The following is a 100,568-nucleotide window of genomic DNA, read 5'->3' as shown; positions in this document are numbered from 1 at the left end:
ACATTCAACATGAATGTCAACCAAAGGAATCCGTCAAATCAATGACGGGGTTGTGCATCATGCACTGGCTTTTAACACACTGTTGAGTTCTCAAGAAACGGACGCGTACCCCAAACCCGGAAACCCGTAGGTCCCTCACCCGGAGGCGTTCATTTCGTTGTGCCTTAATTCTTTCAGCCGTTCAAGTCTCTGTCAAATTGACCCGACTCGCTCAACCTGCGGAACTCTCGACACAGCACACTCCACTGTCACCAGAGTGAAGGGAGGGTTGCCGCACTGCGTCGACTTCTAAAGATTAGCAGCGCTCCCGACCACTCGGGACGCCTTCGTCCTCATCTATGGCCACAGATCGATCACGGCCGAACATAGACTCCCCACGTGAGCAGCAACACGCCGCCAGTGGCGAAGAAGATCCCGACTGAGCGCACCCACCATGGCGACACCGTCATCGACGAGTACGCCTGGCTGGGCAACAAGGAAGATCCAGACACCACCGCCTATCTGGAGGCGGAGAACGACTTTCTCAAACAGGAGACCGCTCACCTCTCCGAACTCCAAGATCAGGTGTTCCAGGAGATCAAGGGTCGCACCCAGGAAACCGACCTGTCGGTGGCCAGCCGCAAGGGGGCGTGGTGGTACTTCACCCGCACCGAAGAAGGCAAGCAGTACGCGGTCTCCTGCCGTGTCCCCGCAACCGGAGACGCACCCCCCGAGATCACCCCGGGCATCCGGCTCGAGCACGAACAGGTGATTCTCGACGGCAACGAGCTCGCCGGCGACAGCCCGTTCTTCTCGATCGGCACCAGCGCCGTCACCCCCGACGGCACCATGCTGGCCTACTCGACCGACTACAAGGGCGACGAGCGTTTCACGCTGAGGTTCAAGAACCTCGAGACGGGCGAACTGCTCCCCGACGAGATCACCGACATCTTCTACGGGGGCGCCTGGTCCGCCGACGGCTCGGCGTTCTTCTACACGCGCGTCGACGACGCCTGGCGCCCGTTCCAGGTCTACCGGCACACCCTCGGCACCGAAGAGGACGTCCTGGTGTACGAGGAGGCCGACGAGCGTTACTGGGTCGGCATCGGACTGACCCGCAGCGAGAAGTACCTGGTCCTCGGCGCGGGCAGCAAGATCACCAGCGAGGTCCGCATCCTCGACGCCACGAACCCCACGGGCGAGTTCCGGATTGTCCGCCCCAGGACGACCGGCGTCGAGTACGGCGTCGAGCACGCCGGCGACTTCTTCTACATCCTGCACAACGAGCACGCCGAGAATTTCGAGCTGGCCACGGCCCCCCTCGACGCCCCCGGCGACTGGACCCCGCTGATCGCCCACAGGGACGACACCAGGCTCCTGGAGATCGACGCGTTCTCCGACCACGCCGTGGTGCACTTCCGCCGCGACGGGCTGACCGGCCTGCGCGTGCTTCCCTATGCGGCCACCATCCAGGAGTGGCGCGAGCGGATAGAGGCCTCCGAGCGGAACGCGTACGAGATCGACTTCCCCGAGCCCCTCTACGACGTCGGCCCTGCGGGCAACCCGGAGTTCACGACCAGAAGGCTCCGGCTGGCGTACACGAGCATGGTCACACCGCCCAGCGTGTACGACTACGAGCTCGACACGCACGAGCTGATCCTGCTCAAGCAGCGCCCGGTCCTGGGGGGCTACGACGCGGCCGACTACGAGCAGTTCCGCGAGTGGGCCACGGCCGAGGACGGCACGAAGATCCCGGTGTCCATCGTGAAGCGCAAGGATTCCGCAAAACCCGCCCCAACCGTCCTGTACGGGTATGGCAGCTACGAGACCTCCATCGACCCCGGCTTCTCGATCCCCAGGCTCTCGCTGCTCGACCGCGGGTTCGTCTTCGCCGTCGCGCACGTCAGGGGCGGTGGCGAGATGGGCCGTCGCTGGTACGAGGACGGCAAGCTCACCAGGAAGCGCAACACGTTCACCGACTTCGTGGCCGTGGCCAGGCATCTGAAGGCGAACGGCTGGAGCGAGCGCGTCATCGCCAGGGGCGGCTCGGCGGGCGGCCTGCTGATGGGCGCGATCGCGAACCTGGCGCCGGAGGAGTTCGCGGGCGTGGTGGCCGAGGTGCCGTTCGTGGACGCCCTGAACACCATCCTCGACCCGTCGCTCCCGCTGACGGTTATCGAATGGGACGAGTGGGGCGACCCGCTGCACAACGCCGACGTCTATGCGTATATGAAGGGCTATACGCCGTACGAGAACGTCGACGGCCGGCCGTACCCGCCGATTCTGGCGATCACGAGCCTGAACGACACGCGCGTGCTGTACCACGAGCCGGCGAAGTGGATCGCCCGGCTGCGGGCGACGGCGAGCGGTGGGCCGTTCCTGCTCAAGACGGAGATGGGGGCGGGGCACGGCGGCCGCAGCGGGCGCTACGACGCCTGGCGCGAAGAGGCTTTCGCGCTCTCCTGGATCATCGAGAAGGGCACGTCATGACATATCAGGCAGACGACCAGCGCTACGAGCGCCAGCCGTACAACCGCAGCGGCCGCAGCGGGCTCAAGCTGCCCGCGGTCTCGCTGGGCCTGTGGCACAACTTCGGCGACAACCGGCCGATCGACAACTCGCGGGCGATCCTGCGGCGGGCGTTCGACCTCGGGGTGACGCATTTCGACCTGGCCAACAACTACGGCGTCCCGTACGGGTCCGCGGAGAAGAACTTCGGCCGGATTTTTCACGATGATTTCGCGAAATATCGGGACGAGCTGATCATCTCCACCAAGGCCGGGTTCGACATGTGGCCGGGCCCGTACGGCGAGTGGGGCTCGCGCAAATACGTCCTGGCCAGCCTCGACCAGTCGCTCCAGCGGATGGGCCTGGACTACGTCGACATCTTCTACAGCCACCGGCCCGACCCGGAGACGCCGCTGGAGGAGACCATGGGGGCGCTCGACCGGGCGGTGCGCTCGGGCAAGGCGCTCTACGCGGGCATCTCCAACTACTCGGCCGAGCAGACCACCCAGGCCGCGCGGATCATGCGCGAGCTGGGCACGCCGCTGCTCATCCACCAGCCGTCCTACTCCATGATCAACCGGTGGATCGAGGGCGGGCTGCTCGACGCGGTGGAGGAGGCGGGGATGGGCTGCATCGTGTTCTCGCCGCTGGCGCAGGGCCTGCTGACCGACCGCTACCTCGAAGGGGTGCCGGCGGACTCGCGGGCGGCGACGAGCAGGTTCCTGAGCGCGGACCGGATCGACCGCGACCTGGCCCGCGACCTCAACGAGATCGCGAAGACCAGGGGGCAGACGCTGGCTCAGATGGCGCTGTCGTGGACGCTCAGGGACCCGAGGGTGACCAGCGTGCTGATCGGCGCGAGCAGCGTCAAGCAGCTGGAGGACAACGTGGCCTGCGTGGACGGCCCCGACTTCACCGAGGACGAACTCCAGGCCATCGACAAGATCACCGGATCGGCTTCGCAGGCGCGGTGATCGACGTGCTCACAGGGACTCGTGCCGCTGCAGGTAGGTGAAGGAGGCCCAGCCGGGCAGCACCGGCAGCCAGAACGTGAGCAGCCGGTGCAACAGCACGGCCGAGGTGGCCAGTTCGGCGGGCAGCCCCGCCACGGTCAGCCCCAGCACGAGAGCCCCTTCGACCGCGCCCAGCCCGCCGGGTGTGGGCGCGGCCGAGCCGATCGCGTTGGCCGTGAGGTAGACGACGGCGACGGCGGTGAAGCTGAGATCGCCGCCGAACGCCGCCACGCTCGCGCTCAGGCAGAACACGAACGCGATGGTGATCATGAGGGTGCCCACGCACGCCTCGACCATCTTGCGCGGCGACTGCAGCACGTCGAGCAGCCGCGGCAACACGTTCGAGAACAGCCTGCGCATCCGCGCGGTGACGATCCGCCGCAGCGGCGGCACCCCGAGCAACACCACGACCAGCACCGCCACCGCGAGCAGCACCAGGACGAGCCCGCGCGACGGCGTGAACGCGGTGTTGGTGTTGGACCCGGTGATGTAGGCGAACAGCAGCAGCAGCGCGATGTGGAACACCAGCATGATGAGCTGCGAGGCCCCCACGCTGGCCACCGCGCTCGCCGGTGAGATGCCGCGTTTCTGCAGGTAGCGCGTGTTGATCGCGACGCCGCCCACCGCGGGGGGCGTGACGAGCTTGACGAACGACGCGGCGAACTGCACCAGCACCGTCCGCCAGAGCGGCAGGTGCTCGGGCACGAACCCCCTGAGCATCAGCGCGGCCGCCACGAAGCTGACGAACGAGGCCACCAGCGCCAGCCCCGACCAGGCCCAGTTGGCCGTGGTGACCACCTGGTAGATGTTCACCCGGCTGAGCTGGGAGAGCAGGTAGTAGGCGGCGATCGTGCTGGCGATGATCGTGACCAGGGTGCGCGGCCTGAACCGTTCGAGGCGTATTTCCTCGACCTTGCCCTGCGGCTTGAGCGCGACGATGTGGTCGCGGATGCCGGGCAGCACGTTCTTGGCCCTGGCCAGCGCCGAGCGGGTCTCCCTGGTCAGCGCGATGCGCTGGAGCAGCGGCATGGCGGCGGCCAGCGCCTCGGGCCCCATCACGGCCGCCGCGGCCCTGACCGACCGCTCGGGTCCGACCCGCAGCGACAGGTACGTGAGGAGCTGGGCGACGTCGAGCCTGAGCAGCAGATCCCCGGCGGCGATCTCGCCGCTGCGCGCGTCGGTGAGCACGACCCGGCCCGCGCGGTCGAGGTGGATGCTGTCGCCGGTGAGCCGCCGGTGCGCCAGGCGCTGGATCTGCAGCAGCTCGACCTGCTCCCAGATCTGGGCGAGCAGTTCGTCGTCGATCTCCGCGTCCGGCACCTCGTCCAGCGGGCGGGTCTCGATGTGCTCGTAGGCGAGCAGCGCGGCCTCGGTGCCGATCTCGCTGGTGCCGAGCAGCCGGGGCGTGCTGGCGCCGGCCGCCTGGGCCGCGTACGCCATGAGCGCCTCGCGTTCGAGCTCGGCCCTGAGCGACCTGATGGCCCTGCGCCTGGTCTCGGAGTGGAGCCTGAACCGCCGCCACAACCGGTACGGCAGCCCGGCCACCTGCCGGTCCCTGTCGAGCACGATGACGTCGAGGCTGCTGCCGTCCATGAGCCCGATGGCGTAGCGGCGGCTGCCCTGGTGGTCGTCCTCGATGCGGCGGGCCGAGACCACCGAGAACGACAACTTGCGCAGCGCGGACACCACTGCGCTGCCCGCGGGCCTGGTGTTGGGGCTGCCGACGCCGTAGAGGGTGGCGTAGCCGATGGCCATGCCGACCAGCACCGTGACGATGGCGCTCGGGATCGTGATCTGCCTGCCGGAGAAGAATGCCAGGATGTAGAGCGCGACGGTGGTCCACATCAGCATCCGCCACGTGGGCCGGCGCGAGATGCGGACCGCGGTGGCGTACGCGATCACCGAGGTGAGCAGCGTGTTGAGCGGCTCGATCGCCCTGTCGCCGGTCAGCAGCACGCGCAGGTCGTCGGCGTTGCCCGCGACGAGCCACTGCCCGAGCAGGAACGACCCGGCCATGCCGATGATCGCGGCGATCAGCCCCTCCGCGACGCGCAGGCCGTCGCGGTGGAAGACCCGCTCGACCGCGAACGCCGCGGGCACGATCAGCACGGCCGCGCCACCGAGGAACGCGGCGATCCTGCTCAGCAGCGGTACGAGCTCCGCGCCCTCCTTGACGTCGGCCTCCAGGCCGATGAGCGTCTGCTTGGCCACCAGGGCCAGCAGAATGACCGCGCCCAGCACGATGAGCGTGGCGAAGAAGCGCAGCAGGTCGGAGGGGCGGCGAAGGCGCTGGGGCAGCAGCGGCTCTACGACGTAGATGTCGCCGCCGTCCGCGCGTGCCTCAGCCACGGCTGGATCCCCCTCCGCCGTGTCATCTCGTTCCCTGATTTCGGCCACCGACAGCGATTCTGCACCTTCCCGGCCGGACTGTACGATCTCTTGACTTCCAGTGTCCTCAATCGTCCCCGCAGTAGTCGCATCGGGCAGGCTACACGCTCGGGTCTCCAGCGTTCACCTCGGATTTCCGGCAACGTAGGCTGTGTCCCATGTCGGGTGAATTGAGGGTTTTGGGAGCGTGCCCGCTGGACTGCCCGGATACCTGCTCCTGGGTGGTCACCGTCGAGCACGGCCGGGCCGTCAAGCTGCGCGGTAACCCCGACCAGCCCTACACCAGGGGCGCGCTCTGCGTGAAGGTCAACCGGTATCTGGAGCACACGCAGGCGGACGACCGCATCCTGTACCCGCTGCGCCGCACCGGCCCGAAGGGCTCCGGCCAGTTCGAGCGGATCACCTGGGACGAGGCGCTCGACGAGATCTCGGTACGGCTGCGCGGCATCGTCGAGGAGCACGGCGGCGAGGCCATCTGGCCGTATCTGGGCACCGGCACGCTCGGCTACTTGCAGGGTTGCGAGGGCGTGGCGGGACGGCGGTTCTGGAACATGCTCGGCGCCTCCAAGCACTGGCTCAACATCTGCTCGGCGGCCGGCAGCAGCGGCCTCTATCGCACGAACGGCACCGCGGCGGGCATGGATCCCGAGAACTTCGCGCTGGCCAAGCTGATCCTGCTCTGGGGCACGAACACGCTGACCAGCGGCCACCACCTGTGGAAGTTCATCCAGGACGCCAAGGCGAACGGCGCCCACGTCGTCGCCATCGACCCGATCCGCACCAGGACGGCCGACCAGGCGGACGAGCACCTGGCGATCCGGCCGGGCACGGACGCGGCGCTCGCACTCGGGCTGCTCAACGTCGTGCTGGCGGAGAACGCGCAGGACGAGGAGTTCCTGGCCGAGCACACCGAAGGCTGGGAGGACTTCCGCCAGGAAATCCTGAAATATCCGGTCGAGACTGTGGCCGAGATCACCGGCATCCCCGCCGCGGCCATCCACAGCCTGGGGATGAGGCTCGCCCACACCCGCCCGACCGCCATCCGCTCCACGCACGGCCTCCAGCGGCACGCGGGCGGCGGCACGGCGCTGCGCACGATCGCCGCGATCCCCGGCGTCACCGGCGACTGGCGGCACCCGGGCGGCGGCGTCGCCTACTCCACCAGCGGCCACGTCCACTTCGACATCGACAGGCGCGAGGACCTGCTGGCCAAGCCGGTCCGCACGCTGGTCATGTCCAAGCTGGCCTCGCAGCTGGACGACGTGAAATGCCTGTGGGTGTACGCGGCCAACCCGGTGGGCTCGACCCCCGACGCGAACACGATCAGGCGGCAACTCGCCCGCGAGGACCTGTTCACGGTGGTCATGGAGCAGTTCCCGACCGACACCGTGGACTACGCCGACATCGTGTTGCCCGCGACCATGCAGACCGAGCACCACGACCTGCACGCCGGCTACGGCCACCTCTACCTGCTGTGGAACGAGCAGGCCGGGCAGCCCCCGGGCGAGTGCCTGTCCACGACGGAGACGTTCAGGCGGCTGGCGGCGCACATGGGGATGACCGAGCCGTCGTTGTTCGACTCGGATCTGGAGCTGGCCGAGCAGTTGCTGGCGAGCGGGCATCCTTCGCTGGAGGGCATCACCCTGGACCGGCTGCGCAAGGAGGGCTGGGTGCGGATGAACTACCCCAAGCCCTTCACGCCGTTCGCCGAGGGTTTCCCGACGCCTTCCGGCCGGTTGCGCTTCCCGCCCGCGGGCCAGGCGTACATTCCCTCGTACACGGCCCGTAACGGGCGTTCCGCGCTGACCTTGATCACGCCCGCGTCGCACACGTTCCTGAACACGATCTTCGGCAACAACCCGGAGTTGCGGCGGCGGGCCAAGGACCCGGTGGTGCTGGTCAATCCGGCCGACGCGGCGGCTCGCGGGCTGGTGAGCGGGCAGCGGGTACGCGTGCACAACGACGGCGGCGAGTTCCTGGCCGACGTGGAGGTCAGCGACCGGGTGGCGGCCGGGGTGGTGGCCTCGCAGAAGGGCCGCTGGCCGAAGCTCAGCCCCGGCGGCGCCAACCCGAACGCGGTCGTGGCGGAACGGGACGGGGACATGGGCAAGGGCCCGGGCTTCCACGACAACCTGGTCGAGCTCAGCCCCTGGTCATAGGGCCAGTTTGTAGCCCACGTGGGAGGCCGTGAAGCCGAGGTTGTCGTAGAAGCGATGCGCGTCCGTACGTGACTTGTCGGAGGTGAGCTGCACCATCGCGCAGCCGCGCGCCCGCGCCCGGTCGATCGCCCAGAGGATCATCTTGCGGCCGAGCCCCTGGCCGCGGGTGGACGCGGCGACCCTGACGGCCTCGACCTGGCACCGCTCGGCGCCCAGCCGCGACAACCCGGCCAGGTACGTGAGCTGCATCGTCCCCACCACCTTGCCGTCGCGCTCGGCCACGATCAGCTCGTCATAGGGGTTGGCGTCGATCCGGTCGAACGCCGCCAGATACCGCTCGTCCCCCGGATCCCCCTCGCGGGTGGCACCGAGGTGGTCGTCGGCCAGCAACGCCACGATCGCGGGCACGTCCTCCCTGCGGGCCTGGCGCAAGAGCAGGGACAACACGTAGTGGGACTCCATGAGCCCGGGGTTGGACGGCAGGGCCATGACCTTGCCGCTCGGGGTGAACCCCTTGGCGGCGTAGAGCGCGCGGGCGGAGTGGTTCGCGTCCACGGCCCAGAGCCCGACCTCCTCGGCGCCGACGCTCCTGGCCCAGGCCACGGCCTCGTCCACCAGCCGCGAGCCCACGCTCCTGCCCCTGGCCTCGGGCGCGACCCACATGGACAACAGATGTGCGCCTGACCCCTCCCGCATCATGCACACCAGGCCCACGTCGGCGCCGCCGCCCACAGCCACCCACCACCGCGATTCCGGATTTTTCAGCCTTTCAGCCCATTTTTCGGGCGAAAACTCGATCTCACGCCCGTACGAGGACCCGAACGCGTCCGGCGCGTCCTGGAGCGCCCGCAGCCGGACGTCACGCAGCCGCTCTCCCTCGTCCGGCCCCAGCTGCACTATCTCGATTTCCTTCATGGCCGAATCATGTCAGGGACAGCTCAGGGTCCGACCCCGATGCCCCCAGGGTGCCCAAAAGGCAGCATGGAGGACATGAACGAAATCAGTCGACGCGATGAGGTCTCGCTGTCGGGCGCCGCGCTGCGTGGCGCTCCTTGGAAGGCCGCCGCCATCGGCGGTGGCGCCGTGACCGCGGCCAGCTTCGGGATGGGCCTGCTCACGGGCGGTGGCGATCTGGTGTGGGCGCTGGGCCTCGGCATCAGCCTGTTCGCCCTGATCGCCGCGATCGGGGCGGTCTCCAAGCCGAACGAGGGCGACCGGGTGACCCGCCAGGCCCGCCTCTGGTCGCTGAAGCACCCGTGGAAGTTCGCGCTCCTGCCCGCGGGCATCACAGCCGTGCTGGACTACCCGGTGCAGCTCGTGCTCGACGGCGAGGGCGTGATCGGCTCGGGCGTGCAGGCCCTGTGGCACGGCGCGCTGGTCTACCTCATCGCCGGCATCCTGACGCTCACGATGAAGGGGCGCGCAGGATCCGCCCAGTGAAATCAGTTCTGTACGCCCCGCTCAGCCGTGCTCCTGCACACGCAGAACTCGTTGCCCTCGGGGTCATGCATGACCACCCAGCCGGTGCCGTCGGGCTGCCGCAGGTCGTCGACGACGGTCGCGCCCAGCCCGATCAGCCGCTCGACCTCCTGGTCACGGCTCCTGCCTTCGGTCCCGTTGACGTCGAGGTGGACCCGGTTCTTGACCGTCTTGCCCTCGGGCACGCGGATGAACAGCAGGAACGGGTCCTGCTTGGTACGCACCATGACCTCGTCGTCCCCCGGCTGGTCGCCCTCGCCCAAGGGCAGCCCGGTGGCCTGGCTCCACCAGCTCGCGATCTCGTACGGGTCGGCGGCGTCGATGGTGACGGCATGGATTTCAATCATTCGGCCACCCAACCCGGCCCCGCCGGGGACGTCAACCGGTTTCAGTCCCACCAGATGGTGACCCACCGGTCCCTGGGCACCGGCCACATGCCGAGCTCCATCGCCGTCGCCGCCACCTCCTCCGCCCTGGCGGGATCGAGGCAGACCCGCCGGCACACGCTGGCGGCCAGCTCCTCCAGAGACGTGAAACGTTCCAGAGGGGCCTCCCGCTCCTCCACCTGCACGGGGTAGCCGAGCGCCGCCGCCAGCGCCACGCAGTCCTCCGCGATGGGCCGCACCGGCCGGTCCACCCCGTGGAAGTGTTGCCACAGCGGCGTCATCCAGCTCATGGGATGGCGGTGCGGCAACTCCAGCACCACCCGCCCCTGCGTGCGGCCGTCCAGTGCCCGCAGGAAATCGGCCAGGTCGGGAACGTTGTACACCACGTGCGCGGCGACCGCGGCGTCCGCCACCGGCACCCGGCCCGCCACGTCGGGCCAGCGGCCCTCGACCGTCGTGACCGGGACCCCGAGCTTGTCCGCCCTGGCCGTCAGCCCCTTCAGCATGGACACCGAGGTGTCCACCGCGTAGAGATGGCCGATGCGCTCGCGCAGCGGCAGGGACGCGGCGCCGGGGCCGGAGCCGACGTCGAGCAGCGTGCCTTTTTCCGGAAGAGCCTCGGACAGACGGGTCACGGTGGGCCCGTCGTCGGGCTCGGCGAGCGCCCTGTCGGTACGCGTGCCGAACCGTTCCGGTGAGTGGCTCCACGGGTCCATGGGAGCTTTGGCCATGATCTCGTCGGGGATGGCCCAGGATTCCAGTCGCTCCCGCCACTTGGCGGCGAGTTCTTCGGCGTCCATGGAGACGAGCATGCCATGCATAGCCCGGGTTACCCGTGGGTAGCATTTCGGAGTAAGGTTACTCGCCAGTACAGAAGGCCTCGGTTCAAGGAGATCACCCCCATGGGCCACTACAAGAGCAACGTGCGCGACCTGGAATTCAACCTCTTCGAGGTGTTCGGGAGACGCGAAATCCTCGGCACAGGGCCCTTTGCGGAAGTGGACGAGGAGGTCGCCCGCAGCATCCTTGAGGAGATCAACAGGCTGGCCACCGGCGTACTCGCGGACTCCTTCGAGGAGGGCGACAGGCACCCGCCGGTGTTCGACGCCGCGACGGGCTCCGTGACCGTCCCAGAAGGTTTCAAGAAGTCGTTCAAGGCGCTGGTCGACGGCGGCTGGGCGCACCTCGACCTGCCCGCCGAGCTGGGCGGCCCCGGCATCCCGAGGAGCCTGGCCTGGGCCGCGGCCGAGATGGTGCTCGGCGCGAACCCGGCCCTCTACATGTACGCGGCCGGCCCCAACTTCGCCTACACCCTGTGGAAGGTGGGCAACGAGGACCAGAAGCGCTTCGCCGAGCTCGCCATCGAGCACGACTGGGGCGCCACCATGGTGCTCACCGAGCCGGACGCCGGATCCGACGTGGGCGCGGGGCGTACGAAGGCGGTCCGGCAGGACGACGGGACCTGGCACATCGAGGGCGTCAAGCGCTTCATCACCAGCGCCGAGCACGACATGTCCGACAACATCTTCCACCTCGTGCTGGCCCGCCCCGAGGGCCACGGCCCCGGCACCAAGGGGCTGTCGATGTTCCTGGTGCCGAAATACCACGTGGACCTGGAGACCGGCGAGCTGGGCGAGCGCAACGGCGTCTACGTCACGAACGTCGAGAAGAAGATGGGCCTGAAGGTCTCCACGACCTGCGAGCTCACGTTCGGCGACAAGCACCCGGCGGTCGGCTGGCTGGTCGGCGACGTGCACGAGGGCATCAGGCAGATGTTCATGGTCATCGAGCACGCCCGCATGATGGTCGGCACCAAGGCCATCGCCACCCTCTCCACCGGCTACCTGAACGCCCTGGAGTACGCCAAGTCCCGCCTGCAGGGCGCGGACCTGACGAGGATGGCCGACAAGACCGCCCCGCGCGTGACCGTGGCCCACCACCCGGACGTGCGGCGCGAGCTGATGCTGCAGAAGGCGTACGCCGAGGGCATGCGCGCGCTCGTGCTCTACACGGCCACGTTCCAGGACACCATCCTGATGAACCCGGACGACCGGCACGCCCAGGAGATGAACGACCTGCTGCTGCCCGTCGTCAAGGGCGTCGGCTCGGAGCGGTCGTACGAGCTGCTCTCCCGCTCGCTGCAGACCCTGGGCGGCTCCGGCTACCTGCAGGACTACCCGATCGAGCAGTACATCCGGGACGCCAAGATCGACTCCCTGTACGAGGGCACGACCGCGATCCAGGGGCTCGACCTGTTCTTCAGGAAGGTCCTGCGCAACCAGGGAGCCGCGCTCGGGGCGCTGCTCGGCGAGATCGGCGAGTTCGCCGGCTCCGAGGCGGGCAACGGCCGGCTCAAGGAGGAGCGCAAGCTGCTGACCGAGGCCGCCGCCGAGGTCCAGGCCATGGGCGAGACCATGGCGGGCTGGGCGCTCGGGTCGCTGGAGACGCCGCGGGAGGTGTACAAGGTCGGGCTGAACACCACCAGGTTCCTGCTCGCGCTGGGCGACCTGGTGATCGGCTGGCTGCTGCTGCGCCAGGCCGAGGTGGCGCTGGCCCGGCTGGCCGACGACGAGGACCCCTTCTACCTGGGCAAGGTCGCCGCCGCCACGTTCTTCGCCAAGACCGTGCTGCCCCGGCTGACCGCCGAGCGGCGCGTGCTCGCCGCCACCGGTCAGGAGCTCATGGAACTGCCGGAGGAGGCCTTCTGAGACTGGCAGGACGTTCGCTCTCCTCTCCCGGGCGGGCGTTCTGCCATGACGTTCTGTGGTGCGGGACACAGCCAACAGGGGCCCTGCACGAGGGCGTGCGCGAGCAGATCCTGGCCGACACGTCAGCCTCGCCGCGCACCCGATCGACCTGGTCACCGCCGTACTCGACATGATCACCTACAACGGCGGCCGGCCGCTGTCGTGCCTCGCCTGATATCGCACGGGTGTGATCACGCATACCCGGGTATGACCGTGGCTGTACTCACCATTTGCACTCAGAATTTGCCGGAGGCCGTCATGGGTGTCGGGGTAAGCATCTTCTTCCTCACGCTTGGCGCCATCCTGAGATTCGCGATCGATCCCCAAGTGTTCGGCAAGAGCGTGCACATGGACATCATCGGCATCATCTTCATGATCGTCGGTGGCGTGGGAGTGGTGCTGAGCATCGTGCTGGCCCCCAAGCGGGGGCGTACCTCCGACGACAAGCTGATGCACCGCGAGAACAACCCGCCCGAGGTCTAAACCCTCAGCTGTACGGCGGCGCGGGTCGCGACGATGGGCTTGATGTGCTGCGCGATCACCGCCTGGTGTTGCGGGTGGTCGCGGTAGACCAGGTAGTCCTCGACGTCGTCGAAGTCGGCCACCACGGCGAACTCGTAGTTGCCCTGGTTGATGCCCGCGTCGCCGCCGACCGTATAGGAGCGCAGCTGCGGGATGAGGCCGGGCAGTTTCCGCAGCTCGGCGGCCACGGTGGCCTTCTGCTCGGCGGTCGCGTCCTCGGTCCAGGTGAACAGCACGATGTGGCGAATCATGAAGTCCACATTATCGATGTATCAGATCGGGGGGTCGCGGGCTCTTACCTGATTGGGTGCGGGCGTCCCCGGCCTACGGCGATCGCCGGGGGAGGGGTCCTCCCGGCGGTCGCCGTAGCTGTCGCTAGCTCCAGGCGAGCATGCGGAGCGGGTCCTCCAGCATGGCGCCCACGTCGCGCAGGAACAGCGAGCCCAGCTCGCCGTCCACGATCCGGTGGTCGAAGGACAGGGCCAGGGTCGTCACCTTGCGTACCGCCAGCTCGCCGTCCACCACCCACGGCATGTCCCTGACCTGGCCGAATGCCAGGATAGCGGCCTCGCCGGGGTTGAGGATCGGGGTGCCCGTGTCCACGCCGAACACGCCGACGTTGGTGATCGTGATGGTGCCGCCGGCCATCTCCGCCGGTTGCGTACGTCCGGCCCTGGCCGTCTCCGTGAGCTGGGCCAGTTCCTTGGCCAGCGCCGGGAGTGAGAGGGTGTGGGCGTTCTTGACGTTGGGCACCACCAGGCCGCGCGGGGTGGCGGCGGCTATCCCCAGGTTCACGTAGTGCTTGACCACGATCTCCTGGGCCTCCTCGTCCCACGCAGAGTTGATCATGGGATGGCGGCCGGCCCCGGTGAGCACGGCCTTGGCCACCAGGAGCAGCGGGGAGACCTTGACCTCCGCGAAGTCGTGGAGGGTGCGCAGGCGTTGCACGGCCTCCATCGTCCTGGTCACGTCGACCTGGAGGAACTCGGTGACGTGGGGGGCGGTGAAGGCGCTGGTGACCATGGCCTGGGCGGTCATCTTGCGCACGCCCTTGACGGGGATGCGCTCTTCTCGCTGCGGTACGGCCTCGGGGACGGCGACCTGGGGCTCGGCCGTCGTGGCCTGCGCCGCCGCGTGGACGTCCTCGCGGGTGATCGAACCCTGGGGGCCGGTGCCGTTGATGCCTGCCAGGTCCACGCCGAGGTCCTTGGCCAGCTTGCGTACTGGCGGCTTGGCCAGGACCTCGACCCGGCCGACGTCCGTACCTGGGGTGGCGGGCGCGGCCGGAGTGGCGGGCGCGGCCGGGGCGGGTTGCGTTGGCTGCTTGCGGGGGCGGCGTTTGGTGGCGCCGGTTTTGACGCCGTAGCCGACCAGGACCGCCTGGCGTTCCTCCTTCGGCGCCGGGCTGCCGTGGGCGCCCGGTTCGACGGCGCCCTCCGCCGGCGGCTTGGGGACCATGTCGTCGGCCAGGGCCTGGATCCGGTCGGCGTCCGCCCCACCGGCGCCCGCCGTGCCGTCGCCAGGCGTCCCACCGGCGGCCTCCGCGGCGGCACCCGGCGTCGCGCCGGTGGCCGGGGTGCCGGGTTCCGTGGTGTCCACGGCGATGATGGGGACGCCCACGTCCACCGTCTGGCCCTCCTCGGCCAGCAGGCTGGACACCACCCCGTCCCACGGGATCGGCAGCTCGACGATGGACTTGGCCGTCTCGATCTCCACGACGATCTGGTTGACCTTGACGTCGTCGCCCGCCTTGACGTGCCAGCGGACGATCTCCGCCTCCGTCAGGCCCTCGCCGACGTCCGGGAGCTTGAACTCGCGTCGCATGACAACCCCCTCAGTACCCGAACGCCCGGTCGACGCCGTCGAGCACCCTGTCCAGGTCGGGCAGGTAGTGCTCCTCCAGCTTCGACGGGGGGTAGGGGGTGGAGAAGCCGCCGACCCGCAACACCGGCGACTCCAGGCGGTAGAAACACTGCTCCGTGATCCGGGCCGCCAGCTCCGCCCCGAAGCCGCTGTTGACGGGCGCCTCGTGGACCACCACGACCCGGCCGGTGCGGCGTACGGAGTCCATGACCAGCGGCTCGTCCAGCGGGTTCAGGGAGCGCAGGTCCACCACCTCGAGGGAGCGGCCGTCGTCCTCGGCGGCCGTGGCGGCCTCCAGGCAGGTCTTGACCATGGGGCCGTAGGCCAGCAGCGTGCCGTCCGTGCCGGGTCGCACCACCTTGGCCGCGTGCAGGGGCGGCCACCAGTCGGTGGAGGTGGTGTCGATGTCGGCCTTCTCCCAGTAGCGGCGCTTGGGCTCGAAGAAGAGCACCGGATCGTCGCTGCGGATCGCCTGCTGGATCATGGTGTAGGCGTCGGCCGGGTTCGAGCAGGACACGACGCGCAGCCCGGCCGTGTGGGTGAAGTACGCCTCGGGCGACTCGCTGTGGTGCTCGACCGCGCCGATGCCGCCGCCGCAGGGGATCCGTACGACGACGGGAAGCTTGATCGTGCCCAGCGAGCGCATCGGCATCTTGGCCAGCTGCGTGATGATCTGGTCGGCGGCCGGGAAGACGAACCCGTCGAACTGGATCTCGCACACCGGGCGGTAGCCGCGCAGCGCCAGGCCGATCGCGGTGCCGATGATGCCCGACTCGGCCAGCGGCGTGTCGATGACGCGGTCCTCGCCGAAGTCCTTCTGCAGGCCGTCGGTGACCCGGAAGACGCCGCCCAGCTTGCCGACGTCCTCGCCCATGATGAGGACCTTGGGATCGTCCTCCATGGCCTTGCGCATGCCCTCGTTGAGCGCCTTCGACAGGCTCAGGATCGTCATTTGAACCCCTCCAGGTACGCGGCGAACTGCGCGCGCTCCTGGTCGATCAGGGCGTGGGGCTCGCTGTAGACGTGGTCGAAGATGTCGAGCGGCTCGGGGTCGGGCATGGCCAGGCAGCGCCTGCGCAGGTCGGCGCCGAGCTGGTCGGCCTCGGCCGCCACGGAGTCGAAGAACGCCTGCTCGGCGTGCTCGTTCTTGAACAGGTAGGACTTGACCCGCTCGATCGGGTCCTTGAGCTTCCACGCCTCCAGCTCGCTGGCCACCCGGTAACGGGTCGGGTCGTCGGTGGTGGTGTGGGCGCCCATCCGGTACGTGAACGCCTCGATGAGCGTCGGGCCCTGACCCGTACGGGCGGCTTCGAGCGCTTTGCGGGTCACCGCGAGGCAGGCGAACACGTCGTTGCCGTCCACCCTGATCCCCGGGAAGCCGAAGCCGGAGGCCCGGCGGTAGAGGGGGATGCGGGTCTGCTTCTCCAGCGGCTCGGAGATGGCCCACTGGTTGTTCTGGCAGAAGAACACGATCGGCGCGTTGAACACGCTGGCCCAGATGAACGACTCGTTGACGTCGCCCTGCGAGGTGGCGCCGTCGCCGAAGTAGACGATGGTGGCGGCGTTCGCGTCGTCGCGCTGGATGCCCATGGCGTATCCGACCGCGTGCAGCGTCTGGCTGCCGATCACGATCGTGTACAGGTGGAAGTTGTGCTCCTTGGGATCCCACCCGCCGTGGTTGACCCCTCTGAACAGGCCCAGCAGCTTCACCGGATCCACGTCGCGGCACCACGCCACGCCGTGTTCGCGGTAGGTGGGGAAGGCCATGTCGGTGTCGGCCAGCGCCCGCCCTGAGCCGATCTGGGCGGCCTCCTGGCCCAGCAGCGAGGCCCAGATGCCCAGCTCGCCCTGGCGCTGCAGCGCCACGGCCTCCAGGTCGATGCGCCGGACGAGCACCAGGTCGCGGTAGAGCGACCGGATCTCCTCGTCGGTGAGGTCGATGTCGTAGTCGGGGTGCTCGACCCGCTCTCCCTCTGGGGTGAGCAGTTGGACGAGCTCCGGGGGTGCTTCCGCACCACGAGAGGCGTCGGCGGTCATGCGGCCTCCTCCGTCGGCCACGTGACGAACATGCTGTGCTCGTTGATGACCTCGACAAGCTCGGTCATTGCCACTCCTGTGCGATCAGGGCCGGTGCCGATGGGGTTGCCACCTTAAGCCAGCCTTTCGAGCGTTGGACCACTTGGTTGTGGTTCGTACGCGTTTGGGGCCATCGTGGCAGACGTCACAGCCCAGTGCGCAAGCCCCATGCCCTCCCCGTTCCCGTTGTTTCGACTGCCACACGCGCCGGTAGGCTTGCTTTCCCAACTCCACCTCACGCAGGAGGAACGCAGTGGCGCGCGTCATCGTAGACGTCATGTTGAAGCCCGAGATCCTCGACCCCCAGGGCCAGGCGATCGCCCGGGCACTGCCCAGGCTGGGCTTCTCCGGCGTCTCCGCCGTCCGGCAGGGCAAGCGCTTCGAGGTCGAACTCGAAGGTCAGGCCGATGAGGCGGCGCTCGAGGAAGTGCGCAAGATGGCCGAGACCCTGCTGGCCAACACGGTGATCGAGGACTACACCGTCCGGGTTGAGGGGTAGAAGGGAGATTTGATCCACTGATTCACCCTCGGTGGCTTAAAGTGGGGGTTCGGACGTGCCACAATGCCACGGACGTGCCAACACTAAATAACAACAGCGTGATTTTGCGGTTAGCCCCGATTCCGCAGGGAAACCTACTCCAGGTGACATTCCGGCGCCCGGAGGAGTCCGGTGGATATTGAGTTCTCGTTGGCACTGCCTCGGGATGCGATCGGCATACCGATGGTCAGGCGAGTGCTAGGTGATGCCATGCGTTCACTCAACGTGAGTGAGACGTGCATCGCCGACATGCTGCTCGCTGTCTCCGAGGCGTGCTCCAATGCGGTTCGGCACGGGGGACCCGCCAACCGCTACGAAGTGACTGCGGCGATCGGCTACGGGCGTTGCGACGTACGCGTCGCGGACAACGGCGACGGGGTGCCGTCGATGCCCCTGCGCTTTCCCCCTCCCGACACCGAGAACGGCCGCGGCCTGCTGATCATGCGCTCCGTGGTCGACGAGATCTCCTTCGGCATCACGCCCGGCCGCGGCGGCACCACGGTCCACCTGCGCAAGACGCTCGCCTGGGACGACGAGGCCGATGCCCGTCTCCGCGAGCTGGCCGCGGTCTGACCTGGTCCTTTGCCCGGCGCCCGAGCCGATGCGGACCACCCGGCGGCACCCGATAACCTGAGTACACCGCCGCAGACCGCCGTCCACCCCGAAAGAGACGGTGGCGCGTGCGTGCGCATTCCTCGGAGGGGACGACTGTCATGAGCGCTGCCCGTGTGGGCGTAGTCACGTTTCCAGGAACTCTCGACGACCAGGACGCCGCCAGAGCCGTACGCCTCGTGGGCGCGCAGGCGGTTCCGCTGTGGCACGCCGACCACGACCTGAAGGGGGTCGACGCCGTGTTCCTGCCCGGCGGCTTCTCCTACGGCGACTACCTGCGCTGCGGCGCCATCTCGCGGTTCGCGCCGCTCATGGAGGAGCTCGTCCCGGCCGCCAGGGCGGGGCTGCCCGTACTGGGCACGTGCAACGGGTTCCAGATCCTGTGCGAGGCGCATCTGCTGCCCGGCGCGCTGACCCGCAACGGCTCGCTCCACTACGTCTGCCGCGACCAGCGGGTCAGGATCGACCAGAGCGCGACCGCGTGGACCAACTCGTTCGGCCAGGGCCAGGAGATCGTGCTGCCGATCAAGCACGGCGAGGGCCGCTACGTGGCCTCCGACGACACGCTGGCCGCGCTGGAGGCGGGCGGTCACGTGGTCGTCCGCTACCTCGGCGGCAACCCCAACGGCTCGCTCAACGACATCGCGGGCATCCGCAACGAGGCGGGCAACGTGGTCGGCCTCATGCCGCACCCGGAGCACGCGGTCGAGGACCTGGTCGGCGCCCCGAGCACCGACGGGCTCGGCTTCTTCACCTCCATCCTCAAGAAGCTGGTGAACGCATGACGGATAGCGTGAAGCGGGCGGGCGAGACTCCCGAGGAGCCGATGCCGTTCGCCGAGCTGGGGATGAAGCAGGACGAGTACGACCGGGTCAAGGAGATCCTGGGCCGCCGTCCCACCGGCTCCGAGCTGGCCATCTACAGCGTCATGTGGTCCGAGCACTGCTCGTACAAGTCGTCCAAGGTGCACCTCAAGCAGTTCGCCACCAAGGCGCCCAAGTCCGAGGCGCTGCTCGTGGGCATGGGCGAGAACGCCGGAGTGGTGGACATCGGCGACGGCTGGGCGGCCACGTTCAAGATCGAGTCGCACAACCACCCGTCTTACGTCGAGCCGCACCAGGGCGCCGCCACGGGCGTCGGCGGGATCGTCCGCGACATCATGTCGATGGGCGCGCGCCCGATCGCCGTCATGGACGCGCTGCGCTTCGGCGCCGCGGACGCCGTGGACACCCGCCGGGTGCTGCCGGGCGTGGTCGAGGGCATCAGCCACTACGGCAACTGCCTGGGCCTGCCCAACATCGGCGGCGAGGTCGTCTTCGACCCCTGCTACCTCGGCAACCCCCTGGTCAACGCCCTGTGCGTGGGCCTGCTCCGCAAGGACCAGATCAAGCTGGCCACCGCGCCGGGGCCGGGCAACAAGGTGGTGCTGTTCGGCGCGTCCACCGGCCCTGACGGGATCGGCGGGGCTTCGGTGCTGGCATCGGCCACGTTCGAGGACGAGTCGCACGCCAAGCGGCCCGCCGTGCAGGTGGGCGACCCGTTCATGGAGAAGCTGCTCATCGAGTGCTGCCTGGAGCTGTACGCGGCCGACGTGGTCGTGGGCATCCAGGACCTCGGCGCGGCGGGTGTCTCCTGCGCCACGACCGAGCTGGCCGCCAAGGGCACCGGCGGCATGCACGTCGACCTCAACCTGGTCCCGCTCCGCGACCCCTCGCTCAGGCCCGAGGAGATCCTGATGAGCGAGTCGCAGGAGCGGATGATGGCCGTGGTCCGGCCCGACGACATCGCCGCGTTCATGGCGATCTGCGAGAAGTGGGATGTGCCCGCCACCGTCATCGGCGAGGTCACCGACACCGGCCGCCTGGTCATGATGTGGGACGGCGAGGTCATCGTGGACATCCCGCCGGGCACCGCGGCCGACGACGGGCCCGTCTACGAGCGCCCGTACCACGAGCCGGTCGGCCAGGGCGCGCTCAACGCCGACACCCCCGACCGGCTGGAGCGGCCCGCGGACCTGCGCGAGACCCTGCTCAAGCTGCTCGGCTCGGCCAACCTGGCCTCCAAGGAGTGGGTGACCTCCCAGTACGACCGCTACGTCCGTGCCAACACCGTGCTGGCCCAGCCGGCCGACGCGGGCATGCTGCGGATCTCCGAGGTCATGGCGGGCGCTGAGCCGACCACTCGCGGCATCGCGCTGTCCACCGACGGCAACGGGCGTTACGCCAAGCTCGATCCCTACGCGGGGGCGCAGCTGGCGCTCTCCGAGGCGTACCGGAACGTGGCCGTCACCGGCGCGAAGCCGCTGGCCGTCACCAACTGCCTCAACTTCGGCTCCCCCGAGGATCCCGAGGTCATGTGGCAGTTCGCGGAGGCCGTGCGCGGGCTCGCGGACGCCTGCAGGGCGCTGGGCGTGCCGGTGACCGGCGGAAACGTCTCCTTCTACAACCAGACCGGCTCGACCGCCATCCACCCGACGCCCGTCGTGGGCGTGCTCGGGGTCATCGAGGACGTGGCCAAGCGGGTGCCTTCCGGGTTCGTGGCGGAAGGGCTGCGCGTGGTGCTGCTCGGGGACACGCGCGAGGAGTTCGGCGGCTCGGAGTGGGCGCACGTGGCGCACCGCCACCTGGGCGGGCTGCCGCCGCACGCCAATCTGGAGGCGGAGCGGGCGCTGGCGACCGTGCTGGTGGAGGCGGCGCGGCGGGGGCTGCTGGAAGGCTCCCACGACCTGTCGGACGGCGGCCTGGCCGTCGCGCTCGCCGAGTCCTGCCTGGCGCGGGGCATCGGGGCCTCGGTGGCGCTGAGCGGCGACGCCTTCACCGACCTGTTCAGCGAGTCCGCCTCGCGGGCGCTGGTGGTGGTGCGGCCCGAGGTTTACGCGGAGTTCGCGTCGTTGTGCGGGCGTCTCGAGGTGCCGTGCTACGGGCTCGGGGTGACGGGCGGGGTCTCGCTGGTGGTGGAAGACGTGTTCGAGGTCTCGGTCGAGGAGCTGCGGGAGACGCACACGGCGGCCCTTCCCGCCCTGTTCGGCTGACCGTTCTTTCGAGGGCCGGTACGGATCGCCGTGCCGGCCCTCTTTCCCGTGTTAGGACTTCTTGAGGCAGACCACGTAGACGCTGCCGATGACGCTGGTGCCCTGGTTACTGGTGATGGTCTTCTGCCCGGGGCCTTCGGTGGCGGCGACGTTGTTGTTGCCGCTGCCGTTGTCGTCCTTGGCCACCGTCACCGTCCAGCCGGTGGGCGGGTTGTTTCCGCTGGGGGCGCTGCCCATGACGACGGCGTTCTTGAGCGTGCCGAAGGAGAAGCCGCCGCCGGTCGCCACGCCGCCCTGATAGCAGTTCACCGTCTCCGAGCCGGTCGAGTTCACGGACTCGCTCCTGGTGTAGGTCGTGTAGGTGGCGCCGCTGCCGGACTCGCCCTTCTCGCCCTTCGGACCCTGCGGACCTGTCAGGCCCCTCGGGCCCTGCGGCCCCTCCTCGCCCTGCTTGCCGGGCAGGCCGTCCTTGCCGTCCTTGCCAGGCAGGCCGTCCTTGCCGTCCTTACCGGGGAGGCCGTCTTTCCCGTCCTTGCCGTCCGCGCCCTTCGGGCCCTGCGGCCCGGTTTCGCCCTGGGGGCCCTGCTTGCCCTGCGGGCCTACCGGACCCATAGCGCCCTTGAGGCCCTGGGGGCCCTGCGGGCCGGTCTCTCCCTTGGGACCCTGCGGGCCCTGGGCGCCCTGCTGGCCCTGTTGGATGGTCGTCGTCGACGTGCCGCCGCCGCCGATCAGGACCCGTATCTCCGTTTTCCGGCACTTCGTGGTGGGGTTGACAATGCGGGCGTACCGCGACTTCTTGTGCACGCAGGCGTGCACCTCGGCGCCGGCCGACGAGGCGGTGGCGACGCCACCGACGGCGAGGAGTGAGGCGGCGAGCGCGCCGACAGCGGCGAGGGTGAGCGTGCGCCCACCGCGAAGCTTGATAGCCACGGTTTTCCTTCCAGGGAACGAGTGATGCTCGTGTTGTGCAAGAGATTCACGTTTCAAACGTTCCAAAGGATGACATTGATTACATAACGTGTTTGTCACGAAACGGAGTGTTACTGACCAGGTTGACCGGTTGTCGGCGACTCCGGTGAGTAAAACGACGCGTTGGGGAGGGCGATCGCGCGTGGATAATCAGGTCTGTGTCAACGCCCGATCGTGCCCCATATCTGCCTCCCGCCACCCAGCCAGTGCGTGGCGTGGTCTGGAGCATCCACCTGATCCTGCCGCTGCTCGGCCTGTGGTTGTTGCTGGCCCAGCCGGGCATCAATCTCGTCTGGCAGCACAATGCCAGTCACTTCTGGATGATCCTCACCGTGGCCGGGATCAACGTCGTGCTCGGCTTCCTGGTCAGCGAGGCGTCGCGGCGGCGGCAGGACGCGCGGCTGTTCCTGGTCTCCATGGTCTTCCTGAGCAGCGCCGGATTCTTCTTCCTGCACGGGCTGGCCACGCCGAAGATCATCCTCCCGGCCGGCTCCCTGGGCTTCGACCTGGGCCAGCAGGTGGGGCTCACAATCGCGGCGGCGTACGCGTTCGCCTCGGCGCTGCCGCTGGGCGAGCAGGCGGCCAAGGCCGTGCTCGGCTCGCAGCACTTCATCCGCGCGGTGTTGTTCGGCTTCATGGCCATCTGGGGCGTCGCCTCGCTGGTCCCGGGCCTGACGCCGCTCAGCGAGCCGCCCATGGTCTCGCCCGTCGACTGGCTGGCCTGGGCGTCCATCCCCGGCCTCCTGCTGTACGTCGCGGCCAGCGTGATGATGTTCCTGCTGCACCGGCGCCGGCCCTCGGCCATGCTGATCAGCCTGATCACCGCCTACGCGCTGCTGGCCGAGGCCATGGTCGCCGGGATGTCGCAGCTCAACTGGCATCTGTCCTGGTGGGAGTGGCACCTGCTGCTCACGCTGGCGTTCGTGTTCGTGGCCTACAGCGCCTACCTGCAGTTCAGGCGGGAGGGGTCGAGCGCGGGGTTGTTCGACTCGGTGACGTTGGCGGCGACCGTGGCCAGGATCCGGCGGGACTACGACCAGGCGCTGGAGGAGCTGGTCGAGCACGTACGCAGGGGCGAGCCGCTGGCCGCGACCCGGTTGTCGGGCAAGTTCCGGCTCAACGAGGGCCAGGCCGCGGTGCTCGACCGGGCGGGCGAGGCACTGGCCAACGAGCGGGAACTGTCCGAGCGGCTGGCCGCCCTGGTGGCGGTGAGCGCCCAGACCCGCGTGGGCCTGCCCGAGGGCCAGCTCCTGGCCACGGCGCTGGAACGGGTCCGGCAGGCGTACGGCGACGTGCGCATCGGTCTCGTCGCAGAGGGCAAGGCGCAGATCGGCTCCCGCGAATACGAGTTCCCCAGCGACCAGCCCGTCAGGCGCGATGACCTGCTCGCCTTCCCCCTGACGGTCAAGGGCCACCTGGCGGGCGTGCTGGAGGTGCCCGTCGGGCGCACCCATCAGGACGAGGCCCTGGCCGCCACCCTGGCCGGGCAGCTGTCCATCTCCCTGGAGAACGCCCGCCTCTACCAGGAGCTCGACACGCTCTTCCGCCAGTACATGTCGCCCGACGTGGCCAACGCCCTGCTGGCCGACCCGGCGCAGGCGGCGCTCGGTGGCGAGCTCAAGGAGCTGACCGCGCTCTTCGCCGACCTCAAGGGCTTCACCACGTTCTCGGAGCGGGTCACGCCCGGCGAGATCGTCGAGATGCTCAACCGCTACCACACCGCCGCCGTACCCTGCATCCTGAACAACGGCGGCACGATCGTGCAGTTCGTCGGGGACGCGCTGCTGGCCCTGTTCAACGCCCCCGCCACGCAGGACGGTCACGCGCGGGCGGCCTGCCGGGCGGCGCTCGACATGCAGCGGGCCGCGGCCGAGGTGGCCGAGGAGATGGCGTGGAAGCGGGTGGACGACGTCGAATGGCCGACGTTCCGGGTGGGCGTCAACACAGGTCCCGCGCTGGTGGGCAACATCGGCAGCCCGGAGTTGCGCGGCTTCAACGCGATGGGGGACTGCGTGAACGTGGCCGCCCGGCTCCAGGGCATCGCCGAGCCGGGCACGGTGGTGATCGGCGAGACGACGCTCCGGCAACTGGGCCGTGGCGCGTCGGTGAATCCTCTGGGGCGGCTGAGCCTCAAGGGCAAGGACGAGCTCGTGGCCGCCTATGTTTTGACCGAATTGCCATAGCTGGATTGTTGTCCGGGCCGACATAATCGGGCGCATGGATGTTGAGCCCGGAGAGTTCCTGTCCATGCTCACCGAAGAGGAGGTCGAGGCCCTGCGCGCGGCCGGACGACCCCGGCGGTGGGATCGGGGCACGGCTGTGATGAGCGAGGGCGACACGTCCGACTGGGTGCTCGTGCTGATGCAGGGCCGGGTCAAGGTGTCATCGCACACGAGCAGCGGCACCGAGGTGGTGCTGGCCGTGCGCGGGCCCGGCGGGCTGCTCGGCGAGTTCTCCGCCATCGACGGCTCGCCCCGCTCGGCCACGGTGACCGCCCTGGAGCCGATCTCGGGCGTCGTCGTACGCGACTTCCCCGCGTTCCTGGAAAACCACGGGCGCGTCGCCGTACTGCTGATGCAGCTGATCACCGGGAAGGTCCGCGACGCCGACCGCAAGCGGATCGAGTACGGCGCGTTCGACACCACGGGGAGGGTGGCGACGCGGCTGCTGGAGCTGGCGGATCGCTACGGGGAGAAGACCAACAGCGGGGTACGCGTGGCGCTGCCCCTGTCGCAGGACGAACTGGCGGGCTGGACCGGCGCGTCCCGAGAGGCCGTCAGCAAGGCGTTGCGCACGTTGCGCGACCGCGGCCTGATCGAGACCGGCAGGCGGCGCGTGGTGATCCACGACCTCGAAGGTTTGCGCAAGCGAGCCAGGTAACCCCCGTCACAAAACGGACGTACGTCGTACGTCATAGTGGAGGGCATGGTCGCGGTCACCCCCCATGACGACACCCGCCTGCGCTACGCGTGGCGGGTGTGCGCGGTCACCAGCCTGGGGCTCGTCCTCATCGGCATCGCCGGCAGCACGCTCAACGTCGCGTTGCCCACGGTGGTGCGGCACTTCCACGCCAGTGCGCTGGAGTCGGGGTGGATCCTGCTGGCGTTCCTGCTGGTCAACACAGCCAGCCTGGTGTTATTCGGCCGGGTGGCGGACCTGCTGGGCCGGCGGGAGGTGTACCTGGCGGGGTTCGCGCTGTTCACCGTGGCTTCGCTGCTGGCCGGGTTGTCGCCGGACGTGTGGTTCCTGATCGCGATGCGGGTGCTGCAGGCGGTCGGCGCGGCGATGATCCTCGCCAACGGCACCGTGATCATCACCGACGCGTTCCCGCCCGACCGGCTCAGCCAGGGCATGGGCGTCTACATCGGCACGTTGTCGGTGGCGCAGCTGGCCGGGCCCACGCTGGGCGGCCTGATCGCGGAGATCGCCGGCTGGCAGTGGATCTTCTGGGTGAACGTGCCGGCCGGGCTGCTCGCGCTCGGCGTGGGCGCCGCGATCTTACGCAAGATGCCCAGGCGGCCGAAGGAGCCGGTGGACGCGCTGGGCAACGTGCTGCTGTTCGCGGCGCTGTCGGCCGTGCTGCTGGCGCTGTCGGAGGCGGGCTCGGGCGGGTTGTCCAGCCCGGTGGTGCTGACCGGGGTGGCCGTGTTCGTGGTGCTGCTGCCGCTGATCGTGCTGGCCGAGCGGCGCTCGTCGAACCCGGTGCTGGACCTGCGGCTGTTCGGGGGGCGACTGCTCGCTTACGCCAACCTGGCCTCGTTCTGCAACGCGCTGGCCCGGTCCGCGCTGATCCTGGTGGTGGCGCTCTATTTCCAGGCGGCCAGGGGGCTCGACGCGTTCGAGGCCGGGCTGAGCGTGTTACCGGTGCCCGTCGGGATCGGGCTGGCCTCACCGATCACGGGCATGCTGGGGCAGAGGGTGTCGCCGTACGTGTTGTCCATCGGGGGTGCGGCTCTCAGCGCCCTCGGGCTCGGCACGTTGATGCTGACGGCCGATCCGGCCACGCCGTACTGGGTGATCGGGATCGGGCTGTTCGTGGCGGGTTGCGGCAGCGGAACGTTCCTGACCGGCAACACCACGCAGGTCATGCGGGCCCTGCCGACCGGGAGCCTGGGGGTGGTCAACGGGTTCCGCGTCATGATCATGAACGTCGGCATCGTGATCAGCGTCGGTTTGTCCCTCAGCGTCCTCACCTCCTCCGTGGGGCCTGCGCTGCGGGCCCAGGTGTACGCGGGCACGCTGTCCAGGCTGTCGCCGGTGGCGGTGGGGCAGCTGATGGACGGGTTCCAGCGCGCGTACGCGGTGCTGTTCGCCGTGGCCCTGACCGGCGCGCTTCTCGCGGCGTTGGCCCGCCAACGACTCCGCTGACGTGTCACACGCGGGCCGTCGCTCTGAGACGCGGCCTCAGCCAAGGGCGGTGGCCAGCCGGGACTCGACGTCGCGGTAGCGGGAGACCGGGATGAGGTGGACGCCGTCGAAGGCGCCTGAGTCGCGGATGGCGAGCACCTGCTCGCAGGCCGCCTCCACCCCCGCCATGCGGTCCGTGGCGACTCTCCTGACCAGGTCGTCCGGCAGGTCGATGTCCGGAATGGCGGCGGCCAGAGTGTGGGCGTGGCGCTCGCTGGCCAGGACCATGACGCCGGCGTAGACCGGCACGTCCACCGGGTGGGTCTCGCGCCAGCGCAGCTGGGCCTCCAGCGAGAAGCCGACCTGGAGGAACAGGAAGTCGGCCGTACGCTTCCAGGCCGGCAGCGAGCGGAGCCCGGCGGCGGCCCCGACGCGGACGTCGGGCGAGAACTCCCGCGCCTCCTCGATCATCGAGCGCACGGTCAGGTCGCTCGTGCGGTTGCCGCTCGTCGGCTTGTCGCCGTAGACGAACAGGAACTGGTCCACCCCGTACGCGGCGGCCGTCAGCAGGTCGCGGCGGAAGCCGAGCAGGTTGCGGTCGCGCGAGTTGAGGCAGGCGATGCCGCGGCCACCCATCGCCTCGACCTCGTGCGCCACGGCCACGCTGGACACGGTCGCGCGGCCGATGTGGTTGTCGGGGATGAGGAACGAGTGGGCGATCTTGCTCATGGTGCCGATCTGGTGCCTGACGTGCGTCAGGTCGGGCCTGGTGGGAGGTTCGATCTCGCAGATCAGCTCAAAAGGCATGATCAGGACTCTAACGCCTGGCCGCCAGCGCCTCTATGCCGCACAGGACGAGATCGACGCCGAACGTGTCGTACAGCCCCGGCTCCGTCCCCCTGACCAGGGGTGCGGCCATCTCCACCAGGTGGGGGTACGTCTCTTCTGGCAGCGTCTGGAGACCCACCAGCTTGGCCCTGACGGTGGCCGGGTCGACGGCCTTGACGTGCACGGGGGCGTCGGCGATGGCGATGGCGCTCTGCAGCAGATATTTGGTGATCAGGCAGCTCTCCTCCACGCCGAACCCCGCCGTGCGGGCCAGACCGAGCGCCTTGTCCCAGACGGCCAGGAAGTTCGGCACCTCGACAGGGTCGATCTGCTCGATGACGTTCTTGGCGCAGGGATGCGCGCGCAGCGTCCTGATCAGGCCCTCGGTCAGGTCGCGCAGCTGCTCCTGCCACGGACGGTCGTCGGCCGGCTTGGGCGCGAAGCCGCCGATCAGGTGGTCGGCCATGCCGATCAGCAACTGGTCCTTGTTCTTGTAGTGCCAGTAGAGGGCCATCGGGGTCACGCCCAGGTCCGTGGCCAGGCGGCGGATGGTCACGGCGTCCAGGCCCTCGGCGTCGCCGATCTCCAGGGCCCGCTCGGCGATCCCCTGCGCGGTCAGTTTTCCCATCACGGTTGACAACTATACGCCGTACAAGTTCAACTGTACGTCGTACAAGTACGCCGTATAGGAGGAAATTTCATGCGATGGTGGGCGCTGAGTGCGGTGACCTTGGGCACCTTCATGACCTACCTGGACAACAACGTCGGGAACGTCGCGTTGCCGACGATCCAGCGGGAGCTCGGGCTGACGATCTCCGGGCTGGAGTGGATCGTGAGCTCGTACATCCTGGTCTTCGCGGGCCTCATGCTGGTCGGCGGCAGGCTGGCGGACGTGTTCGGCGCCCGCAGGGTCTTTCTCGGCGGGCTGGCCGTCTTCACCGTGTCATCCCTGGCCGCCGGGCTGGCCACCTCGGGCGGGATGCTGATCGCGGCGCGGGCCGTGCAGGGAGTCGGGGCGGCGCTGCTCACGCCCACGGCGCTGGCCCTGATCAGCCAGATCTTCCCCGATCCCGGCGAGCGCGGCCGGGCCGTGGGCGTATGGAGCGCCGCGGGGGCGCTCTCCATGGCGCTCGGCCCGGTCACGGGCGGCTTCATCAGCGAGAACCTGCACTGGGGCTGGATCTACCTGATCAACGTCCCGATCGGGCTGGTGACGTTCGGCCTCGCGCTCTGGGCGGTCAGGCCGGCCTTCGCCAAGGTACGGCACAACCTCGACCTCCCGGGCCTGGCCACCTCCGCGATCGCGCTGTTCGCCCTGACCTACGCGCTCATCGAGGGCGAGGGCGCGGGCTGGACCTCGCCGGAGATCCTGGCCGCGTTCGGCGTGTTCGCGGCGGCCGCGGTGGCGTTCGTGCTGGCCGAGTCGCGGGCCGCCGAGCCGATGGTGGTGATGTCGCTGTTCAGGTCCAGGGTGTTCAGCGGCGGGCTGCTCACCATGGGGATCTGGTCGTTCGGCGTGTTCGGGATCTACTTCTTCAGCGCGCTCTGGCTGCAGAACGTGCTCGGCTTCTCCCCCACCGAGGCCGGCGGCGCGTTCGTGCCGATGGCGCTGGTCATGGCCGTGATCGCGATCCTGTCACAGCGGATCAGCGCGGCGCTCGGCATCGGCCGCACGGTGGCGCTCGGGATGGCGCTCATGGGGACGGCGATCTACCTGATCTCCGGCGTGGGCGCCGACGGCGACTACGCGGACGTGGCCCCCTGGTTCCTGCTGTACGGCGTGGGCGGCGGCCTGCTGGTCCCCCTGACGGCCGCGGTGCTCAGCGGGATGCCCCAGGGCAGGTCCGGCGTGGCCTCGGGCGTCCTGAACGTGTCACGCGAGGTGTTCGGGCTGCTCGGCATCACGGTGCTGGGGGCGTTCCTGAGCTCCAGGCAGAGCGGCAGCGACCGGCCGCCGCTGCTGGCGTTCCTCGACGGCTACCAGTTCACGCTGGTGATCGCGGCGGCCGTGGTGATCGCGGCCATCCCGGTCGCGCTCTACTCCCTGCGAGGGAGCGCCGTCGCCTGGAGGAGCGGCGGGAGCGAAGCGACCAGAGCGGGGGAAGGCGACGGCATCCAGGGCGACCGAGCCCGCCTCACGAAGTGAGGCCATGAACACAGCCTCAGGCCACCGCCACGGTGGGCTCCTCGAACTGAGTGCGGTACAGCTCCTCGTAGCGGCCACCGGCGGCGAGCAGCTCGGCGTGCGTGCCGCGTTCGGCCACCCGCCCGTCCTCGATCACCAGGATGAGGTCGGCGGCGCGGATCGTGGAGAGCCGGTGCGCGATCACCACGGCGGTCCTGCCTTCGAGCGCCTCGCCGAGCGCCGCCTGCACGGCCGCCTCGGAGGTGGAGTCCAGCGCCGCCGTGGCCTCGTCCAGGATCACCACCCTGGGCCTGGCCAGCAGCAGCCTGGCGATCGTCAGCCGCTGGCGCTCGCCGCCCGACAGCCGGTAGCCGCGTTCGCCCACGACCGTGTCGAGGCCGTCGGGCAACGACTCGATCAGGGCGGCCAGGCGGGCCCTGGTGAGGGCGTCCCAGAGCTCGTCCTCGTTCGCCTCCGGCCTGGCCAGCAGCAGGTTCGCCCTGATCGTCTCGTGGAACAGGTGGCCGTCCTGGGTGACCATGCCGAGCGTGTCGCGGATCGAGTCGGCGGTCAGGTCCCGTACGTCCACGCCGCCGAGCCGTACGGAGCCGGAGTCGACGTCGTACAACCTGGGCAGGAGCTGCGCGATCGTGGACTTGCCCGCGCCCGACGAGCCGACCAGGGCCACCATCTGGCCGGGCTCGGCCCGGAACGAGACGCCGTGCAGCACCTCGACGCCGCCGCGCGAGTCGAGCGTGGCGACCTCCTCCAGCGAGGCGAGCGAGACCTTGTCGGCCGCGGGGTAGGCGAAGCGCACGTCGTCGAACTCGACCACGACCGGCCCCTCGGGCACCTCCCGGGCGTCCGGCTTCTCCTGGATGAGCGGCTTGAGGTCGAGCACCTCGAAGACGCGCTCGAAGCTGACGACCGCGCTCATCACGTCCACGCGGGCGCTGGCCAGCGCGGTCAGGGGCGCGTACAGGCGGGTGAGCAGCATGGCCATCGACACCAGCGCGCCGGGCGCGAGCTGGTCGCGCAGGGCGTAGAAGCCGCCGAGGCCGTACACGAGGGCCAGGGCCAGCGCCGACACCAGCGTCAGCGCGGTCACGAAGGCCGACTGGGTCATGGCGGAGCGCACCCCGATGTCGCGCACCCGCCTGGCCCGGCGCGCGAACTCGGCCGACTCGTGCGCGGGCCGCCCGAACAGCTTCACCAGCGTCGCCCCCGGCGCCGAGAAACGTTCGGTCATCTGCGTGCCCATGGCCGCGTTGTGGTCGGCCGCCTCGCGCCTCAGCCTGGCGATCCTGGTGCCCATCCGCCGCGCCGGCAACACGAACACCGGCAGGAGCAGCAGCGCGAGCAGGGTGATCTGCCAGGAGATGCCGATCATCGCGACCAGCGTCAGCATGAGCGTCACGAAGTTGCCCGCCACCCCGGACAGCGTGTCGGTGAACGCCCGCTGCGCCCCGATCACGTCGTTGTTCAGGCGGCTGACCAGCGCGCCGGTGCGGGTCCTGGTGAAGAACGCGATGGGCATCTTCTGTACGTGGTCGAAAACCGCCGTACGCAGGTCGAGGATCAGGCTCTCGCCGAGGCCCGCCGACAACCACCGGTTGATCAGCCCCAGCCCCGCCTCCGCCACGGCCAGGCCCGCGATCAGCAACGCCACCACGACGACCACGTCCAGCGGCTCGGCGTTGAAGATGGCGTCGACCACCCGCCCTGCGAGCAGCGGAGACCCCACCGCCAAGCCCGCCATCACCACGCTGAGCAGCAGGAACAGCGTTAATCTCGCGCGGTGCGGCCGGGCGAAGCCGCCGATACGCCGGAGCGTCGCCCTGGAGAGAGGGCGACGCTCCCGCTGGTTGTTCATCGAGTACAGCTGGTGCCAAGCGGTCATTTCCATGCTCATGGCACGGAACACTACGGCCTCAACTTAACTTGAGGTCAAGCTCCGATCTGCTTGCCCTTGCCGTGCCAGACCACGGCCACCGCCGGGCGCGGCTGGTCGCCGTCGGGCCAGCGGCTGGCCGGGTTGTCCGGGGTGGCGCCGTCGATCTCGCCGGGGTGCTGCACCGCCACGAACACGCTGCGCTGGTCCTCCGTGACCAGCGGGCCGCAGGTCTCGGCGCCGGTGGGGACCGTCAGGAACTGGCGCAGGTGGCCGCGCTCCTTGCCGCGTACGGGCATGACGAACATGCCGTCGTGGCTGTCGAGCTGGTTGCCGTCCGTGGCGATCCACAGGTTGCCGTCACGGTCGAACGCCACGTTGTCCGGGCACGAGATCGGCGAGACCTTGGTCTTGTCGTAGCCGGCGAAGTAGGTGGCGGGGTCGTTCGGGTCGCCGCAGACCAGCGGGAGCGACCAGGCGAACGTCTTCTCGCCCGCGTCGTCACGCCTTTCGACGATCTCCAGGACGTGGCCGTGCTTGTTCGCGGCGCGCGGGTTGGCCTCGTCGGCCTGGGCCGCGGTGCGGTTGGTGTTGTTGGTCAGGGCCACGTACACGCCGCCGGTGACCGGGTTGCGCTCCATGTCCTCCGGGCGGTCCATCTTGGTCGCGCCGACCTTGTCGGCCGCCACCCGCGTGTAGACCAGGACTTCGGCGGCGGTCATGCCGTCCACGTACGACTTGTCGCCCGAGACCAGCGGGACCCACTCGCCCGAGCCGTCGAACAGGCCGTCGGAGGGCGGCTTCCCGGACCCGTCGATCTCGGTCTTCGGGCTGTCGCCGGTGAACTTGGCCACGTACAGGGTGCCCTCGTCGAGGAGGTCCCGGTTGTGCCGATCGAATCCCGAAATATAGCGATCTTTCGAGACGAACTTGTAGATGTACTCGAAGCGCGAGTCATCACCCATGTACACGACCAGGCGGCCGTCGCGGGACAACGTCGTGGTGGCGGCCTCGTGCTTGAACCGGCCGAGCGCGGTGCGCTTGATCGGCGTCGAGTCGGGGTCGAACGGATCGATCTCCACGATCCACCCGAACCTGTTGGCCTCTTGAGGGTGCTTGGCCAGGTCGAAGCGCTCTTCGATGCGATCGAACCTGCGGTTGCCCGACGGGGTGCCGGTGGTGATCGTATAGCGGGTGATGAACGGCTTCTGCGCCTCAGGCACCTTGTCGCCGTTGACGAAGTACTGGTCGAAGTTCTCCTCGGCGGTGAGCACCGTGCCCCACGGGGTGGTGCCGCCCGAGCAGTTGTTCAGCATGCCGACCGGCTTGACCCCCTTGGGGTCGGAGGCCGTCCTGAGCAGCGCGTTGCCGGCCGCGGGCCCGCTGAACCTCATGGGAGTCTGGGCGGTTACCCGCCGGTTGTAGCGGCGGCGGCCGCTGGTGACCAGCTTCCACTCGCCGGCGCCGCGCCCGCGCTCGATCTCCACGACCGAGCCGCCGTGCGCGGCCAGCCCGATCTTGATCTGGTCCTCGGTCGCCTCCGCGCCGCCGGTGTAACCGCGGAACATCAGGCTCTCGTCGGTGTACTCGTGGTTCACCCAGAGCAGGGCCCGGTCGCGGCCCAAGGGGAACAGCGTGACGTAGTCGCAGTTGTAGCCGAACTGCTTGGCCTGCGCGTCGGGGGTCTGGTTGTCGAAGTCGAAATCCGGCGCGTCGGGCAACACGGGGTCGCCCCAGCGCACGACCACGGAGGACTGGTAGCCGTCCGGGATCCGCAACGCGTCGTCCTTGTTCGGCGGCACGGGGGTGAAGCGGATGTCGGCGCTGTCGCCGCCGTGCCGGGCGTCGGCGGCCTCGGGCTCGTCGGCCAGGGCCGGCACCGCCCCCACCACGCCCGCCCCCGCCACGAGCGCCCCGAGCGCGCCCGCGCGCAACATGCCGCGCCGCGACAGCGCCTCCTTCACCACGTCGCCGAAGTAGGCGTTCTCGGTGGTGTTGGCCACGTCATGCGCGCACGCGTTGCCGCAGCGGAACTGACAGGTCAGCGCGGATCGACCACCTTTGTGCGGGGTGGAAAGCAGCGGCAGCAGCCGTCCCCTCCCGTTGGGGTTCGCCACAGGTCCTCCAGAAATGTGCGCGGTTGTACGGCGGGGACATTACGGCCATCGTCGAAACCGTAGATGAACGACGACCTCCGTTTCGATGAACGCTTCCCGCGAGACAATGGTGGGGTGCCACCACGCAAGATGGATCAGGAAAAACTGAGATCGGCTCTCGACGGCCAGCTCGTCGCCCTCGACGAGCCCGCCTACGACGGGCCCGCGTCCGCGCTGCCCGACGCGCTCGTGGCCGCCGTGCTGGCCGCCTACGACCGCGGGCTCCAGCCGGAGCGCGACGCGGCCAGGCAGGCCGTGCGCTACCTCCTCGACCGGCTCGCGACCGCCGCGCCGGGCAGGACCGTCGAGGTACGCGTGCCGCCGTACGCCGCCGTCCAGGCCATCGCCGGGCCCCGGCACACCCGCGGCACACCGCCGAACGTGGTCGAGACCGACGGCCGCACCTGGATCGAGCTCGCGCTCGGCCGCCTGACCTGGGCGGAGGCCATGGCCAAAGGCCTGATCTCCGCCAGCGGGGCCCGTGCCGACCTGTCAGACCATCTGCCGCTCTAGCTCCTACCGCTCATCCACGGAAACTTGTCCTCGAAGCAGCGGTCGGCGAGCTGGCCGGGCAGCTGGGCGCATTCCTGGACCACGTTCCAGAACCAGATGGCCACGATCGCGAAGAGGATCAGCGAGAGCACGCTGATCACGATGCCCGCTATGGCGCGGCCCTTGCCGACGTGCTTGGCCAGCGCCACGCAGCCGAAGACGATCGACAGGATCGCGGTGATCACGCCGGTGAAGCAGACGAACACCAGGAAGGGGCTGGCCACGCCCAGCACGAGCGAGGCCGTGGCCAGGCCGTTCCCCGGCCTGGTGGGCTGGTATGGGGGGCCGTAGGGGGATCCGGGTGGCGGGCCGTAGCCGGGCGGGCCGCCGTACGGGCTGGAGGGCTGGGTGCCCGGCACGCTCGGCTCCTGGTCCGGCGGGTACGCGCCCGGGTACGGGACGGCGGGCGTGCCCATCGGCGGCGTCGCCTCACCGGGCGGCACGCCTTCCCCAGAAGGCGTTTCTCCCCCCGCGGGCCCTACTCCCCCAGGTGGCGTTTCGCCGCCCGGTGGCGCGAAGGACGGCTGGTCGTCCTGCTCGTAGCGGGACGGGGCCCGCCTGGCCGGGCCCTCTTCGTCGGACGGAGCGCCTTCCCAGCCCGGGTACGGCGGGGTGGCGCCGGGGATCGGATACACCTGGGTCTCCTCGGCGTCGGAACCCGTCGGCTCCGGGGTCTCCGGCGACGTGGGCAGGTCGGGATGGGTGGGCTCGCCGGTCGGCCGCGGCTCGTGCGTCGGCGGCACGTCCGGAGGCGGAACCACGGGCGGCACAGGAGTGATGGGCTCCTCGCCCGGGGCCTCCTCTTCCAGATGGCCCTCGTCCCACCACGCGGGCGTGTGCTGCTCATCCTCTTCTGGACGGCCTTCGCGCGGGTCCTGCCCCGAGCGCGGCTCGTCCGGGCCCCCAGGTGTGGTCACGTCTGCCTCTCCCGACGGGTCAGCATGCCGGATACTTCACCCTTTCGCGGAGGGCGTCCGTTAAACCACGCGACACGGTAAGAGGCTGCTCATCATTGGGTCACCATGCGCCAAAACAGCAGGCGGCGGGCAAGATAGGTGCATGCTGGACGAGACCCTGACGTACGCGCTGATCATGGTCATGAAGGCGCACCGCAACCAGCTGGCCGCGGCGCTGCTCCCGCTGGGGCTGCACGCCGGGCAGGAGCTGCTGCTCAACCAGCTGTGGCAGGAGGACGGCCTCACCCAGGGCGAGCTCATCGCCAGGCTGGGCGTCGAGCCGCCGACCGTCACCAAGACCCTCCAGCGTCTGGAGCGCGCCGGCATCGTCTACCGGGCCCCCGATCCGGACCGGCCCCGGGTGGGCCGCGTGTACCTCACCGACACGGGCAAGGCGCTGCGCGAGCCGGTGGAGGAGATCTGGAACAGGATGGACGAGGAGCTCCTGAAGGGGTTCGACGCCGAGGAACGCGACCTGCTCGCCCGCCTCGTACGCGCCATCCCGCATTAGCAATTTTCACTCTAAGCGAAACAACCTTGCGGACTGCGCACGGCAGGCAGTTAGCTGGCTAATTAGTCGGCTAATTGGAGGAAATTTCCATGCATGTCCTTATTACTGGTGGTTCGTCGGGCATCGGCGCCGCGACCGCACTCGCGTACGGCAAGGCAGGAGCCCGCGTCACGATCACCTACAACACCGGCGCGGATCGGGCGGCCGAGGTCGTCAAGCGGATCGAGGAGGCGGGCGGCGGGGCGGCGGCCGTACACCTGGATCTTGAAGACCACTCCACCATCGCGCCAGCCGCGGCGCAGGCGGGCCCGGTGGACGCGCTCGTGGCCAACGCCGTCCGCTGGGGGACCATCATGCCCAACAGCGTCGCCTTCGAGGGCATCCCCGCGGCCGAGTGGTCGGCGGCCCTGCACGCCAACGTGGTCGGCAACGCGCTGCTCGTCCAGGCCGTGCTGCCCGGGATGCGACGCAGGGGGTTCGGGCGGATCGTGTTCGTCTCGTCGGGGGCGGCCGAGGAGGGGCTGCCGGGGCCGGGCGTGTACGGCACCGCCAAGATGGCCCTGCACGGCATGGCCCGCGCGCTGGCCTGGGACGCCGGCAAGGACGGCGTCCTGGTGAACGTGGCCGTCGCCGGGCTCACCGTCACCGAGCGCGAGCGTCCGGTGTCACAGGAGGCGCTGGACGCGATCGCGGGCCACACGCCCTCCCGCAGGCTGTCCACGGCGGACGACCTGGCCGAGCTCATCGTGTTCCTCGGCTCCGAGGCCAATCGCAACCTCACCGGGGAGATCATTCGCGACGGCTCGAATGCGGGCAGGTCAGCCCATGTACTCTGATGTCGCCCCCGCGTGTGCGAGCATGCGAGCGCTCAACCTAGACTGAGGCATGTGCTGAAGGGCGACGGCCGGCTCGGCCATGACCTGGACCCCCACGACCGCGCACCCAAAGACGCCTGTGGCGTCTTCGGCGTCTGGGCGCCAGGCGAGGAAGTTTCCAAACTCACCTACTACGGGCTGTACGCGTTGCAGCACCGCGGCCAGGAGTCCGCGGGCATCGCGGTCAGCGAGGGTAGCCGCATCCTCGTCTACAAGGACATGGGGCTGGTGGCCCAGGTCTTCGACGAGTCGGTGCTGAGCACCCTGCGCGGCCACCTGGCCATCGGCCACTGCCGTTACTCCACAACCGGTTCGAGCGTGTGGGAGAACGCTCAGCCCACGCTGAGCTCCACCGACGTCGGCGGCCTCGCGCTCGCCCACAACGGCAACCTGATCAACACCCCGGAGCTGGCCCAGCGCCTGGCTCCGGGCTCCACCAGGGCGACCACCGACACCGAGGTCCTCACCACGCTGCTCGCGCAGGACCGCACCCGCTCCGTCGAAGACTCGGCCGCGGAGCTGCTGCCGCAGGTCAAGGGCGCCTACTCGCTGGTGTTCATGGACGAGAAGACGCTCTACGCGGCCCGCGACCCGCAGGGCATCCGCCCGATGGTCCTGGGCCGCCTGGAGCGCGGCTGGGTGGTGGCCTCGGAGACCGCGGCACTCGACATCGTGGGCGCCACGTTCGTCCGCGAGATCGAGCCGGGCGAGCTGCTCACCATCGACGAGCGCGGCGTCAGGTCCCGCAGGTTCGCGCTGGCCGAGCCCAAGGGCTGCCTGTTCGAGTACGTCTACCTCGCCCGCCCCGACACCACGATCGCGGGCCGCGGCGTGCAGGTCACCAGGGTCGAGGTCGGCCGCGTGCTGGCCCGCGAGCATCCCGTGGAGGCCGACCTGGTCATCCCCACGCCGGAGTCCGGCACGCCCGCCGCCGTCGGCTACGCCCAGGAGAGCGGGATCCCCTACGGCCAGGGGCTGGTGAAGAACTCCTACGTGGGCCGCACGTTCATCCAGCCCTCGCAGACCATCCGCCAGCTCGGCATCCGGCTGAAGCTCAACCCGCTGCGCGAGGTCGTGGAGGGCAAGCGCCTGGTGGTCGTGGACGACTCGATCGTGCGCGGCAACACCCAGCGCGCCATCGTCCGCATGCTGCGCGAAGCGGGTGCCCTTGAGGTGCACGTACGCATCTCCTCGCCGCCCGTGGCCTGGCCGTGCTTCTACGGCATCGACTTCGCCACCAGGGCGGAGCTGATCGCGGGCTCGCTGACGGTCGAGGAGATCCGCGCCTCGCTCGGGGCCGACTCGCTCGGCTACATCTCGCTGGAGGGCCTGACCAAGGCCACCACCATCCCCGCCGAACGCCTCTGCAGGGCCTGCTTCGACGGCTCCTACCCCATTCCGATCGACCAGGACAACGTGGGCAAGTTCGTGTTGGAGACGAAGGCGTGAGCGAGCGGAGCGAGCGAACCATTAGACGCAGCACGATTGTCGTCACGCTGCCGCCGAAGGAGGCAGCGTGACGAGTTACGAGGCCGCCGGTGTGGACATCGAGGCGGGCGAGCGGGCCGTCACCTTGATGAAGGACAAGGTGGCGCGCTCGCGACGGCCCGAGGTGGTGGACGACGCCAGCGGGTTCGCGGGGTTGTTCGACGCCTCGGCCCTGTTGCGCTACCAGCGGCCGCTGCTCGCCTCCTCCACGGATGGCGTGGGCACCAAGGTCATGATCGCCCAGCGGTACGGCAAGCACGACACGATCGGCATCGACCTGGTGGGCATGGTCCTCGACGACCTGGTGGTGTGCGGGGCCGAGCCGCTGTTCATGACCGACTACATCGCCTGCGGGAAGGTGGTGCCCGAGCGCGTCGCCGAGATCGTCGGCGGGGTGGCCGAGGGCTGCCGCCTGGCCGGGGCCGCACTGGTGGGCGGCGAGACGGCCGAGCACCCGGGGGCGATGGGACCGGACGAATACGACCTGGCGGGCGCCGGGACCGGCGTCGTGGAGGCCTCCGCCATGCTCGGGCCCGCGCGCGTCGTGGCCGGGGACGTGGTGCTGGGGCTGGCCTCCTCCGGGATCCACTCCAACGGCTATTCGCTGGTACGGCACGTGCTGCGCGAGGCCTCGCTGTCCGTCGACGCCGTGCTGCCCGAGCTGGGCCGGCCCCTGGGCGAGGAACTGCTGGAGCCCACCCGGATCTACTCGCTGGACTGCCTGGAGCTGGCGCGCTCGGTGGACGTGCACGCATATGCCCACATCACGGGCGGGGGGATCGAGAGCAACCTGTCCCGGTCGTTGCCCGGCCACCTGGACGCCCTGCTGGACCGCTCGTCGTGGACCCCGCCCGCGATCTTCGGGGTGCTGGCCGGGCATGGGGGGATCGCGCAGGGTGACATGGACCGCACGTTCAACCTCGGGGTGGGGATGGCGGCCGTGGTCTCGTCAGAGTCGGCGGACGAGGCGATCCGGGTGCTGGCGGCCCGGGGGCTGAATGCCTGGGTCCTGGGCGAAATCGTCCCCGGCAACGGCCAGGCCCACTACCGGTAGCATCGACCCCCTGCGGGGGGTCGTGCACCGATCCAAAAGCTGACCACGTAACGAAAGCCCCACGGTTGCCCGTGGGGCCCGACGATCGTGAGCGAGGAGCCGGCGCAGGCGCCGGGCCCTCGGCCACATCAACCAGGAGAACGGCTATCGACCGCCGGACGTACGGCCATCGTCGTCGTCTCCGGTGCCATAGTCATCGGCGTAATCGGCATAGCGATCCGCCAGCTCATCGTTGAGGTCGTCGGCGTCGTCATTGCTGGAGTCTCCGACCCCGAGTTCGTCGCGAAGACGGTCAAGATCCGTGCCACCGCTGTTGTACTTCAGCTGGCGAGCAACCTTGACCTGCTTGGCCTTTGCTCGGCCGCGCCCCATTGGCTCGACCCCCTCGTGTGGGGTCGTCCCCGACCCCTCGTCGCTAACGCACCACACACTGACGCCGCCTGACTTTGGGCGTCAGCCTATCGTTCGCCTATTACCGTACCTGTTTTGTGCCCAGCTCGGTACGTCGTATGGGCGTGGGGCGTCAGTGGCCTAGCCAAATGGCCCTAATACGCCCGACTTCCGACATTCTGCGCTCGGCCAGCCTATCCGCTGCGACCGCCGGAGGAACGCCCTCATCGGCCGCGATCGCGAAGATCTTCAGAGTCGTGTCGTAGATCTGGGCCGCCTTGGACCTGGCCCGCTCCATGTCGAAGCCCTCGATCTCGTCGGCGACCTGGATCACGCCGCCCGAGTTGACCACGTAGTCGGGCGCGTACAGGATCCCGCGCTCGGCGAGTTGCTTCTCGACGCCGGTGTGGGCGAGCTGGTTGTTGGCCGCGCCGCAGACGATTTTCGCCCTGAGCCTGGCGACGGTGGCGTCGTCGAGCACACCGCCCAGCGCGCAGGGGGCGAACACGTCGATGTCGGACCCGGTCAGCTCCCCCACGTCGGCCACCACGTCGACCTCCGGACGACGCAGGCGTACCCGCTCGACGGCCTTGGGGTCGACGTCGCAGAGCACGACCTCGGCGCCGTCTTCGCGCAGGAGCTCGACCAGGCGGTGGCCCACCTTGCCGACCCCTTCGACGCCGACTCGCTTCCCGTGCAGCGACGGCGTGCCGTAGACGCGCTCGGCCGAGGCCCGCATGCCCTGGAACACGCCGAACGCCGTGAGGATGGACGAATCCCCCGCGCCGCCGTGGGCCAGCGTGCGGCCGGTCACGTAGCTGCACTCGCGGGCGATGACGTCCATGTCCTCGCTGTAGGTGCCCACGTCGCAGGCGGTGATGTAGCGCCCGCCGAGCGTCTGCACGAACCTGCCGTACGCGCGCAGCAGCGCCTCGCTCTTGTCGCGGGCCGGGTCGCCGATGATGACGGCTTTGCCCCCGCCCAGGTCGAGGCCCGCCAGCGCGTTCTTGTAGGACATGCCCCTGGCGAGGTTGAGCACGTCGGCCAGGGCCGCCTGCTCACTGTCGTACGGATAGAAACGGGTGCCACCCAGGGCGGGGCCCAACGCGGTGTTGTGGATGGCGATGATGGCACGCAGGCCGCTCTGCTCGTCGGCACAGAACACGACCTGCTCGTGGACGTCCTTGTGGGACGCGCCGAAGACGTCGGTCACGGTAGTGACTCCCTGTCCGGTCCGCCGCACCTTTGCGGCGGAGATCAGCTAACAGCGTAGTAAGCCTCAACGGTGCATGCAGGTGCTCTTCATGACACGATGCCTCCGTGCTGCCCTATGCCGCCTACCTCCGCGTCTATGAGCCACTGACCGCCTTCGCCGAGTCCGAGCGCAAGGTGTGGGCCGACTACGCCGACTCACGTGACCGCCCGCGCCGCGCGAACGCGCTCAACGCGGAGCACGGTGAGTCCGTCATGCGCCTGCTCGGCATGCCCCCTCAGCCCGTTCCCGCTCAGGAGAGCCCCAACGCGTATCTGCGGCGCGTAGAGGACCGTCTGTACGTTTGCCCCTGGCAAACACGTTTGCGCTCGTGGCTGGCGTTCTCAAGGCTGCGTGGCAGCACTCCGGTGAAGCTGATGGACCGGCTGGTGCCCAAGACGATCGCGGAGCAGACCGCCGACGACTTCGACAAGTTCAAGCGGCAAGCCGGTTCGTCCGCGTTGCGCACCCACATCCGCACCACGGCGTGGCATGTGCCGCCATCGTGGTTCGTGCCGTTTGATGGGAACGAGCGCTGGCTGGTGCTCGGCTCGGCCGCCCCTGGGCAGGACGTGACGACCGCTACCGGGCGTAATCTGATCTACGTCACTTCCATGGCGCAGGCCAGGAGGCGGGCGGCGCGGGCGCTCAATGTGCTGCGCAGGCATCTGGGCGACGTGTCGTCCAACTTCGACGTGGAGGACATCGCCCGGTGGCTGGAGGAGTTCCACCCGCATTCGCTCGTCGAGCTGGACTACGGCGGGCTCGTGCATCTCATGAACGACGACGCGCTGCAGGCCGACCAGTCGGTCGCGGAGCTGGCGGCCGCTCTGACGGGCCTGGACACGGGTCAAGAAGAACTTGCCTACGCCATGTACCAGAGGGTCATCCTCCGGTGGAAGTCAATGCAACAGCTGGAATCTGCCAACTGAACCCCAATACGGTCGTCTGACCTGCATGAGTAGGTCACGTCTCGCGGCTGCTCTCTTCTGCGAACTGAGTAGTTTGCCGTTTTCACTGCGATACCACGAACCGTGTCGCTAGAATCACCGAGCGTGACATCGCCATGCGGGGCGGGCAGTTGGGTCAAAGAAGGGCTCGCCAATCGCTCTGCGTGGCGGTATGGTCACATCGGGTGATGCCGCATATGGCTCAGAAAAGCCGCACGCTCTGTGCCATAGGGGGACATCCGTGACACGCGCAAAGGCAGTCACAGGATCGCTATGCCGGTCCACACGGAGGAGAGGCCGCACAAATGTCAGCTCGTACACCCGAGGCCGAGCCACTGCTCACGCCCGCTGAGGTCGCGACCATGTTCAGGGTCGACCCCAAGACCGTTACGCGGTGGGCCAAGGCGGGCAAGTTGACCTCGATTCGCACCCTCGGCGGGCATCGGCGTTACCGGGAGACCGAGGTTCGCGCGCTGCTCGCGGGGATTCCGCAGCAGCGCTCAGAGTAGTCAGAGGGTCGTCACCGACCTCAGGGGGGTTGGAGGGGTGGACCAGGCCGCACACGGACCCGGTCCACCACAGTGACGACATGACGTCGCACGGGAAGTTGGCGCCGCCCGCCCGGCGCCATCCTTCCCGATCGCCACGCCGGACTTCCCGTCAGTACGGACGATCTCCCAGTCGTTCGAGCAGACTGGCGACGTCGTCGTCGTAGGCGGCGGCGACACCGAGCAACGCCACCATGTGATCGACGAGCATCTTTTCCAGCGTCGATCGCTCCACGTCGCGGTGCTCGAGCCAGTCGAGACCGGCCGTCTCCACGGAGGCGATCCACGACCTCAGCGTCGTGCGCAGCACCGGGCTCGGCTCCTCGACACGCATCTGCCTCTGGATGAGGCGGAACAGCCGCTGGCGCACCCCGTCGACGATCTCGCCCACCTCGCCCGCCCTGTTGGCGGGACCACCCCGCAGCAACGCGGCGAAGCCGGCCGCGTGCTCCTCGACGAAGTCGAAGTAGCGCTTGAGCCCGGAGGCCAGCTCGTCGAGCGGCCTGCCGCCGTCATGGGGCCGCAACCGGGACTCCAGCTGCTCCGCCGCGCTCTTCAGCGCGGCCACATAGAGCTCCTGCTTGCCGCCGAAGTAGTGGTAGACCAGGGCCCGCGAAGCGCCTGCCGCGGAGGCCACGTCGTCGATCGAGACGTCTTCCGCGTCGCGCGTGCTGAACAGCTCCAGCGCGGCCGCCATCAGCTCCTCGCGGCGGCGATCCACGCTGAGCCTGCGCCGAGCCGGCCGTGCCGTCTCGGCTGACTTCCCGGGTGTCACACCTGCACAGTATCCGACGGCGTGCCAGTAGCTGACGTGTGAGTATCCGGTCAATATCGGCTTCCTCGAGTCAATCCGTAACGGAGGCCGTACCCTGCGGCGTACTCGATCGTTTGGTGAGACAGGTGCCCATTTCCGCATCGCGGGGGAGACACATGTCAGGACCGCCCGTCAACACTTCAACTATCACTGAGCTCAGAGAGGTAGACGCACTGCCTCGGCCCAGACCCACCATCCGCAACGTCGCCGAGCGAGCCGGCGTCTCGAAATCCCTGGTCTCTCTCGTGTTGCGCGGATCCCCGCACGTGAGTGAGCACCGGCGTCAGGCCGTGCTGCAGGCCGCCCGCGAGCTCGGCTACCGGCCGAACGCGGTCGCGCGCAGCCTGGTGGAAGGCCGTACACATCTGGTGGGCGCGCTCGTCGCCGACCTGCACAATCCGTTCTACGCCGAGTTCCTCGACGGTCTGCAGGAGAGCCTGCACGGCGACGGCCTGCGCATGTTAATCGGGAACAGCCAGTGGGACCCCGCGTTCGAGGACGAGGCCGTGGAGGCCTTCCTCGAGCTCAGGGTCGACGGGCTGGTCCTGCTGGGCATCGCGCCGACCAGCGAGACGCTGATCGAGGCCACCGCCTACACCCCGACCGTCGTCGTAGGGGAACGTGACATCGAGCTCGACGGCGTCGACATCGTGGTCGACGACGACCAGCTCGGCGCCCGCCTGGCCATCGACCACCTGGTCGAGTTCGGCCACAAGCGAATCGCGCACATCGAGGGCCCGCGATCGTCACGCTGCGAGGGTTACCTCGTGGCGATGCGCAGGCACTCGCTGGCGCCGTACATCATGGTCGAGGCCGCGGACTCGACCGAGGACGGTGGCAGGGAGGCGGCGCTCGCGCTGCTGACCCGCGACCCCAGGCCCACGGCGATCTTCGCCGCCAATGACGTGGTAGCGCTCGGCGTGCTTTCAGCCGCGAGCGAACTGGGCCTGCGCGTGCCTGAGGATCTCTCCGTGGTGGGGTACGACAACACGCACCTGTCGGCGTCCCACCACGTCTCGCTCACTTCGGTCGACCAGCCTCGCCGCGCCATGGGCAGGTCGGCGGCCGCGCTGCTGAGCGACCGGATCGGGGATCCCGCGAAGGTCGCGCGCCTGCGGGAGATCCGCCCAGAGCTGATCGTGCGACGGAGCACGGGACCCGCCTAAGAGTGCACCAAACCTGGGTCAAGCCGTGCGGCAACGGCGCCGCACGGCGGTTTACTCGTCAGGGTCATGCTAATTGTGGCCGGATTTCCTCCGGTCACGATCTGATCCGGGGGGAACAGTCATGCGTGATCCGGAACTGGTGTCCTGCGCCCAGCGCGCCGCCGCCGAACTCGAGCGCGCCTGGGGGCACTGGCGCGCGGGCAGGGGGCGGGGCGCCGACGGCGCCGCGGAGTCGGTCGCCAGCTACGTCGCCCACTCGCTCGACCATCCGTGGGGCCGGCCCCGCGTCGTCCTCGGTCTCGACGCCGAGGACGCGCGGGAGCTGGCCGCCCTGCTGGAACGGCAGGAGCAGGAGGTCGGCGAGCACGTCTGGTGAGGACGTACGGGCTTGGCATTAGAGACGTCTGAACTCCTGGTTTGACGTAAGTTGGACGCCATGCGTGCTCTACCAGCCTCAGCCCTCGCCATTTGCGGCCTGATCGCCTCCGCGTGTGGCGGCACCGGCATCGGTGGCGCCGCGGCAGGTCAGGCCGCCCCCGCGAACGCCGCCCGGGAGGCCGTGCAGCAGGCTCCCGCGCAGAAGGCGGCGCAGGCCAAGCCGCTGGCCGGCAAGGTCGTCGTCATCGACCCCGGCCACAACGGCGGCAACTACCGCAATCCTGCCGCCATCAACCGCATGGTCGACGTGCTGACCAAGCGCAAGGCATGCGACACCACGGGCACGTCCACCAACAGCGGCTACAGCGAGGCCGCCTTCACCTGGGACGTCTCCAAGCGGCTCGTCAAGGTCCTCCAAGCCCGTGGCGCCACGGTCAAGCTGACCAGGAAAGGCAACAACGGCGTCGGCCCGTGCATCACCGAGCGGGCCGCGATCGGCAACAAGGCCGGGGCGGACGCCGCCATCTCCGTGCACGGCGACGGCTCGGCCTCCGCCAACCACGGCTTCCACATCATCATGCCCAAGAAGATCAACGGCCCGGTGGACAAGGTCGTGGGCGCGTCCAGCAAGCTGGGGATCGCCGTACGCGACGCGTTCGCGAAGGGCACGGGGCAGCCGTACTCCACCTATATCGGCCGCAACGCGCTCGACTACCGCAACGACCTGGGCGGGCTCAACCTGTCCACGGTGCCGAAGATCTTCATCGAGTGCGGCAACATGCGCAACGCCGCGGAGGCGGCCAAGTTCCAGGATCCGAAGTTCCGGCAGAGGGTCGCGGTGGCGCTGGCGAACGGATTGCAGCACTATCTCGAAGCATGATTCCTCGCCCACAGCTGCTCAGTGATCTTTCCGGCTCCTACGAGTTGACCTCGGGCGCGACCGTGTCCGGCGACCTGCTCGACGCCGTACGCCTCGCGCTGCCCGTACTCGACCTGCGTCCGGGTGACTCGGGTGAGATCGACGTGCGGCGGGATCCCGCGCTGGGCGAGGAGGCCTATCGGCTGACGGTCGGGTCGCGGGGGGTCGAGATCGCGGCCGGTGGGCGGGCCGGGGCGTTCTACGCGGCGCAGTCGTTGCACCAGTTGTTGCCCGACGAGTCCTACCGGACCTCTGGCCAGGCGTCCTGGCCCGTTCCCTGGGTGCGGGTCGAGGACGGGCCGCGGTTCGGCTGGCGGGGGCTGCACCTCGACGTGGCGCGGCATTTCTTCCCCAAGCGGGAGATACTCCGGCTGGTCGATCTCATGGCCGTGCACAAGCTCAATCGGCTGCATCTCCATCTGGTCGACGACCAGGGGTGGCGGGTGGAGAGCAGGGCGTACCCGCTGCTGCACGAGGTGTCCTCGCACCGGCCGCGGACGGCGACCAACTTCTACCGGGAGCCGGAGGCGTACGACGAGATCCCGCACGGCGGCTACTACACGCTCGACGACCTGGCCGAGATCGGCGCCTACGCCCGTGCCCGGTGCGTCACGATCGTGCCCGAGATCGACGTGCCGGGGCACGCGTCGGCGATCCTGGCCGCCTACCCCGCGTTCGGGGCCACCGGGGAGCGGCACGACGTGCTGGAGCGGTGGGGCATCTCCCCCGCGATCCTGTCGCCGCTGCCGCCGACCGTCGAGTTCCTCACGACGATCTTCGACGAGCTGATCGGGGCGCTGGGCGAGACGCCTTACGTGCACATCGGCGGTGACGAGGTCGTGCTCGATCACTGGGCCGGCTCGGCGGAGATCACGGCGTACCGTGACTCGCTCGGGCTGGCCACCGCCAACGACCTGCAGGCGTGGTTCCTGCGTCGGCTGGCGGACGCGCTGGCCGAGCGGGGCGCGCGGGCGGTGGTGTGGGACGAGGCGTTCGTCAGCGGCGGGTTGCGGCAGGACACCGTCGTCATGCCGTGGCGCGGCATGGGCGTGGGGCGGCGCGCCGCCGCCGCTGGGCACGACGTGGTCGCGACGCCGGTGTTCCCGCTGTACTTCGACTACGCGGAGTCGGCCTCGGCCGACGAGCCGATGGCCATCGGCGACGCGATCACCGTCGAGGACGTGGCCGCGTTCAGACCCGCGCCCGAGGACTGGACGGAGGAGGAGCGCGCCCGCGTCGTGGGGGTGCAGGCGCAGTTGTGGACGGAACGCGTGCCCGACCCGCGCACGGTGGACTACCGCCTGTGGCCGCGGGCCTGCGCGCTGGCCGAGGTGGCCTGGTCGGGCACGGGGGCCGACGGGTTCATGGGGCGGCTGGAGGAGCATCTGGGGCGGCTGGACGCGATCGGGGTGGAGTACCGGCCGCTCGCGGGGCCGCATCCGTGGCAGCGGCGGCGCCCGCACCGGCCCGGCAGGGTGCCGGTCAGAGTCGTGATGGAGCGCATCGACGCCATGACGCACGACGCGGAGTCGACCCGGCCGAGCGTGTGAGTCAGGTGGCGGGGCGGTCGTTGAGTATGCGCTGGAACAGCCGGCAGTCCTGCCAGCTCCCGTCGATCTCCAGGTAGCGCGGCGCGGTGCCGATGAGCTCGAAACCGGTCTTGCGGAGCACTGCCTGCGAGGCCGCGTTGTCGAGCAGGGTGCCCGCCGCGATCCGGTGCAGGCGCAGGACCTCGTCCGCGACCCGGCAGACCACCAGCACGGCCTTGGTCGCCAGGCCGCGGCCGGTGTAGTCGGTGTCCAGCCAGTAGCCGAGGTCGGCGCTGAGGAACGGGCCGCGGACGATGGTGTTGAGCGTCATCCGGCCCACGATCAGGTCGCCGTCGGCCAGCACCCAGGGCACCGCCCGGCCCTGCGCCCGCTGCTCCAGCACGTCCTTCAGGCGCTCGGCCTGGCCGGACCGCGTGAAGAACTCCTCGGGCCTGCGGGGCTCCCACGGGCGCAGGTGCTCGCGGTTGCGGACGTAGGCGTGTGCCAGGGCTTCCGCGTCCTGCTCGGTGGCCAGGCGGAGGACGACGTCGTCGGTGAGGGGTACTTGGTCGATCACCGTCCTACTTTATGGGGCGACGCGGCCGATGGCCTCGGTGACGGACTTCAGGCCGTGGCGGCGTACCCGGCGGGAGAGCTGGCGGTGGATGTGGTAGGCCCACAGCGGGCCTCCGTAGATCCAGCCCGTGTAGCCCTGGACCAGGGTCGCGCCCGCGAGGAGGCGCTCCCAGACGTCGTCCACGTCCTCGACGCCACCCGCCGACACCAGCGTGAGGCGGTCGCCGACCTTGGCGCGCAGGCGGCGCAGGACCTCCAGGGAACGCGCCTTGAGCGGGCGGCCCGACAGGCCGCCCGTCTCGCCGCCGTGCCTGATCGTGGTGTTGGTGGCGATGATTCCGTCCAGCCCCAGCTCCACCGCCAGCTCCGCGATCTCGTCCACGTCCTCGTCCGCGAGGTCCGGCGCGATCTTGACTAGCAGCGGAGTGCGGCGGGGCGTGTCGTCGGCCACCTCCTTGACCGCGATGAGCAGCGGGCGCAGCAGCGAGACCGCCTGCAAATTGCGCAGCCCGGGGGTGTTGGGCGAACTGACGTTGACCACCAGGTAGTCGGCCAGCGGGGCGAGCGCCCTGGCGCTGGTCACGTAGTCGGCCACGGCCTCGGACTCGGGCACCACCTTGGTCTTGCCGATGTTCACCCCGACCACCACGGGAACGCCGCGGGGGCGGCGCAGCCTGCGGGCGGCGGCGGCCGCGCCGGCGTTGTTGAAGCCCATCCTGTTGATCAGCGCGCGCTCCCGCACCAGCCTGAACAGGCGCGGCCGCGGGTTGCCCGGCTGGGCGTGCGCGGTGATGGTGCCGACCTCGACGTGGCCGAAGCCGAGCGCGGCCACGGCCTCGGCGCACGCGGCGTCCTTGTCGAACCCGGCGGCCAGCCCGAGCGGCCCAGGGAAGTGCACGCCGAACGCGGTCACCCGCAGGGCCGGGTCGTGCGGCGCGAGTGCCCGGTGGAGCAGCCGCGCGAGCAGGGGCAGCCGCGCGAGCAGCGCGAGGGCCCGGACGGTGAGATGGTGCACGGCCTCGGCGTCGAAACGCCGCAAGACCTGCGTGAACACGAGGTGATACATCACGGGTCAGGCTACCAACCCGGCCTCGTGGGCGATGATCGCGGCCTGTACGCGGTTACGCACCGTCAGTCTGATGAGGATGGAGCTCACGTAGGCCTTCACGGTGCCCTCCACGATGTGCATCCTGCGGGCGATCTCCGCGTTGGACAGGCCGGCGCCGAGCAGGGCGAGCACCTCGCGCTCGCGCTCGGTGAGGGCTTCGACCCGGTCGCGGGCCCGCGCCCCCTTGCCCATCCTGCCGCCCGCGACCTGCGCGATGACCCGCTGCGCGACCTTGGGCGACAGGTACGCGGCCCCGTCGGCCACCGCGTGGATCCCGGCGATCAGCTCGCGCGGGTCTCCCGACTTGAGCAGGAACCCGCTGGCCCCGACGTCGAGCGCCTTGGCGATGTAGTCGTCCTCCCCGAACGTGGTCAGCATCACCACGGCCGTCTCCGGCACGACCCGGCGCAGCTCGCCCGCCGCCGCCAGGCCGTCGAGCCTGGGCATGCGGATGTCGAGCAGCGCCACGTCGGGCCGGTGGCCGATGGCCAGGTCCACGGCCTGCCTGCCGTCGCCGGCCTCGGCCACCACCTCCAGGGAGGGGTCCGAGTCGAGGATCGCCCGGACGCCCGCCCTGATCATGGCCTCGTCGTCGGCCAGGAGTATGCGAATCACGCCCTCCATCCTGGCCGACGGGTCTGGGGTCAGAGGCAACGACGGGCGAACGGTATGGTCCGACTCATGAGCACTCACTATGACGTCGTCGTTCTCGGCGCGGGTCCGGGAGGATACACGGCCGCGGTCCGCGCCGCCCAGTTCGGGCTGCGCACCGCGGTCGTCGAGGAGAAGTACTGGGGTGGCGTCTGCCTGAACGTGGGCTGCATCCCGTCCAAGGCGCTGCTGCGCAACGCCGAGCTCGCGCACATCTTCCACAACGAGGCCAAGACCTTCGGCATCAGCGGCGAGGTCAGCTTCGACTACGGCGCGGCCTTCCAGCGCAGCCGCAAGGTGGCCGACGGCCGGGTCAAGGGCGTTCACTACCTGATGAAGAAGAACGCCATCACGGAGTACGACGGCCGCGGCACCTTCCTGGACGCGAACACGATCCAGGTGAACGGCGAGACGATCACGTTCGCCAACTGCATCATCGCGGCCGGGGCCACCACCAGGTTGATTCCGGGCACGCAGTTGTCCGAGCGGGTGGTGACGTACGAGGAGCAGATCCTGACCGAGGAGCTGCCGCAGAGCATCATCATCGCGGGCGCCGGCGCGATCGGGGTGGAGTTCGCGTACGTGCTGCACAACTACGGCGTCAAGGTCACGATCGTGGAGTTCCTGGACCGGGTCGTGCCGCTGGAGGACGAGGAGGTGTCGGCCGAGCTGGCCAAGCGTTACAAGCGGCTCGGCATCGAGGTGCTGACCTCGACCCGGGTGGACGGCATCGACGACACCGGCGCCTCCGTCAAGGTCACCGTCACCCGCGGCGCCGAGACGCGGGTGCTCGAGGCCGACAAGGTGCTGCAGGCCATCGGGTTCCAGCCGCGGGTGGACGGCTACGGGCTGGAGAAGACGGGCGTGGCACTGACCGACCGGGGCGCGATCGCGGTGGACGGGCGCTGCCGGACGAACGTGCCGCACATCTACGCCATCGGCGACGTCACCGCCAAGCTGATGCTGGCGCACGCCGCGGAGTCCATGGGGATCATCGCCGCCGAGACGATCGGCAACGCGGAGACCATGGAGCTGGACTACGTGATGATCCCGCGGGCGACGTACTGCCAGCCGCAGGTGGCCAGCTTCGGCTACACCGAGGCGCAGGCGCGTGACCTGGGTTACGACGTGAAGGTGGCGAAATTCCCGTTCACGGCCAACGGCAAGGCGCACGGGCTGGGCGACACGGCCGGCTTCGTCAAGATCGTCAGCGACAACACGTACGGCGAGCTGCTCGGCGCCCACCTGATCGGGCCGGAGGTCACCGAGCTGCTGCCGGAGCTGACCCTGGCCCAGCAGTGGGACCTGACGGTGCACGAGGTGGCGCGCAACGTCCACGCGCACCCTACGCTCGGCGAAGCGGTCAAGGAAGCGATCCACGGCCTCGCCGGGCACATGATCAACATGTGATCGTCAGCCGTTACGGTACGTGGTCCCGATGTCCTGGTGTCCGAGCCATCGGGACACGTCTGTTGATGGGGATGCCCCTCTACCGTCGGGTGATGCATCTCACGAAAGCTGAACGATCAGGGGCTGCCGCTTGCGCCACATTCTTCGCGGGCGCATCGTCGATCCATTGGGGACTGATTGTTGCCGCAGCGGTAATGATCACGAAGTCCGAGTACGTGTTCTGAGATGTGAGCTTCGCTCAGTTGTACTTGTACAACCTGCTGGCGACCCGGCGGTTGTGGTCGAACACCGCGGCCCGGTACATGCTGACCGCGAGATCGCCGTGCTCGGCCTTGCCGCAGGTGTTGAGCCCGGCCAGCTGGTGGATCTCGAAACGGGCCGTCGGGTCGCCTGCCACGAAGTATTCGGCGCGGGCCTGATACTCGTCGGCGCTCGTGTCACACGCGAAGACGAAGGAGCTCTGCTCGGCGAAGCACGTGAGGGCGGCGCCCTTCGTCGAGGTGCAGGCTTCGGCCCTGGCCCGGACGGCGGCTGGGGTGACGCGCGTTTCCCGCTTGACCGGATATTTCGCGAGATTGCGTACGGTCTTCCATCGGCCGTACTTGACCCGGCGATTCCCCCGGTACACCGCCGCCCGGAAGGTCACGACCTTGCCGATTTCCCGGCTGCCCCGTGTCTCGCCGGCGCGGCCCAGGTTGTGGATGACGTACTTGGTGCCCAGGTAGCCGTTCAGGTAGTACTCGACCGCGGGATGCAGCTTGTCGTCCGCCGTGTCCTCGATCGTGATCCCCGGCCGGTCGCTCCCGTCGGGACCGACGCACGCCTTCGCGCCCTTGAGGCGCATGCACACGGGCTCCTCGGCGGCGGTGGCAGTGGGTACGGCGACCGGGCGAGCCGTATCAGCCCGGAACACGGGGGCCGGTGGGGTGTCGACCGTCGCGGCGGCCCCATCGGCGTTGAACACGGCGGCCGACAACACGACCGCCGCCACGAGCTTGCGACCTAACGCCACTCGAACCTCACCAGCCTCAGAAGTCACGTCGTTTGCTTGGGTGTGACGCTACGAATGGGCAAAAGGTTCCGATCGTGTTCGCCCGCCGTTCATCCTGAGAACTGTCCTAAGCTGTGACTCGTGCAAGATGAGGCTCTGAAGTCGATCGCCGCCCGCCTGGCCGAGGTTCCCGGCGTGGTCGCGGTCGTGCTGGGCGGCAGCCGGGCCCGCGGCACCCACCGGCCCGACTCCGACATCGACCTCGGCCTCTACTACCGGGGTCGGCCGGCCGTGGAAGACCTGCGTTCGCTCGCCCGCGACCTCACCGGCAGCCCCACCGACATGACCGAGCCGGGCGGCTGGGGGCCGTGGGTGGACGGCGGCGGGTGGCTCACCGTGGACGGGTGGCGGGTCGACTGGATCTACCGCGACCTCGACCGCGTGCACCGCGTCTGGCGGGACTGCCAGGCGGGCCGCTACGAGATCGGCGTCCAGGCAGGGCACCCGCTGGGCTTCTACTCGCACGCCTACGCGGGCGAGGTCGCGATGTGCCGGGTCCTGGCCGATCCCGCCGGTGAGCTGGCGGTGTTGCGCGCGGAGGTCGCCGAATACCCGCCCGCCCTGCGTACGGCCCTGATCCGCGGCCTGTGGGAGGCCGACTTCACGCTGAACGTTGCCCGGTACGGCGCGGCCGGCCGCGACCCCGCGTACGCGGCCGGGTGCCTGTTCCGCGCGATCGGCGTTGCCTGCCACGCGTTGCACGCCGCCGACGGCGCCTGGCTGATCAACGAGAAGGGCATGATCGCGGCCGCGGGCCGGTTGCCGTCGGCGCCGGACGGGTTCGCGGACCGGGCCCAGGCGCTGCTGGGGGCCGTCGGGCGAACCCCGGAGGAGATCGAACGCACCGTGGAAGCCGCCGAGCGGCTCATCGCGGAGGTACGGTCCGCCTGCTGATCGAGGTCAATGTGGTCAGCAGCAGCAGGAGCGCGCTCTGGGCCAGCATGCCGGGCGCGAGCGGCGGCGCGTTCCCGACCGACTTGGTGAGCGCGTACCACCATTGGGTCAGCGCGGAGAGGCTGTCCCACGAGGGGTCGGACGCGCCCGCGCCGTGGTTGACGGACACATGCATGAAGACGCCGTACGCCGACGCGACCAGGACGACCAGCGCGAGCGCGCGGACCACGGTGACCGTGCGCGGGGAGTCGCGCAGGGCGAGCAGCGCCACCGCGAGCCCGAGCAGCACCAGAGCCGCCCAGGGGATCAGCTGCGTCGCGGTCTGCCAGTGACGTTCGAAGGCGAGCTCCAGGCCCGCGCCCACGATGCCGATCGCGGCCAGCCCCAGGAGTCCGAGGCGCACCGTCATGAGACCTACTCGGCGAGTCGGCTGCTCGACGAGGTCAGGGGGCGTTGAGGTCATGCGGGACCACCGTCCGATGCGAGATCTCTTCGGTCGCCTCAAACCTCTCCAGGCATCCTCAGAGGTTTCTCAGCGAATTCTGAAGATCTGGTGAGAATGCTCAACCGAAGGACCGCCTCGAAGACGCCCGAGCCGGTCGCCCCGAACGGGCTCTTGCCGGTGAACCGGATGAAATACCAGTGCACGAACATCCCGTCCCACACCGCGGGCGCGGCGAGAAAGACCGGACGCCCGATCTTGCGCAGGCCGTCGACCCATCGGGCGGCCGCCGCCATCGCCTCCTCGGGGGCCGGCGCCTCGCGCAGCAGCCGATCGCGGTCGAGACCGGAGACGGCCAGCGCTGCGGGCACGAACTCGTCGGAGATCGGCCGCAGCTCGGTGTAGAACGTCAGGTCCGCCCGCCCGGCCACGGCCATGCCCAGGGAGATCATGCTGTACGGCCCGGGGATGGGCCCGTCGGCCTCCACGTCGACCGCGCCGCAACCCTGGGTGCGGCGCCTTTTCGCGGTCGGCGCGGGCGCCGCCGCGGCGGCCGCGATCGTGCTCGCCACGGTGGCCGTCGAGCGCGGCCACGACTCAGTGGGACTCGCCGCCATGATGCTCTTCCTCGCCGCGGCCCTCTTCACCGGCGTCGCCCGCCCCGGCCCGGGGCAGCGCCTGACCAGACGGTACGCCGGCCGCTACGTCATCCCCTCGGAGCTGGACTCCCCGGCGAGCCTGTACGAGGCGATCGCCGCCGGCCAGACCCTCGGCTGACCTACGACTCGGCCCGCGTCGCGCGGTCGAAGATCTCGACGAGCTCGTCCGCGCAGTGTTCCGGATCCAGGCCGTCGACGAGGCGGCCGGCCATCCCGTCGATGGACGAGCGCAGCACCGCGCCCATGAGCATGCCGTCGAACGCCCTGAACGTCCCCGTACGCTGCCCGTCCGCGAACAGCTCCGCCAGCCTGCCGATCGCCGCGTCCTGCTCCTGACCCCCCACGGGCACCGAGTTGAACGCGATCTGCTGCACCGCCCGCACGTGGTCGGGATGGCCGGCGATGAACGCGATGTTCGACCTGATGAACGCCTCCAACTGCGCCCGGGCCCCCGACGCGGCGTCGAGCGCCGGCCGCATGTAGGCTGCCGCGTCGTCGATGACCTGGCGGACGACGGCCGCGAACAGCTCGTTCTTGCTGGAGAAGTGGTAGGAGATCAGCCTCTTGCTGCTGAGCCCGGCGTGCTCGCAGATGGCCTCGAACGTGGTCCCGGCATAGCCGCGCCGGGCGAGCACGGCGATCGTGGCCGAGGCGATCTGGGCCTTGCGCGCCTCGGTGGCCGCGTGACGCGTCGCAGAGATCTCCATGTCAGCCCAGCTTGCCACGCTTCGGGCAGCTCTGCCGTACGGCACGTCGGTTGACCAGCAACGCGACGGCGGCGACCAGCACGCCGACCACGCCCTGCTCCACCTTCATCCACCCGGGATAGCCGCTGTCCGGCGCGAGCAGGATGATCAGGACCCCGATGGGCGCGGCGACGGAGACGGCTGGTGGCCACGGCGTGCCGGGCATCCCGGCCCTCGCGGCCGGGAGACTGGGGGGCGCAAGGGAGTTGAAAGCGGGAGGAACTTTCCGGCAAGTCACTTGAAATCGGTCCTTCGCACACTGTGGTCATCTCACCGAGAAAGGACCGCCTCCCGATGACGATCACCCGCACCCTCGCCGGCCTGGCCATCGTCGCCACCGCCACCATCGTCACCCTGGCCCCCACCGCCCAGGCCGCGACCGGCACATCGTGGGGCCCCTACTACGCCCCCGGGCACAGCGCCAAGGCCGTGGGCACCCTGACCGCCACGGGTGAGGACCACGACGTCCTCCCGACCGCCGACGTCGTGAAGATCTCGGGCAAGGTGTACGACTACACCCGCAAGTCCGGCATCTGCGGCTTGGCGGTCTTCCGCATCACGTACCGCGACTCCACGAACAACCTGCCCTTCAAGCACCACACCGTCCGCGACTGCTCGTACCGCAGCGCCAAGCCGTTCTCGTTCAAGTACCGCGACGTGTACCAGGTGGAGCTCAAGGTCTGCGCCGAGGGCAAGTCCGGCAAGCCGTCGCTCACCTGCCTGTACGCGGGCACCTGGAAGACCCTGTACCTGTCGAAGTGACCGAAGGGCGCCCCCCGGGCGACTAGGATTCCTCGGCCACTCCCAGGTACATCACCTTCGGGTTCGACGGGTTGAACGCGATGGAGGTGATCCGGTCGTAGGAGTTGTGGTTGATGGTGACCCGGCGCGAGTCGTACTTGTAGATGTCCGTGCCGGTCCCCGCCCATCCGGTGCCGAAGTCGAAATAGAGCACGCCCGGGTCCGTCGGGTGCGCGGCCAGCAACGGCCCGTTGGGGATGGTGATGCCGTTGCCCTGGTCGACGACGGGGGTGAAGCGCCGGCCCCCGTCGTACGACCGGTAGATGTGCCGCCCGCCGGACGGTACGCCCTCGTCCAATTCCGCCAGGTTGAGCCCCATCGCGTACACGACGTTCGGCGAGGCGGGCGAGACCACGGCGCTGAACACGTTGATCCTGGTACCGGTCTTGCTCAGCCCGGTGGCCGCGGTCCACGTCCGCCCGCCGTCGTAGGTGACGCGCGCACCGGTGCTCGCCGCGCCCAGCACCACGTGGTCCAGGTCATTCGGATCGAACGCCGCGGTGTAGACCATGAGCAGGTCGTCGTTCGGCCAGGCGGGCACCCCGATGGGCTGCCAGGTACGCCCGCCGTCCCTCGAGTCGTACAGTTGCCCGTCCCCGTCGGCCACCCGCAGGTGGTCGCCGCTGCGCCGGTCGGTGCCGAGCCCGGTCACCGCACCGGCCGGTGAGGTGAGCGGGGTGGCGCCGTCGGGCGTGGCGAGCGTGAGGTTGCCGTCGCGGTCCCAGGCGTAGGCCCGGCCGCCGCGGGCCGCGGCCAACTCGATGTACGAGCCGTTCACCTTGCCCACCGGAGTCCAGTTGCATCCGGCGTCGCCCGAGGTCAACAGCAGGTTGTTCGACATGGCCAGCAGTTGGCCGGGACGGTCGAGGGCGACGAGTCCGGCGGTGTAGACGACCGGCTTCAGCACCTGGCTGGTCGGTGTGATCGTCCTGCCGTCGTTCCGCGTGAACGTCACCGAACCGTCGCCGGTGACCGTCTGGCAGGCCGGCTGGCGCCACTGACCGCCGAAGTCGTCATCCGCCATGGCGGGTGTGGCAGCCGACAAGACCGCGAGCGTGGTCGCGAGTCCGATAGTGAATGCCTTCTTCAAAGCGTCCTCCCCTAAACCGATCAACAGGTCCGTCTTACCGGGGAGAGGATCCCCTAGGCTAGGCGCAAGCCTTGGCAGATTTGTGACATTGCAGGGATCGGACATGCTTGCGGATCATGAACACTGACGACAACGCGCTGTCGGCCGTCGGGGTCGACGCGGACGACGAACGAATCTACCGGGACCTGCTGCGCTGCCCCCGCGCCACCCTGCCCGAGCTGGCCGCGCACACCGGCCGCACCACGGTGGCGCTGCGCCGCGCGTGCTCAAGGCTGGAGGCGCTGGGGCTGGTCAGCCGTATGGCGGGCCGTCCGGTCCGGTTCCTGCCGACCCGCCCCGACGTCGCGGTGGCCGCTCTCATCTCGCGCCGGGAGGAGGGGCTGGCCCAGGCTCGGCTGGCCGCGCTCGCGCTGCTCGCCGAGACCCCGCGAACGGAGAACCAGGCCCCCGAGGAGCTGGTCGAGGTCGTACAGGGCCAGGCGGCCGTGGTGCAGCGCTTCACGCAGCTGCAGCAGACCGCGACCAACGAGCTGCTGGTGCTGGACCGGCCGCCGTACGCCCAGGACCCCACGGAGCAGAACGTCGAGGAGATGGAACGCCTCGCGCACGGTGTCCTGGTACGCGGCATCTACGATGTCTCGGCCCTGGAGATCCCCGGCAAGCTACGCCTGGCCCAGGAGTCGGCAGCCGCCGGCGAACAGGCCAGGATCAGCCCGGAAGTGCCCATGAAGCTGGCCATCGCCGACCGGAAGACCGCGATCCTGCCGCTGAGCACCGATGCGTCCGCCCATGCCGACAGCGCGGTCATCGTACATTCCTCGACCCTGCTCGACGCGCTGGTCACCCTCTTCGAGGTCCTGTGGCGGTCGGCGCTCCCGCTGCCGGCCAGGTCCGCCGGCGACCAGGCCGACCTGCCGGACCCGGAGCTGTTCACGCTGCTCGCGGCCGGGCTCAAGGACGAGGCGGTCGCCCGCCAGCTCGGGGTGAGCCTGCGCACGGTACATCGGCGGGTCAGTGAGCTGATGGACAGGTTGGGGGCGCGTACCCGCTTCCAGGCCGGGTTGCTCGCCGCCCGTCGCGGATGGTGGGGGCCCGACGCGTAGGGGTGGACGGCCCCCGGCGGCGGGCGGAGAGTGATGGTCGAACGCCCCCCGCACCGAGGAGGAAGTATGCCCGCGAACCACCACGCCGAGCATGTCGGAAGCCTCCTGCGGCCGCCGGAGCTGCTCCAGGCCCGGCAGGCCCGCGAACACGGCGAGCTGAGCGACGCTGAACTGGCGAAGCTGGAGGACCGCGCGGCGCTGGCCGCGATCGACGTCCAGCGTCAGGCCGGGATCGAGGTCTTCACCGATGGAGAGGTACGGCGGGCGACCTGGATGGCCGGCCTGCTGGAGTCGCTCGGCGGGGTGGTGCCCGTTCCCCTGCACTCCACCGGCTGGTTCCGCGACGACGGGCCGCCGCCGCCCGAGGAGACCGCGTTCGAGATGGTGGCCGTCAGCGGCAAGCTCACCCAGAGGTCGAACCTCACCGCCGTCGAAGCCGACTTCCTCACCCGGCACGCGCCCGGCCAATTCAAGATCACGATGATGAGCTCCTCGATGGGCAACCTCCTGTGGCGGCCGGAGCTCAGCCAGGCGGCCTACCCCACGCCCGGCGACATGATGCGCGACCTGGTCGCCTTACGGGTCAAGGAGATCGAGGGCCTGCTCGAACGCGGCGTGACCTGGATCCAGCTGGACTCGCTCGGCTACAACCACCTCATCGACCCGGACTTCCGTACCCGCATCCTGGGCCCCGCCGCGCCCAGCCCGCAGGCCATCCTCGACTCGACGATCGCGGTGGACGCCGAGCTGGTACGCGCGACCAAGGCCATGAACCCCGGCGTCACGGTCGGGATGCACATCTGCCGGGGGAACAACCGCAGCGCGTGGATGTCCCAGGGCGGCTACGAGCCGGTCGCCGAGCGGCTGTTCAGCGAGGTGCCGGTGGACCGGTTCCTGCTGGAGTACGACACGGAGCGGGCCGGCGGGTTCGAGCCGCTGCGCTTCGTCCCCCAGGGCACGACCGTCGTCCTCGGGCTGGTCTCCTCCAAGGTCCCACGGCTGGAGTCGCAGGACGAGCTGCGGTGGCGGATCGACGAGGCCGCCAAGTACGTACCGCTGGAGAATCTCGCGCTCAGCCCTCAATGCGGCTTCGCCTCCACGGCCAGGGGCAATCTGCTCACGGTCGACGACGAGCGGCGCAAGCTGGAGCTCGTCGCGGACACCGCCCACAGGGTCTGGGGCTGACCGGCGTGAAAGTTTCACCGTTGGTTGACGGGCCTGCCGCCACTCCCTCATGATCATGGTGCCTTCTGGTCAGGAGGGGGCGTCGACTGGATTCCGCTAACCATGGCGAGGTACGCCGATGCCGAAAACGTTATTACGAGCCGCGTCCGCCGTCCTGCTGACGCTGACCGCCCTGAACGTCTCCACCGCGAACGCCGCCACCGACGAGGTCGCACCGGTCGCGGTGACCGTCAACGCCCGCGCAGGGCTCGCGACCGTCCCCGAAACCGGCATCGGTACCAACCATGCCATCTGGGACACCAACCTGGGCACTGACCAGACCGCCGACCGGCTCAAGGACGCGGGCGTGAAGCTGGTGCGCTATCCGGGCGGCTCCTACTCCGACATCTACCACTGGGCCGACCACACCGCTCCCGGCGGCTACGTGGCTCCCAACACCGACTTCGACACCTTCATGGGTGGCGTGCGCCGTACCGGGGCGCAGGCGATGGTGACCGCCAACTACGGCACCGGCACCGCCGAGGAGGCCGCGGCCTGGGTCCGCCACGCCAACGTCGACAAGGGCTACGGCATCAAGTACTGGGAGATCGGCAACGAGAACTACGGCAACGGCCACTACGGCTCCGCCTGGGAGGCGGACGACCACGCCGACAAGAGCCCGGCCGAGTACGCCCGCCACGTCGTGTCCTACGCGGACGCGATGAAGGCGGTCGACCCCACCATCAAGATCGGCGCGGTGCTGACCACGGCCGCCAACTGGCCCGATGCCATAGTCGCCGACGGCGACAACGGCAGCTGGAACAAGGTCGTCCTGTCGATCGCCGGCCCGAAGATCGACTTCGTGATCCTGCACTGGTACCCCGGCGCGCTCGACAAGACCGGCCACGTCCCCGACATGATCTACCTCACCCGCCGGCAGATCGCCCAGCACGCGGGCCCGGGGTCCGAGCGGATCGGCATCGCGATGACCGAGTTCAACACGGGGAGCAGCAGCAACGGCACGAACACCCAGCCCGGCGCGCTGGCCGCCGCCGACGCCTACGCGACGTTGCTGGCGAACGGGGTGTTCACGGTCGACTGGTGGAACGTCCACAACGGCATCGGCACTGTCACGCAGGTCGAAGGGCAGACCGACTACGGCGACTTCGGCCTGCTGTCGAGCGCGACGTGCAGCTCGGACGGCACGGTCTGCGAGCCCCCGCTGAACACGCCCTTCGCGCCCTACTACGCACTCCAGATGACGAGCAAGTTCGCCCGTCCCGGTGACCAGTTCATCCGGGCCGCGACCGACCAGGCCAAGGTCACCGCGCACGCGGCCCGCCGCCCCAACGGCGATCTGGCCGTCCTGCTGATCAACACCTCGTCCGACACGTCCTACCCCGTCGCGATCAGCTATTCCGGCTTCACCCCGGCGTCCGGGGCGCCGACCGTACTGACCCACGCCAACGGCGCCACCGGCATCACCACCTCGACCGCGACCACCCCACTCCCGCCGCTCTCCCTGACCACGCTCGTCCTGCACCCCGCCGCCGCCCAGACCGGCCGCCCGGGCGCGCCGGGGCAGCCGACCGCCTCGAACGTGACGGACAAGACCGCCACGATCTCCTGGCCCGCCGCCTCTCCCGGCACACGCCCGATCGTCAAGTACGAGGTCCACCGCCAGAACGGCGCCATCACCGAGCAACTCGGCGAGGCCACCGGCACCTCGTTCACCGCGAGCAACCTCAAGCCGGGCACCCGCTACACGCTCAACGTGATCGCACGGGACAGCGGCGGCGCCGTCTCGTGGGCTTCGCCACCGTTGACGTTCACGACGGGCACGCCCGCCGCCAGCTCCTGCACGGTACGGCTGACCGTGCAAACCGACTGGGCCAGCGGCTACGTCGGCGCCATCGACATCACCAACAACGGCGCCCCGATCAATGGCTGGACCCTGAACTTCGGCTGGCCCAGGACGTGGCAGAGCCTGGGCAGCGGCTGGAGCGCCGTCTGGACGCAGAACGGGTCGGACGTCAAGGTCGTCAACGAGCCCGGGAACGGCGCGCTGGCCACGGGGGCGTCGACCACGATCGGCTTCGTCGGCAACTACAGCGGCCCGAACGTGCTACCCGCCGCCTTCACCCTCAACGGAACCGTCTGCACGACCCAGTAGCAGCACCCGATTGTCATATTCACGACATGTCGCTGGACGCCGACCTCGCCGCCCTACTCGACGCGGCCTTCGCCGAACTGGTCGCCAAGTACGGCCCCGAGGGCCGCTCGAGCGTGCATCCCGACGCGAGGTTCCTGGTGGCCGTAGTCGACCACCTCGCCGTCGGCTGCGGCTGGCCACGCACCCGCGATCAACGACATTGCTGTCATCTCAGCCATGGTCATCCGGTGCCGGGGCCCGACGAACGAGGGCCTCGGTGTCGATCGCCCCAGCCACGGCCGGCTATCGCGGCGGGATCTACATCGCCTGGACGCGAGCATCCTCGCGGAGCTTGGCCTGACGGCGGCGGCGCCGGAAAGTCAGACCCGCCACGACGAGCCCGCAAAGGACGACGAGGAGAAGCAGCAGTGCCCAGGGGATGGTCCAGGCGTGCGTCGCGGTCTCGACGACGGCGAGCGGGGCGACCGAGCCCGCCGCGTCGGTGAGCAGCGGGATCAGGGTGACCGTCCCCGTCAGTCTCAGCGCGGGAGCCACTCCGCGTACCGGCACGGAGACCTTCCAGGTGTCGCCCGGGAGCAGTTGGGGCGAGTCGTCGATCCGCCCCGCGTGGACGCCCAAGCCCTCGAAGGGGCCGGATATGGACACCGCTTGCCGAGCGGTGAGGATGGCATTGCCCGTGTTGTGGATCGTGTACGAGACAGTGGCGTCGCCCTTCCCGAACGGATTGGGCGTGCCCGAATAGCGCACGTACAGGTCCTCTACCGACAACCTCGGCTTGAGCTCTCCACCCACGCGCAGACGGATCCGGATGCCGCGCCACCGGTCCGCTTCGCCGGCCTGCGTCAGCGAGGTGACGATGCCGCCCATGTACTCGCCGGGCGCGGCGTTGTCCGGAAGAGCGACCGTGAACGGCACCTCGACCGACTCGCCGGGCCGGACCGTCACATCGGGTCGGTCCGTGTGGACCCACGCACCCACCTTTGTCGACTTCGTGTCCTTGGTGACCAGGTCGAGCCGGCCCCCCTCGGCGGTGAAGGCGTCGGCGGCGTACACGGCCAGGTGGAGCGGCGTGGTGCCGTCGTTGACGATCACGATACCGTCCTTGAGCTGCCCGCCCGGGTCGAGGGTGTAGCTGTAGTTCTGCCGGCCGGACCCGAAGTCGTTGGAGGCCGTCCTGACCGCCCAGGAGCCGTCCGCCGCCGCAGCGGGTCCGGCCCCCACTCCGAGGAAGCCGAGCGCGGCGAGCAGCACCACGACAGTGGCCTGAGCGAGGGCTCCGAATGCTGTGGTCGTACGCGGTCTGGGCGGGCACATCTGGTGATCCTCGGGCAGTCTGGGAATGGAAGACGTGCGGTGGGGTGGGCGCCCGACGGCACCCACCCCACCAGGTGGAGCGGGCCGGATCAGCTCAGCGCGGTGAGCGTGAGGGTCCCCGGCACCGCCCACGGTCGTCTACTGAAGCTGGGTGGCGGACTCAGCCGGGGCCGGCGTCTGCTCGTCGGCCTCCTTGTTGTGGTGGCCCTTGTCGTCGTACGGGCGGATGGCCACCTTGTCGACGGTGGAGCCGACCGGCTGAGCAGCGCTGGCGCCGCTGTCCGGGCCGCACCAGGACTCCTGGCCAAGCTCCACCGCGGCGTTGGGGGCAGCGCAGGTGCCGCTGCGAAGGTTCTCCACGACGAGCTTGTCGCCGCGCACCTGGACCTTCACGTAGGTACGGACGTGCTCCTGGTTCTCGACCGAGTTGGCCCAGTGGCTCTTGGGGTTCAACGGGTCGGGCCCGTAGTTCGGGTCCTTGGTCGTGTCAGGAGCGGTGATGTCGTAGTACTTCGAACCCGATGCGGAGTTCGCCGTCACATAGATGACGCCGCCCGGACCCTGTGCCACCTGGGCGGCACCGGGCTGCTCGTCCTTGTTCGACTTCTGACCGTTCTTGATCACGTAGCTGCGGGAGTAGCTGTGGTCGTGACCCTGCAGGACCAGGTCGACGCCGAGATTCGAGAAGGCGGTCGGGAAGTCCTGACGGCGCACCTTGTTGTCGCCGTCGTTCGCGTGACTGGCCGGCGAGTAGATCGAGTGGTGGTAGACGAGCACCGTGTACTTGGCCTTGGCGCCCTGCTCCTTGACGACGTTGGTGACGTAGCTGATGTGCGCGGCGTCGGAGTTGTTGGCGTAGGCGTTGCTGTTGAGGTCGATGAACAGGACGTCCTTGTACATGTACCAGTAGTCACCGCCCGACCGGGTGGCCGCGTCGCCGTTGTAGTACGGCGCGGAACGGTCGGTGTTCGGCGTCCAGAAGTGCTGTTCGTACGCCTTGCCGCCGACGTCGTGGTTACCGATGGTGGCGGCCCACGGGTACTGGCGCAGCTTGTCGGGCGCGAGGAACGCGTCCCACTGCGTCTCGGTGTTGGCGCTCTCGACCTGGTCACCGCCTGAGACCAGCAGCTCAGCCTTCGGGTTGGCGGCGAGGGAGACGTTCACGGTGTCGGCCCACCCGGCGCCGTCCATCGCCACGTTGCCGGACGAGCCGATCTGCGGGTCGCCGTAGAACAGGAAGTCGAAGTCGCCCTTGAAGTCCTGGGTCTTGAAGGAGTACGTCGGGGACCAGTTGCCCTCGGTGCCGACGCGGTAGGAGTACGCGGTGTTCTTCTTCAGGCCGTCGATCGTGGCGTGAGCGTTGTAGCCGCCGTTGACGATGTTCGCGGCGACCGTGGCCGGGAACGTGACGGCGTGCTTGTCGAACTCGCCGTGCTTGATCTTGGAGGTCGGCACGATCTGGACCACCTGCGCGGTGTTGGCCGAGGAGTACCAAGACACGACACGCTGCGACTCGCTCGCGCCCACGCCGAGGATGATGCCAGTGAGCTTCGCGCCATCGTCAGCGCGGGCTGCGGTCGTCAGGCCGGTGCCGAGCACTGCGCTGATGCCCATGACCGCCGCGGTGGCGCCCACAGCCACCCGGCGCCGAACAAGCCCGGCGCCCTGTGGCCGATTGTCGAACTTCATCGGGTTTCCGTCCATTTGAGGGTACTAAAGAGCTTTGTCACGGTTTCGGAAGTCGGTGTCCTCAAGGTGAACGTGAGACAGGCGAACCGTTGCGCTTGCCAGAAGTTGTGATGTGATCTCAGATTCCGAGCACTCGCTGCACGAACCACACCAGTCCCATCACGGACACACCCGCGGCGATCGCCCCTGTCGTCCACAGCCCCGCGGCTGGTTGACGGTGGCGCAGCAGGGCGAGCAGCGGGAAGACCACCATGATGATCGCCAGCTGGACGAACTCGATGCCCACGTTGAAGACGAGCAGCGACCACAGAAGCGTCCACGACAAGGCCTGGTCGATGCCCAGTGCCGCGGCGAAGCCGAGTCCGTGCACGAGGCCGAAGCAGAAGACCACCGCGAGCCGCGTCCAGCCCGCGCGGTCCAGGCTGAGGTGACCGTGGCCGAGCTGCTCGAGATCCGTGGCGTGCGATCGGCGTCGCCAGAGCCGCCACAGATGCCAGCCCGCGACGACCGCGATGGACAGGGCGATGACCGGCTCCACGAACGACGCGGGCACCTGCACGAGGCCGAGGGCGGCAAGGATGAAGGTCACCGAGTGGGCCAGCGTGAAGGTCGTCGCCGCCAGCACGATCTCGCGCAGGCGGCGTGACCCCGCGATGAGCGCCAGCAGGAACAGGATGTGGTCGAGCCCGGTGAGCAGGTGCTCGGCTCCGAGCCGGAAGAACTCCCAGAACCGCTCGGCCCAGGACTGTTGCGTGGAGAACGACGGATGCTTGGCGTCGAGGGCGGCGCTTCCGGACGTCAGGTCGAGATCGTAGGTGACCACCGTCTTGCTGTCGCGCACATAACCCTCGGAGTCCGGGAACAGCCCGCTGCGCACTTCATGCGCTTCAGCGGACGCCGGGCATCGGTAGTCGAGAACCAGCAGCGCGTACGGGACATCCTCGCGTTGCTCGATCCTGAAGTCGCCATCCTGGACCGGGGCGCATGCCTTGCCCTCGGCCGTGACGCCGAAGCGCTTGGTCACGTACGCGAGGACCGAGCCGGCGTGGGCCTCGAGCGCGGCGGCCTGCTCCGCCGTGTCGTGGGCCTCGAACGCCGCGGTGCCCGCTTGGAAGAGCGGATCATCCTTCTCGGAGTCGGCCGCCGAGACGACGAGCAGGTCGTACTCCAGCCCGAGCTCGGTACGGACGTGCCCGGTCTCGGGCGAGGTGAGGTCGACGTACACGGTCGAGGTGAACCCGTGAGCAAGAGCGGGCGCGGCACTGAGCAGGACGGCCACGGCTACCGCGGCGACGACGGCACAGGCACGACGCCGAGCGGCGCGAAACATGTGACTCCTTTTGGTTGCGAACGCAATCTGCTCGGCTCAGATGAACGAACAGCTGCTCATGCGCAAACCAGCGATGAACCACGACCGGCGGAAATGGCCCTCGTCTCGAGGACCTCAAGTAATGCGGTAGGAAGTAGGCGCACTTCCCGCCACCTCCGGAGGACGGTCTCCATGCGCTTTCGACTTCTGCCCGCCAGCACGCTGGCCGCGGTAGTCGCGACCGCCGTATTGGTCAGCGGATGCAGTTCCGGCGACGACTGGTCCCAGCCGCACGCGAAGCCCACCGCCGTCGGCACCCTCGGCCCGGGGTTCTTCGACCCGGCCACACCGCCCTCCCCGGAGGCGACGATCACGCCGCGACCCGGCTCCTGGGACGTGGTCGGTCCGTCGAAGGCCTACCGCGTGGTGCTGCTCACCGCAGGGGAAGACCCCCAGACCAGGACGCTGGTGAGCGCCGTGACGAAGTGGGCCGAGGAGGAGCAGGTCAGCCTCAAGACCGTCACGGCCACGAAGCCGGACCAGTTCATTCCGCGCATCAGCAGCGCGATGGACCTGAAGCCCGACCTCATCATCAGCGCCGGCAACGACCTCGTCGACCCCCTGGCCATGGTCACTCCCAACCACCTCGACCAGCAGTTCCTCGTGGTCGGCGCCGAGCTGGCCGAGCCCACGGCGAACGTCACCGCCGCCGACTGGACCGGCGCGTCGTTCCGCGGCGAGGGACTCGGCATGTCCTCGGAATTCGATCCCGCCACCTTCACCCCCGAGCGCGCCGGGCACGCCGTCCGGGCCGGTGTCGCAGCCGTGCTCAACGGCCTGACGGGCATCGTGATCTGGCTCGACTGAACGTGAGACCGACAGACGCCTATGACAGCGGGCTCGGTTGTGACCGCCTTCACCCCATGCCTAATCCCACCTTTGCCAGCCCAGCTCATCGAGCAAGACCCGGTACAGCTTGGTCACACTCGGGCCGCGCTCCATTCGGCGAAGCGACTGATCACCAAACACGACACGGTCTTGAGCCCTCACCTACGACTGTTGAACGAGATCGGAGCGCCATGGGATGATCAGCGCGATGCTTCACTGAACCAACGGGACGCACCGTGAGCACGCCACGCATGGGGCCAGCTCTTGCACAGCTCCTACAAAGTCTGAAGGAACGTAGCGGGCTGAGCTACGCCGATCTCGCCCGAAAGACGTATATCAGCAGTTCGACGCTCCACCGTTACTGCACTGGAAAGGGCAGACCTCCGGACGTCAGTGTCGCGACACGCATTGCGCGAGCGTGTGGGGCCACCGAGCCGGAGCTCCGGAACCTCGCGCGGGTGTGGGCCCTCGGCGATGACACTCCCCCTGCTCCTGCTGAGCGGCGGCCTACCGATCCCAGCGCGGCCTCGCCCGCCGTATCCACGATCTTGACAATGGATCCTGCCGTCATAGTGGCAGCCGGACCAGGCGCGTGGCCGGCGCGGTCGCGGCGAAGGACCTTCATCGGTGCGCTGATCGTGGCGTTGATCACCGCGTTCGGGACGGCCTCGTCACAAGGGCCGCCCGGGACGGCGCCCGAGCCTGCGCCGCCGCAGTGGGTGAGCGGGCCGAGCTGGGTTATAGCACCCCGGCCGGTGCAACCGGCCAGGTTCGGCGTGACGATGAATTCGAACACCGGAGAGATGCCGAGCTTCCGGGTGGGATCTGTCCGGTTCTGGGACAGCCAGACCCGATGGGCCAATCTGGAGCCGCGCCAGGGTGAGTACGACTGGTCGGTTCTCGATCGCCTGGTGAGTGGCGCCCGGCGTGCCGGGTTACCTGCCCTGTTCGTCGTCGGCGGCACACCCGCCTGGGCCGCTCCCAAGGCTCCGCGAATGGCCTATCCCGAAGGCTCTCGTGCGGCGCCGCCAGATAACCTGGCGGATTGGCGGCGATTCGTCCGCGCACTTGCCGAGCGGTACAGCGGCCGGTTGGAAGCCTACGAGTTATGGCCGATCGCAAATGATTCCCGGTTCTATAACGGCGACATGGACACCTTGGTGGAGATGACGCGACAGGCGAACCAGATCATTAAGAAGGCCGACCCCCGTGCGATCGTGGTATGCCCGGGTATGGGGCGACTGTGGAGTTCAGCAGGACGGAGTTTTCTACGCCGGTTCGCCGAGGTCGGCGGTTACGACCACTGTGACGTCGCCAGCGTGAAGCTTCACCAGCGCTCGGCTTCCGATCCCCCGGAGACCGTGCTGGCCGTCCTGGACGCGGCTTACCGGACGATGCACCAGGCCGGCGTCCATCCGCCCATATGGAGCACGGGGACGACACACGATATCGTCCTGCAACAGCCGCTCGACGAGGAACGCGCGATCGACTACGCGACCCGTTTCTATCTAACCGGTTTATATGGCAGCGTTAACGGCAACCTCAGCCGAACCTATTTCTACGCCTGGGGTACCAGGAATCTTCCGCTGGTCCTGCAGGTTCCCGGAGCCCCGCCGACCAGGGCCGCGCTGGCGGTGGAACAGTTGCAGCGGTGGCTGACCCGAGCTCGTATACGCGCTTGTGGACAGGGAACCGCCATTCAGCTACCGGCCGGTGTATGGCAGTGCGAGTTCACCGTGCCCGACGTTGACGGCCGCTATCTACCGTCGTTGGTGCGATGGACGCACGCGGGGACGGCGGCAACCGCGGTGCCGCCTCACATCACACGGCTCCTCAGACTGGACGGCACCGCCGTGCCGGTGACACCGGGCGAGATCGTCGAGATCGACACCCGCCCCGTATTTATGACCGCGAATTGATGAAAGCGCGGCGACTGCCTGCGCGAGGGCATGATTGTAAGCGTAGACCGGACCTTTCTTGCTCAAGCTGTACGCTTCATCAGAGCGGGGTCTCGGCAAGGTAGCGCTAACGGCCCTAGTACGCATCCCGCCGGGTCAGGGTGGTCCAGCTCGACGAGATGCGCAGGTGGCTTTCCGCTCCCCTGAGCCGCGTCAGCAGCTTGTCCGGAACTGGTTGGAATATTTGAATTGAGTCTGGCCGGACCACGTCAACCCCGCGACCTGCGTGCGATAGGTGTGTGTTCCATTGCCCTTGCAACGGTACTTCACGGATACCAGGCCATTGTCCGTTCGGCTGCCGGTGGCCAGTGTTTGCCAGCCGTACCAGCGGCTTCGCTGGAGTCTTACGGTGATCTTTATAAAGCCGCCCCGGCACCTGGTGAGGCGGCCCGAACCGTAGATGTGATAGTAGTCTTTGAACGTTCTTCCGACACCGAATCCGCATTGCGTGGCGATATCGGCCCCGCGTGCAACCGCTTTCGAGACCTTGGTTTCGGTGCGGGCGGCGTTCCCCGCGTCTGCGTGCGCGCTGGACATGAACCCGGCAAGAGCTAACGGCAGGGCAGCCAGCACGATGGGACGGCGGTACCGCATTTCTTCCTCCATGGGTTTGAAGCTCTCTTGGTATTCTCGCGTTCGGGATTGGAAATTCTGCGGGAACAGCGATGGGCTCCAAGCCCGGCGGAAACGCGCCAGCGCGCGCCCCGCCGGGCTCAAATTGGCGAAGCGGCTAGCGATCACATGAGACGCTGGTGATCGTTGCTTTTATCCCTCGTACTCGCACCCACAGTTCCTTGGATCCGGCGGTGATCGGAAGCTCCGCGCCGGAGTGAAGCAGCCATTTAACGGTGCAGTGGCGGTCGACCAGGAATGCATCGGTGTCGCGGAAGGAAGCGAATATGTTCGACTTCTGCCCGGGATAGAGCCATCGCATGTACTTGTTGGTTCGCCAGTCCGGCCAGTGCGCGCAGGGATGAGCCCCCGGTACCCGGTATCCATTGCCGCACCAGGCATTGGATACGAGGATGCGCTGACTGGACTTGTTGTGGACGACGCCGCAGAACACCCGGCACTGCCCAGGTGGATCGGCCTTCGCGGGTGTTGCGGTCGAGGTGATGGCGGCGGTTGTCATCACTACGGTCAGTAGACCCCGAACTGCCGTCTTCGGTCGGACCCCCGTAATCATCGTGACCCCTTGTCGTAGTGCCGTGTCGGAATGGCAACGACTCTGCTGACGCCATCACGGCATTGCAACGCTCCGACGCCAGACTGGGACGGGTGGGACGGTATCTCGCTTTTGACCTGCGCGTTTCGGAGCAGCATGGGACGGCATTCCGCCAACGGGGGCGGCATCCCTTCCGCCGCTCACTGCCCGCCTTCGTGGCCCGGGGTGGAGGTCGTGACGCAAGAACGGGGCAGGGTCGAACTGCCGACCCTCCGCTTTTCAGGTGTAGCAATCAGCCTGTACGCAGGCGCCCTGGCCGGCAGGCACCCGATCGCATGGGGACCCGTACCGCAGGGCCGCCAGACCCGAGGAACGGAAGCCTCGCGGCAGCCAAAAACACCACATTAGGAGAGCACAAGTCAGCAAACCGGCACAAATTGTGTATTGAGCACAGGGAGCATCTCCTCGCATTTTTGCCTAGGTACTAAGCGATCTACCTTACTATGTGGCAAATTGACGGAAGTGAGATCGATTGCATTCCATTCACACGTTAAATTGCGGATACATCCGACTCTGAGACTGTTTCCCGAGGTCGCGATCGGTAGAGAGGGGTCGCTACCCCAGGGAGGATTGCTTCGAAGTCGCTCGAAGGGCGCGTCCTATGGCGATATATGCCTATCGGTGTCCGCATTGCTCCGAAATTGATGTCACTTTTCCGATCGGTACCGCACCCGCTGCGATACCGTGCCCAGACTGCGGCGCGGCCTCGGTCCGGGCGTTCTCGGCGCCTATGCTGGCGCGCACTCCGGCTGCAATGTCCACTCAGTTGCAGCGCGCAGAGCGCAGCGCCTCCGAGCCCGAAGTCGTCACGTCCCTACCGCGGCGCCACGCCGGAGGCGCGGTGGCCGCCCATCCCGCTACCAGCCGTCTGCCGCGGCCGTGACCGTCTCTGTCTCGCAGCGCCGAAAGGAATCCAGCCGTGCCAGAGCTGATCTTCCCGCTCGACTCGACCAAGAAGTTCACCGACCAGGCCAAGATCGGTCACAACCGTTGGCACCCCGAGATCCCGCCGGTGGCATGGGTCAAGCCCGGCGACAGCTTCCGGGTCCACTGCCGGGAGTGGTTCGACGGTGCGATCCACAACGACGACTCCGCCGAGGACATCCGCGATGCCCCGCTGACGACGGTGCACGCGCTCAGCGGCCCGTTCGCGGTCGAGGGGGCCGAGCCGGGCGACCTGCTGGTCGTGGACATCCTCGACGTGGGGCCCATCCCGCAGGAGGACAGCGGCCCGCTGGCCGGTCAAGGCTGGGGTTACACCGGGATCTTCTCCACCAAGAACGGCGGCGGGTTCCTCACCGAGCAGTTCCCCGATGCTTACAAGGCGATATGGGACTTCTCCGGTCAGAATGCCACATCGCGCCACATCCCGGCGGTGTCGTTCACCGGCATCGTCCACCCCGGGCTCATGGGCACCGCGCCGTCAGCGGAGCTGCTGGCGAGATGGAACGCGCGGGAGGGGGCGCTGATCGCCACCGACCCGCAGAGAGTGCCGCCGCTGGCCCTGCCTCCCGAGCCCCGGGACGCCGTCCTCGGCTCGGTGCCCCCGTCCGAGTTCGACCGAATCGCGGCCGGGGCGGCCCGCACCGCGCCGCCCCGGGAGAACGGCGGCAACCAGGACATCAAGAACCTCACCAAGGGCTCCCGCGTGTTCTACCCGGTGTTCGTCTCCGGCGCGAACCTGTCGGTCGGCGACCTGCACTTCTCGCAGGGCGACGGCGAGATCACCTTTTGCGGTGCCATCGAGATGGGCGGCTTCCTCGACCTGCACGTCGACCTCATCAAGGGCGGTATGCAGACGTACGGCGTCGGCGAGAACGCCATCTTCATGCCGGGCCGCACCAGCCCTCAGTACAGCGAGTGGCTCGCGTTCTCCGGGGTGTCCGTCACCCTGGACGGCGAGCAGCGCTATCTCGACTCGCAGCTGGCCTACCAGCGGGCCTGCCTGCACGCGATCGACTACCTGACGGCGTTCGGCTACAGCCCCGAGCAGGCGTATCTGTTGCTCGGCGCCGCGCCGATCGAGGGCCGGCTGTCCGGGGTGGTGGATATTCCCAACTCCTGCGCCACCGTCTACCTGCCAACCGCGATCTTCGACTTCGACGTCCGTCCGGGCGCATCCGGCCCGGTCCGCGTGCCACAGGGCACCAGCGCACCGCACGCCAGCTTCGACTGAACCGCTGACAATGCGCTTCTCCGGTGGATCTCCTCATGGCGGTAACGGCTCGGCATCACAAGCTCACCGTGCTGCACGCCGACAGCGACTTCGAGACCATCGCCCGCCTGACCGGGCAGCCGGTGCGATGGATCAGCTGATTGAATTGCTCGGCTCCGGCCGCGAATCGCCGTGGCTGTGTGATCCCACGTCGATGCTGCTGGCTCTCCCGACGTTCGCCGATACTGCGCGGGAAAATCTCGTTGTTCGAGCTCTCGTGGCAGGTAAGACTGCAACGTGCACTCCTCCGAGCAAGCCAAGCAGCACGCCATCGAGCTGAGGAGCCGGATCTATACGGCATTGCGCGACGGTGACCTCGACGTCGAACCCGTCCTTGAGCTCGCCTACCTGCTGGAGGAATGGGGTGTGAGCACCCCCGCCACCCGAGAGATCCTCGAACGTCCTCTTGCCCGGCTAACGGAGCGCGACCTGGCCAGGCTCGGCAGGCGCCTGCTCAAGGACGCCGGTTTCGAGCCGACCTTCGCCCTCGTACCGGATCTGTGGGTGGCGCTGGAACGGGCGCTGCGGGCCGTGGAACGCGACGCGCGTGCCACCGGGACCACCGGAGCACTCCGCTTGGTCATGCCGGATTGGGACGACTCCGGCCAGGCCTGGGTGGAGTTCCGGGGCGTCTGCCAGGGCAACGGCATCCGGCCCGTCGAAGGAGGCGACCCGGACGGAGGTCTGGCGACAGTCGCTGACGCCGCCCAAGAGGTGATCACGGAAGTGACATGGGCTGCTTGGCCCGTCTGCCCTGTACACGACCTGGGCCTGCACGCAACGCTGGAACACAAAACGGCCGTATGGCGGTGCAAGAGCGCCACAACCCACACCGTCGCTCGGGTGGGGCAACTGTCTCCCTAGCGTGTCAGCTGTCGGGTGCACTTACACCCGCATGTGGATGACCGTCCGCCGCGTCTGTTGCCGTCACCAGACACAAAAACGCCCCGGAGCGATCTTCGCTTCGGGGCATCTCGGCTGTTCAAAGGCTGGTGGTCAGGGGCAGGGTCGAACTGCCGACCTTCCGCTTTTCAGGCGGACCGATCACCCTGCCCGGCTGGTCGAGATCGTGGTCAGGTGCGTGTGGACGATGCCGCGGATGCGTTGGCGTAGGGGGACGTTGCTGTCAGCGCTGCTGGCACCTCAGCCAAGGTCACCTGTACCGGGTCTTCCGTCGGGCCCCGGCGTCGATCGCCCTGGCCACAGCCGGTGAGTGGCAGGCATCTTGCGCAAGAGGGGCGCCGCAGGCAGCGCGAAGCCCCCACTTCCCTCTGGCGGAATGCTGGGGTTTGCCGGCCGGATGGCCGCTACTTCTCATAGTGATAGCGACAGGCGGCGATCATGATGGTGTCTTCGTTGACGCGGTAGACGAGCCGGTGTTCCGAGGTTATGCGCCGGGACCAGTAGCCGGACCATTCGTACTTCAGCGGCTCTGGTTTGCCGATGCCTTCGTTCTCGTTTCGGGCTATGTCGGCGATCAGCTGGTTGATCCTTTTGAGGATGCGCCGATCTTCTCGCTGCCAGTAGCAGTAATCCTCCCAGGCAAGTTCGTCGAAAAGGATCTTCACGAGGTGGCGTCCTCATCGGCCAGTTCGCGGACGGTGCCGCTGCCTGCCTCCAGACGGGCGACCGCCTCTGAGAGCCGTCTGCGATTGACAGGAGAGGCCATCAGGTAGAGCGTCTCGCGCATCGATTCGTATTCGTGCTGCGACACCATGACGACGCCTTCTCCACCGGGGCGGGTGATGAGGACTTCTTCCTGGTCGTCGATGACGGCGTCGAGAGTGGCGGCGTAGTTGGCCCGCGATTCGGACATGGTCATCACCTTCATGTCATCAGTGTACATGATGATGTACATCAAGGGTGCGGCGGCGGATCCGCACACGGGTACGCGCAATGATCAAGCTGTTGCATCGAGGTGCGAATGGCTGCAGCTTCTTACGATGAAAGCTGCACACTTCCGCTTCCGCCGAGAAGTAGAGGCAGAGGCAGAGGGGTGACGACGTTGTTGTCACCGAAGATCAAAAAGCCCCGAACGATGATCCGTTCGGGGCGTTTGTGCTGGTGGAGAAATGTGGTCAGGGGCAGGGTCGAACTGCCGACCTTCCGCCTTTCAGGTGTGGCGATCAGCCTGTTCACAGGTTGTGACGAGGGTGGTAGGTAGGCGTCTACGGTGCCCTTCGTGTGAGGCTGGTGACCGACGTTGCCGTCACCATTGCCGTCATCGGCCAGCTGGAATAAGCAGCATCAGACCAAATCCAGCCCGGGCGACGACTCCAGGCCGCGAGCAGCGCTCGAATCAAAGGCCGCTGATATACTAATCTGAGTTCGTATATACAGGTGAGGTGGCATCATGACCAAGACGCTGATCGACCTTGATGACGAGGCCCTGGCCGAGGCCGCGATGCTACTCGGCACCTCATCTAAGAAGGACACGGTGAACGCCGCTCTACGAGAGATCATTGATCGACGCAGGCGAGCGGCGGCCGTGGCTCGCATGCGCGCCATGGTCGCAGAGGGTGAAATCGACTTCTCAGCCATCGATCGGGGCGGCCACCCACACCAGGACGTGGCGTGACAGATCGGTATCTCATCGATACCAGCGCCTTGGTCCGCTTCTACCGTGGTCAGGTCGGTGCGGAATGGGACCAGACTGTCTGTGCCGGGCTCGTCGGCATCTGCGAGCCGGTCAGACAGGAGTATCTCCGGGCCGTCGGCGGCCGACCCGCCTTCTACGAAGCCGGCAATCTCCTCCAGGAGACCTTCCCGCACTACATGATCCCTGACTCTGCTTGGCACGAGACGGGCGAGTTGCAGCGCGAACTCGCCGACAAAGGGTGGCACCAATGTGCTTCGCCGGTCGATCTCCTCATGGCGGTAACGGCCCGGCATCACAAACTCACCGTGCTGCATGCCGACGCCGACTTCGAGACCATCTCCCGCCTGACCGGACAGCCAGTGCGCTGGATCAGCTGATTGAACCTCTGGGCCGCAGTCCTCGATGAGATGGCCGATGAGGTCGTCGGTGACGGGCCGCAGCTGCCGTTCGAAAGCGTTTCCGACGGGGTGTGCGCCGATGGCCATGGTGGGCACGGTGAGCCGGTGGGAGGCGACGGCGTGCTGGATCTGCTGGGTGCTGATGGGTGCGGCTCGATAGTAGGAGAAGGCGCAGCGCGTCGGGTCCGGTGTAGGCGCTGACGAAGGCGTCTCGCATCTGGCGTGGGACACCGCGGCCGCGGCAGCACGCCTCGGTCTCGGCCTCTCCGGCCTGAGTCCACAAGCCAGCCAGAATGGGGACGAACCAACGCCAGCGCCAGCCGAGTCCGAAGACCAGCCGCACCTGATCGGACCCTTGCATCAGGTGTGTGAGCGGCTGGGCGGCCTCAGCGCCGAGTGTTGCGCCGGCCCGGCCCAAGTCGGCGCGTTCGCCACCGAGGCGCTCGGGCGGGTGGCGATCGATCACCCATCCATTGATCACCATGCAGTCCGGCCGCCGCCACTGTGCCCGCCGATGGCTGAGCCGATCACCCGGCGGCTTTCCCTCACGACTCGGGTTCACCCAGCCCGGCGTCTCTGGCTCTGGCGACGGCTTCGGCGCGGCTGGCGAGGTCGAGCTTGGCGAGAATGGCGCTGACATGGTTGCCGATGGTCTTGACGGACAGGAACAGGCGCTGGCCGATCTGCGCGTTCGACAGGCCGCGGGCCACCAGGTCGAGCACCTCGGTCTCGCGGGCGGTCAGCTCGGCCAGCGGTCCGCCTGACGGAGAGCGGGTCGCGCTGTCACGGACCCGTTCTCCGACCGCGCCGGCCAGGACGGTGTCGCCCTCGGCGACGGCGATGATGGCCCGCGCAATGGCGGTGGGGCCTGCGCTCTTGAGGATGTACCCGCGGGCGCCGGCCCGCAGGGCTTGGGCGACATGCGCCTGGTCGCCGTGCATGGTCAGGATGAGGACGGGCATCCGGCCGCGCAGAGCCGCCGCCGCGCTCGCCCCGTCCGTGTACGGCATGTCGAGGTCGATCACGGCGACGTCGGCCGCCACCCGCTCGGCCAGCTCCAGCAGGCAGGCCCCGTCACTCGCGGCGCCGACCACCTCGATGCCCTCGACGGTGTCGAGCAGCATCCGCAGCCCCTCGAGGTAGACGGGGTGATCGTCGGCGAGCAGCACGCGGGTGGTCATGTCGGTATGGTTCCGTTCACTCGCACGCCGCCAGCGGCGCGCGCGGCCAGGGTCAGGGTGCCGCCGAGCCGCTCGGCCCGTTGCCGCATCGATTGCAGTCCCAGGCCGGGTTGCGTCTGGGGGGCGATGCCGGTGCCGTCGTCGCTCACTTCGATCTCCAGCCGTCCGCCGGAATGCCGCAGCCGCAACAGGACGGTCGAGCCACCGCTGTGGCGTTCGGCGTTGTGCAGCGCCTCGACCACGATCCGGTACGCGGCCTGCTCAGTGACCGGGTCGAGCGGCGGCAGTGTCTTCGGGAGGTCCAGGCGCAGGTCGAGGTTGCCCGCCCAGGAGGAGGAGTGCTCGCGTAGCGCGGCGATGAGGCCGTGCTCGGTCAGCGTGCTGGGCTGGAGGTCGGCGAGGATCCGCCGGATCTCCCGCATCGCCCTGGCCACGTCGGCACCCGCGGCGGCGACCGCCTCTTCCGCGCGGCCGGTCCGGCCGTTCGCGCCGAGCAGGTTCCTGGCCGCCTGGATGCGCAGCGAGGCGGCTCCCAACAGCGGGCCGAGCTCGTCGTGCAGATCACCCTGGATCCTGGTTCGTTCCTCGGCTCTGGCCTTGAGCAGCCGGGCGTGCGAATCCCGCAGCCGATGGTCGAGGTCTGCGGCGTGTACGGCGACGCCCAGGTGGCCCGCCAGGTCCGACAGCAGCCGGTGATCGTGAGGGGTGAGCGGTTCGGCCGGGTGGCGGCGGGCGGCGACCAGCTCGCCGACGACCGTTCCACCGTGCCGCAGGGGCAGGCGTTCCCCGGTGCCCGCCTCCGCGGAACCCGAGTCGTACCGCGCCGCCACGGCCCCGCCGGGCAGGACGATCGCCACGTGTGGGAGGCGGAGGGCCAGGGCGAGTTCGCGCACGGCCATCGGCAGCGGCGGTTCCGCCCCGGCCTGCAGGCGCGCGCCCAGCTCGCGGACCACCGCGTAGGGATCGCGTCGCGAGCCGTACAGGATCCTGTCGAACGCCGACTGCAGCAGCTCCCGCAGCGGCAAAGTCACCACGGCGATCACGGCTGTCATCAGCAGTTCCGGCAGCAGACCCGGTAACAGCGAGCGCAGGAGCAGGACCAGCCCGATGTAGCCGGTCAGGAGTAGGCCGGTGAGGACCGTGTACACGACCGCGCGGCGGACGATCAGGCCGAGGTCCCACAGCCGGTACCGCAGCACCGCCACACCGATCGCCGCGGGCATCAGGAGGATGGCGCCCGCCAGCACGAACAGCTCCCATGAGCCGCTGGGAGCCACGGTCACCGCCACGCCCGCCGCCAGGGCCGCCGCGGCGACAGCCACCCAGCGCAGTTGCTGCCGTTCGACTGGATCGCCTCGGCGGTAGCGGGTGATCAGGCAGCCGAACCCGGCCACCACGTGCAGGACATACAGGCCCGACAGCACGTCGAAGACCCATTCGGCGCGGGCGAGGGCGGCGATGCCCACCGGGTTGGGCCGCTCCAGTGGGGTGCCGTGAGTCAGCGGATCGAAGGTACGCAACAACGTGTCCAGCACGATGGTGGCGACGGCGAAGCGCTGGTAGAGGTCCCACCCGCGGCCCAGAGGCCGCCCGGTGGGGAAGCGGAACAGCAGCCAGACGACGCCGATGCTCGACCACATCTGCAATGGGGCCGTCAGCGCCAGCCCGGCCCCGACACCGGGCCAGCCGTGCTGGTCGGCGGCGAGCACCCAGCCGATGTCGGCGAAGTAGCCGGTGGTCAGCACCCACGGCACGATCAGGATCGGGGCTAGCGGATGCCCGGGAACACGGCGTTCCAGGACCATCCCGACGACGATCAGCCCGGTCATCGCGACCGCCCCCGCCAGGAGCGGCGCCGACTCGCTCAGCCCGAAGCCGCTCTGCGGAGCGAAGGCGACCATGAAGGCCACCCACCAGGCGACCAGCGTCACCTGGACGCCCAGAGCGATCGTCGGCCAGGCGGGTGATCTCGTGCGGGTCATCGTGTCCACCTCGATCGGCAGGACCCGTGCTCAGCCTAGGCGCGGGTCAGGGGCTCCACAACGTCGTCCTGACCGGCCGGACGCCTCAGCCCGGCGACCCCGGCCCACAGCAGGCCCGCTCCTGCGAGCACCCCGGGGAAGTCGGCGCCCAGCGCGAACGCGACCGGACCGTCGATGGCCAGCAGGATTGCGGCAGGCAGGGGGACGACCCGCGAGCGGAACCCCGACACGCCGAGCCAGATCATCCCCACGCAGTACAGCGCGGTCGCCCCCAGCCAGCCGATCAGGAACGGGGCGGTGTACAGGCTGCCGTTCAGGACGGCCGGGGCGGTCTCGCCCAGCCATGGGGCGATGAACACGTTGATCGCGGTCCAGTAGGCGGCGCCGAGCGCGCCCGCCAGCCCTGCGATCACCGCCGGGCCGCCCATCCGACGCCCGCCGGGCCCATGGTGACCGGCCAGCCCGGCCAGGCCCAGCAGCAGGCAGAACGAGGCGGCCAGGGTCAGCCCGTTCCCGGCGAGGAAGGCGGGCCCGCGGGCGATCTGACTGAATGGCGCGGGGTCGGAACGCGCCAGGAACACGAACGGAGCTCCCACCACGAACAGCAGCCCGGCGAAGGTCAGGAGCGGATGGGCCAGGTGATACAGCGGAGAGCGCATGGCAGCATCCCATCGGGATCGGGCGGCACCTGCCGTGCCGCGTCCCGGCCATGGTCGACCGCCCGGATTCCCGGCCGCATGAGGCCAATCACCCTGAATCCCGGGGGCGGAGCTGACCGACGACCTCGCGCGCCCGGGAGCGAGTCGCCGTGGCCCACGTTCCCCATCAGCCAACGCGCGCTTCACAAAGTGGCTGCCGGCTCGGATCTCAACGACCCCCTGGCCATGAAGAGCCTTATGGCCTCCTGCGCCGAACCGCGTTCCAATCCGGCGGGCCGGTCAGGCGCTGTCCGCATGTCTTCCGAAAAGGTGAAGCAGAAGCAGTGGCCTTCACGTCCTTCAACGCACTGCGGGTGCCTGCAACTGTGATCGTGCCGATGATCACGGGACCACACATGGAAGTCCCGCCTTATGCCGCTCGCACGCCGCACGGTCCGATATTCCTCCCACCGTGACAGCGTCTTGGGAAGCTGCTGGAAACACGTCATGGGTACAGACCTGTGAAGTCCGCTCTTGATGAGCGCGGCGTCGTTCATTCTGAGCACCATGGCGGCAGAGATACAGCCTTCTACGGGCACATCCCACGACTTACGTGGCCAAGGGATCACATAGTTGATCCCACTCGGAGCAAGGTGAGCGGCCAGAAGCTCGATGGCCTGCGGCTTGGCAGAGCGTGAAGTCTCACGCAGCAACTCGATCATCGTGGCGGTGCCGACGGCACGAACTATCCGAAGCGCCCTGGGCCACACCCTGCTGTGATCCGGATCTCTCGCCACAGGCCAAGGAAGTAACCACACGCATCAGCTTGCCATGTACGGCCGAGCAGCGAAGGCGGCGCCGTTGCTGTCAGCGTTTCTGTCACAGGCACAAAAACGCCCCGGAGCGATCTTCGCTTCGGGGCTTCCTTGCTGTTCAAAGCTTGTGGTCAGGGGCAGGGTCGAACTGCCGACCTTCCGCTTTTCAGGCGGACGCTCGTACCAACTGAGCTACCTGACCCAGAGCGGTCCTGACGGGACTTGAACCCGCGACCTCCACCTTGACAGGGTGGCGAGCACTCCAAACTGCTCTACAGGACCTTGCGTTTCTTGCTGTTTGCGCTCGCCTAGCTTACCAGCTCTTCGGTGGTCTTCGACCAGCCATTTTGCGGTACGCCCAGACGCTCGCAGTGCCCCCAACGGGATTCGAACCCGTGCCGCCGCCTTGAAAGGGCGGTGTCCTAGGCCGCTAGACGATGGGGGCTCAGGATTCCCTGTCGCCTTCCGTCGGAGACCTCTGAAGCATAGGGGACGATTGCCTCTGATGCCAAAGTGGCGAACCGGCGGTCGGCGTCCGCGTGCCAGTGACCGATCCCGTTGGCGACGGGGCGTTCGTTGGCTCTGGGGAAATCATACGTTGCGGGTCGGGCTCCACGTGACGCTGGATGTACACCGACTGCTCCCCCAGCCCGCCCAGGGTGATGTCGTCCCAGGCTCGCAGGCGTTTGGTCTCCTTGTCGAAGTACAGGACCGAGGCCTGTACGGGAGTGGGCTGGGCGTGTTCGAGGGCCCGCAGGCCGGCGCCTCCCGTCGAGCCCTGGACCAGCATGCGAGTGCCCGAGGGGAGCATGGTCGTCTTGCGCTCGTGGGTGTGACCGGCCAGGATCATCGGGGTCGCGCCGCTGAAGCCCCTGCCGACGTCCGGGTCGTGTACGGCGATCACGTCCGGCTTGTTGACCTGCGCGAGATGGGAACGGGCGAATTGTCCAAGAACGGTGGGATCTGAGTCCACTGCTACGGATTTGTCCGGAGTGAAGCGGGGATCGCCCAGGCCGAAAATGGTCAGGCCTGCCACGGATCGGGTCTTTCCGTCCAGGACTATGGCGTTCTTCTGTCTTTCGACCGCTTTCTGGGTGGTCATGGAGTCGTGGTTGCCACGGACGTAGACGTACGGGACGTCGAGGCGGCCGATTTCGTCCACGAACTTGTTCTCCGCCTTAGTGCCATGGTCGGAAATGTCGCCCGTGTCGACGATCATGTCCACGGCGAACTGGTCCTTGAGGGAGCGGATGACGTTCCAAGCGATGGGATTGATATGGATATCGGAGACGTGGAGGACTCGGATGGATTTGGGGTCGGCGTCGTACAAAGGCAGGGTTGAGACGGTGTCGTAGAGCTTTGAGACGTTTGTAACTAGTTTGGTGAGTTGCGAGCGGTATGACTCGAAGCGCGTCACTATCGACTCCGCGCTGCCGACCAGGGACGGCGCGGCGGCGACCAGGCCCGAGTAGCGAGGCTCGACGAGCGAGCCCGGCCGGAAGGTGGCGGCGGCGAGGGCGCCGGTGCCGGCGAGGGCCACGGAGGCCGCCAGGAGGCCCAGCAAAGCGACCCGCGGCCGCCTGAACACCATCAGGACCGCGATCAGCGCCCCCGCGCCCGCGCACAGGAGCGAGCGGAGGACCAGGGCGCGCACGCCGTCGAGCAGGTCGCTCTCGATGAGCCCCGGCAGGCGGTCGGCCAGTCGCGGGTCCTCTATGAGCGCTTTGGCACGGTCCTGGTCGATGTTCTCGAGGGTGATGCGGAGCCTGAGCGGGGCGTCGTGCGTGCGGAACGTGAGCGTGCCGAGCGGGCTGGCGTCCACGACCGTCTCGCCGTTCCAGGCCGGGCGGAGGGACATACCAGTCTCCACCGGGCCGATCTGGGCGCGTACGGTGCCGCTGAGGAAGATGCCCAGCCAGGCGCCGACTGCGGCGACGAGGAGCACTGCCAGAATCCTCGCCGTCCGCGACCGGATGACTGCCTTTGACCTATGGACGAACTTCATACAGTTTCTTGCTTACCTGACCGACGGGGCAGAATGGCAAGGGTGATCGAGGTTTCGCGGGAGAAGTTCGAGGAACTCGTGGCCGAGGCATTGGACACGATCCCCACCGAGCTCACGCGTGCCATGAGTAACATCGTCGTCACGGTCGTCGATGATCCGCCGGAGCCCCACCTGCTCGGCCTGTACACCGGTGTCCCCCTCACGGAACGCGGCGACTGGTACTCAGCAGTCCTGCCCGACCGCATCGAGATCTACCGCAATCCGATATGCCAAATTTGCGATACGGAAGACGACGTGGTCGACGAGGTGCGCATCACGGTCGTCCATGAGGTCGGGCACCACTTCGGGATCGACGACGCGAGGCTCCACGAACTGGGCTGGTAACCCTTTGCTTTTGGTTAACTGCTTTGGGTTGCGGATTGCTATCGTGGTCGGGCACCTTAGGTGACATACCGAGCACCGTAAGTCAGGCACAGCGGAGTCCAATGGGGGCCATGCGGGCGGGACGGCCGCCGGGACGGCATCGCCGTGCCGAAGCACCACAAGCCACATATCGCGAAGTCATCGCCATCAGGGAGTTCAGGGCGCTCTGGTACGCCCAGGGGCTTTCGCTCCTCGGTGACCAGCTCGCGCAGGTGGCGCTCGCCGTGCTCGTCTACGACCGCACGCGTTCGCCGCTGGCCACCGCGGCCGTCTACGCCCTGACATATCTCCCGTCGATCGTCGGTGGGCCGCTGCTGGCGGGGCTGGCGGACCGGTTCGCGCGCAGGGGCGTCATGCTGACCTGCGACCTGATCCGCGCCGCGCTGGTGAGCGGGATGGCGCTGCCGGGGCTGCCGTTCTGGGCGCTTTGCTCGCTGGTGTTCCTCGTGGTGCTGCTCAGCGCGCCGTTCTCGGCCGCCCGCGCGGCGCTGCTGCCGGAAGTGCTCGAAGGCGACCTGTACGTCATGGGCTCGGCATTGCAGAACATGACGAACCAGGCCGTACAGATGCTCGGTTTCGCGGCCGGCGGAGCGATGATCGCGGCCATCGGCCCCTACCGGGCGCTCGCGCTGGACGCCGCGACGTTCCTTGGATCCGCGTTGATCCTGATTTCTGCGGTACGGCGCCGCCCCGCCGCGAACGGCGACGGCTCGAAACCGTCCATGTGGACGATGACCCGGGCCGGAGCCCGGCTCGTGTTCGGGTCTCGAAAACTGCGGACGCTTGTCCTGTTCGCGTGGTTGTGCGGCTTCTACATCCTGCCTGAGGGCATCGCCGTGCCGTACGCGACCACGCTCCACACGGGTACGCTGCCGGTTCCCGTGATCACCGGGTTGCTGATGGCGGCGATGCCGACTGGGACGGTGGTGGGGGCGTTCCTTTACAGCAGGTTCGTGACGCCGCCGCGGCGGTTGCGGCTCATGGGGTGGATGGCCATGCTGAGCTGCGCGCCCCTGGTCGTGACCGCGATGCGGCCGCCGCTGGCCGTGGTGCTGGCGGCGTGGTTCCTGTCGGGGATCGGCGGGGCGTACCAGCTCGCGGCCAACGCCGCCTTTGTCCAGTCTGTACCGGCCGAACAACGTGCCCAGGCGTTCGGCCTCGTACAGTCGGGGCTGATGGCCGTACAGGGGATCGGGATCTTGGCGGGCGGGTTCGCGGCGGAGAGACTCGGCCCGGAGCCGGTGGTGGCGCTGGCCGGGGTCATGGGGATGATCAGCGCGGCCGTGCTCGCGCTGATCTGGACCGAGTCTCGGCGTCGGGTGCCCGCCACCGCCTGATCACTGGTGCGGCTTCTGCTCGCCGCTCCAGTCCGTACGGTTCTGCTGCTTGCTGACCAGGTCCTGGACGATCGAGGTGTCGGTGTCCTCTTCGGGCATGAGGAGCCAGCCGATCACGTACACGCCGACGCCCAGCCCCCCGAACAGCGTCGCGATCGCCAGCGCGATCCGCACCAGGTTGGCGTCGATCCCGACGTACTCGCCGATGCCGGAGGCGACGCCCGCGACGATCCTGCCCTTGTGAGTCCGACGAAGTTTCTTGACGTTGTATTCGCTCATGTCTCAAGAGTGCCCTTGGGGCGGGTATTCGCACATCAGGATTCCCCCTGGTAGAACCCTGGTAGTCCCTTACTAGCCGAGAGGACCCCACGATGGACGACCTGCTACGCCTGGACGACCGGCTCACCGCCGACCAGCGGCTGATCCGCGACACGGTCAAGTCCTTCGTTTCCGACCGCATCCTCCCCTACGTGGGCGATTGGTTCGAAGAGGCCCGTTTCCCGGCGCGCGAGCTCGCGCCCGCGCTCGGCTCGCTGGGGCTGCTGGGAATGCATTTGCAGGGGTACGACTGCGCGGGGACTGACGCGGTGTCGTACGGGGTGGCGTGCCGGGAATTGGAAGCGGGCGATTCCGGACTTCGATCCTTTGTTTCTGTGCAGGGTTCGTTGGCCATGTTCCCCATCTGGCGATATGGCTCTGATGAGCAGAAAGAGGAGTGGCTGCCCCGGATGGCGGCGGGCTCGGCGATTGGCTGCTTCGGGTTGACGGAACCGGATTTTGGATCCGATCCCGGAAATATGCGGACTTATGCCAAGAAAGATGGATCCGACTGGATCCTGAACGGCTCCAAGATGTGGATCACCAACGGCTCGATCGCCGACGTGGCCGTGGTCTGGGCCCAGACCGACGAAGGGATCCGCGGCTTCGTCGTACCCACCTCCACTCCCGGCTTCTCCGCCCCTGAGATCCACAAGAAACTGTCCCTGAGAGCCTCCGTCACCTCATCCCTCTACTTCGACGACCTCCGCCTGCCCGCCTCAGCCGTCCTTCCGGGCGTCACCGGCCTCCGAGGCCCCCTTTCCTGCCTCTCGGAAGCCCGCTTCGGCATCATCTGGGGCGTGGTGGGCGCCGCACGAGCCTGCCTGGAGGCGGCCGTGTCGTACGCGAAGACGCGCGTGCAGTTCGACAAACCGATCGGGGCGTTCCAGCTGACACAGGAAAAGCTCGCCTGGATGTACGTCGGGACCGCCCAGGCGGGGCTTACCGCCTTGCACCTGGGCGAACTGAAGGACGCGGGACAGCTGGAGCCCCGGCAGATCAGCTTCGGCAAGCTGGCCAACGTACGAGCGGCACTGGACATCGCCCGCCAGGCTCGCACCATATTGGGCGGGAACGGGATCACGCTGGAGTACCCTGTGATCAGGCATATGAACAACCTTGAGAGCGTGCTGACGTACGAGGGGACGCAGGAGATCCATACGCTGGTGCTTGGGGAGGCACTGACCGGCCTGGGTGCTTACCGGTGATGGAGGCGTCGCGGGCAGGGCGGTAATCTCTGTACCCTTGCTGTTGCGAGGGGCGTTAGCTCAATTGGCAGAGCTGCGGACTTTTAATCCGTAGGTTCCGGGTTCGAGCCCCGGGCGCCCTACCACTCTGTACCCCATCCGACCTGCGATTTCTCGATTTTCAGGGGCCTCCGGCAAGGCGGAGACACGCCGTTGGTTGCTCGCTGGTTGCTCTTCGGCACGGTTCCGGCACATGGCTGGGCGTTGCGGACCCCGATCTGGGGCGTTTCTCAAGCCAGACCCGCGCGAAGACCAATCGAATACCAAGCCGGAAGACCCGACGGGCACCCCGGTTCAGGTTTCACCTGACACCGCGCCAAGCATTGATCAAGCCGCTCGTCGTGCAGATACCGCCATTTCACGGTGGCTGACGTATCGAGCTCCCCGCGGAGCGGGAGGGCGTCCATGATTGCGTTGTTTGCCTTCGCAAGGCCGAGCCTTCCAGGCTTGGGCTGAGCGCATCGGCCACGTCAGACCCGTGAGACGACCCAGAGAACACCAAGCGAGAAGGCTCGGCGGGCATCCCGCCCCTGGTTGCGTTGCTCGCCTGGCCAAGTATTGATCAAACCACCTTCCGGCAAGATCGCGCCCGGCCCGAGCTTGGTCATCACCCCGGCTACCGCCACGCAACACTGGCCAGAGGGGTCCACTTTCCACAAACCGTCACACCCCCGTCTCTTCGGTGTGCGGCAATCCATGATCCCTAAGGAGTTCCTCTCGCCGGCCCTGGGTGCGTGTCTTCACATGTGTGTGCCCACCGTCGATCTGAATGCTGCTCCGGGAACCCCTATCCCCGGTGTCTGAAGGCATCGAAGCTAGGCGCAACGCCGCGTGCCATGATCTGTACGGCTGAGCGAGGCCGGTCTCTCCTTGCCGCCGGAGCCCTGCGCTCCCTGATCTCGTACTAGTGGCTGAGCGCAGATCCTCCCCTTCTTCAGCAACCGCCACATCGCCGTCGAAAGCCGAACAGTCCAAGCGGAGCGCGTAGATGCACCCGCCAGCAGGAAAGGCGCGCTTGAGGTCGTCATCGAGCAGCTGACTCAGGCTGGTGATGATCGGCCGGATGTGGAACCGCCCTTCGCCGGGCTGCACCTGCTGCTGCACAGGTGCCCCCGACGCACGCGCTTCAGCTGAGGTTGGCGAGCAGCAGTGATCATTTGGGGATGATGCGGTCCTTGCGCAGGGTGTCGAACAGGGCGGCGAACGAGGTGAGGGTGTGGGCGTAGTCGGTGAAGCCGGCAGTCCGGCTGCGCGTCAGGTCGGTGAAGCACTCAATTGGCCGGCTGAGGTCGCTGTCGGCGAACCACCAGGTGGCCACCCGAGCCAGGTCCGGCTCAGCTAGGCGCTCCCGTTGGGCGAGGGCGCGCCAGGCCGGCTCCTTGCCCGCCATCTGATCTTCCAGCGGTCGCGGCCGCTCGGCGTAGCCTTCCGGCTCGACGTGCAACAACCGCGCGATCCGCGGCCACATCCAGCGCCAGCGAAAGACGTCCCCGTTCGCGGTGTTGTAGGCCTGGCTCGGCAGCCCCTCGGTGGTGGCCGCCCAGATCATCTGGCGCGCCAACAGTCGCGCGTCGGTCATGTCCGTGATGCCGTTCCATTGCACGTCGTTGCCGGGAAAGACGAACGGCTTGCCCTCGGCGCGGCACAGGGCCGCCTGCACTGCCAGCGTGGTGGCCATGTTCATGGCATTGCCGACGGCGTAGCCGATGATCGTGTGCGAGCGGTGGACGCTCCAGGTGAAGTCGAACCGTTCGGCGGCCCGCCACAGCTCGTCTTCCTGGGCGTAGTAGAAGTTGCGGATCGGCAGACGTGGCTCGTCCTCGTGGAAGGGGGTGTCGCGGGTCTGGCCGGTGCCGTAGGCCTCGAACGGGCCCAGATAGTGTTTCAGGCCGGTCAGCAGCGCGACATGGCGAGCCGAGCGGCCGGTCGCATCCAGGGCGTGGCGCACCATGGCGGAGTTGACCGCGATGTTCTCCTCCTCCGTGGGTCGGCGGCTCCACACCGTGAGGAACACCAGCGTGGGCTCCAGGCCTGCCAGCGCGGTCCGTACCGACTGCGCGTCCGTCAGGTCGGCCTGCACGGACCGCACACCGGCCTGCGGCAACCGTGGGGCGCTTCGTGACAGGCTGGCCACCTGCCAGCCCTGCTCGGTCAGTTCCCGGCACAGGGCACGGCCGGCGATCCCGGTCCCGCCCACCACGAGGGCGCATCTGTTGCCGCTGGTATTCCTCATGGTCACGGATACTCCCCGCGCACGCACGGGCCGCAAAACCGCCGGTCCGTACGCGACGGATTGTTGGCCTTGTCTTGGCGAGCCCGCAGCGCCCGGCGACGCGCAGCCGAGAACCGGGCTGCGGCAACCCCGTACTGCCGCCTTTGCGTGCTGTTGAGATGGGTCGGTACGGACGTGGGAAGGGAACCGCCAAGGAATGTAGGCGGCGGGGCCATCCGCTGGAGAGGGGCCAAGATCATGGCGAAGGTTCTGTGCGTCCTGTACGACGATCCGGTGGACGGATACCCCACCTCCTATGCCAGGGACGATCTTCCCGTCATCGAGGGCTATCCCGGCGGGCAGACCCTGCCGACACCTGAGGCTGTCGATTTCACCCCCGGGCACCTGCTGGGCAGTGTCTCCGGCGGGCTGGGCCTGCGACGGTTCCTCGAGGAGCGGGGGCACACACTGGTCGTCACCTCCGACAAGGACGGTGAGGACTCGGTGTTCGAGCGTGAACTGCCCGACGCCGACGTGGTGATCTCCCAGCCGTTCTGGCCGGCATACCTGACCGCCGAGCGCATCGCCAAGGCACCCCGGCTGAAACTGGCGATCACCGCGGGGATCGGCTCCGACCACGTCGACCTCGACGCCGCGATCGCCGGCGGCCTCACCGTGGCCGAGGTCACCTACTCCAACAGCATCAGCGTGGCCGAGCACGAGGTCATGATGATCCTGGCGATGGTGCGCAACTACCTGCCCGCCCACCAGTGGGTCCTGGACGGCGGCTGGAACATCGCCGACTGCGTGGCCCGCTCCTACGACGTGGAGGGCATGCACGTCGGAACCGTCGGCGCGGGCCGCATCGGCCAGGCCGTCCTGCGCCGCCTCAAGCCGTTCGACATGCACCTGCACTACACCGCCCGGCACCGGCTGCCGCAGCGGATCGAGCAGGAACTCGACTTGACCTTCCATCCCACCCCGGCCGACATGGTTCCCCACTGTGACGTGGTGACCATCAACGCGCCGTTGCATCCGCAGACCGAGGGCATGTTCGACGACGGGCTCATCGGGAGGATGAAACGCGGCACCTACCTGATCAACTGTGCTCGGGCCGAGATCTGCGACCGCGACGCGGTGGTCCGCGCGCTGCAACGCGGCCGGCTGGCCGGATACGCTGGCGACGTCTGGTTCCCCCAGCCTCCACCCGCCGACCATCCCTGGCGCACGATGCCGCACCACGGCATGACTCCGCACATGTCCGGCTCCTCGTTGTCGGCCCAGGCCCGCTACGCCGCCGGCACCCGGGAGATCCTCGAGGCGTGGCTGGACGGCGCGCCGATTCGTGAGGAGTACCTGATCGTGCGCGGCGGCGCCCTGGCCGGCGTCGGAGCTCAGTCCTACACCACTCAACACGCACCGCCCGGCCACACCGCCTGAGCCCTCGTCCGGAGGGACAATCATGGTGACATCGAAGCGGACATCTCGGCACGGCCCTGCCGTGCCGTTTCCGGACTCCATCGGTTGCTCAGGCGGTTGCTCAGGTGCCGAGTGCCTGCTGCAGGGCGGCCAGGCCGTCGGCGTAGATGCCGTGGAACAGGGCGATCGCCTCGTCATCGGTGGTGGCGCCCACGGGCGTGAAGCTGCCCGACCACTCCACCCGGCACCCCGGGTGCCCGGGTGCCTCGCGTACCGCGAGAGTCGACCGGTAGCCGGTCACCGGAAAGGGTGACTGGACGAAGGAGTAAGTGTATGTGCGCGCCCGCTCGTCGAACGTCTCCAGGCGCTCGACGATGACATCTCCCCCCTTGCTGGTGAGTCTGCGTACGCGGCCGCCCTCGGCCAGGTCGCTTGCCGGGATGTACGGCAGCCAGTCGGGCAGCGAGCCGAAGCCGCCGATCAGCCGCCACACTTGCTCGGCCGGGACGGGCAGGTCGATGGATGCGCTGGTGGTGGCCATGGCAACCCCCCACAAGCCGGATGCGGATGTTTGCAGTCGGGAGACGGGCACCGAAGCATCTCGTGAGCCCGCTCGGAACGGGTGCGGTCGTGCGTGTGGTCAGGTGGTGGGCACCGGGGCATCGGGCGCGATCAGGCGCTCCTGGCGCAGGGCCGTCCAGAACTCTGCCGGGATCTGCTCGCTGATCGCGGCGACGTCCTCGGCCACGTGGGCGGGCTTGGTGGAGCCGGGAATGGCCGCGCGGGCCGCGGGGTGAGCCAGGGAGAACTGCAGCGCGGCGGCCTTGACGCTGACGTCGTACCGTGCGCAGACGGCCTTGATGCGGTCCACCTTGGCGACGACCTCGCCGGGCGCCGGCTGGTACTCGAAGTGGTCGCCGCCGGCGGTGACGCCCGAGTTGTAGGGGCCGCCGATCACGATGTCGACGTGCTGCTCGGCGGCTTCGGGCATCAACCGTTGCAGGGCACGCCGGTGGTCGAGCAGGGTGTAGCGGCCCGCCAGCAGGAACGCGTCCGGCCGCGGCTCGTCCAGCCCCAGGGTGAGCTCCGGCGGCTCGACCCGGTTGACGCCCAGGCCCCAGCCCTTGATCACGCCCTCCTCCCGCAGCCTCTGCAGGGCGCGGAAGGCGCCGGTGCGGGCCTGGTCGTAGACGGCCAGCCAGTGGTCGCCGTGGAAGTCCTGGGACACGTCGTGCACCCAGGCGATGTCGATGCGATCGGTGCCCAGGCGTTTGAGGCTGTCCTCGATCGACCGCAGGACGCCGTCCGCGCTGTAGTCGTAGACGATCTTGTTCGGGCGTCCGTGCTCGAACAGACCGCCCTTCTCGCCCAGATCACGGGTCGCGGGGTCCTCTATCTCGTCCAGGATGATCCGCCCGACCTTGGTGCTCAAGACGAACTCATCGCGCGGATGGGCGGCCAGCACGTGACCCAGCCGCATCTCGGCCAGACCCGCCCCGTAGAAGGGGGCGGTGTCGAAGTAACGGATGCCGTGCTCCCAGGCGGCCCGCACGGTGGCGATGGCCTCCTCCTCGGGAACGGCCCGGTACATGTTGCCCAGCGGCGCGCTGCCGAAGCCCAAACGGCCCGGTAGGAACTCGATACTCACGACAGAGACCCCTTTCTGCGCGTGACGTGCTGTCGCGGCGACGAAAACGTCAGGGAATGATGGTCGGGATCAGGCCGCCGTCCACGCGGAGTGCCGCACCCGTCGTGGCCGAGGAACGCTCGGACGCCACATAGGCGATCAGGCTGGCCACCTCCTCAGGCCGGATCAACCGGCCCAGCAGGGAACCGGCCGCGCGCCCCTCGGCCACGAACCGGCGCTCCTGTTCGGCAGGCTCCAGGCCGGGATACAGCTCCGCCCACATCCTTCGTACGCCGTCACTGATGGTCGGCCCGGGCAGCACACTGTTCACCGTGACCCCGGTACCGGCGACCTGGTGGGCCATCCCCCGCGACAACGCCAGCTGGGCCGTCTTGGTCATCCCGTAGTGGACCATGTCGGCCGGTGTCTGCACCCCTGCCTCGCTGCTCACGAAGATCACGCGGCCCCATCGGCGGTCGGCCATTCGCGGGGTGTAGTGCCGCGCCAGCCGTACCCCGGACATCACGTTCACCTCGTAGATCCGCATCCACTCCTCGTCGCTGATCTCGAACACCGGCCGAGTGACGAAGATCCCCACGTTGTTGACCAGGATGTCGACATCGGCAAGCTGCTCAATCAGCGCGGCCACCCCTTCGGCGGTGCCGACATCGGCCGCGATCCCTCCCACCCCGAGGCGTTTCGCGGTCTGCGCCACACTGTCGGGTTCCCGACCGTTGATCACAACATCGGCGCCCGCGCCCGCCAGCGCCTGCGCGGTGGCCTCACCGATCCCCGAGGTGGACCCGGTGATCAGCGCCGTACGCCCACTCAGATCGATCTTCATCGCGCTCTCCCGCTGTTCGGTGGCGGCGCACGCCGGCGAGCGCCGTCAGGTGGGCTGCCCAGTCGGCATGACGATGACCTCCTGCAGATTCGCCCGCGGTGGCAAGGCCGCGATGAAGCCGACGACCTGGGCGATGTCCTGCGGAGTCAGCCACTCCATCGTCTGTTTGGAGGCATCCAGCCATTCCCGCGCCCCCGCGTCGGTGACATGGCTTTGCAACTCGGTGCCCACCGTCCCTGGTGAGATCGCGGCGACCCGTACGCGCTTGGGCCCCAGCTCGACCCGCAGGTCCCGGGACATTTGCGCGACGAACGCCTTGGTACCGGAGTAGACGGCGAAGTTCGGGAAGATGTTGTGTGCCGCGATCGAGGCCGTGTTGATCAGATCAGCCACCCCCCGCGCTCCCGCAGCCCGGATGAGCTGCGAGACGAAGGCGCCGATGGTGTTCATCAACCCGGTAATGTTCAGGTCGATCTGGTGTTGCCACTGATCGGTACGCCGCTCCTCGATCGGTGCCGGCAGCATGACGCCCGCGTTGTTGAACAACAGGTCCGCAGCACCCAGCTCTTCATCCACCGCATCGGCGGCGGCCTGCACCCGGGCCGCGTCCGTTACGTCGGCGGCAATCTCCATCGCGCTGCCGCCGTTCTTCTCGATCCGGGCGACCAAGTCCTCCAGGCGCCCCTCGCGCCGTGCCACCACCGCGACCTTGGCACCCAGCCACGCCAGATGCTCGGCAGCAGCCTCACCGATACCGCTGGACGCCCCCGTGACGACGGCCACCCGCCCATCCAAAGGCCTGGCATAACTCTGAGCGGCCATGACGAATCCGCTCCTTCCCCCTAGACCCCATATCCAGGCGGAGATCCACAATTCAGGCTTTTGCGGAACACTTGCCCAACATTGAGGCCGGTCGCCCCGGAACTACGCCGGACTACCGTGGCTGGTGTGTGCCGAGCCGCAGGATCAGCAATCTCCAAGCGGGCTACCCCTACCGCCGACATGGTCCCAAGTTCATGGCGTTACCGAGGGCGTGCCTGATGATCGTGTGCGAGCGGTAGACGCCACGAGAACATACCGCTCGGCGGCCCGGCCAGAGCTCGTCTTCCTGGGCGTAGCTGTCCGTGCGCGACCGACGGCTCTCATGCTCATCAACCCCTTGGTGCGGAGGATGACAATCACGAGAAAGACCCGGAACGGCCCGGACTGCCGCTGTCATCCGGCGGTCCGGCCCGCTCACTACTCAAGTGCATCCTCAGGCCGCTCCAAGCCGGCCGCGATGGTCAGCGCTATACAGGTTCCAGCACGAAGACTGGTATTTGGCGTTCGGTCTTGGTCTGGTATTCCGCGTAGTCGGGCCAGGCCGCGACGGCCCGCTCCCACCACTCCTCCCGCTCGGCGCCCGCGAGTTCGCGCGCGACGTAGTCCCGGCGTACCGGGCCGTCCTGGAGCTGCACCTCGGGGTGTGCCTTAAGGTTCCAATACCATTCGGGGTGCTTCGGGGCTCCGCCCAATGACGCCACGACGGCGTACTGGCCTTCGTGCTCGACGCGCATCAGCGGGGTCTTACGGATAGTTCCGGACTTGTTGCCTCGCATGGTGAGCACGATGACCGGACGCCCCCGCATGAGGTTGCCTTCGGTCCCGTTAGAGCTCTCGAACAGTGCCACCTGCTCCCGCGCCATTTCCATGGCACTGGGTTGGTACTCGCCCTGGAGGGACATGCCGGTTCCTTTCTTGAGCGTGGTTCTCGGTCTGCTGTCAGCCGGCCGCGCGTACCGAGCGAAGGGCGCCGCTCCAGCTGATGACCTGGTCGAGTACGGCGTCGAGGGCCTGGCGTTGGTGTTCGCCAGGACGGAACGCCGAGAAGTTCTCGAAGTCGGTGAACAGGGAGAGGGCGACCTGGGCGCGTACCGTGGCCACCTGTAGCTCGGACATGATCAGGCGAAGGTGTTCGACCGCCCGGGTGCCGCCGACGCTGCCGTAGCTGACGAAGCCGGCGGCCTTGTTGTTCCACTCGCCGTACAGGAAGTCGATGGCGTTCTTCAGCGCGCCGGAGGTGGAGTGGTTGTACTCCGGGGTGACGAAGATGAAGCCGTCGAACGAGGCGATCTTCTGCGCCCAGGCCTTGGTGTGCGGCAACGCGTACTGGCCCATCGACGGCGGCATGGCCTCGTCCAGATGCGGCAGGTTGAACTCGGCGATGTCGACGAGCTCGAACTCGGCGCCGGTTCGCTGCGCCGCCAGTTCGTAGACCCACTTGGCCACAGGCTCGCCGTTGCGGCCCGGACGGGTACTGCCCAACAGAATGCCGATCTTGAGTGACATGAAAGATCTCCTCACTTGAAGTTTCAAGCCATCTTGCGCCGACTTGAAACCTCAAGTCAAATTGAAGCCATGAGCCACGAAGCCCAACCGACAGACGCCATCCGCTGGCTCACCCCTCACGAGCTGGAGTCGTGGATGCCGTTCAACGGCATGCTGCTCGCCCTGCTCAGCGCACTCGACGCCCAACTGCGCGACGACGGACTCAGCCTCTTCAGCTACCTGGTGCTGGCCGGCCTGTCCGACGCCCCCGAGCGCACCCGGCCGATGAGCGACCTCGCGGTCCTGGCCAACGGCTCGCTCTCGCGCCTGTCCCACGCGGTCTCCACACTGGAGAAGCGCGGCTGGGTGCGACGATGCCGCTCCCCGGAGAACGGCCGGATCACTGTCGCGACGCTCACCGACGCCGGCTACGACAAACTAGCCGCCACGGCACCGGGTCACGTCGAAACCGTCCGCCGCCTCGTCCTGGACGTGATCAGCGAGGAACAACTCCAGCAGCTCGGCACGATCTCACAGGCCATCCTCACCGCCATGGACGCCCCCTGCCCCCCTCCACAGGGCGGTGCCAAGGTCAAGCCGATGGCGTAGAAGCGCCCTGGCCCGGACGGCGCCGGCCCGGGCGGCGCCGGCCCGGGCGGGGCCCGGTCATCCAGGCGCCGCCAGCCCGTACATCGCCGTGGAGAGCAGGCGCCCCATCAGGTCTGCCGGCCCACCTGGCTGCTGCGCCGCCCAGGCCAGGCCGAGCGCCAGCGCGATCACCTCGTACACCGTGACGTCGGCGCGGACCTGCCCCGCCTCCTGCGCGCGATGCAGCAACCGCGCGCCGGATGCCTGCATGGCAGCGCAGGAAGCGTGCAATTCCGAACCCTCATTGGCCAGCGCCGCCATGATCGACTGCGGCAGTCCCTGGTACGTGCGCGCGCCCGCCGCCAGCTCGCCGAGCCAGGCCAGCAACGCGTCGTGTGGTGGGCGTGCCGGCGAGTCGAGCAGATCCTCGGCCCTCTGGCGCAACGTGTCGAAGTTGCTGTCGAGGAGCGCTTCGAGGAGCGCCTCCCGGGTGGGGAAGTGCCGATAGAGCGTCCCGATCCCGACCCCCGCACGCCTGGCGACGTCGCGCAGGGACGCGTCGGTTCCATGGACGGCGAACGCGTCCCGGGCCGCGGTCAGAAGCAGTTCGCGGTTGCGTTGCGCGTGGGCGCGAGGTGCGTCCGCCACGTGACCTCCTTGCGATTGACAAACCGGAGCGCTGCTCCGTAGCGTTCCGGACAGGCGGAGCAGCGCTCCGCCACTGTGGCAAGCGTACCTAGGGAGGACACATGGCCTCGGCAGACCGGACGATCCTCGTCACGGGGGCGACTGGGCAACAGGGCGGCGCCACCGCCCGGCACCTGCTCGCCGACGGCTGGCACGTACGGGCGCTGGTCCGGGACCCGCGCAGCCCGGCGGCCACGCGCCTCGCCCACGCCGGCGCCGAGCTGGTGGCGGGCGACATGGACGACCGCAGCGGCCTCGACGCCGCCGTCCGCGGCGCGCACGGGGTGTTCAGCGTCCAGCCCGCCCTCATCGCACCAGACTTCGCCGAGAACGAGCTGCAGCGCGGGCTCAACGTGGCCGACGCCGCACACGCCGCGGGCGTCCGGCACCTGGTCTACGCGTCCGTGGGCAGTGCCGACCGCGGCACCGGCATTCCGCACTGGGAGATCAAGTGGCAGATCGAGCAGCACATCCGAGCGCTCGGCGTCCCGGCCACGGTGCTGCGCCCGGTCATGTTCATGGAGAACTTCGCCGACCCCACCCATGGCGTCCGCGGCACGGCCCCAATCATCCGGACGATCCCGGCCGACGTAACCGTCCAGCTCATCGCACTCGACGACATCGGCGCGCTCGCCGCGCTGGCCTTGGCCGCCCCGGATCGTCTCCTCGGCCGAACGATCGAACTGGCCGGTGACGAGCTGACGCGGGACCAGATCGTGGCCGCGATCGGCCGGGCGAACGGACACGACGTGGCCATCCCGGCTGCCGCCGGACACTGGCCCGGAGCGACGACGTCATCGTTCTGCGGGTGGCAGGCCGACATTCCCGCGCTGCGGGAACTCCACCCAGGGCTGCTGGACTTCGACACCTGGCTATCGAGAACCGGCAAAGCGCTGCTGGACCAGCACCTCGACCCAACCCGTGCCCACTGACGAGCCGGACCGACACAGACCGCACACCACACGAGAACGGCCACAGACATGCGCGCGATCGTCACCACTCTCCCAGGCATAGACGACGAGGTCGAGCTGGTGGACCTGCCTGATCCGCGACCCGTAGCGGGGCAGATACGCATCAAGATGGCCGGCGCGGCAATCAACCCGGCCGACCTCCACATCATCGACGGCCCAGGCAGGAATTTCGTCCAAGGGAACCCCACACGGCGTCTCGGCCTGGGGCTGGACGTCGCGGGCGTCGTCGACATGCTGGGGCCCGACGTCCGGGACTTCGCCATCGGCGACCGGGCAGCAGCACTCCACTTCCCCCACGCCCCGCATGCCGCAGCGGGGACAGCAGCCGAATACGTGATCGTGCCGGCCTCGGACGCGGCACCGGTCCCGGACGAGGTCAACCTGCTGGACGCCGCCACCGTTCCGCTGAACTCGCTGACCGCCGGACAACTCCTCGCCCTGCTCGGCCCCGCCCGGGACCGGCGCCTGCTGGTCACCGGCGCCGCCGGCGGAGTCGGCGGCTACGCGGTGGCGCTCGCCGCCCACGCCGGCTGGACGGTCACCGGCCTCGCCCGCACCACGGATCACGGCTTCCTGGCCAGAGCCGGTGCCACGCAGGTACTCACGGCTCTCGATCAGGCCTCGGGCTTCGACGCCGTACTCGACACTGCCCTGCTGAACGAGGCGGCCCTGCGACCGGTCCGCGACCACGGAACCTACGTCGGAGTCTTTCCCGGCCTCGAACCCACTGCCGTACGCGGCATCACCGTCACCGCGGCAGTGGTGGCACCCGACGGCATCCTCCTACGGGAAATGCTCGAGCTGACCGCGCAGAGAATCCTGGAACCACGCCGGGCAGGCACACTGCCCCTGGACAAGGCCATACACGCATACCGCACTTTCCGGACCGGTGGACATCGCGGCCGGTGGGTGCTGACTCCCTAATCATCGAGGCGTCAGAGAAGTACCCGACCTGAGGCCAAGACCACGGAGAACAGCACCATCAGGAGCAGCGGCCCGCCGCACTCACCAGTGCCTGACGGCGTCTTGAACAGCCTGGCCGGGATCAATGCTGGCAGCGTGTAGGTGTACTCCTCCCCATGGCCCATTTGGGACAGTGGGGTACGTGGAGTACGCCGTACAGGTCGAAGTCGCGCCCGCCGCAGATGCGCCGGAGTTGGATGCGCTGCAGTGTCATGGTGTGGATGCGCTGCTGGCGGAGGGCCTGGACGGCGTGGACCGCCTCTCCCGGCCGGAGAGGGCCGACGTTGAACTGGTCGGCTTCCGGATGGCCACCCATTCGCGGGGCGCGCTGCTGTCGGTGGTGGTGGAAGCCTCGGCATTGGCGTCCGCCGAGGACGGCGTCCGGCATCTGATCGAGTCCGTCGTGGAACGCAGCGAGCCACTCGCGGGCTGGCGGGTGCTGCGGTGTGCGGTGGAGCTGAGCCAGGAGGCCTTTCAGGCCGGGCTGGACGCCGCCCATGCCGAGCCGGCCGAGGGCAAATCCTCAGATCAGGTTGTGCTGTCGGCGCCCCGGTTCAGTGAGGAGCGACTGGCCCAGATGCGAGCCTCGCTCAGCGCCGCAGCGCGCGGGTTGAAGGCCTTCGACCTCGAGCACTTCGGCTACCGTCCCGGCGAGCCGGCGCACAGCCAGGCTTCGGAGGAAAGTGCCACGCTGGCCGCCGGCGCGCTGATGGCCGCCACGAGCGTCCTCATCGACCACGTCATGGAAGACGCCGAGACACTCGCATCCGAGGACACCACCGCGGCCGATGACCCCGGGCTGATGGCCCTGCACGGTCTGCCGCCGCAGTACGCGCTGCGCTACGACGCCCGGTTCGCCCGCAAGTTCGCCGTCGCCACCATCAGCATCACCGCCCGCCTGACCGACGAGAACTGGCGAGGTCCGGCCTGCGTCGCCGAACAGCTCGCCCTGCGCCTGCTCGTCGAGGAAGCCAAGCCGTTCTCGAACTGTTCGAACTGATGGACCAGAACGAGGCCGAGTCCATCTACGCGCATTTCACTGACGCCGCCTTCGACGACGTCGACCATGAGATGCTCTACAACCCCGAGTTGGACGGAATCGACGAGCTGCCCGAGGCGGCGTTTCTACGCATCGCGCCCATGGGGTTCGCCTCCTGGTTTGTTCCCCTCAACCAGCAGCGGCGGGTACACCCCTACGTGGAGGACTCGCCACTGGACCCATCCATTGCCCCCACGGATCGTTCCTGATCAATTCGTGAGGGCTGCCTGCTATCGGTTGCTCTTCGTGCGGCGATCCGAACATGGTGGCAGCAGAGTTTGACCGTGAGGCTGCCGGTGTTCGAAGACGCAACCCCCGCCGTGCCGCCTTCGGGTAGGCGAGGGCGCATGCTCCGCACCAAAGCAAGATCAGGATCATCGATTACGGCCATGACCACGACAAGTCATACGGGCTGCCAGGCTCCTCCGTGGTCTGCTCCTGGGTCAGGCCGCGCTGCACCCGTGCCATGTGGCGCCGGTGCCAGCGGCGACGCCGTACATTCGCTCGACCTCCTGCATTTCCGCCCGCACTCACGTGGATAGGGATCGCCAGCCGATGCCGGCGATCCCCTTTCTGGTTCAACAGCGGTGGAGGTCAGAAATCAAACTCGCCTTTTTTCGTGCCGTCGACGAAGGCCGCCCAGACCGATGACGAGAAGACATATGGGAGTTGTTCGGGGTTCTCGGAGTCGCGCAGGCCCACGCGACCGTCGCTCAAGGGGGCCACTTCGATGCAGTCGCCAGCCTCGCCGGAGCGGGTTGCCTTGCGCCACGCGGCGGTTTCGAGCAGCTTTGCGGTCAGTTCGTCCATTTCTCTGCCATCTCCCCAATCAACTGGAGTGAGGCCCACCGGGGCAGGGCCTCGTTGTGCAACGTCTCGTATCTCGACTTGACTTCTCGGACCCGTCCGCTGTCGGCGGTGACCTGGCTGAGTGTGATCGACTCCAGGTAGGCCATATCCGGCATCTCCGGCCCGCTGGCGAGAACGAACGCTCCTTGCAGACCGGTGGTCAGCCAGGAGTTGCGTGGGAGCACACGAACGTTGATGCGAGGATGCTCATCCAGTGCGGCCAGGTGCGCCATCTGCTCAGCCATCACCGCCTCGCTACCGATAGGCCGGCCAAGAACCACTTCGTCCAGTATTACCCATACCGTAGGCCCGTTGTCCCGGTGCAGAACGCGCTGGCGCTCCATGCGTGCCGCAACATTCTGCTCGACCTCTTCGGGGACGGTGGCGGGCTTGCCGCGGAAGATGGCTCGCGCGTACTCCGGAGTCTGCAGCATGCCAGGCACGATCAGTGGCTGCCATAGACGGAGCGTGTCTGCCTGTTGTTCGATCTCCGCCAGCCGAGCAAGCCAGACCGGCCAGCGCGAGGAATATTCGATGGTCTCGCGCCAGCGCGCAAGCAGCCCACCGTCCGCGTCCAGTGCGGCGTCGGCGGCGCGGGCGAAGTCTTCATCGGCCGGGCGTTCTCCCCGTTCGACCATGCTGATCTTCGATACCGACCAGCCGAGCATCGCGGCGAGTTCCTTTTGCCGCTTTCTAGCAGCTTTACGGTATTCGCGGAGATGGATGCCGAATTCCGCCCTCGGAGCTTTCAAAGCACCTTCCGACTCAGCTTTTGGCAAGGCAGAAAGCCTCCCTTCCCGATGACACACAAGAAATGCACGCGGCATGTGTATTAGCACACCTGGTTCGTGCCTGGGAAGTGCTTTCCCATTACCCCTATGGGCAGGGGATTTCTGGGATGGTCTCTTCAGGCCGCCTCGAAGCAGCACTGGTCGCCGCACGAAAAAAGCGAACGGGCGTGCACCAGGTGCTCACATTCTTCACATCAAGGACGCGGCCGATGATCGAGAAGTAGCGAGGCGACGGTGATCCATAAACCCGTACTGACCGAACGTCAGCAACTCGGCGTTATCCAACTGGCGCGCGATGCTCGGGCCCCGTATCTGGCGCGGAAGGCAGTGACCGCCTGGGCAGGTGCCGCGCACCCCGCCCGGGATATCTTGATCTTGGTGGTATCCGAGCTGGTCACCAACGCCGTCAGGCATGCAGCCGACGTCAGCCCCGGCGGCGACCCCGACGAGTTCGAGCTCACCCTGTCTCAGGGACCGGATTTCCTCCGGCTGGTCGTGACCGATCCAGGATCCCCCTGCTCATCACCCTCGTGCATCCCGATGCAGGCACCGAACCTGTACGCCGAGCGAGGACGCGGGCTGGCGATCGTGGATCGTCTGTCGCGCGGGCGGTGGGGAAGCTACCAACTGCCTGTGAATGGGCACCGTGTCGTGTGGTGCTACCTCGACCTCAGCCCTACCCCCGAGCAGCTCGCAGAGATCTTCCGCGCTCCCGCCTAACCGGCTGCATCGGGGTGCTCATTGCAGTTCCCCCGCCTGCCCCGTGCGTGCGTGGCCGCCGTGCTCTGACACCGCTGCGAGTCCGGCGCCGGGCCGCTCACGCCGCTTACTGTTCGGCCCCTGATCCCCAGGTAGCACAAGCAGCCGCCCTCGATGCTCCCCCCGTGAATGGAGTCCTTCATCATGTCACGTTCGAAGATGATCAGCGTGCTGGCTCTGCTGTTGACCGCCGGCTACGTCACCTTCGCCCTGCTGGCCCCAGCCAGCGTGACCAAGCCGATCACTCAGGCCCTGGTCGTGGGCCTGCTGATCGCCTGCCTCGTGGCCACCCTGCGGTCGGTCTACCTCGCACGGCGAACCGCCAACCGCAACCAGCCCCACCCCGAACAACCACAATCGCCCTCCCCACCCACCCCGTGAACAGCAGGCCCACCCCTGTACCCATCCCATCCACTGTCGGAGTCAACCATGCCCGAACCCATCACCCCCGCTATGGCCGACCGGGCCGCCACCCACCTGACCGACCTCCAAGAGCTGCTGCAGGACCTCGGCCTGCACGCTCGCCTGCTCACCCAGGATGACCGGCTACCACGCCTACGCGTGATCAACCCCGAAGCCACCACCCTGTCGGAGATCATCTCCGCCGCACCGAGGGAAGACCGATGGCTGTTCTGGTGGTCGTGGTCCGCACCGATCACCGAGGTCGCCCACCTCGCCACCGCGGCCGAGCGCATCTGCCACGTCCTGGCCACAGTATCTCCGAGCGCCGCGTAGCCCCCGCTCAGCGTGACACGGCCGATGCCCATCCCGCCGCCTGTTCCGATGCCCACTACCCGGTGCCCCGGTAATGGCGGGTCAACGGCCGGGCCGCGCCCTCCGAGCGCACCGCGCCGCCGCGCTCGGTTGCATGGCTCCTGTCATCCCGGTTTATCGCCTGAAGGATCGGACCCATGTGGGTAGCCGTCACGATGATTTCTCGGGCAAACGCGGAGCGATAACGCGGTCAGGAGCAATAGTCAAGTCAGCATGAAACGGCCGGCTCCGGTTCTGTCCGTAGTCGCTTCATAGCTTCCGTGGATCGGCTCACGCTAGAGACAGCGGGGGCCGGAGCCACACACAGAAGGGAGCCGACCGTCATGAAGA

The 100,568-nt window shown here is 68.4% G+C and carries 100 protein-coding genes, 5 tRNA genes and 2 pseudogenes; 53 read left to right on the top strand and 54 right to left on the bottom strand.

Annotation, left to right across the window (positions count from 1 at the left end; genetic code table 11):
* The first annotated feature begins 378 nt into the window (after positions 1-378).
* Complete coding sequence (locus tag ACFLIM_RS41030) at positions 379-2,469, top strand: S9 family peptidase (RefSeq protein WP_393174497.1); 2,091 nt, start codon at positions 379-381, stop codon at positions 2,467-2,469.
* A complete protein-coding gene (mgrA, locus tag ACFLIM_RS41025) occupies positions 2,466-3,461 on the top strand; it encodes an L-glyceraldehyde 3-phosphate reductase (protein WP_393174495.1) in 996 nt (331 codons plus the stop codon). The genes ACFLIM_RS41030 and mgrA overlap by 4 nt, the downstream gene beginning before the upstream one ends.
* A 9-nt stretch (positions 3,462-3,470) precedes the next feature.
* Here the strand turns inward: mgrA and ACFLIM_RS41020 are convergent, their stop codons facing one another.
* Complete coding sequence (locus tag ACFLIM_RS41020) at positions 3,471-5,849, bottom strand: flippase-like domain-containing protein (RefSeq protein ID WP_393174493.1); 2,379 nt, start codon at positions 5,847-5,849, stop codon at positions 3,471-3,473.
* Positions 5,850-6,046: 197 nt separating this feature from the next.
* Between ACFLIM_RS41020 and ACFLIM_RS41015 the strand changes: the two genes are divergently transcribed.
* Positions 6,047-8,047: a molybdopterin-containing oxidoreductase family protein gene (locus tag ACFLIM_RS41015; protein WP_393174491.1), complete on the top strand. Its 2,001-nt coding sequence runs from the start codon at positions 6,047-6,049 to the stop codon at positions 8,045-8,047.
* Here the strand turns inward: ACFLIM_RS41015 and ACFLIM_RS41010 are convergent.
* On the bottom strand, positions 8,042-8,509 hold the full coding sequence (locus ACFLIM_RS41010; protein WP_393174507.1) for a GNAT family N-acetyltransferase: 468 nt from the start codon (positions 8,507-8,509) through the stop codon (positions 8,042-8,044). The two genes, ACFLIM_RS41015 and ACFLIM_RS41010, sit on opposite strands and share 6 nt — an antisense overlap.
* 42 nt (positions 8,510-8,551) lie before the next feature.
* A pseudogene (locus ACFLIM_RS41005) lies at positions 8,552-8,962 on the bottom strand (GNAT family N-acetyltransferase); the annotation flags it as partial.
* A gap of 75 nt (positions 8,963-9,037) precedes the next feature.
* On the opposite strand from ACFLIM_RS41005, the gene ACFLIM_RS41000 reads away from it, so the two are divergent.
* Complete coding sequence (locus ACFLIM_RS41000) at positions 9,038-9,487, top strand: hypothetical protein (RefSeq protein ID WP_393174489.1); 450 nt, start codon at positions 9,038-9,040, stop codon at positions 9,485-9,487.
* Between the two features lie 2 nt (positions 9,488-9,489).
* Here the strand turns inward: ACFLIM_RS41000 and ACFLIM_RS40995 are convergent, their stop codons facing one another.
* Together ACFLIM_RS40995 and ACFLIM_RS40990 are read right to left on the bottom strand one after the other, a co-directional pair.
* Positions 9,490-9,873, bottom strand: coding sequence for a VOC family protein (locus tag ACFLIM_RS40995; protein WP_393174487.1), 384 nt, complete (start codon positions 9,871-9,873; stop codon positions 9,490-9,492).
* Between the two features lie 41 nt (positions 9,874-9,914).
* Positions 9,915-10,712: a class I SAM-dependent methyltransferase gene (locus ACFLIM_RS40990; protein WP_393174485.1), complete on the bottom strand. Its 798-nt coding sequence runs from the start codon at positions 10,710-10,712 to the stop codon at positions 9,915-9,917.
* Positions 10,713-10,814: 102 nt separating this feature from the next.
* Here ACFLIM_RS40990 and ACFLIM_RS40985 point away from each other — a divergent pair, with 102 nt between their 5' ends.
* Together ACFLIM_RS40985 and ACFLIM_RS40980 are read left to right on the top strand one after the other, a co-directional pair.
* Positions 10,815-12,620 carry an acyl-CoA dehydrogenase gene (locus ACFLIM_RS40985; protein ID WP_393174483.1) on the top strand — a complete coding sequence of 602 codons (1,806 nt, stop codon included), beginning with the start codon at positions 10,815-10,817 and terminating at the stop codon, positions 12,618-12,620.
* Between the two features lie 297 nt (positions 12,621-12,917).
* A complete protein-coding gene (locus ACFLIM_RS40980) occupies positions 12,918-13,142 on the top strand; it encodes a hypothetical protein (RefSeq protein ID WP_393174481.1) in 225 nt (74 codons plus the stop codon).
* Here ACFLIM_RS40980 and ACFLIM_RS40975 read toward each other — a convergent pair.
* The 4 genes from ACFLIM_RS40975 to pdhA form a co-directional block, all read right to left on the bottom strand.
* Positions 13,139-13,432, bottom strand: a complete 294-nt coding sequence (locus tag ACFLIM_RS40975) for a Dabb family protein (protein ID WP_393174479.1) — start codon at positions 13,430-13,432, stop codon at positions 13,139-13,141. The two genes, ACFLIM_RS40980 and ACFLIM_RS40975, sit on opposite strands and share 4 nt — an antisense overlap.
* 124 nt (positions 13,433-13,556) lie before the next feature.
* The gene (locus ACFLIM_RS40970; protein WP_393174477.1) at positions 13,557-15,005 is read right to left on the bottom strand and encodes a dihydrolipoamide acetyltransferase family protein; all 1,449 of its coding nucleotides are present in this window, start codon (positions 15,003-15,005) and stop codon (positions 13,557-13,559) included.
* Between the two features lie 10 nt (positions 15,006-15,015).
* Positions 15,016-15,996 (bottom strand): alpha-ketoacid dehydrogenase subunit beta, encoded by a 981-nt coding sequence (locus ACFLIM_RS40965; RefSeq protein WP_393174475.1) that lies wholly within the window; start codon positions 15,994-15,996, stop codon positions 15,016-15,018.
* Positions 15,993-17,081 (bottom strand): pyruvate dehydrogenase (acetyl-transferring) E1 component subunit alpha, encoded by a 1,089-nt coding sequence (gene pdhA / locus ACFLIM_RS40960; protein ID WP_393174473.1) that lies wholly within the window; start codon positions 17,079-17,081, stop codon positions 15,993-15,995. Before pdhA ends, ACFLIM_RS40965 begins: the two co-directional genes overlap by 4 nt.
* Positions 17,082-17,373: 292 nt before the next feature.
* Between pdhA and purS the strand changes: the two genes are divergently transcribed.
* The 4 genes from purS (at position 17,374) to purL (ending at position 21,301) form a co-directional block, all read left to right on the top strand.
* Positions 17,374-17,619, top strand: coding sequence for a phosphoribosylformylglycinamidine synthase subunit PurS (purS, locus tag ACFLIM_RS40955; protein WP_393174471.1), 246 nt, complete (start codon positions 17,374-17,376; stop codon positions 17,617-17,619).
* Positions 17,620-17,841: 222 nt separating this feature from the next.
* The gene (locus ACFLIM_RS40950) at positions 17,842-18,231 is read left to right on the top strand and encodes an ATP-binding protein (protein WP_393174505.1); all 390 of its coding nucleotides are present in this window, start codon (positions 17,842-17,844) and stop codon (positions 18,229-18,231) included.
* A 140-nt stretch (positions 18,232-18,371) separates the two neighbouring features.
* Complete coding sequence (gene purQ, locus ACFLIM_RS40945; RefSeq protein ID WP_393174469.1) at positions 18,372-19,055, top strand: phosphoribosylformylglycinamidine synthase subunit PurQ; 684 nt, start codon at positions 18,372-18,374, stop codon at positions 19,053-19,055.
* Entirely contained in the window at positions 19,052-21,301 is a 2,250-nt protein-coding gene (purL, locus tag ACFLIM_RS40940; protein WP_393174467.1) for a phosphoribosylformylglycinamidine synthase subunit PurL, read from the top strand. Before purQ ends, purL begins: the two co-directional genes overlap by 4 nt.
* A gap of 51 nt (positions 21,302-21,352) precedes the next feature.
* Here purL and ACFLIM_RS40935 read toward each other — a convergent pair whose 3' ends face one another.
* The gene (locus ACFLIM_RS40935) at positions 21,353-22,231 is read right to left on the bottom strand and encodes a hypothetical protein (RefSeq protein WP_393174465.1); all 879 of its coding nucleotides are present in this window, start codon (positions 22,229-22,231) and stop codon (positions 21,353-21,355) included.
* Between the two features lie 197 nt (positions 22,232-22,428).
* Here ACFLIM_RS40935 and ACFLIM_RS40930 point away from each other — a divergent pair, with 197 nt between their 5' ends.
* Genes ACFLIM_RS40930 through ACFLIM_RS40920 form a run of 3 tightly spaced genes read left to right on the top strand, consistent with a single transcriptional unit; the run spans position 22,429 to position 26,638 of the window.
* A complete protein-coding gene (locus tag ACFLIM_RS40930) occupies positions 22,429-24,453 on the top strand; it encodes an adenylate/guanylate cyclase domain-containing protein (protein ID WP_393174463.1) in 2,025 nt (674 codons plus the stop codon).
* 34 nt (positions 24,454-24,487) lie between these two features.
* Positions 24,488-25,150 (top strand): Crp/Fnr family transcriptional regulator, encoded by a 663-nt coding sequence (locus tag ACFLIM_RS40925; protein ID WP_393174461.1) that lies wholly within the window; start codon positions 24,488-24,490, stop codon positions 25,148-25,150.
* Positions 25,151-25,195: 45 nt separating this feature from the next.
* On the top strand, positions 25,196-26,638 hold the full coding sequence (locus ACFLIM_RS40920; protein WP_393174459.1) for an MFS transporter: 1,443 nt from the start codon (positions 25,196-25,198) through the stop codon (positions 26,636-26,638).
* A gap of 36 nt (positions 26,639-26,674) precedes the next feature.
* Here ACFLIM_RS40920 and ACFLIM_RS40915 read toward each other — a convergent pair whose 3' ends face one another.
* Both ACFLIM_RS40915 and ACFLIM_RS40910 read right to left on the bottom strand, forming a co-directional pair.
* Positions 26,675-27,424, bottom strand: a complete 750-nt coding sequence (locus tag ACFLIM_RS40915; protein WP_393174457.1) for a methylenetetrahydrofolate reductase — start codon at positions 27,422-27,424, stop codon at positions 26,675-26,677.
* 10 nt (positions 27,425-27,434) lie between these two features.
* Entirely contained in the window at positions 27,435-28,073 is a 639-nt protein-coding gene (locus ACFLIM_RS40910) for a TetR/AcrR family transcriptional regulator (RefSeq protein WP_393174503.1), read from the bottom strand.
* A gap of 72 nt (positions 28,074-28,145) precedes the next feature.
* Here ACFLIM_RS40910 and ACFLIM_RS40905 point away from each other — a divergent pair, with 72 nt between their 5' ends.
* The gene (locus ACFLIM_RS40905; RefSeq protein ID WP_393174455.1) at positions 28,146-29,591 is read left to right on the top strand and encodes an MFS transporter; all 1,446 of its coding nucleotides are present in this window, start codon (positions 28,146-28,148) and stop codon (positions 29,589-29,591) included.
* A 16-nt stretch (positions 29,592-29,607) separates the two neighbouring features.
* On the opposite strand, the gene ACFLIM_RS40900 is transcribed toward ACFLIM_RS40905, so the two are convergent.
* Together ACFLIM_RS40900 and ACFLIM_RS40895 are read right to left on the bottom strand one after the other, a co-directional pair.
* Entirely contained in the window at positions 29,608-31,482 is a 1,875-nt protein-coding gene (locus ACFLIM_RS40900; RefSeq protein WP_393174453.1) for an ABC transporter ATP-binding protein, read from the bottom strand.
* A 35-nt stretch (positions 31,483-31,517) separates the two neighbouring features.
* The gene (locus tag ACFLIM_RS40895; protein ID WP_393174451.1) at positions 31,518-33,578 is read right to left on the bottom strand and encodes a PhoX family protein; all 2,061 of its coding nucleotides are present in this window, start codon (positions 33,576-33,578) and stop codon (positions 31,518-31,520) included.
* Between the two features lie 129 nt (positions 33,579-33,707).
* Here ACFLIM_RS40895 and ACFLIM_RS40890 point away from each other — a divergent pair, with 129 nt between their 5' ends.
* Positions 33,708-34,130, top strand: a complete 423-nt coding sequence (locus tag ACFLIM_RS40890) for a sterol carrier family protein (protein WP_393174449.1) — start codon at positions 33,708-33,710, stop codon at positions 34,128-34,130.
* On the opposite strand, the gene ACFLIM_RS40885 is transcribed toward ACFLIM_RS40890, so the two are convergent.
* Positions 34,127-35,086, bottom strand: a complete 960-nt coding sequence (locus tag ACFLIM_RS40885; RefSeq protein WP_393174447.1) for a hypothetical protein — start codon at positions 35,084-35,086, stop codon at positions 34,127-34,129. The genes ACFLIM_RS40890 and ACFLIM_RS40885 overlap by 4 nt on opposite strands.
* Before the next feature lie 142 nt (positions 35,087-35,228).
* On the opposite strand from ACFLIM_RS40885, the gene ACFLIM_RS40880 reads away from it, so the two are divergent.
* The 4 genes from ACFLIM_RS40880 to purM all read left to right on the top strand — a co-directional run bounded on the left by ACFLIM_RS40880 (position 35,229) and on the right by purM (position 39,053).
* Positions 35,229-35,636, top strand: coding sequence for a MarR family winged helix-turn-helix transcriptional regulator (locus tag ACFLIM_RS40880; protein ID WP_393174445.1), 408 nt, complete (start codon positions 35,229-35,231; stop codon positions 35,634-35,636).
* Between the two features lie 89 nt (positions 35,637-35,725).
* The gene (locus tag ACFLIM_RS40875) at positions 35,726-36,472 is read left to right on the top strand and encodes an SDR family NAD(P)-dependent oxidoreductase (RefSeq protein WP_393174443.1); all 747 of its coding nucleotides are present in this window, start codon (positions 35,726-35,728) and stop codon (positions 36,470-36,472) included.
* Positions 36,473-36,523: 51 nt separating this feature from the next.
* Positions 36,524-37,960 carry an amidophosphoribosyltransferase gene (gene purF, locus ACFLIM_RS40870; RefSeq protein ID WP_393174441.1) on the top strand — a complete coding sequence of 479 codons (1,437 nt, stop codon included), beginning with the start codon at positions 36,524-36,526 and terminating at the stop codon, positions 37,958-37,960.
* A gap of 67 nt (positions 37,961-38,027) precedes the next feature.
* The gene (gene purM / locus ACFLIM_RS40865; RefSeq protein WP_393174439.1) at positions 38,028-39,053 is read left to right on the top strand and encodes a phosphoribosylformylglycinamidine cyclo-ligase; all 1,026 of its coding nucleotides are present in this window, start codon (positions 38,028-38,030) and stop codon (positions 39,051-39,053) included.
* Between the two features lie 144 nt (positions 39,054-39,197).
* Here purM and ACFLIM_RS40860 read toward each other — a convergent pair whose 3' ends face one another.
* Both ACFLIM_RS40860 and ACFLIM_RS40855 read right to left on the bottom strand, forming a co-directional pair.
* Positions 39,198-39,425: a DUF3073 domain-containing protein gene (locus ACFLIM_RS40860; RefSeq protein ID WP_393174437.1), complete on the bottom strand. Its 228-nt coding sequence runs from the start codon at positions 39,423-39,425 to the stop codon at positions 39,198-39,200.
* A 151-nt stretch (positions 39,426-39,576) separates the two neighbouring features.
* Complete coding sequence (locus ACFLIM_RS40855) at positions 39,577-40,656, bottom strand: Glu/Leu/Phe/Val family dehydrogenase (protein WP_393174435.1); 1,080 nt, start codon at positions 40,654-40,656, stop codon at positions 39,577-39,579.
* A gap of 107 nt (positions 40,657-40,763) precedes the next feature.
* On the opposite strand from ACFLIM_RS40855, the gene ACFLIM_RS40850 reads away from it, so the two are divergent.
* Both ACFLIM_RS40850 and bldC read left to right on the top strand, forming a co-directional pair.
* Positions 40,764-41,627, top strand: a complete 864-nt coding sequence (locus tag ACFLIM_RS40850; RefSeq protein ID WP_393174433.1) for a hypothetical protein — start codon at positions 40,764-40,766, stop codon at positions 41,625-41,627.
* A gap of 323 nt (positions 41,628-41,950) precedes the next feature.
* Complete coding sequence (gene bldC / locus ACFLIM_RS40845; RefSeq protein ID WP_013133571.1) at positions 41,951-42,154, top strand: developmental transcriptional regulator BldC; 204 nt, start codon at positions 41,951-41,953, stop codon at positions 42,152-42,154.
* Positions 42,155-42,305: 151 nt separating this feature from the next.
* Here bldC and ACFLIM_RS40840 read toward each other — a convergent pair whose 3' ends face one another.
* A complete protein-coding gene (locus ACFLIM_RS40840) occupies positions 42,306-42,968 on the bottom strand; it encodes a TetR/AcrR family transcriptional regulator (RefSeq protein WP_393174431.1) in 663 nt (220 codons plus the stop codon).
* A 155-nt stretch (positions 42,969-43,123) separates the two neighbouring features.
* On the opposite strand from ACFLIM_RS40840, the gene ACFLIM_RS40835 reads away from it, so the two are divergent.
* From ACFLIM_RS40835 to ACFLIM_RS40820, 4 genes are all read left to right on the top strand, one after another.
* Positions 43,124-44,173, top strand: coding sequence for a LacI family DNA-binding transcriptional regulator (locus ACFLIM_RS40835; RefSeq protein ID WP_393174429.1), 1,050 nt, complete (start codon positions 43,124-43,126; stop codon positions 44,171-44,173).
* Between the two features lie 121 nt (positions 44,174-44,294).
* Positions 44,295-44,549 carry a hypothetical protein gene (locus tag ACFLIM_RS40830; RefSeq protein ID WP_393174427.1) on the top strand — a complete coding sequence of 85 codons (255 nt, stop codon included), beginning with the start codon at positions 44,295-44,297 and terminating at the stop codon, positions 44,547-44,549.
* A 60-nt stretch (positions 44,550-44,609) separates the two neighbouring features.
* Positions 44,610-45,431, top strand: coding sequence for an N-acetylmuramoyl-L-alanine amidase (locus tag ACFLIM_RS40825; RefSeq protein WP_393174425.1), 822 nt, complete (start codon positions 44,610-44,612; stop codon positions 45,429-45,431).
* Entirely contained in the window at positions 45,428-47,020 is a 1,593-nt protein-coding gene (locus ACFLIM_RS40820; protein WP_393174423.1) for a beta-N-acetylhexosaminidase, read from the top strand. The genes ACFLIM_RS40825 and ACFLIM_RS40820 overlap by 4 nt, the downstream gene beginning before the upstream one ends.
* Before the next feature lies 1 nt (position 47,021).
* Here the strand turns inward: ACFLIM_RS40820 and ACFLIM_RS40815 are convergent, their stop codons facing one another.
* From ACFLIM_RS40815 to ACFLIM_RS40805, 3 genes are read right to left on the bottom strand one after another with little or no spacing between them, the layout of a single operon-like run.
* Positions 47,022-47,576, bottom strand: a complete 555-nt coding sequence (locus ACFLIM_RS40815) for a GNAT family N-acetyltransferase (RefSeq protein WP_393174421.1) — start codon at positions 47,574-47,576, stop codon at positions 47,022-47,024.
* A 9-nt stretch (positions 47,577-47,585) separates the two neighbouring features.
* A complete protein-coding gene (locus tag ACFLIM_RS40810; protein WP_393174419.1) occupies positions 47,586-48,641 on the bottom strand; it encodes a quinone-dependent dihydroorotate dehydrogenase in 1,056 nt (351 codons plus the stop codon).
* Between the two features lie 6 nt (positions 48,642-48,647).
* Complete coding sequence (locus ACFLIM_RS40805; protein ID WP_393174417.1) at positions 48,648-49,298, bottom strand: response regulator; 651 nt, start codon at positions 49,296-49,298, stop codon at positions 48,648-48,650.
* 66 nt (positions 49,299-49,364) lie between these two features.
* Here ACFLIM_RS40805 and lpdA point away from each other — a divergent pair, with 66 nt between their 5' ends.
* Complete coding sequence (lpdA, locus tag ACFLIM_RS40800) at positions 49,365-50,744, top strand: dihydrolipoyl dehydrogenase (RefSeq protein ID WP_393174415.1); 1,380 nt, start codon at positions 49,365-49,367, stop codon at positions 50,742-50,744.
* Between the two features lie 238 nt (positions 50,745-50,982).
* Here the strand turns inward: lpdA and ACFLIM_RS40795 are convergent, their stop codons facing one another.
* Entirely contained in the window at positions 50,983-51,783 is an 801-nt protein-coding gene (locus tag ACFLIM_RS40795) for a hypothetical protein (RefSeq protein ID WP_393174413.1), read from the bottom strand.
* 93 nt (positions 51,784-51,876) lie between these two features.
* On the opposite strand from ACFLIM_RS40795, the gene ACFLIM_RS40790 reads away from it, so the two are divergent.
* Positions 51,877-52,689, top strand: a complete 813-nt coding sequence (locus tag ACFLIM_RS40790) for a nucleotidyltransferase domain-containing protein (protein ID WP_393174411.1) — start codon at positions 51,877-51,879, stop codon at positions 52,687-52,689.
* Here the strand turns inward: ACFLIM_RS40790 and ACFLIM_RS40785 are convergent.
* A complete protein-coding gene (locus ACFLIM_RS40785; protein WP_393174409.1) occupies positions 52,661-53,098 on the bottom strand; it encodes a hypothetical protein in 438 nt (145 codons plus the stop codon). The genes ACFLIM_RS40790 and ACFLIM_RS40785 overlap by 29 nt on opposite strands.
* A 92-nt stretch (positions 53,099-53,190) precedes the next feature.
* Positions 53,191-53,583 carry a hypothetical protein gene (locus ACFLIM_RS40780; protein WP_393174407.1) on the bottom strand — a complete coding sequence of 131 codons (393 nt, stop codon included), beginning with the start codon at positions 53,581-53,583 and terminating at the stop codon, positions 53,191-53,193.
* Here ACFLIM_RS40780 and ACFLIM_RS40775 point away from each other — a divergent pair.
* Positions 53,582-53,908, top strand: a complete 327-nt coding sequence (locus ACFLIM_RS40775; RefSeq protein WP_393174405.1) for a hypothetical protein — start codon at positions 53,582-53,584, stop codon at positions 53,906-53,908. The two genes, ACFLIM_RS40780 and ACFLIM_RS40775, sit on opposite strands and share 2 nt — an antisense overlap.
* Before the next feature lies 1 nt (position 53,909).
* On the opposite strand, the gene ACFLIM_RS40770 is transcribed toward ACFLIM_RS40775, so the two are convergent.
* On the bottom strand, positions 53,910-54,497 hold the full coding sequence (locus tag ACFLIM_RS40770; protein WP_393174403.1) for a TetR/AcrR family transcriptional regulator: 588 nt from the start codon (positions 54,495-54,497) through the stop codon (positions 53,910-53,912).
* Between the two features lies 1 nt (position 54,498).
* On the bottom strand, positions 54,499-54,702 hold the full coding sequence (locus ACFLIM_RS40765; protein ID WP_393174401.1) for a hypothetical protein: 204 nt from the start codon (positions 54,700-54,702) through the stop codon (positions 54,499-54,501).
* 128 nt (positions 54,703-54,830) lie between these two features.
* Here ACFLIM_RS40765 and ACFLIM_RS40760 point away from each other — a divergent pair, with 128 nt between their 5' ends.
* Positions 54,831-55,298 carry a hypothetical protein gene (locus ACFLIM_RS40760; protein ID WP_393174399.1) on the top strand — a complete coding sequence of 156 codons (468 nt, stop codon included), beginning with the start codon at positions 54,831-54,833 and terminating at the stop codon, positions 55,296-55,298.
* 22 nt (positions 55,299-55,320) lie between these two features.
* On the opposite strand, the gene ACFLIM_RS40755 is transcribed toward ACFLIM_RS40760, so the two are convergent.
* Positions 55,321-56,361 carry a WD40/YVTN/BNR-like repeat-containing protein gene (locus ACFLIM_RS40755; RefSeq protein WP_393174397.1) on the bottom strand — a complete coding sequence of 347 codons (1,041 nt, stop codon included), beginning with the start codon at positions 56,359-56,361 and terminating at the stop codon, positions 55,321-55,323.
* A gap of 182 nt (positions 56,362-56,543) precedes the next feature.
* On the opposite strand from ACFLIM_RS40755, the gene ACFLIM_RS40750 reads away from it, so the two are divergent.
* The 3 genes from ACFLIM_RS40750 to ACFLIM_RS40740 all read left to right on the top strand — a co-directional run bounded on the left by ACFLIM_RS40750 (position 56,544) and on the right by ACFLIM_RS40740 (position 60,867).
* On the top strand, positions 56,544-57,530 hold the full coding sequence (locus ACFLIM_RS40750) for a helix-turn-helix transcriptional regulator (protein ID WP_393174395.1): 987 nt from the start codon (positions 56,544-56,546) through the stop codon (positions 57,528-57,530).
* Positions 57,531-57,596: 66 nt separating this feature from the next.
* Positions 57,597-58,715 carry a cobalamin-independent methionine synthase II family protein gene (locus ACFLIM_RS40745; protein WP_393174393.1) on the top strand — a complete coding sequence of 373 codons (1,119 nt, stop codon included), beginning with the start codon at positions 57,597-57,599 and terminating at the stop codon, positions 58,713-58,715.
* A gap of 118 nt (positions 58,716-58,833) precedes the next feature.
* Positions 58,834-60,867, top strand: a complete 2,034-nt coding sequence (locus ACFLIM_RS40740) for a cellulose binding domain-containing protein (RefSeq protein WP_393174391.1) — start codon at positions 58,834-58,836, stop codon at positions 60,865-60,867.
* A gap of 53 nt (positions 60,868-60,920) precedes the next feature.
* Here ACFLIM_RS40740 and ACFLIM_RS40735 read toward each other — a convergent pair whose 3' ends face one another.
* The 4 genes from ACFLIM_RS40735 to ACFLIM_RS40720 all read right to left on the bottom strand — a co-directional run bounded on the left by ACFLIM_RS40735 (position 60,921) and on the right by ACFLIM_RS40720 (position 65,200).
* A complete protein-coding gene (locus tag ACFLIM_RS40735; protein ID WP_393174389.1) occupies positions 60,921-61,076 on the bottom strand; it encodes a hypothetical protein in 156 nt (51 codons plus the stop codon).
* An 88-nt stretch (positions 61,077-61,164) separates the two neighbouring features.
* On the bottom strand, positions 61,165-62,181 hold the full coding sequence (locus tag ACFLIM_RS40730; RefSeq protein WP_393174387.1) for a WxL protein peptidoglycan domain-containing protein: 1,017 nt from the start codon (positions 62,179-62,181) through the stop codon (positions 61,165-61,167).
* Between the two features lie 138 nt (positions 62,182-62,319).
* Positions 62,320-63,870, bottom strand: a complete 1,551-nt coding sequence (locus ACFLIM_RS40725) for a fibronectin type III domain-containing protein (RefSeq protein ID WP_393174385.1) — start codon at positions 63,868-63,870, stop codon at positions 62,320-62,322.
* 118 nt (positions 63,871-63,988) lie between these two features.
* Complete coding sequence (locus ACFLIM_RS40720) at positions 63,989-65,200, bottom strand: HupE/UreJ family protein (RefSeq protein ID WP_393174383.1); 1,212 nt, start codon at positions 65,198-65,200, stop codon at positions 63,989-63,991.
* 171 nt (positions 65,201-65,371) lie between these two features.
* Here ACFLIM_RS40720 and ACFLIM_RS40715 point away from each other — a divergent pair, with 171 nt between their 5' ends.
* The 3 genes and pseudogenes from ACFLIM_RS40715 to ACFLIM_RS40705 all read left to right on the top strand — a co-directional run bounded on the left by ACFLIM_RS40715 (position 65,372) and on the right by ACFLIM_RS40705 (position 67,986).
* Positions 65,372-66,046: a hypothetical protein gene (locus tag ACFLIM_RS40715; RefSeq protein WP_393174381.1), complete on the top strand. Its 675-nt coding sequence runs from the start codon at positions 65,372-65,374 to the stop codon at positions 66,044-66,046.
* A gap of 272 nt (positions 66,047-66,318) precedes the next feature.
* A pseudogene (locus ACFLIM_RS40710) lies at positions 66,319-66,507 on the top strand (helix-turn-helix domain-containing protein); the annotation flags it as partial.
* Positions 66,508-66,849: 342 nt separating this feature from the next.
* The gene (locus ACFLIM_RS40705; protein WP_393174501.1) at positions 66,850-67,986 is read left to right on the top strand and encodes a beta-galactosidase; all 1,137 of its coding nucleotides are present in this window, start codon (positions 66,850-66,852) and stop codon (positions 67,984-67,986) included.
* Positions 67,987-68,178: 192 nt separating this feature from the next.
* On the opposite strand, the gene ACFLIM_RS40700 is transcribed toward ACFLIM_RS40705, so the two are convergent.
* Both ACFLIM_RS40700 and ACFLIM_RS40695 read right to left on the bottom strand, forming a co-directional pair.
* Positions 68,179-68,631, bottom strand: coding sequence for a hypothetical protein (locus tag ACFLIM_RS40700; RefSeq protein WP_393174379.1), 453 nt, complete (start codon positions 68,629-68,631; stop codon positions 68,179-68,181).
* Between the two features lie 124 nt (positions 68,632-68,755).
* Positions 68,756-69,160, bottom strand: coding sequence for a hypothetical protein (locus ACFLIM_RS40695; RefSeq protein WP_393174377.1), 405 nt, complete (start codon positions 69,158-69,160; stop codon positions 68,756-68,758).
* Positions 69,161-69,851: 691 nt separating this feature from the next.
* Here ACFLIM_RS40695 and ACFLIM_RS40690 point away from each other — a divergent pair.
* The 3 genes from ACFLIM_RS40690 (at position 69,852) to ACFLIM_RS40680 (ending at position 72,329) form a co-directional block, all read left to right on the top strand.
* Entirely contained in the window at positions 69,852-70,133 is a 282-nt protein-coding gene (locus ACFLIM_RS40690; protein ID WP_393174375.1) for an FmdB family zinc ribbon protein, read from the top strand.
* Positions 70,134-70,169: 36 nt separating this feature from the next.
* Entirely contained in the window at positions 70,170-71,426 is a 1,257-nt protein-coding gene (gene fmdA, locus ACFLIM_RS40685) for a formamidase (protein WP_393174373.1), read from the top strand.
* Between the two features lie 276 nt (positions 71,427-71,702).
* Positions 71,703-72,329: a hypothetical protein gene (locus ACFLIM_RS40680; protein WP_393174371.1), complete on the top strand. Its 627-nt coding sequence runs from the start codon at positions 71,703-71,705 to the stop codon at positions 72,327-72,329.
* A 126-nt stretch (positions 72,330-72,455) separates the two neighbouring features.
* Here ACFLIM_RS40680 and ACFLIM_RS40675 read toward each other — a convergent pair.
* The 3 genes from ACFLIM_RS40675 to ACFLIM_RS40665 all read right to left on the bottom strand — a co-directional run bounded on the left by ACFLIM_RS40675 (position 72,456) and on the right by ACFLIM_RS40665 (position 73,296).
* Positions 72,456-72,530, bottom strand: a tRNA-Phe gene (locus ACFLIM_RS40675).
* Positions 72,531-72,772: 242 nt separating this feature from the next.
* A complete protein-coding gene (locus ACFLIM_RS40670; protein ID WP_393174369.1) occupies positions 72,773-73,033 on the bottom strand; it encodes a Txe/YoeB family addiction module toxin in 261 nt (86 codons plus the stop codon).
* Entirely contained in the window at positions 73,030-73,296 is a 267-nt protein-coding gene (locus tag ACFLIM_RS40665; RefSeq protein WP_393174367.1) for a type II toxin-antitoxin system Phd/YefM family antitoxin, read from the bottom strand. Before ACFLIM_RS40665 ends, ACFLIM_RS40670 begins: the two co-directional genes overlap by 4 nt.
* A gap of 522 nt (positions 73,297-73,818) precedes the next feature.
* Between ACFLIM_RS40665 and ACFLIM_RS40660 the strand changes: the two genes are divergently transcribed.
* Together ACFLIM_RS40660 and ACFLIM_RS40655 are read left to right on the top strand one after the other, a co-directional pair.
* On the top strand, positions 73,819-74,043 hold the full coding sequence (locus tag ACFLIM_RS40660) for a type II toxin-antitoxin system VapB family antitoxin (RefSeq protein WP_393174365.1): 225 nt from the start codon (positions 73,819-73,821) through the stop codon (positions 74,041-74,043).
* Complete coding sequence (locus tag ACFLIM_RS40655; protein WP_393174363.1) at positions 74,040-74,441, top strand: PIN domain nuclease; 402 nt, start codon at positions 74,040-74,042, stop codon at positions 74,439-74,441. Before ACFLIM_RS40660 ends, ACFLIM_RS40655 begins: the two co-directional genes overlap by 4 nt.
* Positions 74,442-75,007: 566 nt before the next feature.
* Here the strand turns inward: ACFLIM_RS40655 and ACFLIM_RS40650 are convergent.
* The 7 genes from ACFLIM_RS40650 to ACFLIM_RS40620 form a co-directional block, all read right to left on the bottom strand.
* Positions 75,008-75,643 (bottom strand): response regulator transcription factor, encoded by a 636-nt coding sequence (locus ACFLIM_RS40650; RefSeq protein ID WP_393174361.1) that lies wholly within the window; start codon positions 75,641-75,643, stop codon positions 75,008-75,010.
* On the bottom strand, positions 75,640-77,625 hold the full coding sequence (locus tag ACFLIM_RS40645) for a GAF domain-containing sensor histidine kinase (protein WP_393174359.1): 1,986 nt from the start codon (positions 77,623-77,625) through the stop codon (positions 75,640-75,642). The genes ACFLIM_RS40650 and ACFLIM_RS40645 overlap by 4 nt, the downstream gene beginning before the upstream one ends.
* A 35-nt stretch (positions 77,626-77,660) precedes the next feature.
* Positions 77,661-78,284 (bottom strand): hypothetical protein, encoded by a 624-nt coding sequence (locus ACFLIM_RS40640; protein ID WP_393174357.1) that lies wholly within the window; start codon positions 78,282-78,284, stop codon positions 77,661-77,663.
* Positions 78,285-79,206: 922 nt separating this feature from the next.
* Positions 79,207-79,280: transfer RNA gene (locus ACFLIM_RS40635), tRNA-Phe, on the bottom strand.
* A 5-nt stretch (positions 79,281-79,285) separates the two neighbouring features.
* Positions 79,286-79,360, bottom strand: a tRNA-Asp gene (locus ACFLIM_RS40630).
* Between the two features lie 90 nt (positions 79,361-79,450).
* A tRNA-Glu gene (locus ACFLIM_RS40625) sits at positions 79,451-79,523 on the bottom strand.
* Positions 79,524-81,023, bottom strand: coding sequence for a metallophosphoesterase family protein (locus ACFLIM_RS40620; protein ID WP_393174355.1), 1,500 nt, complete (start codon positions 81,021-81,023; stop codon positions 79,524-79,526). It lies immediately after the preceding tRNA gene.
* A gap of 93 nt (positions 81,024-81,116) precedes the next feature.
* On the opposite strand from ACFLIM_RS40620, the gene ACFLIM_RS40615 reads away from it, so the two are divergent.
* Together ACFLIM_RS40615 and ACFLIM_RS40610 are read left to right on the top strand one after the other, a co-directional pair.
* Positions 81,117-81,467, top strand: coding sequence for a metallopeptidase family protein (locus tag ACFLIM_RS40615; RefSeq protein WP_393174353.1), 351 nt, complete (start codon positions 81,117-81,119; stop codon positions 81,465-81,467).
* Between the two features lie 110 nt (positions 81,468-81,577).
* Positions 81,578-82,843 carry an MFS transporter gene (locus ACFLIM_RS40610; protein WP_393174351.1) on the top strand — a complete coding sequence of 422 codons (1,266 nt, stop codon included), beginning with the start codon at positions 81,578-81,580 and terminating at the stop codon, positions 82,841-82,843.
* On the opposite strand, the gene ACFLIM_RS40605 is transcribed toward ACFLIM_RS40610, so the two are convergent.
* Complete coding sequence (locus ACFLIM_RS40605) at positions 82,844-83,122, bottom strand: PspC domain-containing protein (RefSeq protein WP_393174349.1); 279 nt, start codon at positions 83,120-83,122, stop codon at positions 82,844-82,846.
* 92 nt (positions 83,123-83,214) lie between these two features.
* Here ACFLIM_RS40605 and ACFLIM_RS40600 point away from each other — a divergent pair, with 92 nt between their 5' ends.
* Complete coding sequence (locus ACFLIM_RS40600; RefSeq protein WP_393174347.1) at positions 83,215-84,369, top strand: acyl-CoA dehydrogenase family protein; 1,155 nt, start codon at positions 83,215-83,217, stop codon at positions 84,367-84,369.
* A gap of 49 nt (positions 84,370-84,418) precedes the next feature.
* Positions 84,419-84,494 (top strand) — tRNA-Lys (locus ACFLIM_RS40595).
* 1,067 nt (positions 84,495-85,561) lie between these two features.
* Here ACFLIM_RS40595 and ACFLIM_RS40590 read toward each other — a convergent pair.
* On the bottom strand, positions 85,562-86,641 hold the full coding sequence (locus ACFLIM_RS40590) for an SDR family oxidoreductase (RefSeq protein WP_393174499.1): 1,080 nt from the start codon (positions 86,639-86,641) through the stop codon (positions 85,562-85,564).
* 237 nt (positions 86,642-86,878) lie between these two features.
* On the opposite strand from ACFLIM_RS40590, the gene ACFLIM_RS40585 reads away from it, so the two are divergent.
* Complete coding sequence (locus tag ACFLIM_RS40585; RefSeq protein WP_393174345.1) at positions 86,879-88,060, top strand: NAD-dependent formate dehydrogenase; 1,182 nt, start codon at positions 86,879-86,881, stop codon at positions 88,058-88,060.
* A gap of 100 nt (positions 88,061-88,160) precedes the next feature.
* Here ACFLIM_RS40585 and ACFLIM_RS40580 read toward each other — a convergent pair whose 3' ends face one another.
* The 6 genes from ACFLIM_RS40580 to ACFLIM_RS40555 form a co-directional block, all read right to left on the bottom strand.
* Positions 88,161-88,580 (bottom strand): SRPBCC family protein, encoded by a 420-nt coding sequence (locus ACFLIM_RS40580; RefSeq protein WP_393174343.1) that lies wholly within the window; start codon positions 88,578-88,580, stop codon positions 88,161-88,163.
* Positions 88,581-88,679: 99 nt separating this feature from the next.
* Positions 88,680-89,687 (bottom strand): aldo/keto reductase, encoded by a 1,008-nt coding sequence (locus ACFLIM_RS40575; RefSeq protein WP_393174341.1) that lies wholly within the window; start codon positions 89,685-89,687, stop codon positions 88,680-88,682.
* A gap of 49 nt (positions 89,688-89,736) precedes the next feature.
* Positions 89,737-90,510, bottom strand: coding sequence for an SDR family NAD(P)-dependent oxidoreductase (locus ACFLIM_RS40570; protein WP_393174339.1), 774 nt, complete (start codon positions 90,508-90,510; stop codon positions 89,737-89,739).
* A gap of 45 nt (positions 90,511-90,555) precedes the next feature.
* Positions 90,556-91,332, bottom strand: coding sequence for an SDR family oxidoreductase (locus ACFLIM_RS40565; protein WP_393174337.1), 777 nt, complete (start codon positions 91,330-91,332; stop codon positions 90,556-90,558).
* Positions 91,333-91,799: 467 nt separating this feature from the next.
* A complete protein-coding gene (locus ACFLIM_RS40560; protein WP_393174335.1) occupies positions 91,800-92,234 on the bottom strand; it encodes a nitroreductase family deazaflavin-dependent oxidoreductase in 435 nt (144 codons plus the stop codon).
* Between the two features lie 37 nt (positions 92,235-92,271).
* A complete protein-coding gene (locus ACFLIM_RS40555) occupies positions 92,272-92,838 on the bottom strand; it encodes an NADPH-dependent FMN reductase (RefSeq protein ID WP_393174333.1) in 567 nt (188 codons plus the stop codon).
* A gap of 69 nt (positions 92,839-92,907) precedes the next feature.
* On the opposite strand from ACFLIM_RS40555, the gene ACFLIM_RS40550 reads away from it, so the two are divergent.
* On the top strand, positions 92,908-93,426 hold the full coding sequence (locus tag ACFLIM_RS40550; protein ID WP_393174331.1) for a MarR family winged helix-turn-helix transcriptional regulator: 519 nt from the start codon (positions 92,908-92,910) through the stop codon (positions 93,424-93,426).
* A 57-nt stretch (positions 93,427-93,483) separates the two neighbouring features.
* Here ACFLIM_RS40550 and ACFLIM_RS40545 read toward each other — a convergent pair whose 3' ends face one another.
* On the bottom strand, positions 93,484-94,053 hold the full coding sequence (locus ACFLIM_RS40545; protein ID WP_393174329.1) for a TetR/AcrR family transcriptional regulator: 570 nt from the start codon (positions 94,051-94,053) through the stop codon (positions 93,484-93,486).
* 101 nt (positions 94,054-94,154) lie between these two features.
* Here ACFLIM_RS40545 and ACFLIM_RS40540 point away from each other — a divergent pair, with 101 nt between their 5' ends.
* The 4 genes from ACFLIM_RS40540 to ACFLIM_RS40525 all read left to right on the top strand — a co-directional run bounded on the left by ACFLIM_RS40540 (position 94,155) and on the right by ACFLIM_RS40525 (position 97,274).
* Positions 94,155-95,024, top strand: coding sequence for an NmrA/HSCARG family protein (locus ACFLIM_RS40540; protein WP_393174327.1), 870 nt, complete (start codon positions 94,155-94,157; stop codon positions 95,022-95,024).
* Positions 95,025-95,072: 48 nt separating this feature from the next.
* The gene (locus ACFLIM_RS40535; RefSeq protein WP_393174325.1) at positions 95,073-95,987 is read left to right on the top strand and encodes an alcohol dehydrogenase catalytic domain-containing protein; all 915 of its coding nucleotides are present in this window, start codon (positions 95,073-95,075) and stop codon (positions 95,985-95,987) included.
* A gap of 181 nt (positions 95,988-96,168) precedes the next feature.
* Entirely contained in the window at positions 96,169-97,026 is an 858-nt protein-coding gene (locus tag ACFLIM_RS40530) for a hypothetical protein (RefSeq protein WP_393174323.1), read from the top strand.
* The gene (locus ACFLIM_RS40525; protein ID WP_393174321.1) at positions 97,026-97,274 is read left to right on the top strand and encodes a hypothetical protein; all 249 of its coding nucleotides are present in this window, start codon (positions 97,026-97,028) and stop codon (positions 97,272-97,274) included. Before ACFLIM_RS40530 ends, ACFLIM_RS40525 begins: the two co-directional genes overlap by 1 nt.
* A gap of 385 nt (positions 97,275-97,659) precedes the next feature.
* Here ACFLIM_RS40525 and ACFLIM_RS40520 read toward each other — a convergent pair whose 3' ends face one another.
* Together ACFLIM_RS40520 and ACFLIM_RS40515 are read right to left on the bottom strand one after the other, a co-directional pair.
* Positions 97,660-97,875: a DUF397 domain-containing protein gene (locus tag ACFLIM_RS40520; protein ID WP_393174319.1), complete on the bottom strand. Its 216-nt coding sequence runs from the start codon at positions 97,873-97,875 to the stop codon at positions 97,660-97,662.
* On the bottom strand, positions 97,863-98,693 hold the full coding sequence (locus ACFLIM_RS40515) for a helix-turn-helix domain-containing protein (RefSeq protein ID WP_393174317.1): 831 nt from the start codon (positions 98,691-98,693) through the stop codon (positions 97,863-97,865). The genes ACFLIM_RS40520 and ACFLIM_RS40515 overlap by 13 nt, the downstream gene beginning before the upstream one ends.
* A gap of 246 nt (positions 98,694-98,939) precedes the next feature.
* Between ACFLIM_RS40515 and ACFLIM_RS40510 the strand changes: the two genes are divergently transcribed.
* From ACFLIM_RS40510 to ACFLIM_RS40500, 3 genes are all read left to right on the top strand, one after another.
* Positions 98,940-99,425, top strand: coding sequence for an ATP-binding protein (locus ACFLIM_RS40510; RefSeq protein WP_393174315.1), 486 nt, complete (start codon positions 98,940-98,942; stop codon positions 99,423-99,425).
* Between the two features lie 183 nt (positions 99,426-99,608).
* On the top strand, positions 99,609-99,845 hold the full coding sequence (locus tag ACFLIM_RS40505; RefSeq protein WP_393174313.1) for a hypothetical protein: 237 nt from the start codon (positions 99,609-99,611) through the stop codon (positions 99,843-99,845).
* 48 nt (positions 99,846-99,893) lie between these two features.
* Positions 99,894-100,199: a hypothetical protein gene (locus tag ACFLIM_RS40500; RefSeq protein WP_393174311.1), complete on the top strand. Its 306-nt coding sequence runs from the start codon at positions 99,894-99,896 to the stop codon at positions 100,197-100,199.
* The last annotated feature ends 369 nt before the right edge of the window (positions 100,200-100,568 follow it).

The sequence above is a fragment of the Nonomuraea marmarensis genome (assembly GCF_043197025.1).
Taxonomy (GTDB): Bacteria; Actinomycetota; Actinomycetes; order Streptosporangiales; family Streptosporangiaceae; genus Nonomuraea; species Nonomuraea marmarensis.
The sequence above is the reverse complement of the archived record's forward strand: the minus strand, read 5'-3'. Positions and strand labels throughout refer to the sequence as shown.

What these genes read in the sequence shown, in the direction of transcription:
- ACFLIM_RS40520 (WP_393174319.1), bottom strand. Translation starts at nt 97,875, where the DNA reads ATGGACGAACTGACCGCAAAGCTGCTCGAAACCGCCGCGTGGCGCAAG.
- purQ (WP_393174469.1), top strand. Translation starts at nt 18,372, where the DNA reads ATGAGCGCTGCCCGTGTGGGCGTAGTCACGTTTCCAGGAACTCTCGAC.
- ACFLIM_RS40925 (WP_393174461.1), top strand. Translation starts at nt 24,488, where the DNA reads ATGGATGTTGAGCCCGGAGAGTTCCTGTCCATGCTCACCGAAGAGGAG.
- ACFLIM_RS40555 (WP_393174333.1), bottom strand. Translation starts at nt 92,838, where the DNA reads ATGTCACTCAAGATCGGCATTCTGTTGGGCAGTACCCGTCCGGGCCGC.
- ACFLIM_RS40585 (WP_393174345.1), top strand. Translation starts at nt 86,879, where the DNA reads ATGGCGAAGGTTCTGTGCGTCCTGTACGACGATCCGGTGGACGGATAC.
- ACFLIM_RS40745 (WP_393174393.1), top strand. Translation starts at nt 57,597, where the DNA reads ATGCCCGCGAACCACCACGCCGAGCATGTCGGAAGCCTCCTGCGGCCG.
- ACFLIM_RS40720 (WP_393174383.1), bottom strand. Translation starts at nt 65,200, where the DNA reads ATGTTTCGCGCCGCTCGGCGTCGTGCCTGTGCCGTCGTCGCCGCGGTA.
- ACFLIM_RS40950 (WP_393174505.1), top strand. Translation starts at nt 17,842, where the DNA reads ATGGTCAGGCGAGTGCTAGGTGATGCCATGCGTTCACTCAACGTGAGT.
- ACFLIM_RS40600 (WP_393174347.1), top strand. Translation starts at nt 83,215, where the DNA reads ATGGACGACCTGCTACGCCTGGACGACCGGCTCACCGCCGACCAGCGG.
- ACFLIM_RS40740 (WP_393174391.1), top strand. Translation starts at nt 58,834, where the DNA reads ATGCCGAAAACGTTATTACGAGCCGCGTCCGCCGTCCTGCTGACGCTG.
- ACFLIM_RS40905 (WP_393174455.1), top strand. Translation starts at nt 28,146, where the DNA reads ATGCGATGGTGGGCGCTGAGTGCGGTGACCTTGGGCACCTTCATGACC.
- ACFLIM_RS40860 (WP_393174437.1), bottom strand. Translation starts at nt 39,425, where the DNA reads ATGGGGCGCGGCCGAGCAAAGGCCAAGCAGGTCAAGGTTGCTCGCCAG.
- ACFLIM_RS41010 (WP_393174507.1), bottom strand. Translation starts at nt 8,509, where the DNA reads ATGGAGTCCCACTACGTGTTGTCCCTGCTCTTGCGCCAGGCCCGCAGG.
- ACFLIM_RS40715 (WP_393174381.1), top strand. Translation starts at nt 65,372, where the DNA reads ATGCGCTTTCGACTTCTGCCCGCCAGCACGCTGGCCGCGGTAGTCGCG.
- ACFLIM_RS40660 (WP_393174365.1), top strand. Translation starts at nt 73,819, where the DNA reads ATGACCAAGACGCTGATCGACCTTGATGACGAGGCCCTGGCCGAGGCC.
- ACFLIM_RS40915 (WP_393174457.1), bottom strand. Translation starts at nt 27,424, where the DNA reads ATGCCTTTTGAGCTGATCTGCGAGATCGAACCTCCCACCAGGCCCGAC.
- pdhA (WP_393174473.1), bottom strand. Translation starts at nt 17,081, where the DNA reads ATGACCGCCGACGCCTCTCGTGGTGCGGAAGCACCCCCGGAGCTCGTC.
- ACFLIM_RS40700 (WP_393174379.1), bottom strand. Translation starts at nt 68,631, where the DNA reads ATGGAGGAAGAAATGCGGTACCGCCGTCCCATCGTGCTGGCTGCCCTG.
- ACFLIM_RS40830 (WP_393174427.1), top strand. Translation starts at nt 44,295, where the DNA reads ATGCGTGATCCGGAACTGGTGTCCTGCGCCCAGCGCGCCGCCGCCGAA.
- ACFLIM_RS40890 (WP_393174449.1), top strand. Translation starts at nt 33,708, where the DNA reads ATGGATCAGGAAAAACTGAGATCGGCTCTCGACGGCCAGCTCGTCGCC.
- ACFLIM_RS40780 (WP_393174407.1), bottom strand. Translation starts at nt 53,583, where the DNA reads ATGATCTCCCTGGGCATGGCCGTGGCCGGGCGGGCGGACCTGACGTTC.
- ACFLIM_RS40760 (WP_393174399.1), top strand. Translation starts at nt 54,831, where the DNA reads ATGACGATCACCCGCACCCTCGCCGGCCTGGCCATCGTCGCCACCGCC.
- bldC (WP_013133571.1), top strand. Translation starts at nt 41,951, where the DNA reads ATGTCAGCTCGTACACCCGAGGCCGAGCCACTGCTCACGCCCGCTGAG.
- ACFLIM_RS41015 (WP_393174491.1), top strand. Translation starts at nt 6,047, where the DNA reads ATGTCGGGTGAATTGAGGGTTTTGGGAGCGTGCCCGCTGGACTGCCCG.
- ACFLIM_RS40880 (WP_393174445.1), top strand. Translation starts at nt 35,229, where the DNA reads ATGCTGGACGAGACCCTGACGTACGCGCTGATCATGGTCATGAAGGCG.
- ACFLIM_RS40810 (WP_393174419.1), bottom strand. Translation starts at nt 48,641, where the DNA reads ATGTATCACCTCGTGTTCACGCAGGTCTTGCGGCGTTTCGACGCCGAG.
- ACFLIM_RS40505 (WP_393174313.1), top strand. Translation starts at nt 99,609, where the DNA reads ATGTCACGTTCGAAGATGATCAGCGTGCTGGCTCTGCTGTTGACCGCC.
- ACFLIM_RS40550 (WP_393174331.1), top strand. Translation starts at nt 92,908, where the DNA reads ATGAGCCACGAAGCCCAACCGACAGACGCCATCCGCTGGCTCACCCCT.
- ACFLIM_RS40735 (WP_393174389.1), bottom strand. Translation starts at nt 61,076, where the DNA reads ATGACAGCAATGTCGTTGATCGCGGGTGCGTGGCCAGCCGCAGCCGAC.
- ACFLIM_RS40500 (WP_393174311.1), top strand. Translation starts at nt 99,894, where the DNA reads ATGCCCGAACCCATCACCCCCGCTATGGCCGACCGGGCCGCCACCCAC.
- ACFLIM_RS40970 (WP_393174477.1), bottom strand. Translation starts at nt 15,005, where the DNA reads ATGCGACGCGAGTTCAAGCTCCCGGACGTCGGCGAGGGCCTGACGGAG.
- ACFLIM_RS40590 (WP_393174499.1), bottom strand. Translation starts at nt 86,641, where the DNA reads ATGAGGAATACCAGCGGCAACAGATGCGCCCTCGTGGTGGGCGGGACC.
- ACFLIM_RS40825 (WP_393174425.1), top strand. Translation starts at nt 44,610, where the DNA reads ATGCGTGCTCTACCAGCCTCAGCCCTCGCCATTTGCGGCCTGATCGCC.
- ACFLIM_RS40690 (WP_393174375.1), top strand. Translation starts at nt 69,852, where the DNA reads ATGGCGATATATGCCTATCGGTGTCCGCATTGCTCCGAAATTGATGTC.
- ACFLIM_RS40900 (WP_393174453.1), bottom strand. Translation starts at nt 31,482, where the DNA reads ATGAGCATGGAAATGACCGCTTGGCACCAGCTGTACTCGATGAACAAC.
- ACFLIM_RS40565 (WP_393174337.1), bottom strand. Translation starts at nt 91,332, where the DNA reads ATGGCCGCTCAGAGTTATGCCAGGCCTTTGGATGGGCGGGTGGCCGTC.
- ACFLIM_RS40755 (WP_393174397.1), bottom strand. Translation starts at nt 56,361, where the DNA reads ATGGCGGATGACGACTTCGGCGGTCAGTGGCGCCAGCCGGCCTGCCAG.
- ACFLIM_RS40775 (WP_393174405.1), top strand. Translation starts at nt 53,582, where the DNA reads ATGCTGTACGGCCCGGGGATGGGCCCGTCGGCCTCCACGTCGACCGCG.
- ACFLIM_RS40615 (WP_393174353.1), top strand. Translation starts at nt 81,117, where the DNA reads ATGGCAAGGGTGATCGAGGTTTCGCGGGAGAAGTTCGAGGAACTCGTG.
- lpdA (WP_393174415.1), top strand. Translation starts at nt 49,365, where the DNA reads ATGAGCACTCACTATGACGTCGTCGTTCTCGGCGCGGGTCCGGGAGGA.
- ACFLIM_RS40535 (WP_393174325.1), top strand. Translation starts at nt 95,073, where the DNA reads ATGCGCGCGATCGTCACCACTCTCCCAGGCATAGACGACGAGGTCGAG.
- ACFLIM_RS40975 (WP_393174479.1), bottom strand. Translation starts at nt 13,432, where the DNA reads ATGATTCGCCACATCGTGCTGTTCACCTGGACCGAGGACGCGACCGCC.
- ACFLIM_RS40640 (WP_393174357.1), bottom strand. Translation starts at nt 78,284, where the DNA reads ATGCGCTCTCCGCTGTATCACCTGGCCCATCCGCTCCTGACCTTCGCC.
- ACFLIM_RS40995 (WP_393174487.1), bottom strand. Translation starts at nt 9,873, where the DNA reads ATGATTGAAATCCATGCCGTCACCATCGACGCCGCCGACCCGTACGAG.
- ACFLIM_RS40750 (WP_393174395.1), top strand. Translation starts at nt 56,544, where the DNA reads ATGAACACTGACGACAACGCGCTGTCGGCCGTCGGGGTCGACGCGGAC.
- ACFLIM_RS40770 (WP_393174403.1), bottom strand. Translation starts at nt 54,497, where the DNA reads ATGGAGATCTCTGCGACGCGTCACGCGGCCACCGAGGCGCGCAAGGCC.
- ACFLIM_RS40835 (WP_393174429.1), top strand. Translation starts at nt 43,124, where the DNA reads ATGTCAGGACCGCCCGTCAACACTTCAACTATCACTGAGCTCAGAGAG.
- ACFLIM_RS40910 (WP_393174503.1), bottom strand. Translation starts at nt 28,073, where the DNA reads ATGGGAAAACTGACCGCGCAGGGGATCGCCGAGCGGGCCCTGGAGATC.
- ACFLIM_RS40705 (WP_393174501.1), top strand. Translation starts at nt 66,850, where the DNA reads ATGAATTCGAACACCGGAGAGATGCCGAGCTTCCGGGTGGGATCTGTC.
- ACFLIM_RS40725 (WP_393174385.1), bottom strand. Translation starts at nt 63,870, where the DNA reads ATGAAGTTCGACAATCGGCCACAGGGCGCCGGGCTTGTTCGGCGCCGG.
- ACFLIM_RS40965 (WP_393174475.1), bottom strand. Translation starts at nt 15,996, where the DNA reads ATGACGATCCTGAGCCTGTCGAAGGCGCTCAACGAGGGCATGCGCAAG.
- ACFLIM_RS41000 (WP_393174489.1), top strand. Translation starts at nt 9,038, where the DNA reads ATGAACGAAATCAGTCGACGCGATGAGGTCTCGCTGTCGGGCGCCGCG.
- ACFLIM_RS40610 (WP_393174351.1), top strand. Translation starts at nt 81,578, where the DNA reads ATGCGGGCGGGACGGCCGCCGGGACGGCATCGCCGTGCCGAAGCACCA.
- ACFLIM_RS40560 (WP_393174335.1), bottom strand. Translation starts at nt 92,234, where the DNA reads ATGTCCCTCCAGGGCGAGTACCAACCCAGTGCCATGGAAATGGCGCGG.
- ACFLIM_RS40985 (WP_393174483.1), top strand. Translation starts at nt 10,815, where the DNA reads ATGGGCCACTACAAGAGCAACGTGCGCGACCTGGAATTCAACCTCTTC.
- ACFLIM_RS40580 (WP_393174343.1), bottom strand. Translation starts at nt 88,580, where the DNA reads ATGGCCACCACCAGCGCATCCATCGACCTGCCCGTCCCGGCCGAGCAA.
- ACFLIM_RS40990 (WP_393174485.1), bottom strand. Translation starts at nt 10,712, where the DNA reads ATGGACGCCGAAGAACTCGCCGCCAAGTGGCGGGAGCGACTGGAATCC.
- purL (WP_393174467.1), top strand. Translation starts at nt 19,052, where the DNA reads ATGACGGATAGCGTGAAGCGGGCGGGCGAGACTCCCGAGGAGCCGATG.
- mgrA (WP_393174495.1), top strand. Translation starts at nt 2,466, where the DNA reads ATGACATATCAGGCAGACGACCAGCGCTACGAGCGCCAGCCGTACAAC.
- ACFLIM_RS40820 (WP_393174423.1), top strand. Translation starts at nt 45,428, where the DNA reads ATGATTCCTCGCCCACAGCTGCTCAGTGATCTTTCCGGCTCCTACGAG.
- ACFLIM_RS40665 (WP_393174367.1), bottom strand. Translation starts at nt 73,296, where the DNA reads ATGAAGGTGATGACCATGTCCGAATCGCGGGCCAACTACGCCGCCACT.
- ACFLIM_RS40540 (WP_393174327.1), top strand. Translation starts at nt 94,155, where the DNA reads ATGGCCTCGGCAGACCGGACGATCCTCGTCACGGGGGCGACTGGGCAA.
- ACFLIM_RS40570 (WP_393174339.1), bottom strand. Translation starts at nt 90,510, where the DNA reads ATGAAGATCGATCTGAGTGGGCGTACGGCGCTGATCACCGGGTCCACC.
- ACFLIM_RS40980 (WP_393174481.1), top strand. Translation starts at nt 12,918, where the DNA reads ATGGGTGTCGGGGTAAGCATCTTCTTCCTCACGCTTGGCGCCATCCTG.
- ACFLIM_RS40875 (WP_393174443.1), top strand. Translation starts at nt 35,726, where the DNA reads ATGCATGTCCTTATTACTGGTGGTTCGTCGGGCATCGGCGCCGCGACC.
- ACFLIM_RS40605 (WP_393174349.1), bottom strand. Translation starts at nt 83,122, where the DNA reads ATGAGCGAATACAACGTCAAGAAACTTCGTCGGACTCACAAGGGCAGG.
- ACFLIM_RS40650 (WP_393174361.1), bottom strand. Translation starts at nt 75,643, where the DNA reads ATGACCACCCGCGTGCTGCTCGCCGACGATCACCCCGTCTACCTCGAG.
- ACFLIM_RS40730 (WP_393174387.1), bottom strand. Translation starts at nt 62,181, where the DNA reads ATGTGCCCGCCCAGACCGCGTACGACCACAGCATTCGGAGCCCTCGCT.
- ACFLIM_RS40920 (WP_393174459.1), top strand. Translation starts at nt 25,196, where the DNA reads ATGGTCGCGGTCACCCCCCATGACGACACCCGCCTGCGCTACGCGTGG.
- ACFLIM_RS40785 (WP_393174409.1), bottom strand. Translation starts at nt 53,098, where the DNA reads ATGACGGTGCGCCTCGGACTCCTGGGGCTGGCCGCGATCGGCATCGTG.
- ACFLIM_RS40645 (WP_393174359.1), bottom strand. Translation starts at nt 77,625, where the DNA reads ATGACCCGCACGAGATCACCCGCCTGGCCGACGATCGCTCTGGGCGTC.
- ACFLIM_RS40765 (WP_393174401.1), bottom strand. Translation starts at nt 54,702, where the DNA reads ATGCCCGGCACGCCGTGGCCACCAGCCGTCTCCGTCGCCGCGCCCATC.
- ACFLIM_RS40525 (WP_393174321.1), top strand. Translation starts at nt 97,026, where the DNA reads ATGGACCAGAACGAGGCCGAGTCCATCTACGCGCATTTCACTGACGCC.